This is a genomic window from Pseudomonas sp. Irchel s3b2 (assembly GCF_900187445.1).
Taxonomy (GTDB): Bacteria; Pseudomonadota; Gammaproteobacteria; order Pseudomonadales; family Pseudomonadaceae; genus Aquipseudomonas.
The window spans coordinates 1-112,481 of the sequence record NZ_FYEB01000008.1 but is presented as its reverse complement, the minus strand read 5'-3'; the positions used below and the strand labels follow the sequence as shown (position 1 = coordinate 112,481).

107 protein-coding genes, 2 tRNA genes and 2 pseudogenes (1 of these 111 running past the window's edge) are annotated in these 112,481 nt (G+C 58.9%); 54 read left to right on the top strand and 57 right to left on the bottom strand.

The annotated features are described in order from the left end of the window. From lpxA to ispD, 11 genes are all read left to right on the top strand, one after another. A protein-coding gene (lpxA, locus tag CKW20_RS18085) for an acyl-ACP--UDP-N-acetylglucosamine O-acyltransferase (protein WP_095054155.1) crosses the window boundary here: on the top strand, positions 1-467 show its 3' portion. The gene continues 310 nt to the left of window position 1, outside the view; 467 of the gene's 777 nt are visible here — the last part of the coding sequence; its start codon lies beyond the left edge, outside the window; it ends in the stop codon at positions 465-467. 2 nt (positions 468-469) lie between these two features. Next, a complete protein-coding gene (lpxB, locus tag CKW20_RS18080; RefSeq protein ID WP_095054154.1) occupies positions 470-1,597 on the top strand; it encodes a lipid-A-disaccharide synthase in 1,128 nt (375 codons plus the stop codon). Continuing rightward, positions 1,597-2,238, top strand: coding sequence for a ribonuclease HII (gene rnhB, locus CKW20_RS18075; protein ID WP_095054153.1), 642 nt, complete (start codon positions 1,597-1,599; stop codon positions 2,236-2,238). The genes lpxB and rnhB overlap by 1 nt, the downstream gene beginning before the upstream one ends. An 82-nt stretch (positions 2,239-2,320) precedes the next feature. Further along, entirely contained in the window at positions 2,321-5,842 is a 3,522-nt protein-coding gene (gene dnaE / locus CKW20_RS18070; protein ID WP_095054152.1) for a DNA polymerase III subunit alpha, read from the top strand. Between the two features lie 153 nt (positions 5,843-5,995). Further along, a complete protein-coding gene (locus CKW20_RS18065; RefSeq protein WP_095054151.1) occupies positions 5,996-6,943 on the top strand; it encodes an acetyl-CoA carboxylase carboxyltransferase subunit alpha in 948 nt (315 codons plus the stop codon). A 132-nt stretch (positions 6,944-7,075) separates the two neighbouring features. Further along, positions 7,076-8,404 (top strand): tRNA lysidine(34) synthetase TilS, encoded by a 1,329-nt coding sequence (tilS, locus tag CKW20_RS18060; RefSeq protein WP_095054150.1) that lies wholly within the window; start codon positions 7,076-7,078, stop codon positions 8,402-8,404. A gap of 274 nt (positions 8,405-8,678) precedes the next feature. Beyond that, positions 8,679-10,310 (top strand): CTP synthase, encoded by a 1,632-nt coding sequence (locus tag CKW20_RS18055; protein WP_030127979.1) that lies wholly within the window; start codon positions 8,679-8,681, stop codon positions 10,308-10,310. A gap of 5 nt (positions 10,311-10,315) precedes the next feature. Continuing rightward, on the top strand, positions 10,316-11,161 hold the full coding sequence (gene kdsA, locus CKW20_RS18050) for a 3-deoxy-8-phosphooctulonate synthase (protein ID WP_095054149.1): 846 nt from the start codon (positions 10,316-10,318) through the stop codon (positions 11,159-11,161). Positions 11,162-11,324: 163 nt separating this feature from the next. After that, positions 11,325-12,614 (top strand): phosphopyruvate hydratase, encoded by a 1,290-nt coding sequence (gene eno / locus CKW20_RS18045; protein ID WP_095054148.1) that lies wholly within the window; start codon positions 11,325-11,327, stop codon positions 12,612-12,614. A 171-nt stretch (positions 12,615-12,785) separates the two neighbouring features. Further along, positions 12,786-13,064 carry a cell division protein FtsB gene (gene ftsB, locus CKW20_RS18040; protein WP_007907178.1) on the top strand — a complete coding sequence of 93 codons (279 nt, stop codon included), beginning with the start codon at positions 12,786-12,788 and terminating at the stop codon, positions 13,062-13,064. After that, entirely contained in the window at positions 13,061-13,768 is a 708-nt protein-coding gene (ispD, locus tag CKW20_RS18035) for a 2-C-methyl-D-erythritol 4-phosphate cytidylyltransferase (protein ID WP_095054147.1), read from the top strand. Before ftsB ends, ispD begins: the two co-directional genes overlap by 4 nt. Before the next feature lie 75 nt (positions 13,769-13,843). On the opposite strand, the gene CKW20_RS18030 is transcribed toward ispD, so the two are convergent. After that, complete coding sequence (locus CKW20_RS18030; RefSeq protein WP_095054146.1) at positions 13,844-14,740, bottom strand: LysR substrate-binding domain-containing protein; 897 nt, start codon at positions 14,738-14,740, stop codon at positions 13,844-13,846. Between the two features lie 106 nt (positions 14,741-14,846). Here CKW20_RS18030 and CKW20_RS18025 point away from each other — a divergent pair, with 106 nt between their 5' ends. The 8 genes from CKW20_RS18025 (at position 14,847) to rpoS (ending at position 21,982) form a co-directional block, all read left to right on the top strand. Beyond that, on the top strand, positions 14,847-15,959 hold the full coding sequence (locus tag CKW20_RS18025) for an S-(hydroxymethyl)glutathione dehydrogenase/class III alcohol dehydrogenase (RefSeq protein ID WP_095054145.1): 1,113 nt from the start codon (positions 14,847-14,849) through the stop codon (positions 15,957-15,959). 8 nt (positions 15,960-15,967) lie between these two features. After that, positions 15,968-16,813, top strand: a complete 846-nt coding sequence (fghA, locus tag CKW20_RS18020; RefSeq protein ID WP_095054144.1) for an S-formylglutathione hydrolase — start codon at positions 15,968-15,970, stop codon at positions 16,811-16,813. A 43-nt stretch (positions 16,814-16,856) separates the two neighbouring features. Next, positions 16,857-17,330 carry a 2-C-methyl-D-erythritol 2,4-cyclodiphosphate synthase gene (gene ispF / locus CKW20_RS18015; protein WP_095054143.1) on the top strand — a complete coding sequence of 158 codons (474 nt, stop codon included), beginning with the start codon at positions 16,857-16,859 and terminating at the stop codon, positions 17,328-17,330. Next, positions 17,327-18,385 carry a tRNA pseudouridine(13) synthase TruD gene (gene truD, locus CKW20_RS18010; RefSeq protein WP_095054142.1) on the top strand — a complete coding sequence of 353 codons (1,059 nt, stop codon included), beginning with the start codon at positions 17,327-17,329 and terminating at the stop codon, positions 18,383-18,385. Before ispF ends, truD begins: the two co-directional genes overlap by 4 nt. Further along, positions 18,373-19,122: a 5'/3'-nucleotidase SurE gene (gene surE / locus CKW20_RS18005; RefSeq protein WP_095054141.1), complete on the top strand. Its 750-nt coding sequence runs from the start codon at positions 18,373-18,375 to the stop codon at positions 19,120-19,122. Before truD ends, surE begins: the two co-directional genes overlap by 13 nt. A gap of 41 nt (positions 19,123-19,163) precedes the next feature. Continuing rightward, positions 19,164-19,799 carry a protein-L-isoaspartate(D-aspartate) O-methyltransferase gene (locus CKW20_RS18000; RefSeq protein ID WP_173861137.1) on the top strand — a complete coding sequence of 212 codons (636 nt, stop codon included), beginning with the start codon at positions 19,164-19,166 and terminating at the stop codon, positions 19,797-19,799. Positions 19,800-20,010: 211 nt separating this feature from the next. Next, positions 20,011-20,868, top strand: a complete 858-nt coding sequence (locus CKW20_RS17995; RefSeq protein ID WP_095054140.1) for a peptidoglycan DD-metalloendopeptidase family protein — start codon at positions 20,011-20,013, stop codon at positions 20,866-20,868. Positions 20,869-20,974: 106 nt separating this feature from the next. Further along, positions 20,975-21,982 carry an RNA polymerase sigma factor RpoS gene (rpoS, locus tag CKW20_RS17990; RefSeq protein WP_007907200.1) on the top strand — a complete coding sequence of 336 codons (1,008 nt, stop codon included), beginning with the start codon at positions 20,975-20,977 and terminating at the stop codon, positions 21,980-21,982. Positions 21,983-22,466: 484 nt separating this feature from the next. Here the strand turns inward: rpoS and fdxA are convergent, their stop codons facing one another. Both fdxA and mutS read right to left on the bottom strand, forming a co-directional pair. Then, positions 22,467-22,790: a ferredoxin FdxA gene (gene fdxA / locus CKW20_RS17985; protein ID WP_003222178.1), complete on the bottom strand. Its 324-nt coding sequence runs from the start codon at positions 22,788-22,790 to the stop codon at positions 22,467-22,469. A gap of 142 nt (positions 22,791-22,932) precedes the next feature. Beyond that, positions 22,933-25,512, bottom strand: coding sequence for a DNA mismatch repair protein MutS (mutS, locus tag CKW20_RS17980; protein WP_095054139.1), 2,580 nt, complete (start codon positions 25,510-25,512; stop codon positions 22,933-22,935). Between the two features lie 209 nt (positions 25,513-25,721). On the opposite strand from mutS, the gene CKW20_RS17975 reads away from it, so the two are divergent. The 6 genes and pseudogenes from CKW20_RS17975 (at position 25,722) to recX (ending at position 29,440) form a co-directional block, all read left to right on the top strand. Further along, the gene (locus tag CKW20_RS17975) at positions 25,722-26,453 is read left to right on the top strand and encodes an XRE family transcriptional regulator (protein WP_095054236.1); all 732 of its coding nucleotides are present in this window, start codon (positions 25,722-25,724) and stop codon (positions 26,451-26,453) included. Positions 26,454-26,727: 274 nt separating this feature from the next. Beyond that, entirely contained in the window at positions 26,728-27,093 is a 366-nt protein-coding gene (locus tag CKW20_RS17970; RefSeq protein ID WP_095054138.1) for a phage holin family protein, read from the top strand. Positions 27,094-27,151: 58 nt separating this feature from the next. Continuing rightward, a pseudogene (locus CKW20_RS29920) lies at positions 27,152-27,244 on the top strand (lysis protein); the annotation flags it as partial. A gap of 80 nt (positions 27,245-27,324) precedes the next feature. Further along, positions 27,325-27,825: a CinA family protein gene (locus CKW20_RS17965; protein WP_095054137.1), complete on the top strand. Its 501-nt coding sequence runs from the start codon at positions 27,325-27,327 to the stop codon at positions 27,823-27,825. 83 nt (positions 27,826-27,908) lie between these two features. Continuing rightward, entirely contained in the window at positions 27,909-28,961 is a 1,053-nt protein-coding gene (recA, locus tag CKW20_RS17960; RefSeq protein WP_095054136.1) for a recombinase RecA, read from the top strand. A gap of 8 nt (positions 28,962-28,969) precedes the next feature. Continuing rightward, positions 28,970-29,440 carry a recombination regulator RecX gene (recX, locus tag CKW20_RS17955; RefSeq protein WP_095054135.1) on the top strand — a complete coding sequence of 157 codons (471 nt, stop codon included), beginning with the start codon at positions 28,970-28,972 and terminating at the stop codon, positions 29,438-29,440. Positions 29,441-29,483: 43 nt separating this feature from the next. Here recX and CKW20_RS17950 read toward each other — a convergent pair whose 3' ends face one another. Then, entirely contained in the window at positions 29,484-30,602 is a 1,119-nt protein-coding gene (locus CKW20_RS17950) for a TIGR00730 family Rossman fold protein (protein ID WP_095054134.1), read from the bottom strand. Positions 30,603-31,089: 487 nt separating this feature from the next. Between CKW20_RS17950 and CKW20_RS17945 the strand changes: the two genes are divergently transcribed. Then, a complete protein-coding gene (locus tag CKW20_RS17945; RefSeq protein ID WP_095054133.1) occupies positions 31,090-31,284 on the top strand; it encodes a hypothetical protein in 195 nt (64 codons plus the stop codon). Here CKW20_RS17945 and CKW20_RS17940 read toward each other — a convergent pair whose 3' ends face one another. After that, entirely contained in the window at positions 31,285-31,710 is a 426-nt protein-coding gene (locus tag CKW20_RS17940) for a PA3611 family quorum-sensing-regulated virulence factor (RefSeq protein ID WP_095054132.1), read from the bottom strand. 189 nt (positions 31,711-31,899) lie between these two features. Between CKW20_RS17940 and CKW20_RS17935 the strand changes: the two genes are divergently transcribed. The 3 genes from CKW20_RS17935 (at position 31,900) to CKW20_RS17925 (ending at position 33,876) form a co-directional block, all read left to right on the top strand. Continuing rightward, a complete protein-coding gene (locus tag CKW20_RS17935) occupies positions 31,900-32,643 on the top strand; it encodes a tRNA-uridine aminocarboxypropyltransferase (RefSeq protein ID WP_095054131.1) in 744 nt (247 codons plus the stop codon). 144 nt (positions 32,644-32,787) lie between these two features. Then, the gene (gene erdR / locus CKW20_RS17930; RefSeq protein WP_095054130.1) at positions 32,788-33,438 is read left to right on the top strand and encodes a response regulator transcription factor ErdR; all 651 of its coding nucleotides are present in this window, start codon (positions 32,788-32,790) and stop codon (positions 33,436-33,438) included. 75 nt (positions 33,439-33,513) lie between these two features. Beyond that, positions 33,514-33,876: a diacylglycerol kinase gene (locus tag CKW20_RS17925; protein ID WP_095054129.1), complete on the top strand. Its 363-nt coding sequence runs from the start codon at positions 33,514-33,516 to the stop codon at positions 33,874-33,876. Here the strand turns inward: CKW20_RS17925 and CKW20_RS17920 are convergent. Further along, entirely contained in the window at positions 33,873-34,799 is a 927-nt protein-coding gene (locus CKW20_RS17920; protein WP_095054128.1) for a LysR family transcriptional regulator, read from the bottom strand. The genes CKW20_RS17925 and CKW20_RS17920 overlap by 4 nt on opposite strands. A gap of 121 nt (positions 34,800-34,920) precedes the next feature. On the opposite strand from CKW20_RS17920, the gene fpr reads away from it, so the two are divergent. Next, positions 34,921-35,700, top strand: coding sequence for a ferredoxin-NADP reductase (gene fpr, locus CKW20_RS17915; protein WP_003443014.1), 780 nt, complete (start codon positions 34,921-34,923; stop codon positions 35,698-35,700). 174 nt (positions 35,701-35,874) lie between these two features. Here fpr and tsaA read toward each other — a convergent pair whose 3' ends face one another. The 5 genes from tsaA to rimO all read right to left on the bottom strand — a co-directional run bounded on the left by tsaA (position 35,875) and on the right by rimO (position 40,227). Beyond that, positions 35,875-36,573 (bottom strand): tRNA (N6-threonylcarbamoyladenosine(37)-N6)-methyltransferase TrmO, encoded by a 699-nt coding sequence (gene tsaA / locus CKW20_RS17910; protein WP_095054127.1) that lies wholly within the window; start codon positions 36,571-36,573, stop codon positions 35,875-35,877. Between the two features lie 288 nt (positions 36,574-36,861). Beyond that, a complete protein-coding gene (locus tag CKW20_RS17905) occupies positions 36,862-37,332 on the bottom strand; it encodes a DUF1456 family protein (protein WP_030131326.1) in 471 nt (156 codons plus the stop codon). Between the two features lie 75 nt (positions 37,333-37,407). Then, on the bottom strand, positions 37,408-38,118 hold the full coding sequence (locus CKW20_RS17900) for an rRNA pseudouridine synthase (protein ID WP_095054126.1): 711 nt from the start codon (positions 38,116-38,118) through the stop codon (positions 37,408-37,410). 186 nt (positions 38,119-38,304) lie between these two features. After that, positions 38,305-38,778 carry a GNAT family N-acetyltransferase gene (locus tag CKW20_RS17895; protein WP_095054125.1) on the bottom strand — a complete coding sequence of 158 codons (474 nt, stop codon included), beginning with the start codon at positions 38,776-38,778 and terminating at the stop codon, positions 38,305-38,307. 111 nt (positions 38,779-38,889) lie between these two features. Then, complete coding sequence (gene rimO / locus CKW20_RS17890) at positions 38,890-40,227, bottom strand: 30S ribosomal protein S12 methylthiotransferase RimO (protein ID WP_048393845.1); 1,338 nt, start codon at positions 40,225-40,227, stop codon at positions 38,890-38,892. A 293-nt stretch (positions 40,228-40,520) separates the two neighbouring features. Here rimO and CKW20_RS17880 point away from each other — a divergent pair, with 293 nt between their 5' ends. Next, positions 40,521-42,422: a potassium transporter Kup gene (locus CKW20_RS17880; RefSeq protein ID WP_095054123.1), complete on the top strand. Its 1,902-nt coding sequence runs from the start codon at positions 40,521-40,523 to the stop codon at positions 42,420-42,422. Between the two features lie 132 nt (positions 42,423-42,554). On the opposite strand, the gene CKW20_RS17875 is transcribed toward CKW20_RS17880, so the two are convergent. Next, positions 42,555-42,866 (bottom strand): DUF3077 domain-containing protein, encoded by a 312-nt coding sequence (locus CKW20_RS17875; RefSeq protein ID WP_095054122.1) that lies wholly within the window; start codon positions 42,864-42,866, stop codon positions 42,555-42,557. Between the two features lie 508 nt (positions 42,867-43,374). Here CKW20_RS17875 and CKW20_RS17870 point away from each other — a divergent pair. Beyond that, the gene (locus CKW20_RS17870) at positions 43,375-43,665 is read left to right on the top strand and encodes a Phd-YefM (RefSeq protein WP_095054121.1); all 291 of its coding nucleotides are present in this window, start codon (positions 43,375-43,377) and stop codon (positions 43,663-43,665) included. Positions 43,666-43,894: 229 nt separating this feature from the next. Here CKW20_RS17870 and CKW20_RS17865 read toward each other — a convergent pair whose 3' ends face one another. The 4 genes from CKW20_RS17865 to CKW20_RS17850 form a co-directional block, all read right to left on the bottom strand. Then, positions 43,895-45,193 carry a virulence factor family protein gene (locus CKW20_RS17865; RefSeq protein ID WP_095054120.1) on the bottom strand — a complete coding sequence of 433 codons (1,299 nt, stop codon included), beginning with the start codon at positions 45,191-45,193 and terminating at the stop codon, positions 43,895-43,897. Then, positions 45,193-47,835, bottom strand: a complete 2,643-nt coding sequence (gene mprF, locus CKW20_RS17860) for a bifunctional lysylphosphatidylglycerol flippase/synthetase MprF (RefSeq protein WP_095054119.1) — start codon at positions 47,833-47,835, stop codon at positions 45,193-45,195. Before mprF ends, CKW20_RS17865 begins: the two co-directional genes overlap by 1 nt. A 270-nt stretch (positions 47,836-48,105) precedes the next feature. Further along, positions 48,106-48,182: transfer RNA gene (locus CKW20_RS17855), tRNA-Met, on the bottom strand. A gap of 221 nt (positions 48,183-48,403) precedes the next feature. Further along, positions 48,404-48,480, bottom strand: a tRNA-Met gene (locus CKW20_RS17850). Positions 48,481-48,781: 301 nt separating this feature from the next. Here CKW20_RS17850 and dinB point away from each other — a divergent pair. Then, positions 48,782-49,843, top strand: a complete 1,062-nt coding sequence (gene dinB / locus CKW20_RS17845; RefSeq protein ID WP_095054118.1) for a DNA polymerase IV — start codon at positions 48,782-48,784, stop codon at positions 49,841-49,843. A gap of 100 nt (positions 49,844-49,943) precedes the next feature. Here the strand turns inward: dinB and CKW20_RS17840 are convergent, their stop codons facing one another. The 4 genes from CKW20_RS17840 to CKW20_RS17825 form a co-directional block, all read right to left on the bottom strand. Beyond that, complete coding sequence (locus tag CKW20_RS17840) at positions 49,944-50,897, bottom strand: hypothetical protein (protein WP_095054117.1); 954 nt, start codon at positions 50,895-50,897, stop codon at positions 49,944-49,946. A 17-nt stretch (positions 50,898-50,914) separates the two neighbouring features. Further along, the gene (locus CKW20_RS17835; RefSeq protein ID WP_095054116.1) at positions 50,915-52,630 is read right to left on the bottom strand and encodes a proline--tRNA ligase; all 1,716 of its coding nucleotides are present in this window, start codon (positions 52,628-52,630) and stop codon (positions 50,915-50,917) included. A 140-nt stretch (positions 52,631-52,770) separates the two neighbouring features. Further along, positions 52,771-54,330, bottom strand: coding sequence for an AmpG family muropeptide MFS transporter (locus tag CKW20_RS17830; RefSeq protein WP_095054115.1), 1,560 nt, complete (start codon positions 54,328-54,330; stop codon positions 52,771-52,773). 44 nt (positions 54,331-54,374) lie between these two features. After that, positions 54,375-54,728 (bottom strand): MGMT family protein, encoded by a 354-nt coding sequence (locus CKW20_RS17825; RefSeq protein ID WP_095054114.1) that lies wholly within the window; start codon positions 54,726-54,728, stop codon positions 54,375-54,377. 166 nt (positions 54,729-54,894) lie between these two features. On the opposite strand from CKW20_RS17825, the gene CKW20_RS17820 reads away from it, so the two are divergent. After that, entirely contained in the window at positions 54,895-55,902 is a 1,008-nt protein-coding gene (locus CKW20_RS17820; protein WP_095054113.1) for a DUF481 domain-containing protein, read from the top strand. A gap of 268 nt (positions 55,903-56,170) precedes the next feature. Here the strand turns inward: CKW20_RS17820 and CKW20_RS17815 are convergent, their stop codons facing one another. Continuing rightward, a complete protein-coding gene (locus tag CKW20_RS17815) occupies positions 56,171-56,380 on the bottom strand; it encodes a cold-shock protein (RefSeq protein ID WP_002554837.1) in 210 nt (69 codons plus the stop codon). Positions 56,381-56,734: 354 nt separating this feature from the next. On the opposite strand from CKW20_RS17815, the gene dcd reads away from it, so the two are divergent. Next, positions 56,735-57,301 (top strand): dCTP deaminase, encoded by a 567-nt coding sequence (dcd, locus tag CKW20_RS17810; protein ID WP_007904652.1) that lies wholly within the window; start codon positions 56,735-56,737, stop codon positions 57,299-57,301. A gap of 107 nt (positions 57,302-57,408) precedes the next feature. Continuing rightward, positions 57,409-57,618 (top strand): hypothetical protein, encoded by a 210-nt coding sequence (locus CKW20_RS17805; protein WP_095054112.1) that lies wholly within the window; start codon positions 57,409-57,411, stop codon positions 57,616-57,618. A 150-nt stretch (positions 57,619-57,768) separates the two neighbouring features. Here CKW20_RS17805 and CKW20_RS17800 read toward each other — a convergent pair whose 3' ends face one another. From CKW20_RS17800 to CKW20_RS17765, 8 genes are all read right to left on the bottom strand, one after another. Then, on the bottom strand, positions 57,769-58,533 hold the full coding sequence (locus tag CKW20_RS17800) for an ABC transporter ATP-binding protein (RefSeq protein WP_095054111.1): 765 nt from the start codon (positions 58,531-58,533) through the stop codon (positions 57,769-57,771). Positions 58,534-58,546: 13 nt separating this feature from the next. Next, positions 58,547-59,665 carry a succinylglutamate desuccinylase/aspartoacylase family protein gene (locus CKW20_RS17795; protein WP_095054110.1) on the bottom strand — a complete coding sequence of 373 codons (1,119 nt, stop codon included), beginning with the start codon at positions 59,663-59,665 and terminating at the stop codon, positions 58,547-58,549. A 12-nt stretch (positions 59,666-59,677) separates the two neighbouring features. Continuing rightward, positions 59,678-60,388 carry an ABC transporter permease gene (locus CKW20_RS17790; protein ID WP_095054109.1) on the bottom strand — a complete coding sequence of 237 codons (711 nt, stop codon included), beginning with the start codon at positions 60,386-60,388 and terminating at the stop codon, positions 59,678-59,680. Then, positions 60,385-61,113, bottom strand: a complete 729-nt coding sequence (locus CKW20_RS17785; RefSeq protein ID WP_095054108.1) for an ABC transporter permease — start codon at positions 61,111-61,113, stop codon at positions 60,385-60,387. Before CKW20_RS17785 ends, CKW20_RS17790 begins: the two co-directional genes overlap by 4 nt. Before the next feature lie 56 nt (positions 61,114-61,169). Further along, the gene (locus CKW20_RS17780; protein ID WP_095054107.1) at positions 61,170-61,952 is read right to left on the bottom strand and encodes a transporter substrate-binding domain-containing protein; all 783 of its coding nucleotides are present in this window, start codon (positions 61,950-61,952) and stop codon (positions 61,170-61,172) included. Positions 61,953-62,297: 345 nt separating this feature from the next. Continuing rightward, positions 62,298-63,986: an ATP-dependent DNA ligase gene (locus CKW20_RS17775; protein ID WP_095054106.1), complete on the bottom strand. Its 1,689-nt coding sequence runs from the start codon at positions 63,984-63,986 to the stop codon at positions 62,298-62,300. After that, positions 63,983-65,014, bottom strand: a complete 1,032-nt coding sequence (locus tag CKW20_RS17770; RefSeq protein WP_095054105.1) for a ligase-associated DNA damage response exonuclease — start codon at positions 65,012-65,014, stop codon at positions 63,983-63,985. Before CKW20_RS17770 ends, CKW20_RS17775 begins: the two co-directional genes overlap by 4 nt. 331 nt (positions 65,015-65,345) lie before the next feature. Then, the gene (locus CKW20_RS17765; RefSeq protein ID WP_095054104.1) at positions 65,346-67,796 is read right to left on the bottom strand and encodes a penicillin acylase family protein; all 2,451 of its coding nucleotides are present in this window, start codon (positions 67,794-67,796) and stop codon (positions 65,346-65,348) included. A gap of 380 nt (positions 67,797-68,176) precedes the next feature. Here CKW20_RS17765 and CKW20_RS17760 point away from each other — a divergent pair, with 380 nt between their 5' ends. Further along, positions 68,177-68,725 (top strand): cysteine hydrolase family protein, encoded by a 549-nt coding sequence (locus CKW20_RS17760; protein WP_095054103.1) that lies wholly within the window; start codon positions 68,177-68,179, stop codon positions 68,723-68,725. Between the two features lie 134 nt (positions 68,726-68,859). Here CKW20_RS17760 and CKW20_RS17755 read toward each other — a convergent pair whose 3' ends face one another. The 4 genes from CKW20_RS17755 to CKW20_RS17740 are packed head-to-tail and all read right to left on the bottom strand — an operon-like array spanning position 68,860 to position 70,587. Further along, positions 68,860-69,078, bottom strand: coding sequence for an SEC-C metal-binding domain-containing protein (locus CKW20_RS17755; protein WP_046046248.1), 219 nt, complete (start codon positions 69,076-69,078; stop codon positions 68,860-68,862). A gap of 5 nt (positions 69,079-69,083) precedes the next feature. Further along, positions 69,084-69,575, bottom strand: coding sequence for an LEA type 2 family protein (locus tag CKW20_RS17750; RefSeq protein ID WP_095054102.1), 492 nt, complete (start codon positions 69,573-69,575; stop codon positions 69,084-69,086). 33 nt (positions 69,576-69,608) lie between these two features. Further along, positions 69,609-70,085, bottom strand: a complete 477-nt coding sequence (locus CKW20_RS17745) for a YchJ family protein (protein WP_030131297.1) — start codon at positions 70,083-70,085, stop codon at positions 69,609-69,611. Positions 70,086-70,089: 4 nt separating this feature from the next. Beyond that, positions 70,090-70,587, bottom strand: a complete 498-nt coding sequence (locus CKW20_RS17740) for a DUF6231 family protein (protein WP_095054101.1) — start codon at positions 70,585-70,587, stop codon at positions 70,090-70,092. A 201-nt stretch (positions 70,588-70,788) separates the two neighbouring features. On the opposite strand from CKW20_RS17740, the gene CKW20_RS17735 reads away from it, so the two are divergent. From CKW20_RS17735 to CKW20_RS17720, 4 genes are all read left to right on the top strand, one after another. Beyond that, complete coding sequence (locus tag CKW20_RS17735; RefSeq protein ID WP_095054100.1) at positions 70,789-71,484, top strand: OmpA family protein; 696 nt, start codon at positions 70,789-70,791, stop codon at positions 71,482-71,484. A 90-nt stretch (positions 71,485-71,574) separates the two neighbouring features. Then, positions 71,575-72,288, top strand: a complete 714-nt coding sequence (locus CKW20_RS17730) for an OmpA family protein (protein ID WP_095054099.1) — start codon at positions 71,575-71,577, stop codon at positions 72,286-72,288. 148 nt (positions 72,289-72,436) lie between these two features. Then, positions 72,437-72,715, top strand: coding sequence for a DUF1145 domain-containing protein (locus tag CKW20_RS17725; protein WP_095054098.1), 279 nt, complete (start codon positions 72,437-72,439; stop codon positions 72,713-72,715). After that, positions 72,708-73,466: a hypothetical protein gene (locus tag CKW20_RS17720; protein ID WP_095054097.1), complete on the top strand. Its 759-nt coding sequence runs from the start codon at positions 72,708-72,710 to the stop codon at positions 73,464-73,466. The genes CKW20_RS17725 and CKW20_RS17720 overlap by 8 nt, the downstream gene beginning before the upstream one ends. A 39-nt stretch (positions 73,467-73,505) precedes the next feature. Here CKW20_RS17720 and CKW20_RS17715 read toward each other — a convergent pair whose 3' ends face one another. After that, a complete protein-coding gene (locus CKW20_RS17715) occupies positions 73,506-73,964 on the bottom strand; it encodes a CopD family protein (protein ID WP_095054096.1) in 459 nt (152 codons plus the stop codon). Positions 73,965-74,063: 99 nt separating this feature from the next. Between CKW20_RS17715 and dinG the strand changes: the two genes are divergently transcribed. The 5 genes from dinG (at position 74,064) to pdxH (ending at position 82,086) form a co-directional block, all read left to right on the top strand. Continuing rightward, positions 74,064-76,208 carry an ATP-dependent DNA helicase DinG gene (gene dinG / locus CKW20_RS17710; protein WP_095054095.1) on the top strand — a complete coding sequence of 715 codons (2,145 nt, stop codon included), beginning with the start codon at positions 74,064-74,066 and terminating at the stop codon, positions 76,206-76,208. A 96-nt stretch (positions 76,209-76,304) separates the two neighbouring features. Next, entirely contained in the window at positions 76,305-78,806 is a 2,502-nt protein-coding gene (locus CKW20_RS17705; RefSeq protein ID WP_095054094.1) for a beta-galactosidase, read from the top strand. A gap of 251 nt (positions 78,807-79,057) precedes the next feature. Continuing rightward, entirely contained in the window at positions 79,058-80,203 is a 1,146-nt protein-coding gene (locus CKW20_RS17700; protein ID WP_095054093.1) for a serine hydrolase domain-containing protein, read from the top strand. A 113-nt stretch (positions 80,204-80,316) separates the two neighbouring features. Continuing rightward, complete coding sequence (locus tag CKW20_RS17695; RefSeq protein ID WP_095054092.1) at positions 80,317-81,414, top strand: OmpA family protein; 1,098 nt, start codon at positions 80,317-80,319, stop codon at positions 81,412-81,414. Positions 81,415-81,438: 24 nt separating this feature from the next. Beyond that, complete coding sequence (pdxH, locus tag CKW20_RS17690) at positions 81,439-82,086, top strand: pyridoxamine 5'-phosphate oxidase (RefSeq protein WP_095054091.1); 648 nt, start codon at positions 81,439-81,441, stop codon at positions 82,084-82,086. A 105-nt stretch (positions 82,087-82,191) separates the two neighbouring features. Here pdxH and CKW20_RS17685 read toward each other — a convergent pair whose 3' ends face one another. Further along, the gene (locus CKW20_RS17685) at positions 82,192-82,422 is read right to left on the bottom strand and encodes a hypothetical protein (RefSeq protein WP_095054090.1); all 231 of its coding nucleotides are present in this window, start codon (positions 82,420-82,422) and stop codon (positions 82,192-82,194) included. Between the two features lie 169 nt (positions 82,423-82,591). On the opposite strand from CKW20_RS17685, the gene CKW20_RS17680 reads away from it, so the two are divergent. Further along, positions 82,592-83,056: a glycine zipper 2TM domain-containing protein gene (locus tag CKW20_RS17680; RefSeq protein WP_095054089.1), complete on the top strand. Its 465-nt coding sequence runs from the start codon at positions 82,592-82,594 to the stop codon at positions 83,054-83,056. 58 nt (positions 83,057-83,114) lie between these two features. Here CKW20_RS17680 and CKW20_RS17675 read toward each other — a convergent pair whose 3' ends face one another. The 4 genes and pseudogenes from CKW20_RS17675 to nhaA form a co-directional block, all read right to left on the bottom strand. Next, a complete protein-coding gene (locus CKW20_RS17675) occupies positions 83,115-83,369 on the bottom strand; it encodes a colicin E3-like toxin immunity protein (RefSeq protein WP_095054088.1) in 255 nt (84 codons plus the stop codon). Positions 83,370-83,399: 30 nt separating this feature from the next. Then, on the bottom strand, positions 83,400-83,651 hold the full coding sequence (locus tag CKW20_RS17670; protein WP_095054087.1) for a pyocin S6 family toxin immunity protein: 252 nt from the start codon (positions 83,649-83,651) through the stop codon (positions 83,400-83,402). Positions 83,652-83,661: 10 nt separating this feature from the next. Further along, positions 83,662-84,851, bottom strand: a pseudogene (locus tag CKW20_RS17665) (S-type pyocin domain-containing protein). Between the two features lie 121 nt (positions 84,852-84,972). Further along, positions 84,973-86,160, bottom strand: coding sequence for a Na+/H+ antiporter NhaA (gene nhaA / locus CKW20_RS17660; RefSeq protein WP_095054086.1), 1,188 nt, complete (start codon positions 86,158-86,160; stop codon positions 84,973-84,975). 246 nt (positions 86,161-86,406) lie between these two features. Between nhaA and CKW20_RS17655 the strand changes: the two genes are divergently transcribed. Continuing rightward, entirely contained in the window at positions 86,407-87,504 is a 1,098-nt protein-coding gene (locus tag CKW20_RS17655; protein WP_176466922.1) for a PLP-dependent cysteine synthase family protein, read from the top strand. Between the two features lie 120 nt (positions 87,505-87,624). Here the strand turns inward: CKW20_RS17655 and CKW20_RS17645 are convergent, their stop codons facing one another. The 3 genes from CKW20_RS17645 to CKW20_RS17635 form a co-directional block, all read right to left on the bottom strand. Beyond that, a complete protein-coding gene (locus tag CKW20_RS17645) occupies positions 87,625-89,238 on the bottom strand; it encodes an NAD(P)/FAD-dependent oxidoreductase (protein WP_095054084.1) in 1,614 nt (537 codons plus the stop codon). A gap of 95 nt (positions 89,239-89,333) precedes the next feature. Next, positions 89,334-89,999 carry a COG3650 family protein gene (locus tag CKW20_RS17640; protein WP_095054083.1) on the bottom strand — a complete coding sequence of 222 codons (666 nt, stop codon included), beginning with the start codon at positions 89,997-89,999 and terminating at the stop codon, positions 89,334-89,336. 167 nt (positions 90,000-90,166) lie between these two features. Further along, positions 90,167-90,766, bottom strand: a complete 600-nt coding sequence (locus tag CKW20_RS17635) for a short chain dehydrogenase (RefSeq protein ID WP_095054082.1) — start codon at positions 90,764-90,766, stop codon at positions 90,167-90,169. A 106-nt stretch (positions 90,767-90,872) separates the two neighbouring features. Here CKW20_RS17635 and CKW20_RS17630 point away from each other — a divergent pair, with 106 nt between their 5' ends. Continuing rightward, entirely contained in the window at positions 90,873-91,787 is a 915-nt protein-coding gene (locus CKW20_RS17630) for a LysR family transcriptional regulator (protein ID WP_095054081.1), read from the top strand. Positions 91,788-91,930: 143 nt separating this feature from the next. Here CKW20_RS17630 and CKW20_RS17625 read toward each other — a convergent pair whose 3' ends face one another. The 11 genes from CKW20_RS17625 to CKW20_RS17575 form a co-directional block, all read right to left on the bottom strand. Next, positions 91,931-92,416 carry a DoxX family protein gene (locus CKW20_RS17625; protein WP_095054080.1) on the bottom strand — a complete coding sequence of 162 codons (486 nt, stop codon included), beginning with the start codon at positions 92,414-92,416 and terminating at the stop codon, positions 91,931-91,933. Next, a complete protein-coding gene (locus CKW20_RS17620; RefSeq protein WP_095054079.1) occupies positions 92,413-93,171 on the bottom strand; it encodes a DUF2063 domain-containing protein in 759 nt (252 codons plus the stop codon). Before CKW20_RS17620 ends, CKW20_RS17625 begins: the two co-directional genes overlap by 4 nt. Further along, positions 93,168-94,022 carry a DUF692 domain-containing protein gene (locus CKW20_RS17615; protein WP_095054078.1) on the bottom strand — a complete coding sequence of 285 codons (855 nt, stop codon included), beginning with the start codon at positions 94,020-94,022 and terminating at the stop codon, positions 93,168-93,170. Before CKW20_RS17615 ends, CKW20_RS17620 begins: the two co-directional genes overlap by 4 nt. Before the next feature lie 25 nt (positions 94,023-94,047). Continuing rightward, complete coding sequence (locus CKW20_RS17610) at positions 94,048-94,353, bottom strand: DUF2282 domain-containing protein (protein ID WP_095054077.1); 306 nt, start codon at positions 94,351-94,353, stop codon at positions 94,048-94,050. A gap of 216 nt (positions 94,354-94,569) precedes the next feature. Continuing rightward, positions 94,570-95,262 (bottom strand): RES family NAD+ phosphorylase, encoded by a 693-nt coding sequence (locus tag CKW20_RS17605; RefSeq protein ID WP_095054076.1) that lies wholly within the window; start codon positions 95,260-95,262, stop codon positions 94,570-94,572. Continuing rightward, on the bottom strand, positions 95,256-95,660 hold the full coding sequence (locus CKW20_RS17600; protein WP_095054075.1) for an antitoxin Xre-like helix-turn-helix domain-containing protein: 405 nt from the start codon (positions 95,658-95,660) through the stop codon (positions 95,256-95,258). The genes CKW20_RS17605 and CKW20_RS17600 overlap by 7 nt, the downstream gene beginning before the upstream one ends. Before the next feature lie 264 nt (positions 95,661-95,924). Beyond that, a complete protein-coding gene (locus CKW20_RS17595) occupies positions 95,925-96,626 on the bottom strand; it encodes an ABC transporter ATP-binding protein (protein ID WP_095054074.1) in 702 nt (233 codons plus the stop codon). Beyond that, on the bottom strand, positions 96,627-97,394 hold the full coding sequence (livG, locus tag CKW20_RS17590; protein WP_095054073.1) for a high-affinity branched-chain amino acid ABC transporter ATP-binding protein LivG: 768 nt from the start codon (positions 97,392-97,394) through the stop codon (positions 96,627-96,629). Next, on the bottom strand, positions 97,391-98,647 hold the full coding sequence (locus CKW20_RS17585; protein ID WP_095054072.1) for a high-affinity branched-chain amino acid ABC transporter permease LivM: 1,257 nt from the start codon (positions 98,645-98,647) through the stop codon (positions 97,391-97,393). The genes livG and CKW20_RS17585 overlap by 4 nt, the downstream gene beginning before the upstream one ends. Next, the gene (gene livH, locus CKW20_RS17580) at positions 98,644-99,567 is read right to left on the bottom strand and encodes a high-affinity branched-chain amino acid ABC transporter permease LivH (RefSeq protein ID WP_095054071.1); all 924 of its coding nucleotides are present in this window, start codon (positions 99,565-99,567) and stop codon (positions 98,644-98,646) included. Before livH ends, CKW20_RS17585 begins: the two co-directional genes overlap by 4 nt. Positions 99,568-99,800: 233 nt before the next feature. Beyond that, positions 99,801-100,928: a branched-chain amino acid ABC transporter substrate-binding protein gene (locus tag CKW20_RS17575; RefSeq protein ID WP_095054070.1), complete on the bottom strand. Its 1,128-nt coding sequence runs from the start codon at positions 100,926-100,928 to the stop codon at positions 99,801-99,803. Between the two features lie 352 nt (positions 100,929-101,280). Between CKW20_RS17575 and CKW20_RS17570 the strand changes: the two genes are divergently transcribed. Next, positions 101,281-101,586 (top strand): DUF2288 domain-containing protein, encoded by a 306-nt coding sequence (locus tag CKW20_RS17570; protein WP_095054069.1) that lies wholly within the window; start codon positions 101,281-101,283, stop codon positions 101,584-101,586. A gap of 206 nt (positions 101,587-101,792) precedes the next feature. Here the strand turns inward: CKW20_RS17570 and CKW20_RS17565 are convergent, their stop codons facing one another. Together CKW20_RS17565 and CKW20_RS17560 are read right to left on the bottom strand one after the other, a co-directional pair. After that, the gene (locus CKW20_RS17565; protein WP_095054068.1) at positions 101,793-103,988 is read right to left on the bottom strand and encodes a hypothetical protein; all 2,196 of its coding nucleotides are present in this window, start codon (positions 103,986-103,988) and stop codon (positions 101,793-101,795) included. A 248-nt stretch (positions 103,989-104,236) separates the two neighbouring features. Further along, the gene (locus CKW20_RS17560) at positions 104,237-106,519 is read right to left on the bottom strand and encodes a bifunctional diguanylate cyclase/phosphodiesterase (RefSeq protein ID WP_095054067.1); all 2,283 of its coding nucleotides are present in this window, start codon (positions 106,517-106,519) and stop codon (positions 104,237-104,239) included. A gap of 292 nt (positions 106,520-106,811) precedes the next feature. Here CKW20_RS17560 and CKW20_RS17555 point away from each other — a divergent pair, with 292 nt between their 5' ends. Beyond that, a complete protein-coding gene (locus CKW20_RS17555) occupies positions 106,812-108,161 on the top strand; it encodes an MFS transporter (RefSeq protein ID WP_095054066.1) in 1,350 nt (449 codons plus the stop codon). A 187-nt stretch (positions 108,162-108,348) separates the two neighbouring features. On the opposite strand, the gene rapA is transcribed toward CKW20_RS17555, so the two are convergent. After that, on the bottom strand, positions 108,349-111,195 hold the full coding sequence (gene rapA / locus CKW20_RS17550) for an RNA polymerase-associated protein RapA (protein ID WP_095054065.1): 2,847 nt from the start codon (positions 111,193-111,195) through the stop codon (positions 108,349-108,351). A 229-nt stretch (positions 111,196-111,424) separates the two neighbouring features. Between rapA and CKW20_RS17545 the strand changes: the two genes are divergently transcribed. The 3 genes from CKW20_RS17545 (at position 111,425) to ccoM (ending at position 112,287) form a co-directional block, all read left to right on the top strand. Then, a complete protein-coding gene (locus tag CKW20_RS17545) occupies positions 111,425-111,766 on the top strand; it encodes an aspartate-semialdehyde dehydrogenase (protein ID WP_095054064.1) in 342 nt (113 codons plus the stop codon). Between the two features lie 104 nt (positions 111,767-111,870). Next, the gene (locus CKW20_RS29620; RefSeq protein WP_008074569.1) at positions 111,871-112,032 is read left to right on the top strand and encodes a hypothetical protein; all 162 of its coding nucleotides are present in this window, start codon (positions 111,871-111,873) and stop codon (positions 112,030-112,032) included. A 144-nt stretch (positions 112,033-112,176) separates the two neighbouring features. Continuing rightward, positions 112,177-112,287, top strand: a complete 111-nt coding sequence (gene ccoM, locus CKW20_RS30055) for a cytochrome c oxidase subunit CcoM (RefSeq protein WP_305883076.1) — start codon at positions 112,177-112,179, stop codon at positions 112,285-112,287. Between the two features lie 73 nt (positions 112,288-112,360). On the opposite strand, the gene CKW20_RS17535 is transcribed toward ccoM, so the two are convergent. After that, the coding region (locus tag CKW20_RS17535) for a transposase (protein WP_141228961.1) at positions 112,361-112,481 on the bottom strand (121 nt) is incomplete at its 5' end.

The following is a 112,481-nucleotide window of genomic DNA, read 5'->3' as shown; positions in this document are numbered from 1 at the left end:
AAACGACCCTGGGCGATCACAACCTGATCATGGCCTATGCTCACATCGGTCACGACAGCGTCATCGGCAATCACTGCATTCTGGTCAACAACACAGCGTTGGCGGGCCATGTGCACGTCGAAGACTGGGCGATACTGTCCGGTTTTACCCTGGTTCACCAGTATTGTCACATTGGCGCCCACAGCTTTTCCGGCATGGGCACGGCCATTGGCAAGGACGTTCCAGCCTATGTCACGGTATTCGGCAATCCGGCCGAAGCCCGCAGCATGAATTTCGAAGGCATGCGCCGTCGCGGTTTCAGCGAAGATGCGATCCACGCGCTGCGTCGTGCCTACAAGGTGGTTTACCGCCAGGGTCTGACAGTCGAACAAGCGCTCGCCGAGCTGGCCGAACCCTCGCTTCAGTTCCCGGAAGTCGCGGTGTTCCGTGACTCCATCCAGTCTTCGACCCGCGGCATCACCCGTTAACCATGGCCAATTTGCGTATTGCGCTGGTGGCGGGAGAGGCTTCCGGTGACATTCTGGGTGCGGGCCTCATGCGTGCGCTCAAGGCTCGGCATCCGGCGGTCGAGTTCATCGGTGTCGGCGGTCCGCTGATGCAAGCCGAAGGCCTGACCTCGTATTTCCCGATGGAACGTCTTTCTGTGATGGGCCTGGTGGAAGTGCTGGGCCGGTTGCGCGAGTTGCTCAAGCGTCGCAAGAAACTGGTCGCGGACCTGGTCGCCGAGAAGCCGGACGTGTTCATCGGTATCGACGCTCCGGATTTCAACCTCAATATCGAACTCAAGCTGCGTCAGGCCGGAATCAAGACCGTGCATTACGTCAGCCCGTCGGTCTGGGCCTGGCGGCAGAAGCGGGTGCTGAAGATTCGCGAAGGTTGCGACCTGATGCTGACGCTGTTCCCGTTCGAAGCTAAATTTTATGAAGAGAAGGGCGTGCCAGTGCGGTTTGTCGGGCATTCCCTGGCCGATGCGATTCCGCTTGAGGCTGATCGCGCTGCAGCGCGGACCGAACTTGGCTTGCCGGACGGGCCGCTGGTCGCCCTGATGCCGGGCAGCCGTGGCGGTGAGGTCGGGCGCCTTGGTGCGCTGTTCCTCGACACCGCCCAGCGCTTGCGCGCCATGCGTCCGGGCGTACAGTTCGTCATGCCATGCGCGAGCCCGCAGCGCCGGGCCCAGCTTGAAGAGCTGCTGGCCGGTCGCGATCTGCCGCTGACCTTGCTCGACGGCAAATCCCATCTGGCCCTGGCGGCTTGTGACGCCGTATTGATCGCTTCGGGCACGGCTACGCTGGAAGCATTGTTGTACAAGCGGCCGATGGTGGTCGCTTATCGCTTGGCACCGCTGACGTTCTGGATTCTCAAACGGATGGTGAAGAGTCCCTACGTCTCGTTGCCGAATCTGCTGGCCCAGCGCCTGCTGGTGCCGGAGTTGTTGCAGGACGATGCGACAGTCGAGGCCTTGGCCCAGACCCTGTCGCCACTGATCGAAGGTGGTCAGGAGCAGACCCGAGGCTTTGACGAAATCCACCGAACCCTGCGCTTGGACGCCTCCAATCAGGCAGCGGATGCGGTACTGAACCTGATTGGCAGAGCATAATGAGCAAAGCAAGTAAGCAGCTGGGCCTGGATTTTATGCTAGTCGATGAAGTTGTAGATCTGGTGGCAGGTGTCGATGAAGTCGGTCGCGGCCCACTGTGTGGTGCGGTGGTGACGGCGGCGGTGATCCTCGATCCGAGCCGCCCCATCCTGGGCCTCAACGATTCGAAGAAGCTCACCGAAGCTCGCCGTGAAGCGCTTTACGACGAAATCTGCGAAAAAGCCCTGAGCTGGTATGTCGCCCGGGCTGAAGTAGAAGAAATCGACGAGCTGAACATACTTCACGCCACCATGTTGGCCATGCAACGTGCCGTCGAGGGGCTGCACATTCAGCCGAAACTGGCGATGATCGACGGTAACCGTTGCCCGAAACTCTCGATGCGTGCGGAAGCGGTGATCCAGGGTGACGGCAAGGTGCCTGCCATTGCTGCGGCATCGATTCTGGCCAAGGTCAGCCGTGATCGAGAAATGGCCGCGTTCGAATTGATTTATCCGGGTTACGGGATCGGTAGCCACAAAGGCTACGCGACGCCCGTTCATCTGGAAGCGCTGATACGCCTTGGTCCTACGCCGATCCACCGCCGTTCGTTTGCTCCAGTACGGGAGGCTTACGAAGCGCTGGAAAACCTGATCGGTAGTTAGTCGCAGGCTGATGTTTTACTCAAGGCCCGGTACAATCCGGGCCTTGTTGTCTTTACGTTTCTAGTTTCTAGACAGGATCACTATGCCGGCTTCATTCGTTCACCTACGCCTGCACACTGAATATTCCCTGGTCGACGGTCTGGTGCGGATCAAGCCGCTGGTCAAGACCCTGGTCGGCATGAACATGCCTGCCGTGGCGGTCACTGACCAGAACAACATGTGTTCCCTGGTCAAATTCTATAAAGCTGCCATGGGTGCGGGGATCAAGCCGATCTGCGGCGCCGACCTGTGGCTGTCGAACAAGGATCCGGACAACGCCTTGAGCCGGATCAGCCTGCTGGCGATGAACGCCGTGGGTTATCGCAACCTCACCGAACTGATCTCTCGTGGCTTCATCGATGGCCAGCGCAATGGCTCGATCATCATCGAGCGTGAGTGGGTGGCCGAAGCCAGCGAAGGCTTGATCATGCTGTCGGCGGCGAAAGAGGGCGAGATCGGCCTGGCCATGCTCAGCGGCAACCCGGACGAAGCCGAAACCCTGGCGCGCGAGTGGATGGCGGTGTTCCCGGATCGCTTCTATCTGGAAGTCCAGCGCACCAGCCGCCCCAATGACGAAGAGCAACTGCACGGCGCCGTGGCCCTGGCGGCGAAGATCGGCGCGCCGCTGGTGGCGACCAATGACGTGCGCTTCATCAAGCAGGAAGACTTCGAAGCCCACGAAACCCGCGTGTGCATCGGTGAAGGTCGCGCCCTCGACGATCCGCGGCGTTCGAAGAATTACAGTGATCAGCAATACCTCAAAAGCGCCGAGGAAATGGCCGAGCTGTTCAGTGACCTGCCCGAGGCGCTGGAAAACACCGTCGAGATTGCCAAGCGCTGCAACATCGACGTGAAATTGGGCAAGCACTTCCTGCCCAACTTCCCGATTCCCGATGGCATGACCATCGATGAGTACTTCCGCAAGGTGTCCTTCGACGGTCTGGAAGAGCGCCTCACCGTTCTGCTGCCCAAGGACACCACCGAAGACTACGAAGCCAAGCGCCAGGTCTACGTCGACCGGTTGAATTTCGAGCTGGATATCATCATCCAGATGGGCTTCCCCGGTTACTTCCTGATCGTGATGGACTTCATCCAGTGGGCCAAGAGCAACGGCGTGCCGGTCGGTCCGGGTCGTGGATCGGGTGCCGGGTCGCTGGTGGCCTACGTGCAAAAGATCACCGACCTCGACCCGCTGGAATATGACCTGCTGTTCGAACGATTCCTCAACCCGGAACGGGTTTCCATGCCCGACTTCGACGTCGACTTCTGCATGGACGGCCGTGATCGGGTGATCGAATACGTGGCCGAGAAATACGGTCGCAACGCGGTCAGCCAGATCATCACCTTCGGTTCCATGGCGGCGAAAGCGGTGGTCCGAGACGTGGCGCGAGTGCAGGGCAAGTCCTACGGCTTGGCGGATCGTCTGTCGAAGATGATTCCATTCGAAGTCGGCATGACCCTGGAAAAAGCCTACGAGCAGGAAGAAATCCTGCGCGACTTCATCAAGGTCGATGAAGAGGCTGCGGAAATCTGGGAGATGGCGCGCAAGCTTGAAGGCGTTGTGCGTAACGTCGGCAAGCACGCCGGTGGTGTGGTGATCGCGCCGACCAAGCTGACCGACTTCTCGCCGATCTATTGCGACGAAGCGGGCGATGGCCTGGTAACCCAGTTCGACAAGGACGACGTCGAGGCTGCCGGTCTGGTGAAGTTCGACTTCCTCGGTCTGCGGACCCTGACGATCATCGACTGGGCACTGAAAACCATCAACCGCGACCGCGCCAAGGTCAATGAGCCGCCGCTGGATATCGCCTTTATCCCGCTGGACGACAAACCGACTTACACGTTGCTGCAAAAAGCCGAAACCACCGCGGTGTTCCAGCTCGAGTCGCGCGGCATGAAAGAGCTGATCAAAAAGCTCAAGCCCGACTGCCTGGAAGACTTGATCGCACTGGTGGCCCTGTTCCGTCCGGGCCCGCTGCAATCGGGCATGGTGGACGACTTCATCAACCGTAAGCACGGTCGCGCCGAACTCGCCTACCCGCACTCGGATTACCAGTACGAAGGCCTCAAGCCCGTCCTGGCGCCGACTTACGGCATCATCCTGTATCAGGAACAGGTGATGCAGATTGCCCAGGTCATGGCCGGTTACACCCTTGGTGGTGCGGACATGCTGCGTCGCGCCATGGGTAAGAAAAAACCCGAAGAAATGGCCAAGCAGCGTGGCGGTTTCATTGAAGGTTGCGCCACCAACAATATCGACGCCGACCTGGCCGGTAACATCTTCGACCTGGTAGAGAAGTTCGCCGGTTACGGCTTCAACAAATCCCACTCCGCCGCCTACGGCCTGGTGTCGTACCAGACCGCGTGGCTGAAAGCCCACTACCCGGCGCCGTTCATGGCCGCGGTACTGTCAGCGGATATGCACAACACCGACAAGGTCGTGACCTTGATCGAAGAAGTGCGGACCATGAAGCTGCGCCTCGACGCACCGGATGTGAACACCTCTGAGTTCAAGTTCACGGTGAATGACGAAGGCCGGATCATTTACGGACTGGGCGCGATCAAGGGTGTTGGCGAGGGGCCGGTCGAAGCGATCACCGAGGCGCGCCAGGAAGGCCCGTTCAAGGATCTCTTTGATTTCTGCGCCCGGGTCGATCTCAAGCGCATCAACAAGCGCACCCTCGACGGTTTGATTCGCAGCGGCGCGCTGGATCGTCTGGGTCCGTACTTCCACGATGAGCCGAAAGCCTATCAAGCCAATATCGACCGTAACCGAGCGGTCTTGCTGACGGCGATGGAAGAAGCGATCAAGGCTGCCGAACAGACCGCTCGCACCCACGACAGTGGGCATGCCGATCTGTTTGGCGGTCTGTTCGTTGAAGAAGACGCCGATGTCTACGTCAATCATCGCAAGGCCAAGGAACTGACCCTCAAGGAACGCCTGAAAGGGGAGAAAGATACCCTGGGCCTGTATCTGACCGGTCACCCGATCGACGAGTACGAAGGCGAGATCCGTCGCTTCGCCCGTCAGCGCATCATCGACCTGAAGCCGGCTCGCGATACCCAGACAGTCGCGGGCATGATCATCGCCCTGCGAGTGATGAAGAACAAAAAAGGCGACAAGATGGGTTTCATCACCCTCGACGACCGCTCCGGGCGGATCGAAGCCTCGCTGTTTGCCGACGCCTTCCATTCCGCACAGTCGCTGTTGCAGACCGACGCGATGGTGGTGGTCGAAGGCGAAGTCAGCAATGACGACTTCTCTGGCGGCCTGCGGCTGCGGGTCAAGCGTGTCATGAGCATGGAAGATGCGCGCACCAACCTGGCCGAAAGCCTGCGCCTGAAGTTGCACACCAAGGATTTGAAAGGTGATCAGCTACGCTGGCTGGGTGAGCTGTTCAAGCGCCACCGCGGCGCGTGCCCGATCACCATGGAGTACACCAGTCCCGATGCGAAGGCCTTGTTGCAGTTCGGCGAGACCTGGCGGATCGACCCGGCGGATGCCTTGATTCAAGCCCTGCGTGACCAGTTCGGGCGAGACAACGTCTTCCTCCAATACCGTTAATGGTCAGGGTGCATTCTTTGCCATTAAGAGCGGTGCCCTGAGCTAGACCAGAATTTTTAATCTCGACCTGAACGCGCCTGTCCCTTAAGGTAGGGCGCGAATAGACAACCGGCCGGCCCAAGCTTTCTTGGACGTCGACCCAAGCGGACGCCTATGAACCCGAACTTTCTTGATTTCGAACAGCCGATCGCCGACCTGCAAGCCAAGATCGAAGAACTGCGCTTGGTCGGTAATGACAATTCGCTGAATATCGGCGATGAGATCTCCCGCCTGCAGGACAAGAGCAGTACGCTGACCGAAGACATCTTCGGCAAGCTGACCAGCTGGCAGATCGCTCGCCTGGCGCGTCACCCGAAACGTCCGTATACCCTGGACTATATCGAACACATCTTCACCGAGTTCGACGAACTGCACGGCGACCGTCACTTCTCCGACGATGCTGCTATCGTGGGTGGTGTTGCCCGTCTGGACGACAAGCCGGTGATGATCATCGGTCACCAGAAAGGCCGCGAAGTGCGCGAGAAGGTTCGCCGCAACTTCGGCATGCCGCGTCCGGAAGGCTACCGCAAGGCGTGCCGCCTGATGGAAATGGCCGAGCGTTTCAAAATGCCGATCCTGACCTTCATCGACACTCCGGGTGCTTACCCGGGCATCGACGCCGAAGAGCGCAACCAGAGCGAAGCGATTGCCTGGAACCTGCGCGTTATGGCGCGCCTGAAAACCCCAATCATCGCCACCGTGATCGGTGAGGGTGGTTCCGGTGGTGCACTGGCGATCGGTGTCTGCGATCAGTTGAACATGCTGCAGTACTCGACCTACGCGGTGATTTCGCCGGAAGGTTGCGCCTCGATTCTGTGGAAAACCGCCGAGAAAGCCCCGGATGCCGCTGAAGCCATGGGCATCACTGCCGAGCGTCTGAAGGGCCTGGGCATTGTCGATAAAGTGATCGGCGAGCCGTTGGGCGGCGCTCATCGTGATCCGGCCGCTGCCGCTGCCTCGATCCGCGCGGAGCTGAGCTCGCAACTGGCGATGCTGAAGAAGTTCGACAACGACGCGCTGCTGGCCCGCCGTTACGAGCGTCTGATGAGCTACGGTCTCTGATCGACCGCGCTTTATCCATGTAGGAGCGAGCTTGCTCGCGAAAGCGGAATAGCAGTCAACTGATGTGTTGAATGTTGAACTGCCTTCGCGAGCAAGCTCGCTCCTACAGTTGATTTGCGTACAGTGATCGATATGAGTAAGTCCACGATTGATTTGCCTACCATTCTCCTGCGCAACCTTACGCCGTGGCGCACCGCCACAACCTGGCGCATCGCGTTCTCCGGTGGTCTCGACTCCACCGTCCTGCTGCACCTTCTCGCGCACCTTGCGAAAACCCAATCCCTGCCGGCGCTGACCGCCATCCATGTCCACCACGGCCTTCAGGCTGCGGCTGATGCGTGGCCGGAACATTGTCAGTCGGTCTGTGATGCGTTGGGCGTGCCGCTAGAGGTTGTGCGCGTTCAGGTTGAGCCTGGCGCCAGCCTTGAGCGCGCGGCGCGGGATGCGCGTTATGGCGCCTTCATCGTGGCGATTCACGCCGGTGAAGTGCTGCTCACTGGCCAACACCGTGACGATCAGGCAGAAACCCTGTTGTTTCGGCTGATGCGTGGGGCAGGAGTGAGAGGGTTGTCGGGGATGCCAAGCGAGCGTCCTTTGGGCCGGGGGCATCTGTTGCGGCCATTGCTAGATGTCACTCGCGCCGAGCTTGAGGCCTACGCGACTGAATATCAGTTGAGCTGGATCGAGGATCCGTCGAACCAGGATCGCCAGTTCTCGCGCAATTATCTGCGTCATCAGGTGTTCCCGGTGTTGACCCAGCGCTGGCCGCAAGCAATGGCGACCATGGCACGCAGCGCTGCGCATCTGAGCGAAGCACAAGGACTGCTCGACGAATTGGCGCAAATCGATCTGGCCCACGCGACCACGGTCAGCGATTTCGATTGGCTGGGTTTGCCGTCGCTGGAGCTAGCACCACTGGAAATATTGTCTGATGCACGCCAGCGCAACGCGCTAAGTCATTGGCTTAAACCGCTGACGTCTTTACCGGACAGTGACCATTGGTCGGGTTGGGAAAATTTGCGCGATGCGACCGGCGATGCGTGTCCGGTCTGGCGGCTGGCGGCGGGTGAATTGCATCGCGCGGGTGGGCGTCTCTGGTGGTTGTCGGGTGGCTGGCTGCGCACTCCGCCGTCGCCGGTATCTTGGGCTGAACCCTCGGTATCGCTGGCGTTGCCGGATAATGGCGTACTCACGCTCACCGGTCAGATCCCCGTTGGCCCGCTGCAGATCCGCTATCGTGAGGGAGGCGAGGTCATGAACCTGCCCGATCGCGGCCACCGTGACTTGAAGCGTTTGCTCAACGAAAGCGGCGTACCGCGCTTCGCCCGTGGCAGATTGCCGCTGGTCTATAGAGGCCAGCAATTGCTGGCAGTGGCGAACCTGCGGGGGCTAAATGGCGGTGAGCAAGGTGGCTGGTATTTGCATTGGCAGCCGCAGGTCGAAGATCAAGGTTTGAGCTGAAAGGGGCTTTCCGGTAGACTACGCTCCCTTCTTGATACAACTTCTGTGGATTCGCCTGAATCGCAGGAGTTGCCGATTACCAAGCAGTCTTTGCTGGGCGATTCCAAAAAATGTGTAGCGAGCAACCTATCGGTGTTTCATCTACCGGTCTGTCCCAACGCGGCGGTTTTTTTGAAAGGTGCACTGTGATTAATGCAGGTGATCGGGGGCTTCGGCCTTCCTTCGCTTTCCCCGGCGGCTCGGACCGCTTTAACGCAGACTTCTAGGGTTTTTCATGACGCGCTACATATTCGTCACGGGCGGTGTTGTTTCTTCATTGGGGAAAGGCATTGCATCGGCTTCATTGGCGGCCATCCTGGAGGCGCGGGGACTTAAGGTCACCATGCTGAAGCTGGACCCGTACATCAACGTTGACCCGGGCACCATGAGCCCGTTCCAGCACGGTGAAGTGTTCGTCACCCACGACGGCGCCGAGACCGACCTGGACCTGGGCCACTACGAGCGGTTCATCCGCACGACCATGACCCAGAACAACAACTTCACCACCGGCCGTGTCTACGAACACGTCCTGCGCAAAGAGCGCCGTGGTGATTACCTGGGCGCAACCATTCAGGTGATCCCGCACATCACCGACGAAATCAAGCGCCGGATCATCAAGGGCGCCGGCGATGCCGACGTGGCCATGGTCGAGATCGGTGGCACCGTGGGTGACATCGAATCGCAACCGTTCCTCGAAGCGATCCGTCAATTGCGTTTCGAAGTCGGTGCCAAGCGCGCGATGCTTATGCACTTGACGCTGGTGCCGTACATCGCCACTGCCGGCGAAACCAAAACCAAACCGACTCAGCACTCGGTCAAGGAACTGCGTTCCATTGGCCTGCAACCAGACGTGCTGGTGTGCCGTTCCGATCACCCGATCGACATCTCTTCGCGTCGCAAGATCGCGCAGTTCACCAACGTTGAAGAACGTGCAGTGATCGCGCTGGAAGACGCCGACACCATCTACAAGATCCCGGGCATTCTGCACTCCCAGGGCCTGGATGATTTCGTCGTCGAGCGTTTCGGCCTGCAATGCGACAGCGCCGATCTGTCCGAGTGGGAAGCGGTGGTTGATGCCAAGCTCAACCCGGAGCACGAAGTCACCATCGCGATGGTCGGCAAATACATGGAGCTGCTGGACGCCTACAAGTCGCTGATCGAAGCGATGAGTCACGCCGGCATCAGCAACCGCACCAAGGTCAACCTGCGCTACATCGATTCCGAAGACATCGAGAACCAGGGCACTGCGCTGCTGGAAGGCGTCGACGCGATTCTGGTACCGGGCGGCTTTGGTCTGCGTGGCGTTGAAGGCAAGATCACTGCCGTTCAATACGCTCGCGAAAACAAGGTTCCATACCTGGGTATCTGCCTGGGCATGCAAGTGGCGGTGATCGAGTTCGCTCGTAACGTCATGGGCTGGAAAGACGCCAACTCCACCGAGTTCGATCGCACCAGCGGTCACCCGGTCGTGGGTCTGATCACCGAGTGGGAAGATGCCACCGGTGCAGTCGAAACCCGTACCGAAACTTCCGATCTGGGCGGCACCATGCGCCTTGGTGCTCAGGATTGCCTGCTTGAGCCAGGTTCCCTGGTGCACGATTGCTACGCCAAGGACGTGATCGTCGAGCGTCACCGTCATCGCTACGAAGTGAACAACAATCTGCTGCCGCAAATTATCGAGGCCGGTCTGAAAATCTCCGGTCGTTCCGGTGATGGCGCGCTGGTTGAAGTGGTCGAAGCGCCGGATCATCCATGGTTCGTCGCTTGCCAGTTCCACCCTGAGTTCACCTCGACGCCACGCGACGGTCACCCGTTGTTCAGCGGTTTCGTCAAAGCCGCTTTGGCCCAACACCAGAAGAAGGCGTAAACCTGATGGCACAGAAAATCATCCGCGTAGGCAACATCGAGATCGCTAACGACAAGCCGATGGTGCTGTTCGGTGGCATGAACGTGCTGGAAAGCCGCGACATGGCGATGCAGGTCTGCGAAGAGTACGTAAAGGTCACCGAAAAACTCGGTATCCCTTACGTGTTCAAGGCCAGTTTCGACAAAGCCAACAGGTCTTCTGTGACCTCTTACCGTGGCCCCGGCCTGGAAGAGGGCATGCGGATTTTCCAGGACATCAAGCAAGCCTTCGGCGTGCCGATCATCACCGACGTCCACGAGCCTGATCAGGCCGCGGTCGTCGCTGAAGTCTGCGACATCATCCAGTTGCCGGCCTTCCTGTCGCGCCAGACCGACCTCGTGGTTGCGATGGCCAAGACCGGCGCGGTGATCAACATCAAGAAAGCCCAGTTCCTCGCACCTCAGGAAATGAAACACATCCTGAACAAATGCGTAGAAGCCGGTAACGATCAATTGATCCTCTGCGAGCGTGGTTCGAGCTTCGGCTACAACAACCTGGTGGTCGACATGCTCGGCTTCGGCGTCATGAAGCAGTTCGAATACCCGGTATTCTTCGACGTGACCCACGCGCTGCAAATGCCCGGCGGTCGTTCCGATTCCGCCGGTGGTCGTCGTGCCCAAGTAACTGATCTGGCCAAGGCCGGCATGAGTCAGTCGCTGGCCGGTCTGTTCCTCGAAGCGCATCCGGATCCGGACAATGCCAAATGCGATGGCCCTTGCGCCTTGCGTCTGGACAAACTGGAGCCTTTCCTGGCCCAGCTCAAAGCACTGGACGAACTGGTGAAGAGTTTTCCGACGGTAGAAACTGCGTAAACCTCATTTCTCCTGTGTAGGAGCTGGCTTGCCAGCGAAGGGACCCTCAAGTCTTGCGAAGACTTCTTCGCTGGCAAGCCAGCTCCTACCAAAGCAATATGACCCACAAGTTATAAATCGAGCGGTAAAAAGCGTTTTCGTCAACTTTGGAGTGTTTACAACAATGGCAAAGATCGTCGACATCAAAGGTCGTGAAGTTCTCGACTCCCGTGGCAATCCCACTGTGGAAGCAGACGTGCTTCTCGATAACGGCATCATCGGCAGCGCTTGCGCGCCATCCGGTGCTTCCACTGGCTCGCGTGAAGCACTCGAGCTGCGTGATGGCGACAAGAGCCGTTACCTGGGCAAAGGCGTTCTGAAAGCCGTCGGCAACATCAACGGTCCGATCCGCGATCTGTTGCTGGGTGCAGACCCAAGCGACCAGAAAGCGCTGGATCAAGCGATGATAAAGCTCGACGGTACTGAAAACAAAGGCTCCCTGGGCGCCAACGCGATCCTCGCCGTTTCCCTGGCTGCGGCCAAGGCAGCAGCACAGGACCAGGACCTGCCGTTGTACGCACACATCGCCAACCTGAACGGCACCCCGGGTGTTTACTCGATGCCGGTTCCGATGATGAACATCATCAACGGTGGCGAGCACGCCGATAACAACGTCGACATCCAGGAATTCATGGTTCAGCCAGTCGGCGCCAAGTCTTTCTCGGAAGGTCTGCGCATGGGCACCGAGATTTTCCATCACCTCAAAGCCGTTCTGAAGGCTCGTGGCCTGAGCACTGCCGTCGGTGACGAAGGTGGTTTCGCGCCGAACCTGGCCTCCAACGAAGACGCTTTGAAAGTGATCTCCGAAGCTGTGGCCAACGCCGGTTACAAGCTGGGCACCGACGTGACCCTGGCCCTGGACTGCGCGGCCAGCGAATTCTACGAAGACGGCAAGTACAACCTGTCCGGCGAAGGCCAGGTGTTCACCGCTGAAGGTTTCGCCGATTACCTGAAAGGTCTGACCGAGCGTTACCCGATCATCTCCATCGAAGACGGTCTGGACGAGTCCGACTGGGCTGGCTGGAAAATCCTCACCGACAAAATCGGCGAGAAGACTCAGCTGGTGGGCGACGACCTGTTCGTGACCAACACCAAGATCCTGAAAGAAGGCATCGATAAAAAGATCGCCAACTCTATCCTGATCAAGTTCAACCAGATCGGCACCCTGACCGAAACCCTGGAAGCCATCCAGATGGCCAAGGCCGCGGGTTACACCGCCGTGATCTCGCACCGCTCCGGCGAAACCGAAGATTCGACCATTGCCGACCTGGCCGTGGGCACCTCGGCTGGCCAGATCAAGACCGGCTCCCTGTGCCGTTCCGACCGTGTTTCCAAGTACAACCAACTGCTGCGTATCGAAGAGCAGTTGAATGGCAAAGCCAAGTACAACGGTCGTAGCGAATTCCGCGGTTAAGCGGAAATTGGTAAAAAGACACCGGATTGTGTCGGAAAAATCGCAGCAGCGATGGATTTGCCACTAATCTGATGCCTTAAGAGCACAAGCCTGGTTCTTCCAGGCTTCGTGCTATCAGAAGCTTCAAAGTTTTGGCATGGCTGTCTTTTTTCACTGGATACCTGATATTCGATGCGCAGTCCCAATTGGTTGTTCCTCGTCTTACTCTTGCTGCTGGCCGGTCTGCAGTACCGCCTGTGGGTGGGTAATGGCAGTCTGGCGCAAGTGGCCGAGCTGAAGCAGCAGATTGCGGATCAACACGCCGAGAACGAGGCGTTGCTGGAGCGCAATCGAGTGATGGACGCCGAAGTCAGCGAATTGAAAAAGGGCATGGAGACCGTTGAAGAACGGGCTCGTCATGAGTTGGGCATGGTCAAGGACGGTGAAACCCTTTACCAGTTGGCCCAATGATTAATTCGTTACCGGCCTTCTGGGCCGTGATTCCTGCCGCGGGCGTCGGTGCCCGTATGGCCGCGGACCGTCCCAAGCAATATTTGCAGCTGGGCGGGCGCACTATTCTCGAACACAGCCTTGGCTGTTTCCTCGATCATCCTGCCCTGAAAGGGTTGGTGGTCAGTCTTGCAATAGACGATCCTTACTGGCCTAACCTGGCGTGTGCGACTGATCCGCGTATTCAGCGGGTTGAAGGTGGCGCCGAGCGCTCCGGCTCGGTACTCAATGCCTTGCTGCATCTGCATGCCCAAGGCGCTGACGATGAGGATTGGGTGTTGGTTCACGATGCCGCACGACCGAATCTGGCGCGTGATGATCTCGATAAATTGCTCAGTGAGTTGGCCGACGATCCGGTAGGCGGTCTGTTGGCGGTACCTGCGCGCGATACCCTCAAGCGGGTCGACCAGCATGGGCGCGTGCTGGAAACGGTGGATCGCAGCGTGATCTGGCAGGCCTATACGCCGCAAATGTTTCGCCTTGGCGCGTTGCATCGAGCGTTGGCGGACAGTCTGGTGGCGGACGTCGTCGTTACCGACGAAGCCTCGGCCATGGAATGGTCAGGCCAGGCGCCGCGTCTGATTGAAGGGCGATCCGATAACATCAAAGTCACTCGCCCCGAAGACCTTGAGTGGTTGCGCCAGCGTTGGGTTAACCGCCGCTGATTGACTTTGTTTCTGTGTTGCTCGCGATAGCGGCAGTTCAGACAACCGACGTCTCGCTGACACGCCGGCGACCTCCTAGCTTCGATACTCCGGCCGTTCGGCCAACCCTTCCTTCAAGTAATCCACCAACTTGCGCACCTTCGGCGACAGATGCCGTTGCTGTGGGTAAAGCGCCCAAACGGCTGTGTTTGGCGGTTGATGGGCTTCCAGCAGCGAGATCAATTCGCCGTTTTTCAGGTATTCCAGCACGTAGTAATCCGGCAGCTGACACAACCCAACTCCTTGCAGCGCGGCATCGAGCACTGCCTGCCCACTGTTGCAGCGCCAGTTTCCCTGTACGCGCTGGGAAAATTCCCGCCCGTTCTGTTCCAGTTGCCAGATGTCCGAACTGCCGATAAGGCAGTTATGGCGACTCAGTTCCGACAAGCTGTGTGGGCGACCATACCGTTCCAGGTAGGACGGTGAAGCGCACAGGTACATGCGCCGTGGTGCCAGACGTGTCGCCACCAATCTTGAATCTTGTAGGCGGCCGAGGCGGATGGCCAGGTCCAGCCCTTCATGCACGAGATCGAGCGGACGGTTGCTCAGCTCGATGTCGATGCGAAGTTGCGGATATAGCCCCATGAAGCGAGTCACCAATGGCACGATGAATCGTTCGCCGTAGGCAACGGCACAGGTCATGCGCAGCATGCCTTTGGGTTCGCTGGTCAGGTCGCCGACAGCGCGCAACGCTTCCTCGCGACCGTCCTGCAAACGCTGGCAATGTTGCAAAAAGGTTTGCCCGGCCTCGGTCAGTGTGACCCGGCGGGTGCTGCGATAGAGCAAACGGGTTTGCAGGCGCTCTTCCAGCCGTACGATTTGGCGACTGATGTGAGAGGAAGACACCCCAAGACGCTCGGCCGCAGCGGTGAATTGGCTGCATTCGGCCACGGCGACGAACTCATCGATGCCTTCCCAGCGGTTTTCGGACATCAGGATTATCCCTGTATGGCAATAATGTTTTGCTTTTGTCCCGATTATTCATCGTAAGACGCTGTATTACACTCCTTGTCTCGTTTTTATTCACTGGAGAGTCAGCATGATCAAGTCGCGCGCCGCCGTTGCCTTCGAGGCCAAGAAACCCCTCGAGATCGTTGAAGTCGATGTCGCCATGCCCAAGGCTGGGGAAGTTCTGCTGCGCGTCGTCGCCTCCGGTGTTTGCCATACCGATGCCTACACCCTCTCGGGCGCTGACCCGGAAGGTATCTTCCCGTCGATCCTGGGTCACGAAGGTGGTGCGGTGGTCGAAGCGATCGGCGAGGGCGTGACCTCGGTCGCGGTCGGCGACCATGTGATCCCGCTGTACACCCCGGAATGCGGCAAGTGCAAATTCTGTCTGTCGGGCAAAACCAACCTCTGTCAGGCGATTCGTGCGACGCAGGGTAAAGGCCTGATGCCGGATGGCACTTCGCGTTTTTCCTACAAGGGCGAAACGATTTTCCACTATATGGGCACTTCGACGTTTTCCGAGTACACCGTGCTGCCGGAAATCTCCGTTGCCAAAATTCCTAAAGAAGCGCCATTGGAAAAAGTCTGCCTGCTGGGTTGTGGCGTCACCACGGGCATCGGCGCGGTAATCAACACTGCCAAGGTCAAACCGGGTGACACTGTCGCGATCTTCGGCTTGGGCGGCATCGGTCTGTCAGCTGTGATTGGCGCGGTCAAAGCCAAGGCAGGGCGGATCATCGCCATCGACATCAATCCGGCCAAGTTCGAGATCGCCAGGCAATTGGGCGCGACCGATTGTGTAAACCCGAAAGACTTTGATCGTCCGATTCAGGAAGTGATCGTCGACATGACCGATGGCGGCGTCGACTTTTCCTTCGAATGCATCGGCAACGTCCAGTTGATGCGTGCTGCACTTGAGTGCTGCCATAAAGGTTGGGGTGAGTCGGTGATCATCGGCGTGGCCGGCGCCGGTCAGGAAATCTCCACCCGTCCATTCCAGTTGGTGACCGGTCGCGTCTGGCGCGGTTCGGCGTTCGGTGGTGTGCGTGGGCGTACCGAGTTGCCAAGCTATGTCGAAATGGCCCAGACCGGCGAGATTCCACTGGATACCTTCATCACCCACACGATGGGCCTGGAAGATATCAACAAGGCGTTTGACCTGATGCATGAAGGCAAAAGCATCCGTACCGTCATCCATTTCTGAGGTCGGTCATGAGCCTGGAAAATATCTCCTGCCAGAAAAGCTTCGGCGGCTGGCACAAGCGCTATCGGCACCGCTCGGAAGTGCTCGGTTGCGACATGGTGTTTGCGGTGTACCTGCCGCCGCAAGCAGAGCAGGGCGGCAAATTGCCGGTGCTGTACTGGTTGTCCGGCCTGACCTGCACCGACGAGAACTTCATGCAAAAGGCCGGCGCCATGCGCATGGCCGCCGAGCTTGGGCTGATCATCGTCGCGCCGGACACCAGCCCGCGCGGTCCTGATGTGCCGGGCGATCCGGATGGCGCCTGGGACTTCGGTCTCGGTGCCGGGTTTTATCTGAATGCCACGCAGGAACCATGGTCCCGACACTATCGGATGCATGACTATGTCGTGCAGGAATTGCCGGCATTGGTCGAAGCGCATTTCCCTACATCGGAAAAGCGCGGCATCAGCGGTCACTCCATGGGGGGGCACGGCGCGCTGGTCTGCGCGTTGCGCAATCCGGGGCGTTATCTGTCAGTGTCGGCGTTCTCGCCGATCAACAACCCGATGGATTGCCCTTGGGGCCAGAAAGCCTTTTCCCGTTACTTGGGAGAAGACCGTTCGAAGTGGCGCGAGTGGGATGCCTGTGCATTGATTGCCGAGGCTGACGAGAAGCTGCCGCTGCTGGTCGATCAGGGGGATCGCGATGATTTCCTGGCCACCCAGCTCAAGCCTGAAACCTTGCAACAGGCCGCCAAACTGACGGGCCATCCGCTGACGTTGCGTCTGCAACCGGGCTACGACCACAGTTATTTCTTCATCGCCAGCTTCATTGACGACCACCTGCAACATCATGCGCGCGCTCTAGGCGCCTAATGCAGGTAGAATCACGCCCTGACAATAATCGGGGCGTTTTTTTATGCGTATTGGCCACGGCTATGATGTGCACCGTTTCGCTGAAGGCGATTTCATCACACTGGGCGGCGTGCGGATTGCACACAGCTTCGGGCTGCTCGCCCATTCCGACGGTGATGTCCTGCTGCACGCCTTGAGCGATGCCTTGCTCGGTGCTGCCGCGTTGGGTGATATCGGCAAGCACTTCCCGGACACCGACCCGCAATTCAAGGGCGCCGACAGCCGTGTGCTGTTGCGTCATGTCGTCGCACTGATCCACGCCAAAGGCTGGAAAGTCGGCAACGTCGATAACACCATCGTCGCCCAGGCCCCGAAAATGGCCCCGCATATCGAATCGATGCGCGCGCTGATTGCCGCGGATCTTCAAGTTGAGTTGGATCAAGTGAACGTGAAAGCTACCACCACCGAAAAGCTCGGCTTTGTCGGTCGCGAAGAAGGCATTGCCGTGCATGCCGTTGCCTTGTTGCTGCGCGCATGAACGAGGCGCAATTGCTTGGCCCGCGGGCCTATGGTGAGGCGCTCGGCAGCGCAGTACTGAAAGCCACAGCGGAAGACTTTCAGGTCGATGAGGTGCTTGATATCCCCCTCAGTGGTGATGGCGAACACCTGTGGATCTGGGTGGAAAAGCGCGGTCTGAATACCGAAGAAGCGGCACGGCGCATTGCCAAGGCGGCGGGTGTACCGTTGCGTACTGTCAGCTACGCGGGCCTCAAGGACCGTCAGGCGCTGACTCGCCAGTGGTTCAGCGTGCAACTGCCGGGCAAGGCCGATCCTGATCTGTCGGCGGCGGAAAACGACACGCTGAAAATCCTCAAGACCGGTCGGCATAAACGCAAACTGCAACGCGGTGCCCACTCGGCCAACGGCTTCACCTTGCGCTTGACCCAGTTCGCCGGTGACAAGGCGGCGATCGAAGAGCGTCTGCAACTGATCGCCAAGCAAGGTATTCCCAATTATTTCGGCGCCCAGCGTTTCGGCTTTGATGGCGGCAACGTCGTCGACGCTCGTGCCTGGGCAGCGCGCAAGGCCTTGCCGGAGCAGCGCAATGTGCGTTCGCGGCTGCTCTCCACTGCGCGCAGTTTTCTGTTCAATCAAGTGTTGGCGGCGCGCGTCGCCGATGGCACCTGGCAGCGCGCTCAAGTGGGCGATCTGCTGGCGTTCACCGACAGCCGCAGTTTTTTCCCGGCAGGTGTTGCCGAATGCAGCGACCCGCGCTTGGCGATTCTCGACCTGCACCCGACCGGCCCGCAGTGGGGCGAAGGTGACTCGCCGACGTCAGGCGCTGTCCATGAATTAGAGCAGGCAATCGCCGCGCGCGAAGCGGATCTGCGCGATTGGTTGATTAACGCCGGAATGAGCCACGAACGTCGCATCCTGCGGCTGCCCATTGGCGGGTTGACGTGGCATTATCCCGAGCCTGACATTCTGCAACTGGAATTCGTCCTGCCGGCCGGATGCTTCGCCACCGTATTGGTGCGTGAACTCGTCGATCTGGTGCCGGTGGGGCAGACGGACAGCCCATGCGTATTCTGATTTCTAACGACGATGGGGTAACCGCACCCGGTCTCGCCGCGCTTTATGCTGCGCTGGCGGATTACACCGAATGCGTGGTTATCGCCCCGGACCAAGACAAAAGCGGCGCCAGCAGCTCGCTGACGCTCGACCGTCCGTTGCACCCGCAAACCCTGGCCAACGGCTTTATCAGCCTCAACGGCACACCCACCGACTGCGTGCACCTGGGTCTTAACGGCTTGTTGGAATTCGAGCCGGACATGGTGGTTTCCGGCATCAACCTGGGTGCCAACCTGGGGGACGACGTGCTGTATTCCGGCACTGTGGCTGCGGCCCTTGAGGGCCGTTTCCTTGGGCGTCCTTCGTTTGCCTTTTCGTTCGTCTCACGGCAAGTAGAGAACCTTCCCACGGCCGCCTATTTTGCGCGCAAACTGGTAGAGGCTCACGCGGACCTTGATCTGCCACCGCGCACGGTACTGAACGTGAACATTCCCAACTTGCCGCTGGAGCACATCCGCGGTATCCAGCTGACCCGCCTCGGCCATCGCGCACGCGCTGCGGCACCGATGAAAGTGGTCGACCCGCGCGGTAAATCCGGTTACTGGATCGCGGCGGCGGGGGACGCTGAAGATGGCGGCCCGGGCACCGATTTCCATGCGGTGATGCAAGGCTATGTTTCAATCACGCCACTGCAACTGGATCGCACCTTTAATGATGCCTTCAGAAGTCTCGATGGCTGGCTGGAGGGGCTGCGTTAATGGCTCGTGAACAAGACGATATTCTGCATCGCGGCATCGGGATGACCTCTCAGCGGACCCGTGAGCGTCTGATTCAGCGCCTCTATGAAGAAGGGGTATCCAACGCCAAGGTGCTGGAAGTCATCCGCCGTACACCGCGTCATCTGTTCGTCGATGAGGCGCTGGCCCACCGTGCTTATGAAGATACGGCGCTGCCGATCGGGCATAACCAGACCATCTCCCAGCCTTATATGGTGGCTCGCATGAGCGAGCTGCTGCTGGAAGCCGGTCCGTTGGACAAGGTGCTGGAAATCGGTACCGGTTCGGGTTACCAGACGGCCGTGCTGTCGCAATTGGTCGAGCGGGTTTTTTCCGTGGAGCGCATTAAGGTTCTGCAAGACCGGGCCAAAGAGCGCCTGGTGGAGTTGAACCTGCGCAACGTGGTATTTCGCTGGGGCGACGGTTGGGAAGGCTGGCCGGCATTGGCGCCATACAACGGCATCATCGTCACCGCCGTGGCTACCGACGTGCCTCAGGCATTGCTCGATCAATTGGCGCCAGGTGGGCGACTGGTGATTCCGGTCGGGTCCGGTGAAGTTCAACAATTGATGTTGATCATTCGGGAAGAACAGGGTTTTTCCAGACGTGTTCTGGGGGCGGTGCGCTTTGTGCCATTGCTCAACGGGCCGTTGGCCTGAGCATTTGTTTTAGCGCGCTGAATTCTCTTCGATTGCCCGGGTCTTACAGCGGCATCGATTGGTTAAACGGAATTCATCGTCAGGCAGCAAACGTGTGCGTGAAGCGAATCCGCTTCATTAAAGGTAAAGCCTGTTCGGCCCGTTATACTTGCGACATTTCGTGCCGGAGCACGGCAATTCATATTTTCAGCCACCACAAAGGGAGCGGCGGGTGAGTCTCACAGTCGTTGCGCAGCGAATGGGTATAACGAGCTTTCAGCGTCTGGTGACTGGCCTTGTCTTGAGTACCTTGCTGGTCGGATGTTCCAGCACCAAATCAGGGAGTGCGAGCGTCGTCGATCGCAATAACGCGGTCGCTCAGCGTCCGGCCGTGACTACCGGTCAGTACGTTGTCCGCCCCAAGGACACCTTGTTCTCCATCGCCTTTCGCTATGGTTGGGACTACAAAGCCCTCGCGGCACGGAACAACATTCCTACGCCTTATACGATCCATCCGGGTCAGACAATTCGCTTCGACGGTCGCAGCGGTTCAACACCGACGACGGTAGTGAGTTCATCCAGTTCCTCGCCTTCATCGTCGAGTAAAACTACGGTAATTCGGCGCCAGGCAAATGGCGCGACGACCACTACAACAGTGCTTGCACCGTCCGTCGCCAACAAACCGGCACCCGCTCCAGTGCCTCCTGCCGGTCCGGCCCCGACAGGCTGGGGGTGGCCTTCTGGTGGCATTCTGATTGGTAAATTCTCTTCAAACGGTAGTTTGAATAAAGGAATTGATATCGCCGGAGATTTGGGACAGCCTGTTTTAGCTGCGTCTGATGGGACGGTGGTATACGCCGGGAGTGGCTTAAGGGGCTACGGCGAATTAGTCATCATCAAACACAGCGATACCTACGTCAGTGCCTACGGACATAACCGCAGGCTGTTGGTTCGGGAGGGGCAGCAGGTCAAAGTCGGACAGACAATTGCCGAAATGGGGTCAACGGGTACAGACCGGGTGAAACTGCATTTTGAGATTCGCCGACAAGGTAAGCCAGTAGATCCGCTGCAATTTCTGCCACGTCGTTGATTTGTTAGCCAGCCTGTTCCGTCACGTAGAGGGAACAGGCTCCAGCGTTGCCAAGGATAGAGGCGTCGCTTGAGCTTGAGGTCGAACTCACCAAAGGACTATAACAATGGCTCTCAGTAAAGAAGTGCCGGAGTTTGACATCGACGATGAGGTTCTCCTGATGGAGACCGGCATCGCCACGGATTCGATGTCGAATGATGAAGGGGATGCACCGCCCTCCGTTCGTGCCAAATCCAAACACTCCGCTTCGCTTAAGCAACACAAGTACATCGACTACACGCGGGCACTCGATGCCACGCAGCTGTACCTCAACGAAATCGGCTTTTCCCCATTGCTCTCCCCGGAAGAAGAAGTTCATTTTGCACGCCTTTCGCAAAGTGGCGATCCGGCCGGGCGCAAGCGCATGATTGAAAGCAACCTGCGGCTGGTGGTGAAAATCGCCCGGCGTTACGTCAATCGTGGGCTGTCGCTGCTGGACCTGATCGAAGAGGGCAACCTCGGCCTGATCCGGGCAGTAGAAAAGTTCGATCCCGAACGCGGTTTCCGCTTTTCGACCTACGCCACCTGGTGGATTCGTCAGACCATCGAGCGCGCGATCATGAATCAGACCCGGACCATCCGGCTGCCGATCCATGTGGTCAAAGAGCTCAACGTGTACTTGCGGGCTGCACGGGAGCTGACTCAAAAGCTCGATCACGAACCCTCACCCGAAGAAATCGCCAACCTGCTGGAGAAGCCGGTAGGCGAGGTCAAGCGCATGCTCGGCCTGAACGAGCGGGTTTCTTCGGTCGACGTCTCGCTGGGTCCGGATTCGGATAAAACCCTGCTGGACACCCTGACCGACGACCGTCCGACCGATCCATGCGAACTGTTGCAGGACGACGACCTGTCACAGAGCATCGATCAGTGGCTCTCGGAGCTGACCGACAAGCAACGCGAGGTGGTCGTACGCCGCTTCGGCTTGCGAGGTCACGAGAGCAGCACGCTTGAAGACGTAGGCCTGGAAATCGGCCTGACCCGGGAGCGTGTCAGGCAAATTCAGGTTGAAGGCCTCAAGCGTCTTCGGGAGATTCTCGAGAAAAACGGCCTGTCGAGTGAGTCGCTGTTCCAATAAGCACCTCGTTCACCGGTTACAAAAAGCCCCGACTGACTCGGGGCTTTTTGTTGCCGGGAGTATGAGATGTGCGTTGTTTTCAGCACCACCTCAAGTTTGTAGTCTCGCGTTGTAAGTCTTTGCTTACTCTTTCGTAAGTGTTCGTTATTTTTACACCCTGGCAGTTGTCTATTTGGTTTGTGACGTTTATCTACCTTGTTGATTTATATGATTATTTTTTTAGATTAACGGCATGTGACAAGCGATTTTAGCGACAAAGGCCGATTGCTCTTAGTGGGGAATTCTCTAGTATCTGAACTGTGTCGACGGATAGACACGCCCTTCAAGGATGAGGGGAATGGATATCGCAGGGAGCGATTCATCAGGACGATGAAAAGGAACACAAGGAATAGGGAAAAAATGTGGGCGGGTCATACCGCCCCTTTTTTTGCCTGCAGAAAAGCAAAAAGGCCCACAAGGGGCCTTTTCTAGAGCGCGGGGGTAATCAGCGTTCGAGGTCTTTAATCTTGCCTTTGACGCCGTCCCACTCTTCGGCATCGGGCAACGATTCTTTCTTCTCGGTGATGTTGGGCCAGATTTCCGCCAGCTCAACGTTCAGCTGAATGAATTCCTGCATATCTTCCGGAACTTCATCTTCAGAGAAGATGGCCACGGCAGGGCATTCTGGTTCGCACAGTGCGCAGTCGATGCACTCATCCGGGTGAATCACCAGGAAGTTCGGGCCTTCGTAAAAGCAGTCCACCGGACAGACTTCTACGCAGTCGGTGTACTTGCACTTGATGCAGTTGTCGGTGACGACGAAGGTCATTTCTAATTCTCTCCTCAGGCGGCGGCAGCGGAGCCCCTTCAGGACGGGGTCGCCAGGTTCGGGAGCGATAGTCTGCAGACCAGGCTATTAGCCTGCAGCATCCCAAACCGCGCGAGATTCTAACAGCTTGCAGGCAAGTGCGTTAGATCCGTGTCTTTAATGTATAGAGCATTTCGAGTGCACGACGCGGTGTCAGGTCATCCAGGTCAAGCTTGGCTAGCTCATCCAGCACTGGATGCGGCAGGCTGGCGAACAGGTCGCTCTGCTGCGGCGTGACCGGTTTGCCTTTGATCGGCTTCGGAACTTCATGAGGCAGCGCTGTGGATTCCAGTCGGCTCAAGTGTTCACGAGCACGCACGATCACTTCGCTCGGCACACCGGCCAGCTGCGCAACCGCTAGGCCATAGCTCTGGCTGGCAGGCCCAGGCAACACGTGGTGCAGGAACACGATGCGTTCATTGTGTTCGGTGGCATTGAGGTGCACGTTGGCCACTAATGGCTGGGCTTCCGGCAGCACTGTCAGCTCGAAATAGTGGGTAGCGAACAGAGTGTAGGCCCGCAGGTGCGCCAGACGCTCAGCTGCGGCCCAGGCCAGGGACAGACCGTCGAAGGTGCTGGTGCCGCGGCCGACTTCATCCATCAGCACCAGGCTGCGTTCGGTGGCGTTGTGCAGGATGTTCGCGGTTTCGCTCATTTCGACCATGAAGGTCGAACGCCCGCCGGCCAAGTCATCGCTGGAACCGATCCGGGTGAAGATCCGGTCCACCAAAGACAATTCGCAACTGGCCGCCGGCACGAAACTGCCGATATGCGCCAGCAGCACAATCAATGCGGTCTGACGCATGTAGGTGGATTTACCGCCCATGTTCGGACCGGTGATCACCAGCATGCGGGTGTTGTCGTCAAGGCTCAGGTCGTTGGCCACGAACGGCGTGGTGAGCACTTGCTCGACCACCGGGTGACGACCCTGGCTGATGCGCATGCACGGCTCGCTGACGAAACGCGGGCAGTTCAGGTCCAGATTCAACGCACGTTCGGCGAGGTTGCTCAGCACGTCCAGCTCGGCCAGTGCGGCGGCGGTGTCCTGCAAGGGCGGCAGTTGGCTGATCAGGTCTTCGAGCAGCGCTTCGTAGAGCATCTTCTCGCGAGCCAGGGCGCGGCTCTTGGCTGACAGCGCCTTGTCTTCGAACGCCTTCAGTTCCGGCGTGATGAAGCGCTCGGCGCCTTTGAGGGTCTGCCGGCGAATATAGTCCGCAGGCGCCGATTCGGCCTGCTTGCTCGGCAACTCGATGAAGTAACCGTGAATCCGGTTGTAGCCGACCTTCAGGTGCGACAGGCCGGTGCGGGCCTTCTCACGCGCTTCGAGATCAATCAGGAATTGCCCGGCGTTTTCGCTCAGCGATTGCAGCTCATCGAGCTCGCTGTCGTAACCGGTTTTCAACACGCCGCCGTCACGGATGACTGCGGGCGGGTTGTCGATAATGGCTTTTTCCAGCAATGCCGCCAGTTCCGGATAGGTGCTGGTGGTCGTCGCCAGTTGAATGATGTGTGGAGCGTCAAGTTCGGCCATCGCTACCTGCAACTCTGGCAGTGCACCGAGGGCATCGCGCAGGCGCGCCAAGTCACGAGGACGGGCATTGCGCAAGCCGATCCGCGCGAGAATCCGCTCGATGTCACCGATTTCCTTGAGCTGCGGTTGCAGTTTTTCGAAGCGGTAACCGTCGAGCAGGCAAGTGATCGAGCTCTGACGCGCCAGCAATACGGTCAAATCCCGCAGCGGACGGTTTAGCCAGCGAGTCAGCAGACGACTGCCCATCGCGGTTTGGCAGCGATCGACCACCGATTGCAAGGTGTTGTCGCGACCACCGGCCAGGTTGGTATCCAGTTCCAGGTTGCGACGGCTCGCGCCGTCCAGCACCACGGTGTCGTCCAGGCGTTCATGACGCAGGCTGCGCAAATGCGGCAGGGCGGTGCGCTGGGTTTCCTTGGCATAGCTGAGCAGGCAACCGGCGGCGCCGATGGCCAAGGTCAGGTTCTCGCAGCCGAAACCTTTCAGGTCCTGGGTGGAAAACTGCTGGCAAAGACTTTTCAACGCCGAGTCGCGCTCGAAATCCCACGGCGCACGGCGACGAACCCCACGACGTTTTTCCGCCGGCAGATCTTTCGGCCAGTCGTCCGGGATCATCAGCTCTACCGGATTGACCCGCTCCAGTTCCGCCAGCAGGTTTTCCCAGCCTTTGATCTCCAGCACCGTGAAGTTGCCGCTGGTGATGTCCAGCACCGCCAGGCCGAACAGACGCTCATCACCCAGCACCGCCGCAATCAGGTTGTCCCGGCGCTCATCCAGCAGCGCTTCATCGCTGACCGTGCCGGGGGTGATGATCCGCACCACCTGACGATCTACCGGGCCTTTGCTGGTAGCCGGGTCGCCGACCTGCTCACAGATCACCACCGACTCGCCGAGCTTCACCAGTTTCGCCAGGTAACCTTCCGCGGCGTGGTAAGGAATCCCACACATTGGAATCGCCTGGCCTGCCGATTGCCCACGGGCGGTGAGGGTGATGTCCAGCAACTTGGCAGCCTTCTTCGCGTCTTCATAGAAGATCTCGTAGAAGTCGCCCATGCGGTAGAACATCAGCTGGTCAGGGTGCTGGTTTTTCAGGCGCCAATACTGCTGCATCATCGGCGTGTGGGAGGACAGATCGGAGAGCGCTTTATTCATTGGATATAGGCAAATTCGTTGAAAGGTGTAGGGCAAAGGAGGGGCATCGGCCCGGCTTTTCCGCGATGGGCGCAAGGTTACCATGGGCGGTCCGGCCTACGCAGGCATGAAAGCCTTGCAGAAGGTTTTCGTGATATATGCACGATTTATGCGTTATATATGCAATTTAGCATTTGTTTTACGAAAAAAGATCAAGCACTATGCGCGTTATGCAAAAACGCAATGTTTCTACCGTATTAAGAGCGCTGCTCGACCAGCACGGGATCTCCCCCACGGAGCTTCACCGTCGCACTGGCGTGCCTCAATCCACTCTCTCGCGCATCCTCAGCGGGAAAATCGTCGATCCTTCGGATAAGCACATCTCGAAGATTGCCGAGTACTTCGGCGTGAGTACCGATCAATTGCGGGGGCGCGCAGTCGCGCCGGCCGCCGGCGTCGGGCGCGATGAACTGCATTCGGAACTCAAGGACATAAGCCTGTGGGACGACGATACGCCAGTCGATGACGACGAGGTGTCGGTCCCGTTTCTTCGCGAGGTTGAATTGGCTGCTGGATCAGGAAGATTCGTCATCGAAGAGAGCGAGCGCTCTAGCCTGCGCTTTGGCAAGCGTAGTTTGCGCCACAACGGTGTGCAGTTCGACCAGGCAAAATGCGTAACCGTGCGCGGCAACAGCATGTTGCCGGTGCTGCGCGATGGCGCCACCGTTGGGGTGAATGCCGGCAAATGCGGGATTGGCGACATCATCGACGGCGACCTGTACGCCATCAACCATAACGGTCAATTGCGGGTAAAACAGCTTTATCGCTTGCCATCCGGTATCCGCCTGCGCAGCTTCAATCGCGACGAGCATCCGGACGAGGACTACACCTTTCAGGAAATCCAGGAAGAACAGATTGTCATCCTCGGTCATGTCTTCTGGTGGGGAATGTACGCCCGTTAACCGCACCGCGGTCAGATAAACCCGCTGCCCGGCGGGTTTTTTTCGCCTTGGCGAAACCCCTTGTCTACCGGGTATCCAATGCGTTTGTGCATTTAATTGTTTAAAAATAAATGCATTAATGCATTGACTGTATATGCATCCATGCATACTCTTTATCCCAAGGCGTTCAACAAAGGGCTGCCGGTCAGGAAAGGCGTAGGACCACTTTACTGAAAGGCCTGACCGTTTGAACCCAACACTCTTTTTCACTCACCTCCGGGGGGGGGGGCGCGACATGGCAAACGAGCAGCAAGCGTTGCTGGACATGCCAATCTGGCTGGGCATCGGTCTCGCCCTGGTGGGCGGGGTATCCGGCGAAATGTGGCGCGCCGACAAGGAGGGCGCTCGGGGCTGGTCGCTGTTGCGGCGCCTGGCGCTGCGTTCAGGAGCCTGCATGATCTGCGGGATCTCGGCAATCATGCTGCTATACGCCGCCGGCGTGTCGATCTGGGCCGCAGGTGCCTTCGGCTGCCTGACGGCGATGGCCGGGGCGGACGTGGCCATCGGGCTGTATGAGCGCTGGGCCGCCAAGCGAATTGGCGTTTGCGAAGTGCCACCGCGCGACTCCTCGTCCCGATCAACGGTGAAGCGGCGTCGCTGATCTTCGCGTTGCTATTAGGGTGGCCATTAATGCCTGCCATCATCGAAAAAAAACCGATGCTCAGCGAATTATCCTCATCACCGCCGCAGGCGATAGCGGACTGATTGCTCTGCAGGCCCATCAGGCCTATGTCAGAGCCCTCACTCGCTAACATTTTGATCGATCCTGAACCTTGCAAGCGCGATCCGCTCGTGTACGGTAGGCCTCATTCCGCTCGATCAGGAGAGAGCCGTGAAAGATATCACTCAGCTGGCCGCTGAACTTGGCAGACGCTTGCAGGTTCTCAATGCTCACGTCACCACCGCCGAATCCTGCACTGGTGGTGGGATAGCCGAGGCGATCACCCGCATTCCGGGGAGTTCGGCGTGGTTTGAGGCCGGTTATGTCACTTACTCCAACCGCCAGAAAACCCGGCAACTGGATGTCCCGGCCGAGTTGTTTCCAACCGTCGGGGCGGTCAGTCGCGAGGTAGTCGAGGCCATGGTCCGCGGCGCGCAGGAAAAAAGCCGGGCGCGTTTTGCCGTGGCGGTGAGCGGTGTAGCCGGGCCGGACGGCGGTTCGCCGGCCAAGCCGGTGGGCACTGTGTGGCTGGCCTGGGGTGTCGGCGAGCAGGTGTTCAGCGAGGTGCAATACTTTGCCGGTAACCGTGACGAGGTCCGCCGACAAACGGTGAAGGCCGCGCTAGAGGGGTTGCTGCGGCATGCCGCTGGAGAAATCTCAAATCAGGGGTAGGCGATCCTGAAACGCTGTGGAATAATACTGGCTACTTATACAGGTGTTGGCCGTCAGGCCTTATTGATTACGTGAGGACTTTAATGGACGACAACAAGAAGAAAGCCTTGGCTGCGGCCCTGGGTCAGATCGAACGTCAATTCGGCAAGGGTGCCGTAATGCGTATGGGCGATCAGGACCGTCAGGCGATCCCGGCCATTTCCACTGGCTCTCTGGGTCTGGACATCGCGCTCGGCATTGGCGGTCTGCCAAAAGGCCGTATCGTTGAGATCTACGGTCCTGAATCCTCCGGTAAAACCACCCTGACACTGTCGGTGATCGCCCAAGCTCAAAAAGCCGGCGCGACCTGCGCATTCGTCGACGCCGAACATGCCCTCGACCCTGAGTACGCCGGCAAACTGGGCGTCAACGTCGATGACCTGCTGGTTTCCCAGCCGGACACCGGCGAGCAGGCCCTGGAAATCACCGACATGCTGGTGCGTTCCAACGCGGTAGACGTGATCATCGTCGACTCCGTGGCCGCTCTGGTGCCAAAGGCTGAAATCGAAGGCGAAATGGGTGACATGCACGTGGGCCTACAAGCCCGACTGATGTCCCAGGCGCTGCGTAAAATCACCGGTAACATCAAGAACGCCAACTGCCTGGTGATCTTCATCAACCAGATCCGTATGAAAATCGGCGTGATGTTCGGCAGCCCGGAAACCACTACTGGTGGTAACGCGCTGAAGTTCTACGCATCGGTTCGTCTGGACATCCGCCGTACTGGTGCGGTGAAAGAAGGTGATGAAGTCGTCGGTAGCGAAACCCGCGTCAAAGTCGTGAAGAACAAGGTCGCTTCGCCGTTCCGTCAGGCCGAGTTCCAGATTCTTTACGGTAAGGGCATCTACCTCAACGGTGAGATGATCGACCTGGGTGTTCTGCACGGTTTCGTCGAGAAGTCCGGCGCCTGGTACGCCTACAACGGCACCAAGATCGGTCAGGGCAAAGCCAACTCGGCCAAGTTCCTGGCAGACAACCCGGAAATCGCCGCGACCCTGGAAAAGCAGTTGCGCGACAAGTTGCTGTCTCCAGCGCCGGATGTCAAAGCATCGCCAGTCAAAGAGACGGCTGATGACCTGGCTGACGCTGATATCTGATTGCTCCGATGACGACCGCCGTACTCGATACACTCGTCGCGGTGCGGCGAACCGCAATGGACCTGCTCGCGCGACGCGAGCACGGTCGAGTCGAGCTGACGCGTAAACTGCGTCAGCGCGGCGCCCTCCCTGAAATGATCGACACAGCACTCGACCGCTTGACGGAAGAGGGGCTGTTGTCCGAATCCCGTTACCTCGAAAGCTTCGTTTCCTACCGTGCCCGTTCCGGTTATGGCCCTTTGCGAATTCGCGAAGAGTTGAGCCAGCGCGGCCTGCAACGTGCCGACATCGAACTCGCCTTGCGCGAGAGCGGTATCAACTGGCAGGGGCAGCTGGAAGATACCTGGCGGCGCAAATTTGCTGGGCACTTACCGATAGACGCCCGGGAACGTGCAAAACAGGGCAGATTCCTGAGTTATCGGGGATATTCCATGGAAATGATCAGCCGCTTGTTCAGCGGCCGAGGGATGGACGATTGACTGAAACGGCTCGCTATTTCGATAGCGGGCCGTTTTTTTTGCCTCACGTTACCTTGGACGGTTCCCGTGTGCGTTGTTGCGCCTGGGGTTTGGACTGGGCCCAGTTTTCCGGCAGGTTGATGTAATCCACCAACTCCCGCAGGCGACCATGATCACGGGCGTTGAAGGTGAAGGAAAGTCGCGCCAGATGGCTGAACTGTGGTTCGTCGTGTTCCTCACCGCTGTAGGCGTGCTGATGGAAATGATCGCTCAGGCACAGGTCGGCGAATGCCTCCTGCATGTGTTCAAGCGCCCGGTCGCTGAGTTTGTGGTTCATGCGAATCACGAACTGATGCTTGAGCCAGCGGCTGGAGTGGAAGTTGCTGTAGAACTGATTGATCTGTTCCACTGCCTCTTCGGCGCTGTAGACCAGGCTCAACAGCTTCATGTCGGTTGGCAGGATGTAGCGATTTTCCTCCAGTTGATGATGAATGAAGTCCAGCGCGCCTTGCCAGAACTTGCCGCCTGGCGCATCCAGTAGCACCACGGGCACCAATGGGCTTTTGCCAGTCTGAATCAGGGTCAGCACTTCCAGCGCTTCATCCAGCGTGCCGAAACCTCCCGGGCACAGGACCAGCGCATCGGCTTCCTTGACGAAGAACAGCTTGCGGGTAAAGAAAAAGTGGAAGGGCAGTAGATTCCCGGTGCCATTGACCGTGGGATTGGCATGCTGCTCGAAGGGCAGGGTGATATTGAATCCCAGGCTGTGTTCCAGGCCGGCACCTTCGTGGGCCGCCGCCATGATGCCGCCGCCGGCACCGGTGATGACCATCATGTCCGAGCGCGCCAGAGCGGCGCCAAGTTCTCGGGCCAAACCATACAGTGGGTGTTCTATCGGCGTGCGGGCCGAGCCGAAAACGGTGACTTTGCGTCGCCCCTTGAACTGCTCGAGCACACGGAAGGCATGCTCGAGTTCGCGCAGGGCTTGCAGGGTAATCTTGGCATTCCAGCGGTTGTGATCTTCCTGGGCCATGCGCAGCACAGTCAGGATCATGTCGCGGTAAATCGGGATGTTGGGACTGTTGGGTGAAACCAGGTTGAGTTGTTCTTCGACCTTGCTGGTGAGGTCGTGGCCGCTTTCTTGAAAATGACGGCTCAGGAGGTCATTCGGTTGGTAAGGCATTCAACTTCTCCTTCTGCACAGAACCCTCGGCCCGACAAAATAATCGTCGATGCCGCGACACCCCTTGTGTCGCTGTCTGCCCAAGCCCATGCCTGGGCGCTCCACCTGACTCGTTTGCAATCGAGCCATCCATACGGGCTCTGCTTATCCCTTGAATGAAAGAAACGTTCGCACAATAAGGCACGCAATGGGCAGCCCCTTTTCTGCCCTGAAAAAGACAACGTGAACACTATGAATTTAGACCCTCGCAACGATTTGCGCTGCCTGATCATTGCGCCGCAAAGTCTTTCCTGGCAACCGCTTATTGACCATTTGCAAGGTGCTTTCACCGCTCGTCTGAAGGCAAGCCATCTGCCCTGCGCTCTGATTTACTAAGTTACAGGCGTGACACGACAACTTTGCGTCAATGGCAGACGCAACGTTCAAGAAATTCAGGGATTTATCGCGTGATCAACGGTGGTCGATGCGTGCAGGGAGGCGGTAAACCATGCCCAGAGTCATTCTGGAGATCGATGCACAACTGTATCGATTGCTGAAGTTATCAGCCGAGGCCAATCATTTGAGTCTCGAAGAGGAGTGCTGCCGACGTCTGGAGGGTGGGGAGCGACGTTCGCGTTACTTGCAGGCGCTGTTGGCAGAACTGCGCGCCGAGGATGAACAACGACGCGCCAATTCCCGCTGATTACTTTTTCTTTGCAGGCGCGGCTTTCGGGCAATCCGATTCCTGGAAGCTTGCGGAGCCGACCGGGCGGTTGGTTTTCACTTCAGTGAAGTCATAACGCATGATCGCTCCCTTGGCCATCAGCTTGCGGAACCCCTCGTTTCTGCAGACGGAGGCGCCAAGCTGGAAGTACACGGCTTTCGGATCGGCGCGCATCTTGTCGGCGTGGCTGCTTTGAACACTCAGATGATTGATCAGCTGGTTGCCTTCGACGGTATAACCTTGATCCAGAAGGTCTTCGTTGATCGCCCGAGGAGTGCCGACACTGCTTTGTACGGCGACGTTTCGCAACTCTCTGTTCAGATTCTGCTCACTCAAGGACGCAGCCTGAGCGTTGAAGGACGACGCCAGCAGAATGGCAGCGGTGGGAACGATAAGGCGCAGCATGAAACTCTCCTGGTTCAGTGACTGGTGGTTCGACCCGTCACGTGACTGTGCGTTCAGTGGCGGCGAATTATAGGGGAGGTGGCCAGGACGGTACAGGCTTGCGCCGGCCGCTCTGGTAAACTGCTGGCCTTTATTGCCTTGCCGAGTGCCGTTTGTGTCGAGTTTTCCTGTCTGCGGGTGCTGCCCACGATGAACCACGCCCCCAACGCCGTAGCCCGCTTGCGTGATCAGCGTGAGGAAGAGGGCATCAAGCCGATTCAGGCCCGTGGCTGGCGAGCAACCCGTTGCCGTGCCTGCCGTGTGATCGAGAGCCACTGCCTATGCGCCTGGCGCCCGCAGGTCGACACCCGTAGCGGCGTGTGCCTGATCATGACCAATAAAGAAGTGTTCAAACCAAGCAACACCGGTTGGCTGATTGCCGATGTGGTGCGCGACAACCATGCGTTCATCTGGTCGCGCACGGAAGTCGATGAACAACTGCTGGCGCTGCTGGCCGACCCGCAATGGCAACCGTACCTGGTGTTTCCAGGCGAATATGTCGAGCCCGGGCGAGTCACCCACAGCGTTGAGGTCGATAGCACCAAGCGGCCGCTGTTCATTCTGCTGGACGCCACCTGGACCGAAGCCCGGAAGATTTTCCGGAAAAGCCCCTATTTTGATGCATTGCCGATTCTGAGTCTGCTTCCCGAGAAGCTTTCACGGTACCGGCTACGCAGATCCACTCGCAGCGAGCACCTGTGCACGGCCGAAGTGGCGGCGCTGTGCCTCGATCTTGCCGGCGATACAGACACTGCCTTGGCGCTGGACGCTTATTTCGATGTGTTCAGCCAGCACTATATGGACGCTAAGCATCAGCTGGATATGAATGTTGCAACACCGGCTCACGCCGAGCTGATGCCCTTTGTGCAGAGCGTGGCGTCCATCGTTTGTTGAGCGTCGTCCATACTGCAAAGAACAGGGCTGGCTGGCAGGGCCATGCAACTTGACCACCCTGGCTTCGCTGGGCATGCTTGGCGCCGATTTGGCGAGGCCTGAATGCATCGGGCATCCCATGAAAAAAACAGGATCATTTGAAGAATGGCCACATACGAAATCCTGATTGCCGATGACCACCCTCTTTTTCGTAGCGCCCTGCATCAAGCATTGACCCTGGGCCTGGGCCCGGATGTCCGTCTGGTGGAAGTGGCGAGCATTGCCGAGCTGGAAACCCGTTTGGACGAAAAAGCCGACTGGGATCTGGTATTGCTGGACCTGAACATGCCGGGGGCTTACGGTTTTTCCGGGTTGGTGCTGTTGCGTGGGCAGTACCCGCAAATTCCAGTGGTGATGGTGTCGGCTCAGGAAGAAGCGTCGATCATGGTGAAGTCCCGTGAATTCGGCGCCAGCGGTTTCATCCCCAAGTCCAGTGATTTGAGCGTTATTCAGAAAGCCGTACGCGCGGTACTCGATGGCGACGTTTTCTGGCCGCCCCAGGCCTTCGAAGCGGTCAGCGTTTCCGCCGAAGCCAAGGCTGCCAGCGAAGGCCTTGCCAGCCTGACACCCCAGCAGTTCCGGGTGTTGACCATGGTTTGTGAAGGTTTGCTGAACAAGCAGATTGCTTACGAGTTGGGTGTTTCCGAAGCGACGATCAAGGCCCACGTCACGGCCATTTTCCGTAAGCTGAATGTGCGGACCCGGACTCAGGCAGCGCTGCTCTTGCAACAACTTGAGTCAATTTCGAGCAACTAAGGAGCTACGTGTTCACGCTTTTTTGACTTTGCTTAATCTAGCTTTCCCACTCCTTTTTGGTCAGTTGCCTACTTTATGTCACCTTTCAAAGGCCAGACCGGCCTCAAACGTATCCTCAACGCCTCCGGCTACTCCCTGGATGGCTTGCGCGCGGCTTTCACTGGTGAAGCGGCCTTCCGGCAACTGGTGTTGCTCAACGTTGTCCTGATTCCGCTGTCGTTCTTCCTGAACGTCAGCCGCGTCGAGCAGGCGCTGCTGATTGCGGTCTGCCTGTTGGCCTTGATCGTCGAGTTGCTCAATTCGGCGGTGGAAGCGGCCATCGACCGCATTTCCCTCGAGTTGCATCCACTGTCCAAGAACGCCAAGGACATGGGCAGCGCCGCTCAATTGGTGGCGCTGAGCATGATCGCACTGGTGTGGGCGGTGATCCTGCTTTAAGCGATGGTGGGCAGCACGATCTCGTCGCTGCGCTGAACCCCGGCGGTGAACGCGCGGCACAGTTCGAGGAATTCGCGCATCGCCGACGTCTGATATTTCTGTTTATGCCAGATGAAATAGAACTGCCGCGCCAGGTCCAGTTCCGGCGTTTCCACCGGCACCAGGCTGCCGCGGCGAAACGCATCGCGCAGCGCCAGGCGCGAAATGCAACCAATCCCCAAACCTGATTCCACCGCGCGTTTGATCGCTTCGGTGTGTTCCAGCTCCAGGCGAATGTTCAGCGCGCTGCGATGGTGTCGCATGGCCTGGTCGAACGTCAGCCGTGTGCCCGAGCCCTGCTCACGCAAGATCCACGCCTCATGACTCAGCTCCTCCATGGTCGCGATGCCGCGTTTAGCCAGCGGATGCTGGGGCGCACAGAACACCACCAACTCATCTTCGACCCAACTCTGCACTTCGATATCCGGGTGGCTGCAATCGCCTTCGATCAGACCCAGATCAATTTCATAGTGCGCGACCTGTTGCACGATGTTGGCGGTGTTCTGCACATGCAGCTTCACCTGGCTTTCAGGATGGCGCTGCATGAAGCTGCCGATCAGCAGAGTGGCGAGATAATTGCCGATGGTCAGGGTCGCGCCGACCGCCAGGGAGCCGAAACCAGACTTGCCGTTGAGCAAGTCTTCAATCTCCTTGGCCTGGTCGAGCAGGGCCACCGCCTGGGGCAACAGCTGTTTGCCGAGGGCGTTGAGGCTCAGCCGTTTGCCGGCGCGATCGAACAGTTGGCAGCTGCACTGACGCTCTAGCTCGGTGATTGAGGTGCTCGCCGCCGATTGTGAGAGGTTGAGCGTCAATGCAGCACGGGATACGCTTTCCTGCTGGGCGACGGCGACGAATACTTGAAGTTGACGGAGAGTAAATCGCATATCGATATAACCGATAACCCTTATCTTAATAATCCAGTTAACAGATATTGTCGCTGCCATTAGAATGCGCTGCAATTGCGCACATCATCGGCGCAGGCAAATCTCCAGGAGTCCCACGTACATGAGCAACATGAACCACGAGCGTGTCCTCAGTGTTCACCACTGGAACGACACTCTGTTCAGCTTCAAGTGCACCCGCGATCCGGGCCTGCGCTTCGAGAACGGTCAGTTCGTGATGATCGGCCTGCAACAGCCCAACGGCCGCCCGCTTATGCGCGCTTACTCGATTGCCAGCCCGAACTGGGAAGAGCATCTCGAGTTCTTCAGCATCAAGGTGCCTGATGGCCCGCTGACTTCCCAGTTGCAGCATCTGAAGGAAGGCGACGAGATCATCATCAGCAAAAAGCCTACCGGCACGCTGGTGCTGGATGACTTGAAGCCTGGCAAACATTTGTACCTGCTCAGCACCGGTACCGGTCTGGCGCCATTCATGAGCGTCATCCAGGACCCGGAAACCTACGAGCGTTTTGAAAAAGTGATCCTGTGCCACGGCGTGCGTTACGTCAATGAAGTCGCTTACCGCGAGTTCATCACCGAGCACTTGCCGCAGAACGAGTTCTTCGGCGAGGCGCTGCGTGACAAGTTGATCTACTACCCGACCGTGACCCGCGAGCCATTCGAGAACGAAGGCCGCCTGACCGACCTGATGCGCAGCGGCAAGCTGTTCAGCGACATCGGTCTGCCACCGATCAACCCGCAGGACGACCGCGCCATGCTGTGCGGCAGCCCGAGCATGCTCGACGAGACCAGCGAAGTGTTGAACAGCTTCGGCCTGAAAGTTTCGCCGCGGATGCGCGAGCCGGGTGATTACCTGATCGAGCGTGCTTTCGTCGAAAAGTGACCGAAGGTCACTTGTAGGAGCTGGCTTGCCAGCGAAAGCGTACATTCAGTCAACATCATCGTTGAGTGTTAAACCGCCATCGCGAGCAGGCTCGCTCCCACATTGGTTTTGCGTTCACCATGAAAAAGCCCGCGTTGCCTGAGAAGGCAGCGCGGGCTTTTTCGTTTCTACGGATTACGCGTTTGCGGGAATGACTTCGACAACGCGGATCAAGTCAGGCGTGGGGTAATGCCAGCGCACATCCACATCCCAGAACTGCGCGCCATATTCCCTTTCTGGTGCAGGAATCTGGTACGCCGGGCGTGGGTCTTGTGCCAGGCATTGCTCGATCAGCTCGACCAAGGGCTCATCAAGCCGCTGAGCATGGTCGTGAGCCTGCTGCAGTGCCGAATCCGTCCACTGCACGGGAATCAGCGTTGGTGGGGCGCTGGCGATGCTGTTGGACGCCGTGTCGATGATGTCGGCGTAAGGCACGTAGGGTTTGATGTCGAGCACCGGCGTGCCGTCCAGCAAGTCGATGCCGGAGAGCCACAACCGATTGGCTTCGACCTTGTCCAGTTTGACCACCGATTGACCGATGCCATTGGGTCGATGCGTCGCCCGAGTGGCAAACACGCCCATGGATTTGTTGCCCCCCAGGCGCGGAGGGCGGACTTTCAGGCGTGGCTTTTCTTCCAGGGCCTGATGGAACAGGAACAACAGCCAGACATGGCTGACCTGCTCGAGTCCCTGCACCGCATCACCCTGATCGAACGGCGCCACCAACTCCAGCACGCCCCGAGCGGCCGGGGCCAGCTGGGGCTGGCGCGGAATGGCGAACTTCTCCTTGAAACAGGAGCGCACGAAGCCGATGGGGGAAACGTTGTAGGTCATGGTTTGGGGTCGAGGCGGGGTGTGGGTGGGCATGATAACCCGAGCAGTCGCGAGATCGCTGGCGTCTGTTAGTCCGTCATCGCGGGCAAGCCACGCTCCCACAGGGTTCTCGAGCGAACACAGATTTTGTGTACGGCATAGAACCTGTGGGAGCGTGGCTTGCCCGCGATAGCCGCACCGCCAATCTCAGAGACTGAACCAAGCCTTGTAGGAGCACAGCTTGCTGGCGAAGGCGTTTTCAAGATCGCCTTCGCCAGCAAGCTGTGCTCCTACAGGTTCGTGGGCAATTTACTGTGGGCGAACGCGCAGGGTCAGGCCCTTGAGGAAGTTGCGCAGCAACTGGTCGCCGCAGGTGCGGTAGTTGGTGTGGCCGAACTTGCGGAACAGTGCGCTCAGCTCAGGCTTGGACACCGGGAACTCGGCCGCCTTGAGGATCGCGTGCATGTCGTCTTCCTTCAGTTCGAAGGCCACACGCAGTTTCTTCAGGATGATGTTGTTGGTCACCGGCACTTCGATCGGCTGCGGCGGACGGCTTTCGTCCTTGCCACGCTTGAAGATCACCAGGCCATCGAGGAAATGCGCCATGACCTCGTCCGGGCAGCGTACGAAGCCTTCCTCGTCTTCCTCTTTCTTGTCGAGGTAGGTCAGCAGGTCTTCCATGGACACGTCCATGCCGCCGATCTTGATGATTTCGATGACTTTCTTGTCACTGATGTCGAGCATGTAGCGCACGCTGCGCAGTACGTCGTTATGAATCATGGTGTGCAATCCTGATATTCAGCAGTGGGCGCCGCATAAGCAGCGGCGCCGAAATGTATGGCGGCGTGAAAAGTCTTAGAACTTCTCTTTGCCGGACAGGTAGCGCCATTGCCCCACGGGCACTTTGCCGATGGACACGCCGCCTATGCGGATGCGGCGGATGGCGACGACCTTCAGGCCCACGGCCTGGCAGAACAGGGCAATCACGCCCGGTTGTGGGTTCTTCATCGCAAAGCGCAGGCGGTTTTCGTTCTGCCAGCTGGCTTTGACCGGCGGCAGTTCCTTGCCCTTGTATGTCAGGCCGTGGTTCAGGCGGTTGAGGCCGTGAGCGACCATGTCGCCTTCAACCTCGACTACATATTCCTGCTCGATTTTGCTGGCGTCGGCGGTGAGCTTGCGCAGGATCTTCCAGTCCTGGGTGAACACCAGCAGACCGCTGGCGTTGGCCTGCAGGTCGGCGCTGGCGATCAGGCGCAGGAAGTGACCCTTGAGCGGGCGTTTGCCGTAGCGGTGTTCTTCGCTCAGGGTCTCGGCGCTGATGGTCGCCATGGCCGTTTCCGCGTCCATGCCCGCAGGCACGTTGAGCAGGATGGTCACCGGCTCCGGCGCAGTGGCCTTGGCCTCTGGGTCGAGCTCGACTTTTTGGGTGTCGACCTTGAACTGCGGCTCGTCGATGACTTCGCCGTCCACGGTGACCCAGCCGCCCTCGATGAACAGCTCAGCCTCCCGACGGGAACAGCCGACGAGTTCGATGAGGCGTTTGGAGAGACGAATCGGGTCAGTCATGACAGGGCCGTAACAAAAAAGGGGTGGGCATTGTACCTGCCTGGCGCCGGTTAATCGCGAATCCATTTGCGCCGTGTGGCATTAAATGTAGGAGCTGGCTTGCCAGCGAAGGCGGCCGATTGATTGCTGCAAGGCTCTCGGGCCCCTTCGCTGGCAAGCCAGCTCCTACATTTGTTCCGCGTGGTGTCAGCCATGCCGCGAATGTTGCTGGTTTTGACGCAAACGCATGTGCAGCAGCGGATAAGGCTGGCCCATACCGTCATGCTCGGAGCGACCGATCACCTCAAAGCCCTGCTTGAAATAAAACCCCAAGGCCTGCGGGTTTTGCTCGTTGACGTCCAGCTCATCGGCGTTCAGGTGTTCCAGGGCATAACGCAACAATTTTTTGCCCAGGCCCTGGCCACGGTGCGCAGGATCGATGAAGAGCATTTCGATTTTGCCCGCCGCCACGCCGGCGAACCCGGTGATGCGCTGGTGCGAGTCTTTGGTGCAGATCAGCATCACCGCGTCGAGGTAGCGGGTCAGCACCAGGTTCTTCAGCAGTTCGATGTAGCTGTCGGGCAGAAAGTCATGGGTGGCGCGCACCGAGGCCTCCCACACTTGGGTGAGTTCTTCGTAGTCGCTCTGTTTCGGTGTGTGAATGACCGAGTATTGGCGCATGCCTGCTGGCCTCTCTGCATGGATGACGCGAGTGTTTTCTCTCACAAAACGATAGACGTAAAAAAGCCCCGCATCTCGTCAAGAGAGCGGGGCTTTTTGTATTTTTTTCGCTTAGATCTGTTCAGCCCACAGATCGTATTCGTCGGCGTCGGTCACTTTGCACCAGACTTTGTCGCCCGGCTTCAAGTTGCTGCCGTTGTCGATGAACACGTTACCGTCGATTTCCGGGGCATCGAAGAAGCAACGGCCGACCGCGCCTTGCTCGTCGACTTCATCGACCAGCACTTCGATTTCACGGCCGACGCGCATTTGCAGGCGTGCCGAGCTGATGGCTTGCTGGTGCGCCATGAAGCGGTCCCAACGGTCTTGCTTGACGTCGTCCGGCACGATGGCCGCGTCCAGCAGGTTGGCCGGTGCGCCTTCGACCGGCGAGTACTGGAAGCAGCCAACGCGGTCGAGTTGCGCTTCGGTCAGCCAGTTCAGCAGGTACTGGAAGTCTTCTTCGGTTTCGCCGGGGAAGCCGACGATGAAGGTCGAACGGATGATCAGATCCGGGCAGATTTCGCGCCAGTTCTTGATCCGCGCCAAGGTCTTGTCTTCGAAGGCCGGGCGTTTCATGGCTTTCAGGACTTTCGGGCTAGCGTGCTGGAACGGGATGTCCAGGTACGGCAGGATTTTCCCGGCGGCCATCAGCGGGATGAGCTCGTCGACGTGCGGGTACGGGTAAACGTAGTGCAGACGCACCCAGACACCGAGGGTGCTGAGGGCTTCGCAGAGTTCGGTCATGCGGGTTTTCACCGGCGCGCCGTTCCAGAAGCCGGTGCGGTATTTCACGTCGACGCCGTAGGCGCTGGTGTCCTGGGAAATCACCAATAGCTCTTTGACGCCGGCCTTGACCAGGCGCTGGGCCTCGTCGAGCACGTCACCGACCGGGCGGCTGACCAGTTTGCCGCGCATCGACGGGATGATGCAGAAGCTGCAGCTGTGGTTGCAGCCTTCGGAAATCTTCAGGTAGGCGTAGTGGCGCGGGGTCAGTTTGATCCCTTGCGGCGGCACCAGGTCGATCAGCGGGTTGTGATCCTGACGCGGCGGCACGGCGTCGTGCACGGCGTTGACCACTTGCTCGTACTGCTGCGGACCGGTCACGGCCAATACGCTTGGGTGCACGTTGCGGATGTTGCCTTCTTCGACGCCCATGCAGCCAGTCACGATGACCTTGCCGTTTTCCTTGATGGCTTCGCCGATCACTTCCAGGGACTCAGCCTTGGCCGAGTCGATAAAGCCGCAGGTGTTGACCACCACGACGTCGGCGTCCTGATAAGTGGACACAACGTCATAGCCTTCCATGCGCAGCTGGGTAAGGATGCGCTCGGAGTCGACCAGTGCTTTGGGGCAGCCCAGGGATACGAAGCCAACTTTTGGATTGGCCGGCGCAGGAGTGGTGGACATGTCTAACCTCGGTGTTTTGGGACGCCTCCAGCCGAGAACGGCAAGGCGACAGACGGGCGCTTATGTTTTGGGCGCCTCTGATCAAAAAGTGCGCAATTCTAGCGATGGCAGAGGCACTTGACCAGCTTTATGCGGGGAAATACGACGAGTGCTGCGCTATGCTTCGCGCCGTTACGCTTTATCGATTCTTTCAGTCAATAAAACGTCTGTAACAATAAGTAAAACAGCGCATGCTGCACGGCAAAACATAGTGCTTCTTTCAAGAAGCCCGGGTCCGGTAACAGGAGTGGTGAATGGGTCAGGCAAGTAGTCAGGTGGCGGATGCCGAGCATTCGGCGGCGAAGCCGATTGGCATGCTGGTGGCGGCAGTCGGGGTGGTTTATGGCGATATCGGCACGAGCCCGCTGTACACCCTCAAAGAAGTGTTTTCCGGTGGCTATGGCGTACCCGTCAACCATGATGGCGTGCTGGGCATTCTGGCATTGATCTTCTGGTCGCTGATCTGGGTCGTCTCGGTCAAATACATGATGTTCGTGCTGCGTGCCGACAACCAGGGCGAGGGCGGCATCATGGCCTTGACCGCGCTGGCTCGGCGGGCAGCGGCGGGGCATGCGAAGTTGCGTACCTTGCTGGTGGTCTGCGGGCTGATCGGCGCGGCGCTGTTCTATGGCGACAGCATGATCACCCCGGCGATTTCCGTTCTCTCGGCGATTGAAGGCCTGGGGCTGGCATTCGAGGGCATCGACCATTGGGTGGTGCCGCTGTCGCTGGTCGTGCTGGTGGTGCTGTTTCTGATTCAACGTCACGGTACGGCGCGGATCGGCATTCTGTTCGGGCCGATCATGGTCACCTGGTTTCTGGTGCTCGGCGCATTAGGCGTCTATGGCATCAGTCAGCACCCGGAAGTGTTGCAGGCGATGAATCCGGTGTGGGGCGTACGTTTCTTCATGGTTCACCCAGGCATGGGGGTCACGATTCTTGGCGCCGTGGTGCTGGCATTGACCGGCGCCGAGGCGTTGTACGCCGACATGGGCCACTTCGGTCGCAAGCCGATCGCTCGGGCCTGGTTCATCCTTGTGCTGCCTGCGCTTGTACTGAACTACTTCGGGCAGGGTGCGTTACTGCTCGGTGATCCGGAAGCCGCCCGTAACCCGTTCTATCTGCTGGCGCCAAGCTGGGCGTTGATCCCGTTGGTGGGATTGTCGACGATGGCCACGGTGATTGCCTCGCAAGCGGTCATCTCCGGTGCATTCTCCCTGACCCGTCAGGCAATTCAGCTTGGCTACATTCCGCGTATGCACATCCAGCACACGTCCAGTGCCGAGCAAGGCCAGATCTACATCGGCGCGGTGAACTGGTCGTTGATGGTGGGTGTGATTCTGTTGGTGCTGGGCTTCGAGTCCTCCGGCGCGTTGGCTTCAGCCTACGGCGTGGCGGTGACTGGCACGATGCTGATGACCACTATCCTGGTGTCGGCGGTGATGTTGCTGTTGTGGAAGTGGTCACCGATCCTCGCGGTTCCGGTGTTGCTGGGTTTCCTGTTGGTGGACGGTCTGTACTTCGCCGCCAACGTGCCAAAAATCATTCAGGGCGGTGCGTTCCCGGTGATCGCCGGTATCGCGTTGTTCGTGTTGATGACCACCTGGAAGCGCGGCAAGCAACTGCTGGTGGAGCGAATGGACGAAGGCGGGTTGCCGCTGCCGATCTTCATCAGCAGCATCCGTGTGCAACCGCCGCATCGGGTCCAGGGCACGGCGGTGTTCCTTACCGCTCGCCCGGATGCCGTGCCGCACGCGCTGCTGCACAACCTGCTGCATAACCAGGTGCTGCACGAGCAAGTGGTGCTGCTGACGGTGGTGTACGAAGACATCCCGCGCGTCCCGCCACAACGACGTTTCGATGTCGATTCCTACGGCGAAGGCTTCTTCCGGGTGATCCTGCACTTCGGCTTCACCGATGAGCCGGACGTGCCTGAGGCCTTGAAACTGTGCCATCTGGATGACCTGGATTTCAGTCCGATGCGCACCACCTACTTCCTCAGTCGCGAGACGGTCATCGCCTCCAAGCTCGAAGGCATGGCCCGCTGGCGCGAGGCGTTGTTCGCCTTCATGTTGAAGAATGCCAATGGTAATTTGCGGTTCTTCAATTTGCCGCTGAACCGGGTGATTGAGTTGGGTACTCAGGTAGAGATGTAAGCCATATGAAAAAGCCCACGTTGCCATGAAGGTAGCGGGGGCTTTTTTGTGTCCGGTGACTTGAGTCCACTGACAATCCCTTGTGGGAGCGAGCAGGCTCGCTCCCACAAGGGATCTGCGGTGTTGGCGCCTTTACTTGTTTTCAGGCAGCTCTTCTTCAGATTCAGTCTTTGTCCGGACAGGTCGTGGTGTCAGCACCTTCACCACATCATCAATCACAGCCTTGGACATAGCCGTCAGATAATGCGCGGCCCAGGCGTGGCGGTCGGTGTTTTTTGCGTAGGCTGCATCCTCGGTAAATGATTTGGCGAGGAACAGCAGATCGGACGCTTGTGACAATGCATCAACGATGGGGACACCGGCGCGGACGTTGAACAACGCCTGATCCGAGCAGTAGATGAGCGGGGTGAGGCCGATGGTTTTTAGTTCTGATTGATTGTTCATGGTCAACTTCCTTGATTTAAGAAGCTGCCGCATCCGATACCAAGCGAATGGGTGGCAGCTGAGCGCAGGTTGGTAAACCGGGGAATCAAGGAAACCGGCACGCTCGAAAGCGTCCCACGCACAGCTGCCATAACACAGGATCGCAGGCCAAAAAACGCCTGCAATCGTGTCGGGTGCGCCGTTGCGCCTTATTCCACCGGGTTACCAAGCCCGATCGCTGAATGGTCAGCGACGTCCGGAGAGTATCCCGTCGAAGAAAAACGCAACAAGGCGGCAAAGTGCCCAAACGCACCCAATTGGCAAGATTAGGAGTTTGCCTACAAGGTCTGCGGGCGTCATCCGATATTGCGAGATCTTTTAGTAAACGAAACTAAACATGCCCAGTGAGCTTGAAAAACGCAGCTTGGTAAATTCGCGTTTTTTGCAGCTTGCTGTATGTCGAGTTCGACGCAATGCTCTGCGTGGAGCTGTGTGTTCAAATTTGCATGATTGTTAGAGAGAGATAGGTATGACGGCATCATTAGAGCGTGCTGACCAAGCGATATCGATGCCTGCAATGGTCAGGGGCTTCAGTGCGAGACTCGAGGAGATCTCCAGCCGTGCCACCGAGCGCCTGGTCATTTTCAAAGATAATCGGCCAGCAGCGGTCATTATCAATGTCGATGTGTATCAGGAAATGCTCGACGAGCTTAAGGATCTTCGCGTTGAAGCAGCAGCTGGGGAGCGATTGATCTGTTTTGATCAGGCCAGGGCAGTTAGTCACGACGATATGCGGGCGCGGTACGCCAGGAAAGCCTAAGAGCTCGCGGGCGGTAGACGCATCCGCACAGGCGATACGCAGATCCTGTGGGAGCGGGCTTGCTCGCGAAGACGGACTCACATTCAACATGGATATCGACTGACAGTCCGCTTTCGCGAGCAAGCCCGCTCCCACAGGGGATCTGCGGTGTTTGGTTAAATTGCACTCATATGAAAAAAGCCCCCGCGACCATAAGGCTGCGGGGGCTTTTTTGTGAGCGCGGCTCAGCTCACTCTTGAGCCGCCGTCTCCTTCGCTTGACGCTTCTCGATGGCATCGACCAACCGTTGGGCCAGGGCCGGGTAGTTCTCGTCGAAGTGATGGCCGCCAGGCAGTTTCATCGCTTCGCCCACGGCGGTCTTGTCAGTGCAGCCGCTCTCGTCGACTTCTTCCTCACCGTAGATGCACACCACTTTTGCCGGCGGCAGCTTGGCCATTTCCGGGCCGGTGGCGGCTTCTTTGCCGGCGTTGCCGAGCCAGCCTTCGACTTCGATTTCGAAGCTGCCGGTGCGGGCGAAGGCCAGCAGGATGATTGCATCGACGCGCTGCTGTTCGGCTTCTGGCAGACGGTTATAAATGGCGGGCAGTACGTCGGCACCGAACGAGTAACCAGTCAGGATGAAGCGCTTGGTGCCCCATTTCTGCCGGTAGTGCTGCATCAGTTCGGTCAGGTCCAGAGCGCTTTGTTCCGGGCTCTTGTGCTGCCAGTAGTAGCGTAGGGTGTCGATGCCGACCACCGGGTAGCCGATCTTCGCCATCTCGCCCGCTACGTCGCGGTCCAAGTCGCGCCAGCCGCCGTCGCCGGAAAGGAACAGGGTGACGGTGTCCTTGGCTTGGCCGGCCGGCACTTCGACCACCGGAATCTGCAGGCCACCGGCGGCTTTATCGCCGCCGACGAGGATTTTGCGCAGTTCGTTGTTCAGCACTTGCGGCAAGTTTATGTCGTAGTCGCTGATGCTGGTTTCGGCGTTGGGCTGGTCACGCACGAAGCCTGCGCTGGTGTCGTCCGGGTTGTCGTTCCAGGCCACCAGCCAGTGGCCGTGAGCGGCGGTTTTCGGCAGCAGGTGAGTGCAGCCACCGGGCTTTTCCAGGGCCAGGTCAACCGAAATGGCCTGGGCCTTGTCGTTCTTCTGCTCCGACAACCAGCGCCAGGCCAGTACGGCGCCAGGGCCGATGCCGCTGACCAGAGTGGCCGGGCCTTTCAGTTCGCGCAGACCCGCTTGCAGGGCGCGGCTTTGCAGCAGGCAGTCCTTGGGCAGGATCACCTGGACGATTTGCGCCGAGGCGCTGCGGCTCAGGGTGGTCAATTGCTTGTCATTGAGTTTCTGGTCTTCATTGACCGCCACCAGCACCTGAGCCTTTGGCGTGGTGCCAGGGATGACGCGGGTCATCGCGGCGCCATCGGCCGGCGTCAGCCGTTCGAGGGTCGGTTCTGGTGCCGGGCGTTTCAGGTACCAGTAACCGCCACCGACCATCAGGGCCAGCACTACCAGTGTGGCCAGTACGTACCGCAGGGAGCGTTGAATCATCAGCGTTTCACCAATCCAGTCAAGCCGCCCGCAATCAGGGCGGCAGTGTCGGCCAGGGCAACCAGCGGATCGAGTCCGGCGGGCACGGCCATATAACGGGGTTCCCAGTCGGGCTGGAACTTGTCTTTGAAGCGGCGCAAACCTTGGAAGTTGTACAGCTGCTCACCACGGCGGAATACCATCGAGCCCAGGCGCTGGGTCAGTGGTGCGCCGCGCCGGGGTTGCAACCCCGACAACGGCACCATGCCCAGGCTGAAGCGCGCGTATCCATGATTTTTATAATGTTGAATCAGGCCGACCATCATGAACTCCATGGTCAGCTTGGGGGCGTCGGGGTGCGCGCGCATCAGGTCGAGGCTGGCCAGTTCATGGCCGTAGGTCTCGAGCAGGTTGGCGAACGCCACCGGGCGCCCTTCGAATCGAATCACTGCAATACGGAAGTGCTTGAGGTAGTCATCACTGAAACGCCCGAGCGAGAAACCTTTCTCGCGCACGTTCTTGCCAGTCAGCCAAGCGTCGGAAATCACCTTGAGCTCATCCATCGGCGCTTGCCCTGGCTCATGGATTTCCAGCGACAGGCCATCACGGGTGCCGCGGTTCCAGGTGTAGCGCAGGTCCTTCATCTCTTTGCCCTTGGCTTCGAGATCAAAGCGGTGCAGGTCGACCCGGGCTTCTTCGCCGAGCTTGATCGCGGTCAGGCCGATGTCCATGTAGTACGGCAGGTTCTCGGCGCGCACTTGATAGAACACGGGGCGGGCGTGGTGAATATCGCAGAGGTCGCGGAATTGCCAGATCATTTCCGCCCGTTGCTGGCTCGGGCCGATCGGGTCATACAAGGCCACCAGGCTGCGCCCACGGCGGGCGTACATCAGGAACGCCTCGTCGTTGGGGTGAAACAGCAGCGCCTTGTCACCGGTCAGGGCCAGGCCGCCATCCGGTTGGGACGAGGCCATGAGAATCTTTACCGCGCGCTCCAGTTCGTCGGAGGTTGGCAGGTGGATCACCGGGCGCGCGGTGCGCAGCAGCCAGGTCAGGGACACCACCACCAGCAGGATCGCGGCGCCGAGCAGCGAGCGCAGGCCACGCGGGGCATCGGCATCGAGGGTGAACTGCCACCAGAGTTGATGGCTGTAGGGTACGTCCTGATAGGCGAACAGCAGTAGCCAGATCGATGCGCCGAGTACGCAGAGGCTGGCCACCAGGTACAGCGGCGAAAACGGCACTTCGGTCAGGCGACTGGGGCGATAGAACGAACGCCGGAAAACCCCCAGCAAACTCGCCGTCAGCGTCATCAGGCAAGCCTCTTCCCAGTCGAAGCCTTTAAGCAGAGAGAGCAGGGCGCCGACCAACAACAAAATGGTGGTCAGCATCCACGCGGCCGACAGGCGGCGACGCAGCCCCTGCGCGAGCAGCAAGCAGAGCACGCCCACCAGGCTGGCGCCGAAGTGTGAGGCGTCGACCAAACGATGCGGAATCAGAAAACCGATGTGTTCAAGGCGGGTATCGATCTCTGGCGTCACGCCGGAAAACAGCAGCACCACGCCCGACAGGAACACTAGCACCGCCAGAACCGGCGCGGCCATGCCAGAGGCGGCACGTAGCGACTGGCTTGTCTGAAACAGGCGCTGGCCTTCGTTGATCAGCAGGAGTACGCAAGCCACCAACAGCGGCAACACCACGTAGATCAGGCGGTAGAGCAAAAGGGCAGCAGCCAGTGGCGCGGCACCGAGCTTGTCGGCGAAGGCAGCGAGCAAAATCGCTTCGAATACACCGACACCGCCCGGCACATGGCTGAGCACGCCAGCGGCCAAGGCCAATAGATAGACCAGCAGGAACGCGCCAAAGGGCGGCGCTTCCGGCAGCAACAGATAGAGCACTGTCGCGGCGGCGGCCACGTCCAGGGCGGTGATGACCAGTTGCAGGAACGTCAGGCGGCGACCCGGCAGACGCAAGGTGCGGCGACCGGCCTTGACCAGCAGGTTGTCGGGGTAAGGCTGTTCCGGCAAGCGACGGCGATAGATACCGATGGCCAGTACCGTAGAGAGCAGCAGCATGGCCACTGCAATCGCACCCAGCAATGTTTCGGAGAAACCCAGGGCAGCGGAGGCTGCGGGCAGATTGCTGAGGGTGGCGAGGGCGGCCAGGGGCGGGAGGGCGCAGCCGAGCGAGAGGCTGGCAAACAAGGTCATGTGCGCGACTTCTGAAGCCCCCACACCATGACGTGCATATAAACGGTAGCGAACTGAGCCTCCCGATAACAGCGAAAGGCCGATGGCATTGCCAATGGCAAATGCGGTGAAGCCGCCCAATGCCAATATTCGCGGCGCCAGCATCACGCCGGCATAACGGCTGGCCGACCATTCGTAACCCAGCAGAATGATGAAGCCGATGACGGTCGCGCCGAGCGCACCCAACATGGCCGGTTTCGGCACCTCCAGAATCGAGTCGTGCAGCGCGTACAGATCGAGTTCGCTCAGCAGGTGACGACAGGCAATCAGCGCAATGGCGAACAACAGCAAAGTGACCGCCAGACCGATGGGTTGACGATATTTGCTGATTCGATCCAGCAAGCGCAGACGCTCGGCTTTGATCGGTTGTGTCGCTGTGACGGTGTCTTGTGAATCAGACGAGTTGGCGCGCATCAATCACCTCTTGGATTGTGCGCGACAGGATGGAGGTATCCAGCCAAGTTACCAATCCCTGCTGAAAAAAATAATTACAAATATTAACGCGTCTCACCGGATGTGGGCGATGGTGCGTCATCAGTCGTAGAAGGTTTCATTTGCGGTTCAGTCTGCTCTGAACTCACAGTCTGGCGATCCCGAGCGGCACAGTGACAGGTCATTGTTGCGAAAGGACTTTTTCAACAGATACAAAAAAGGCCACTCTTTCGAGTAGCCTTTTTTGATGTTTGGTTGCGGGAGCCGGATTTGAACCGACGACCTTCGGGTTATGAGCCCGACGAGCTACCAGACTGCTCCATCCCGCGTCTGTGTGGCGGCATTCTACAGGCGAACGCCGGAGTGTCAACCGTTAATCCAAGTATGGCTCAAATAAGTTTAAAACGACGGCGAATGGTCGCAGGGGAGACCTAAGTTTCGGAATCGGAACGATTTCTTGTTTCTGTGCCATAAGGCATGGATCGCTGATTTTTTATAAAACAGGCGCGCACAAAAAAGGCCACTCTTTCGAGTAGCCTTTTTTGATGTTTGGTTGCGGGAGCCGGATTTGAACCGACGACCTTCGGGTTATGAGCCCGACGAGCTACCAGACTGCTCCATCCCGCGTCTGTGTGTCGGCATTCTACAGAGGATCGCAGGGCTGTCAACCTTCAATCTCGGTAAAACCTGTTCTTGTTCAAGTGCTTAGGTGAAAAAAGCAATGGCTGATCGCTCTGAAACGCAGGCAGGGCAAGGCTTGTGGCTCTATCGAGAGGGTTCTTTCGATTGAGAAAATAAATTCATCCGGAGCTTTTCCTACAAAGGAAAAAGAACATTCAGACTACTGGTGCTATATACAGGTGTCAGTGAGATACTGCCGGTACGACTCACCAATCCTTCATTTCTTTGCCATGAACACCGCTTTTATATGACGCAGCGAAAAATCATCCACGTCGATTGTGACTGCTTTTACGCCGCCATCGAGATGCGTGACGATCCGCGCCTGGCCGGTAAGCCATTGGCGGTGGGTGGCTCGGCGGATCGGCGTGGGGTGATTGCCACCTGTAACTATGAAGCGCGGGCTTATGGCGTACGCTCGGCCATGTCTTCCGGGCATGCCTTGAAACTCTGTCCGGACCTGACCATCGTCAAGCCGCGCATGGAGGCCTATCGAGAAGCGTCGAAGGAAATTCATACGATCTTTCGCGATTACACCGACCTGATCGAGCCGCTTTCCCTGGATGAAGCCTACCTTGACGTATCGGACAGCGCGCATTTTGGTGGCAGCGCCACGCGAATCGCCCAGGACATTCGCCGTCGTGTCTCCAATCAGTTGCACATCACCGTGTCGGCGGGCGTGGCGCCGAACAAGTTTCTCGCCAAGATCGCCAGCGACTGGAAGAAGCCTAACGGCCTGTTCGTGATCACGCCGGATCAGGTGGAAGACTTCGTCAGTGGTTTGCCGGTAAGCAAGCTGCACGGGGTTGGCAAAGTGACCGCCGATAAGCTGGGCAAACTCGGCATTGTCGATTGCTCGCATTTGCGCGAATGGGACAAGTTGGCGCTAGTGCGTGAATTCGGCAGCTTCGGCGAGCGACTCTGGAGCCTGGCCCGTGGGATCGATGAGCGATTGGTGCATAACGACAGTCGCCGGCAGTCGATCAGCGTCGAAAACACTTACGATGTGGATCTGCCGGATCTGGTGAGTTGTCTGGATAAATTGCCCGAGTTGCTGGAGTCCCTGAATGGCCGCATGGCACGCATCGACAGCAGCTATCGCCCGGGTAAGCCGTTCGTCAAAGTGAAATTTCATGATTTTACCCAGACGACTTTAGAGCAGGCAGGGGCAGGGCGGGATCTGGGGAGTTATCAGTTGCTGCTGACCCAGGCCTTTAACCGTGGCGGGAAACCGGTGCGGTTGTTGGGGATTGGGGTGAGGCTGGAGGATTTGCGAGGCGGGTTTGAGCAGATGGAGTTGTTTGAGCGGTAGTTCAGCGTTGAATGTTCGGGCCTCTTCGCGGGCAAGCCTCGCTCCTACAGGGAACATGCCATACCTGTAGGAGCGAGGCTTGCCCGCGAAGCTTTTGACTTTAATTCGGTCCCGGATCCGCCACCAATCGCCCGGCATCCTTGGTCAGTGACTTGAGGAATTCGGTCTGCAACTCGGGATCATTGCGGGTCAGTTCGATCAGGCTCTGTTCCAGCTCGCTGGCTTCTTCTTCCAGACCGAGTTCCGACAGACGTTTGACCCGGTGTACCCACTGGCTCACTTCATCGTCTTCGAGGTCGTCGTAAATCAGCCCATGCGCTTCGAGCAGCTTGCCGCGCAAGTTGTTGCTGATCGCCAGGGACGAGTCAGTGTGCACATCGTCCTTGTTGTCCTCGACACTGATCTGCAGCTTGCCCAGATGATTGAGGTCATGTTCGGCGAACGGGCTGTCCAGCAGATTCAGGCGCAACACGCCGTTACGGTCGGTGCTCAGCTCGAACGTGTTCTTGCCGGCCTTGACCTGCACTGGACGCTCGCTCCACGGCAGGCTCGAGTATTCCGTGCGCTTGTCGCGCTGAACTTCGTCGATGCCCGCCAGGTTCTGTTGCGCCCGGCCATGGGACGGCACGTTCATCAACGGGTTGAGCCCGGAGAAACCATAGCTGAGCCAGTCCTTCGTCACGCTGTCCGGCAGATTGCCGAGGGCGAACACGTTGACCACGTTCGCAGCGACACCGGCCACCACCGCCACCGCGCCCAGCGGGATTTCGTAGACCTCCCTCCAGGGTTGGTAAGGCGTGTAGCGATCGTAGCGACGCGTGACTTCGAACTCGGTGACTTCGAAGGTCTTCTGCTCGTGGATTTTCACCCGACGTTGCGGCAGCTCAAGCACCTTGGGCTCGCCGACATCGATCTGCAGGCTGTGATCGAGCAATTTGCGCTCGACCCGCTCCTCGTGCTCACTGCGTTGTGACATCTGATTGGCACAGCCGCTGACCAGCAGGGTGCCGCACAGGGCGGCACCACCGAGGCCTAAGGTGTTTCGCTTGAACATGATGTCTCTATCTGGTGTCAGCGGCGGATACGGGCCTGGAGGAAAGACAGCACGTCAGCGACCGGCAGCGCTTGCGCCTCGGCCTCGGTGCGGCTCTTGTATTCCAGATTGCCGTCGGCGAGGCCGCGGTCACTGACCACGATCCGGTGTGGAATGCCGATCAGCTCCATGTCCGCGAACTTGATGCCCGGGCTGGTTTTCTTGTCGCGGTCGTCCAGCAGCACTTCGAAGCCGGCGGCAGTCAGTTCTGCGTAGAGCTTATCGGTGGCTTCGCGAACCTGTTCGGTTTCGTAGCGCAGCGGTACCAGAGCAATCTGGAACGGGGCCAGAGCGTCGCTCCAGATAATTCCGTTTTCATCGTTGCCCTGCTCGATGGCGGCAGCCACTACGCGGGACACGCCAATGCCATAGCAGCCCATTTCCAGGGTGACTGGCTTGCCGTTCTCGCCCAACACTTCGCACTTCATCGCTTTGCTGTACTTGTTGCCCAGCTGGAAGATGTGCCCGACTTCGATGCCGCGCTTGATTTCCAGGGTACCTTTGCCGTCAGGGCTCGGATCACCGGCCACGACATTGCGCAGGTCGGCAACGGTCGGAACCGGCAGATCACGCTCCCAGTTCACGCCGAAGTAGTGCTTGTCGTCGATGTTGGCACCGATACCGAAGTCGCTCATCAGCTCGACGGAACGGTCGATGATGATCGGCAGTGGCAGGTTCAACGGGCCAAGAGAACCGGCGCCGGCGCCAATGGCGTCGCGCAGTTCAGCTTCGGAAGCCATGACCAGCGGGCTGGCAACGCCAGGCTGGTTGGCGGCCTTGATTTCGTTCAGCTCGTGGTCGCCACGGATGATCAGGGCAATCAGTTTGCCTTGCTCTTCAGCGTGCACCACCAGGGTCTTGATGGTCTTTTCGATCGGCAGATTGAAGCCTTCGACCAGTTGCGCAATGGTCTTGGCGTTCGGCGTGTCGACCAGACGCAACTCTTCGGCAGGCGCGGCACGAGAGGTTTCGCGCGGTACGGCTTCGGCCTTCTCGATGTTCGCCGCATAGTCGGAACCGTTGCTGAAGACGATGTCGTCTTCGCCGGATTCGGCCAGCACGTGGAATTCGTGGGAGCCGGCACCACCGATCGAGCCGTTGTCGGCTTCAACCGGACGGAATTTCAGGCCCAGGCGAGTGAACACGTTGCAGTACGCCTGGTGCATGCGGTCGTAGGTGATCTGCAGCGAAGGCTGATCAGCGTGGAACGAATAGGCGTCCTTCATGATGAATTCGCGGCCGCGCATCAAACCGAAGCGTGGGCGGATTTCGTCACGGAATTTGGTCTGGATCTGATACAGGTTGATCGGCAGCTGTTTGTAGCTGCTCAACTCGTTACGCATCAGGTCGGTGATGACTTCTTCGTGAGTCGGGCCGGCACAGAAATCGCGACCATGGCGATCCTTGAAGCGCAGCAATTCAGGGCCGTATTCTTCCCAGCGACCGGATTCCTGCCACAGCTCAGCCGGTTGCGTGCTCGGCATCAACACTTCGAGAGAGCCGGCGGCGTTCATTTCTTCACGCACGATGGCTTCAACCTTGCGCATCACTCGCAAGCCCATGGGCAGCCAGGTGTACAGGCCCGAGGCGAGTTTGCGGATCATGCCGGCGCGCAGCATCAGCTGATGGCTGATGACGACCGCGTCGGAAGGCGTTTCTTTCTGTGTGGCGAGCAAAAATTGACTGGTGCGCATGGTTGGCCGTTGTCGGTTGCTGATGACGAGAAATGACGGAACATTGTACGGGCGAGATCTGCTGGCGTACAGGAGTGCGGCCGGCTGTGTCGCAGAGGGCGAGAATCTGCTCGCCCTCTGCGATGTTTCCTGAAAAGAGTCTACGACTCTTCCGCGACCGGGGTCTGAGTCGATTCCGGCGTTGGTGTCGGACCTGCGCGGCGGTTTTCCTGGAACCAGTGCAGGGCGATCAATAGCAACGTCGGAACGCCCAGCAGGGCGGTGATCAAGAAGAAATGGTGATATCCGAATTTTTCCACCATGACCCCTGAGTAGCCGCCGATCAGGCGGGGCAGCAGGAGCATGATCGAGCTTAGCAGGGCGTATTGGGTGGCGGAGAACTTGAGGTTGGTCAGGCTTGACAGGTAAGCGACGAACGCCGAAGTCGCCAGGCCGGAGCTGAAGTTATCCAGCGAGATGGTGACGACCAGCATCTGCAGATTGGCGCCCATGTCTGTCAGCATCAGGAATAGCAGATTGGTCGCGGCCGATGAAACACCGCCGATAAACAGAATGGGCAGGATGCCGAAACGCACGATCAGCAAGCCACCCATGCCGGCGCCGACCAGCGTCATGATCAGGCCGAAAATCTTGCTGACGCTGGCAATCTGATCCTTGGTGAATCCCTGATCGATGTAGAACACGTTGGCCATCACGCCCATGACCGTATCGGACATTCGATAGGTGGCGATCAGTCCGAGCAGCAGCAGGGCTTGCCAGCGGTAACGCAGGATGAAGTCGTTAACCGGTGTCAGCACCGGAGCCAAGCCACGGCGACCCATGGCCGACAAGCACAGGCCAGTTAGCGTGATATAGAGGATCGCCCGCAGGAACGCACGGTCTTCGAGCAACAGGTCGAGCACGCTGACGCCTTCGAACAGTACGCTGGCGAAGTCCGTGTTATAGAGCTGGGTGAACAAGGCCGGTACGGATACTAGTAGCACGATCAACACGAACACCGACGCCAATTGGTGCGCAAAGCTGTAGCGTCCGGCCTGCAATTGAGTGCGTAGCGGTACTGGCGGTTCGCGCATGAACAGGCTGGTCAGCAGCGCCGGGATCATCAATACGCCGAATAGCACGTAGGTGCCGGCCCACGCCGCATGCTTGTAGTTGAAGCCGGTGGAGCCGAAGCCTTCGGCGAAGAACAATGCGCCGGCCGTCGCCAACAGGGCGGCGACCCGATAACCGGCCATATAGCTGGCCGCCAGCGCGGCCTGTCGGGTGTCGTCGGCAATTTCCAGGCGATAGGCGTCGACAGCGATGTCTTGCGTCGCTGAGGCGAAGGCTACGACCACGGCAATGGCGATCAGCCAGGACAGGTGCTTCTGTGGGTCGCAGAAGCCCATGCCGATCAGGCCGAGAATCACCAGCGCCTGGGACAGCACCAGCCACGAGCGTCGTCGACCAAGCTTGCCGAGCAGTGGCAGGCGCCATTGGTCGAGCAGCGGCGACCAGACCCATTTAAAGGCATAGGCCAGGCCGATCAGGCTTGCATAGCCGATGGTTTCGCGGGCCACACCCGCTTCACGCAGCCAGACTGAAAGCGTCGAAAACACCAGCATGTAGGGCAGGCCGGCGGCGAAACCAAGCAGCAACAACACGAGAGTCGAGGGGCTGGCATAGGCGGCGAGCGCGGCGCGCCAGGTTTTACGGGGCATGGGCTGGAGTCTGCCTCAAGAATTACGGAAACAAAGCGCGCACTCTAACCGCTGTGCTCTACCGGGCGCCAGCCATGGCGCTGAATATCAACACGATTATTCAGGATACTGACGCCTTCCATGCGCAATCGGGCCCGTTGTTCATCCCCCGAAGGGCTGCCCACAGGCAGGCTGATCCGACCGCCGGCACCCAGCACCCGGTGCCAGGGTAATTTGGTGTCCCCGGGCAGTTGGCTGAGCGTTCGCCCGACCCAGCGAGCGGCACGCCCCAGTCCCGCCAGCTCGGCAAGCTGGCCGTAACTCACGACTTTACCCTCGGGCACTTGTGCCAGAGTCAGGTAGAGCGCCGTGCGTCGGATTTGCGCCGCGCTTTCGGTTTCAGCGGTTGAGTCGGTCACGTCCCGGGCTTCCTGAAAAAATGCGCATTGACCGTTCGTAGAGTAAATCCTGGATTGCCCGTTGAGAAATGAACTCAATAGTAATAGTCGGGTCAGTCCTTGTCCGGGCCTTATTCCTATGGATAATGCCGACTTTTTTTCGCAATGTTGAGCCTTCGATTCGCTTATGTTGTCCAGAACCTTGCTGTGCCTCGCTGTCGTCAGTGCTTCCACTCCCTTGCTCGCCGATACCGTCTGGTTGAAAAACGGTGACAAATTGAGCGGCAAGATCATTCTGTTCGATGGTGGCAAGCTGCTGGTAGAAACCGAGTACGCCGGTGCAGTGCCGATCGATTGGAACAAGGTAAAAACCCTGGAGAGTGATCAGCATATGCTGGTCAAGCAGGATGCCTACAGCGGCGAGGTGGCCAAGTCACTGCACGCGGCGGAAGACGGCAAGGTCACTCTGGCCAATGGTGACGCACCCAAGACGGTGGAGCTGGCGAGCATCCAGCAGATGCTCAAGCCCAAACCGGTGGTCGAGGATTTGGTGTTGAAGGGGCATGTCGATCTGGCGCTGGATTACCAGCGTGCAGAAAAAGACACTGATGACTATGACGTCGACTTCAAGACCAGTGCGCGCCATGGTAGATGGCGCCACACGGCAGAAGGCGAGTACAACCGCGAATTCCAGGATGACGTGGTTACCACGGATAATTGGCGGGCTGAGTACGCTCTCGACCGTTTTCTGACCGAGAAATGGTTCTGGCAAGGTCGTTTGAACTATAAGCGCGACAAGGTCGAAGAGCTCTCTCGTCAGCGCACCGTGGGGACCGGTCCCGGTTATCAATTCTGGGATAACGAGCTGGGCGCCTTTTCCCTGGGCTCGCTGCTTAACCGCACGGACTATGAATTCTCCGATGGCGGAAAGAAAAACTTCTATTCGCTGGCGATGAAGTGGGACTACAACCGCTACCTGGTCGGCAAGAAGGTCGAGTTCTTCACCAATGGTGAGGTCGGCAAGCCGCTGTCGGGCGTGGCGGATTACGCACTCGATGCCGAGGTTGGGCTGCGCTACAAAGTCACCGATTGGGCGTCGCTGAACCTTAAGGCCGAGAAAGATATCATCAGCGGTAGCGATGAGGCTGACCTGCGCAAGACCCGATACACCGCAGGGTTTGGCGTGACCTGGTAAGTCGCCAAAAAATCGTCCGAACGCGGCCCGAGCCTGCGGCAGCTACAGAAACCGTGAACGCCGCGAACCCCCGTAGGAGCCGGCTTGCCGGCGAAGGCGTTTTCATCGGCGCTGCATGACGTGAGGCCGTCTTCGCTGGCAAGCCAGCTCCTACAGATGCCGTGAACGACGCGCCGAGCGCTGCGATCTTTTGTTGTCCATGTAAAACACACAGACACAAAAAAGCCCCGCTTTTAAGGGCGGGGCTTTTTACTAAAGCAGTTACAAGTTAGATAACTTGAACTTCTTCAGCTTGCATGCCTTTCTGACCGCGGGTAGCGATGAAAGAAACCTGTTGGCCTTCTTTCAGGCTTTTGAAGCCGTCGGATTGGATAGCTTTGAAGTGAACGAACAGGTCGTCACCGGATTGTGGAGTGATGAAGCCGAAGCCTTTTTCATCGTTGAACCACTTAACGGTACCGGTTTGGCGATTAGACATGGTGTAACTCCTTGAACAAAGATAACTGCGACGCAGGAAGAACCCTGGCCGAGACTGAGTGCAAAGAGCAGGAAAAATTCTTGTAGATGGTTGGATCGAAATTCAACATATCGTGTAGAGATTCTCAGTGACACAAGCAGCACAGTGGCGCCACCTTAACCCTTTTTCCGGAACGTGCCAATGGTTCTTGCGAAGGTTTCTCTGTTTTCATGACTGACGGTGCATCGAATAGCGGTGAAGGCCCGGAATTCATGGGGGATCGTCGAGAATTGTTTCCCGGACTTTGAACCCGGAGCGCCTGCCCGGTAAGATGCCGGACAGAATTTTTCCACCTCGCTATTCAGGACACCCGCCATGAGCATCAAATCGGACAAGTGGATTCGCCGCATGGCGCAGGAACACGGCATGATCGAGCCTTTCGTCGAGCGTCAGGTGCGCGGTAGCGACGATAGCCGTGTGATCTCCTACGGCGTGTCCAGCTACGGCTACGATGTGCGTTGCACCAATCACTTCAAGGTGTTTACCAACATCAATTCGGCGATCGTCGACCCGAAAAACTTCGATGCTGGCAGCTTCGTCGACATCCACAGCGACGTGTGCATCATTCCGCCGAACTCCTTCGCTCTGGCCAGCACCGTCGAATACTTCCGCATCCCGCGTAACGTATTGACCATTTGCCTGGGTAAAAGCACCTACGCGCGTTGCGGCATCATCGTCAACGTCACGCCGCTCGAGCCTGAGTGGGAAGGTCACGTGACCCTGGAGTTCTCCAACACCACCAATCTGCCGGCGAAAATCTACGCGAACGAAGGCGTGGCGCAGATGTTGTTCCTTGAGTCGGACGAAGAGTGCGAAGTCTCCTACAAGGACCGTGGCGGCAAGTACCAGGGCCAGCGTGGCGTGACCTTGCCGCGTACCTGAGTCAGCCGTCTGACAAATCGTTGGAATTCCTGAGCGGGCGTACACTCTATGGGGTGTACTGCTCCGATTCGCGCAAGGCGGATCGGGCCATCGCTCAGGAGTGCTTCATGAAGATCGATCCACGAATAACTGCCGAACTGGCAAGGCTTGAGCCCAATCAGGTTGGCATGCTGGCCTGGTCCTTGTTGGCACATCCGCCAGTCAGCATGGCAGGGGGCATCCCCGGTCAGCCTGATCCTGATACCCCCAATGAACAGCCGACAGAACCCGGAGAGCCCACTCTTCCGGATGAGCCGCCACCCGCGCCAGTCGCCTGACCTGCTGCCGAAAATGAATGGCCCAATGCCAGTCAGTTAAGCGAAATTCCTGTAGGAGCGAGCTTGCTCGCGAAAGCGGTGTATCAGGCGACATCAATGTTGACTGTACCGCCGTCTTCGCGAGCAAGCTCGCTCCTACAGGGGAGTGGGTTACTTGAGGTTACCGCTGAGGAACTGCTTCAGCCGTTCACTCTTCGGATTGCCCAGCACATCTTCCGGCGCACCTTCTTCTTCCACCAGACCCTGGTGCAGGAACAGCACCTGGCTCGATACCTTGCGGGCAAAGCTCATTTCGTGGGTGACCATGATCATGGTCCGGCCTTCTTCGGCCAGGCCCTGGATGACCTTGAGCACCTCGCCCACCAGTTCCGGGTCGAGCGCCGAGGTCGGTTCGTCGAACAGCATGACTTCCGGTTCCATGGCCAGTGCGCGGGCAATGGCTACCCGTTGTTGCTGGCCGCCCGAAAGGAACGCAGGGTACTGATCCGCCACGCGTGCCGAGAGGCCCACCTTGTCGAGGTAGCGTCGGGCACGGTCTTCGGCCTCTTTCTTGCTGCAACCGAGCACCCGGCGAGGGGCCATGGTGATGTTCTCCAGCACCGTCATGTGGCTCCACAGGTTGAAATGCTGGAACACCATGGCCAGGCGGGTGCGGATTCGTTGCAGTTCATTGTCATCGGCGACGCGCATTCCATGACGGTCGTGGATCATGCGGATCGGCTGGCCGTCCATGGTCATGGCGCCGTCGTTGGGTTGCTCGAGAAAATTGATGCAGCGTAAAAAGGTGCTTTTGCCTGAGCCGCTGGCGCCGATCAGGCTGATGACGTCGCCGGTTTTGGCCTTGAGCGAAACGCCTTTGAGCACCTGATGATCGCCATAGCTTTTATGCAGGCCTTCAATGGTCAGTTTGTACATGGGGCATGCATCCTCAAGGCGAAAGTAGGTAGCCGCTGCGATAGGCTTCGGTGCCCGCGACGTGGGCGATCACCATGCCGGCAGTGGCCATACGCCGCAGTGAACGGGCGTACATCAGCCCGGCGGCGGTGCAATGAACTGGGGTGACGCGATCATTGATCGGGTCGATGACTTCGGCGATCAGTTGCCCTGCCTCCAGGTATTCCCCGGGTAAGGCAGTGAACACCAGCAATCCGCCCACGGGTGTCGCCACCGGTTCAACGCCGGCCAGCGGCGTGGCCGGGTAGGGCAGTGCCGGTAATGGCGCCGGCTCACCGGCAATCGCGCCGAAGTGAATCAGATAATCGATCAGCGCCTGACAATCGAGGCTGGCCAGCGGGTGGTTGACGTCACCCTGGCCGCGCAATTCGACGGTGACTGAAAAACTGCCCAGCGGAATTTCGAACTGCTCGCCGAAGCGCTCTTTCAATTGCCACCAGAGCAGGGTGAAGCATTCATCGAACGATTGGCCACCCGAATCGGTAGCCAGCAGGCTGGCTTCGGAACCAATGTAGCGCGCCAGCGGCTCGACCTGCGGCCAGGCCTCGGGCGTGGTGTAAAGGTGCGCCACGGCTTCGAAATCGCAATGCAGGTCCAGCACCATGTCTGCATCGCAGGCCAGTCGTTGCAGGGTCAGGCGTTGGGATTGCAGTTGGGTGCTGGCAGTTTGCTTTGCCAACGCCTTGCGCAGGCTGTCGCGGATCAGTTCGAGGTTACGTTGCGGATCGTCGCCGAGCAGGCCTTCGATCTCGTTGCCGACTTCTTCACTCAAGTCGACGAACCAGCGATTGAAATTCTGCCCGCTTTCCAGCTCGTAACGGCCCAGTGGCACGTCCATCAACACCTGTTCCAGGCCGGCCGGGTTGGCCACGGGCACCAGCACGATTTCGCTGCGCAGCCGGCCAGCGGCTTCCAGCTCCGCCAGACGTTGCTTGAGGTGCCAGGCCACCAGCATGCCGGGCAGTTCATCGGCATGCAGGGAGGACTGTATGTAGATCTTGCCTTTGGCCGACGGCGGGCCGAAATGGAAGCTGTGAATCTGTCGCACGGTCCCCGGCAGCGGGGCCAGCAGGTCATGAATCTGGTGGCGCATGAACGAATTGTCCTAGTGAGTCGGCCCGAGGAAGGCCAGCCATCGGCGTTCGGCGAGGCGGAACAGGCCGACCAGTGCAAAAGTAACGGTCAGGTAGATCAGTGCGGCGATGCCGAATGACTGGAATGTCAGGAAAGTCGCAGAGTTCGCATCGCGAGCGACTTTCAAGACATCCGGGATAGTTGCGGTGAACGCCACGGTGGTCGAGTGCAGCATCAGAATCACTTCGTTGCTGTAATAAGGCAACGAGCGTCGCAGGGCCGACGGCATGATGATGTAGGCATAGAGCTTCCAGCCTGACAGACCGTAGGCCTTGGCCGCTTCGACTTCACCATGCGCCATGCTGCGAATCGCCCCGGCGAAGATCTCCGTGGTGTAGGCGCATGTGTTCAGGGCGAACGCCAGGATCGTGCAGTTCATCGCATCGCGAAAGAACGCATCGAGGACTGGCTGGGCGCGCACGGCCGCCAGGCTGTAGATGCCGGTGTAGAAAATCAGCAGCTGGATATACAGCGGCGTCCCCCGGAACAGGTAGACGTAAAATTGCACCGGCCAGCGGATGTAGACCTTGGGCGAAACCCTGGCGATGGACAGCGGGATCGACACTACAAAACCGATGCAGATCGAAGCGCTGAGCAGCCACATGGTCATGGCCAGGCCAGTGATGTTATAGCCGTCGGTATAAAGGAAGGGTCTCCAGTATTCCTGCAAGAGTTCGATCATCGTACGGCCTCCCGGGAGCCAGCGGCGTAGCGGCGTTCGAGCCAGCGCAGGACGACGTTGGAGGCGCTGGTGATCACCAGGTAAATCAGGGCTGCCAGCACCAGGAAGTAGAACAGTTGATAGGTGCTTTTACCGGCGTCCTGCGCGGCCTTGACCAGGTCGGCGAGACCGATGATCGAAACCAGCGCGGTGGCCTTGAGCATCACCATCCAGTTGTTGCCGATGCCCGGCAGTGCGAAGCGCATCATTTGCGGAAACACCACGATACGAAAACGCTGACCGCGTTTGAGGCCATAGGCAGTGGCGGCTTCGACCTGGCCCCGCGGTACGGCGAGGATCGCGCCACGGAAGGTTTCGGTGAAGTACGCGCCATAAATGAAGCCCAGGGTGATGACCCCGGCGCTGAACGGGTTGATCTCGATGTATTCCCATTCCATGAAGTCGGTAAACGAGGTCAGCCAGGTTTGCAGGCTGTAGAAAATCAGCAGCATCAGCACCAGGTCGGGCACCCCGCGAATCAGCGTGGTGTAGAGCTGGGCCAGTATCCGCAGCAGTTTGACTTTTGACAGCTTGGCGCTGGCGCCCAGCAGGCCGAGCAACACGGCCAGCAAAAGTGACAACACCGATAATTTGATGGTCATCCAGGTGCCTTCCATCAGCAACGGACCGAAGCCCTGGAGGCTGAAGGCAGAAAGCCCCAGGCTTTGTAATAGGTTTTCGAACATAAATCAGCAACCTGATCGGGTGAAAAAAGCGCCCATCGCGAGATGGGCGCCGGGCATTATTTGCCGCTGTACAGATTCAGGTCACCAAAGTGTTTCTTCTGAATGGTGGCGTAGGTGCCATCGTCGTGTAACGCTTTGATACCTTTATTCAAAAGTTCTTTGAGGTCTTTGTTACCTTTAGAGATACCGATAGCTGTTTTAGCGGGCAGCAATTCGCTGTCGACTGGCTTGCTGACTTCGTAATCGGCGCCTTTTGGCGACTTCAAGAAGCCCAGTTCGGCTTGCAACATGTCCTGGATCGCTGCGTCGAGACGGCCGGAAGTCAGATCGGAATACACCTGATCCTGGTTCTGATAGGCCTGGGTTTTCACGCCAGCCTTGTCCAGCACGGCCTTGGCGTAGGCTTCCTGGATGGTGCCTTGCTCGTAGCCTACGGTCTTGCCCTTCAGCGACGCGACATCTTCGCTCAGGCCGGAACCTTTCTTGAATACATAAGCGGTTGGGCCGGAGAACAGCTCGTCGGAGAAGTCGATGACTTTTTCGCGGGCCGGGGTGACGGTCATCGAAGAGATCACACCGTCGAATTTATTGGCCTTGAGGCCCGGAATCATACCGTCGAAATCGCTTTCGACCCATTTGCACTTGACCTTCAGCTCGGCGCAGATTGCATTGCCCAGATCGATGTCGAAGCCTACCAGGCTGCCATCGGCTGCTTTGGACTCGAACGGCGCGTAAGAAGGGTCAACGCCAAAACGCAATTCTTTGTATTCCTTGGCCAGCGCGGAGCCGGCAGCCATGCACAACGCCAGTGCAGAAAGGGTCAGCAATGCTTTTTTCATTATTCAATCCCTAAGAACCAATATGAGCGCTTGTGGCGCAGAAGTACTGTTACTGGAAAGCGTAAGACCTATTAAAAGTAGCAATTTCCGAACCAGAGTGCCGAACAAGCGTTTAAAAGGTAATACAAGAAGTGGCAAAGCGCGATCTGTGCACGAAAATGGGCATCGACAGATCCTTGCGCCAGGGCAGTGCGCAATGTGGTGAGGGGCTCACCTCTAATGCCCAATCTGCTCTGTAGGAGCGAGGCTTGCCCGCGAAGCTTTTCGCGTACTTGAGGACGCCTTCGCGGGCAAGCCTCGCTCCTACAGAGCAGGCTTCGCCAACTGCGATCTACAGAAATCAGTTCAGGTAAGCAAATCCTGCAACGTCGCCAAGCTGTCAGCTTCCTCCACCGACTTGTCCTGCCGCCAACGCAGCATCCTCGGAAACCGCACCGCAATGCCGCTCTTGTGCCGTTTCGACAGGGCAATGCCCTCGAACCCCAGCTCAAACACCAGGGTCGGCTTCACACTACTCACCGGTCCGAATTTTTCCACCGTGGTCTTGCGTACGATGCTATCGACCTGCCGCATTTCTTCGTCAGTCAACCCGGAATAAGCCTTGGCGAAAGGCACCAGCGTTCGCTCGCGGGCAGAGGGTGGGCCGTCCCACACGGCGAAGGTGTAATCAGTGTAGAGACTGGCCCGGCGGCCATGACCCTGCTGGGCATAGATCAGCACCGCATCGACACTGAACGGGTCGACTTTCCATTTCCACCACACGCCCATGTCCTTGGTCCGCCCGACGCCATACAGCGCATCGCGGGCCTTGAGCATCATGCCTTCGACGCCCAGCCTGCGGGAGGCTTCCCGTTGGCGGGCGAGGTCGAACCAGTCTTCGCCGGTCAGCACCGGCGAGCTCAGTAACACCGGGTTTGCGCAGGTGAGGATGAGTTGCTCCAACTGACTGCGGCGCGTGGCCTGAGTCTGGTTACGCCAATCTTCACCCTGCCATTCCAGCAGGTCATAGGCCAGGATGACCACGGGCACTTCATCGAGGATTTTCTTGCTCAGCGTTCTACGGCCGATCCGCTGTTGCAACAGGGCGAAGGGTTGCACGGCGGGTGACGACGGCGATTGCGGCTCGAAGGCGTCTTTGGTACCCGGTTGTGCAGCTTTCCAGGCGACGATTTCACCATCGATCACCGTGCCGTCGGGTAAGTCGTGAACCAGGCTGTCCAGTTCGGGAAAGCGTTCGCTCACCAGTTCTTCACCACGCGACCAGATCCACAAGCGCCCGTCGCGCTTGACCACTTGAGCGCGGATGCCGTCCCACTTCCATTCCACTTGCCATTGGCTGGCCGGACCGAGCAGGGCTTCGAACTGTTCGACTGGGTGCGACAACGCATGGGCGAGGAAAAACGGGTACGGCTGGCCACCCCGTTGGGCATGCTCATTGGGTGATTCGGCGGCGATCAGCTTCAGGTAACTGGCGGCGCTCGGGCGATTAGACAGATCGGTGTAACCCACCAGCCGCTGGGCCACGCGTTTGCTGTCGAGCCCGGCCATCGCCGCCAGGGCGCGGGTGACCAGCAATTTGGAAACCCCGACGCGGAAACTGCCGGTGATCAATTTGATGCACAGCATCAGACTCTGACGATCCAGTTGCGCCCACAGGGCCGGCAAGCATTCGGCGAGGGTCTGCGGGGGCGCGTTACGCAGCGGCAGCAGTTTGTCTTCAATCCACACCGCCAGCCCGTCGGTAGAGGTGTGGTGCGTTTCAGGCAGCACCAGCGAGATGGTTTCCGCCAGATCACCAACGGCCTGATAACTTTCTTCGAACAACCAGGGCGAGAGCCCGGAAAACGCTGTGGCCATTTCCCGCAGCATTCGTACCGGCACCAATTGCCGAGGTCGCCCACCGGACAGAAAGTACACCGCCCAGGCGGCATCTTCGGGCGAGGCTTGGGCGAAATAGCTCTGCATCGCCGCCAGTTTGGCGTTGCTTGAGGTGGTGGCATCGAGTTCGGCATACAAGTCGGCGAAGGCTTTCATGCCAGCACCTCGGCGCGCTCGGGTTCGAGGACGGTGGTGTCTTCATCATCGCCGTATTCGGTGCTGAAACTCATGGCATCGAGGCCTAGTTCGCGTAGATGGCGAACCAGTACTCCAATCGAACCATGGGTGACGATCACGCGTTCGGCTCCGGTTTGTTCGATGGCCCAGAGCAGGCCGGGCCAGTCGGCGTGATCGGACAGCACGAAACCGCGGTCCACGCCGCGCCGCCGCCGTGTCCCGCGCAAGCGCATCCAACCGCTGGCGAAGCCATCGCTGTAGTCACCGAAACGCCGTACCCAAGGGCTGGCACCAGCCGAAGGTGGTGCGAGGACCAAGGCCTTGCGCATCATCGGGTCATGTTTTTTTACTGCACCGGAATAGATCGTTGGCGGTATATAAATGCCGCTCTCGCGATAAATCCGATTGATGGGTTCAACCGCGCCATGTACCAGAATGGGGCCGAGGCTGGCATCGATGCCGTGGAGAATCCGCTGCGCCTTGCCGAAGGCGTAGCAGAGCAGCACGCTGGTTTTGTCGACTGCGGCGTTGGTCTGCCACCACTGATTGATCTCGGCAAAGATTTGCGTCTGGGATTGCCAGCGGTAAATCGGCAGGCCGAACGTCGATTCCGTGATGAACGTGTGACAGCGCACCGGCTCGAATGGCGCACAGGTGCCGTCGGGCTCGGTCTTGTAATCCCCCGAGGCGACCCAGACCTCACCGCCGTATTCCAGCCGTATCTGGGCCGAGCCGAGTACATGGCCCGCAGGGTGGAAACTCAGTTTTACGCCGCGGTGCAGCAACGGCTCGCCATAGGGCAAGGGTTGCAGATTGATGTCCTGGCCCAGGCGCGCACGCAGAATGCCTGCACCCGGTGCCGCCGCCAGATAATGTTGATTGCCACGGCGAGCATGGTCGCTGTGGGCATGAGTGATTACCGAGCGTTCGACCGGCTGCCATGGGTCGATATAGAAATCCCCGGGCGGGCAGTACAAACCTTCAGGACGAGCGATAACAAGGTCCATATTGTTACCAGAATGGATTGGCCTGTTAGCTAGGAGGTTTACGCGAAGCGAGAAGTTCTATTTATTTTCAAGGAAAAATGGAGGCGTTAATCAGGCCGCATTCGCAAGCAAGCCAGTTAAGGTTTTTAGAGAGGAACATCGCACTTGTGGCGAGGGAGCTTGCTCCCGCTGGGGCGCGCAGCGGCCCCGAATCTGCCACCGCGGGAATCCAGATAGAGCACCGGCGACTGCTTCGCAGCCGAGCGGGAGCAAGCTCCCTCGCCACAATGGATTTCCAGCATCAAGGGGACCGGCAGCATGCTTTCGCGAGCAAGCCCGATCCCTCTCGAGGTCACTTGCCAGGCGTCAGCGTCAACCGCGTCTTGCCATACACCTTGTCAAAGTTCTGCGGCTGCATCGGCAGGCTCATGTATTGCCCCTTGAGCCATGGATCGACGCTATCGAGATAGTGCGGGCTGGCCGGGTTGCCGGACTGGCCGGTACCGTTCTGGCCCATCAGCGGTTCGGCCTGGCCGAAATCGACGATAAAGCGCATGGCCGGTGCGAGCGTGGTGTTGAAGTCCTGACCCCAGGTGAACGCGGCAGTGTTGAGTGTGGTGTGGTCGCCGCCGGCCGCCAGAGGACCGCGCACGGTCTGGCCACTGGCGTTTTTCCACTCATAACGGTGCAGTTTGCCCCACTGCCAGGCTTTGTGATCGCCACCCAACTGGCTGTCACCCGCGCTGATCGCCGCTGCCAGGCTGCGAGCGAGGATCACCGGCTTATCTTCTTTCTGCGGTGTGCGCAGGTCGTCCCAGAACGGACTGTCCTCACGGCCCAGCAGATGATCGGCCTGAGCCGCGTAAGACAACTTGCCATTGGCGATAAAGGCTTTCCACGCCGGGGTGCTTTGCGGGCCGAGTTCGTCGAGGAAAATCTGCTTAGTGCTTTCCTGCAGGAACAGCTCGTAAATCGCCGCGTCGGCGGAGGTCGGGCTGAGTTTGCCGTCGAAAGCCATCAAGCGCGTGTAAGCCTCGCGAGCCTTGCCGCGATCAGCCTCCGGCAGCGCTTCGATGGCCTGTTTGAGTGGCTGAGCCATGCCCGGCGCTCCAAACATTTTCTTCAGCTTGGCGGCAAAGGTGGTGGACTGATCGTATTGCATGGCGATCAGGCTACGTGTGTCGTGTTTGCCCACAGCCGCCAGTTCGGCCATGCGTTCGCCGCGCTCCGGTGCCGACCAGGAATTGGACAGCTGCATGCCGTAGCCATGGGGAATGACCCGTTGGTTGGCGGTGCCGAGCCAGCCTTGAGCCGGGTCCTGGTCATACGGATGGAGCATCGGGTCGGCGTAACCGTCCCAGTCGTAACGACCTTCCCAGCCCGGCGACGGCAGCAAGCCTTCGCCTTCGCGACGGTTCGGGTAGCGACCGGTGACTTGCCAGCCGATGTTGCTGGCATCGGCAAACACCAGATTCAGGGCGATGGCGCGTATTTCACGGCTGGCGTCCGAGGCTTTCTCGACGCTCTGCGCTCGGGACAGATCGAAAAAAGCGTCCAGGGTTTTATCGTCGGTGAAGTTCGGTGTTTGCAAGGCCAGGCCGAAACCATTCGCCAGTGCGGTACTTTGGGCGCTGTTGAGCAGTGGCCCGTGGCGGGTTTCGTACACCGCTTCGCGAATCGGCCGCTGGCCTTTGACGAAGTAGGTTTCGTTGCGCACGATCGCCGGTTGCCATTTGCCGCCCACTTCGTAGGAAAGGCCATTGCCCTGGCGTTTGATTTTTTCCAGGAACAGGTCCTGGTTGTCGCCCATGACCGTGGTCATGCTCCACGCCACTTTGCCGTTAAAACCACCAAGCACCATGGGTAACCCGGCAATGGTCACGCCGGAGGCCTGGTATTTCGGCGCGCGAATCTGCACGTAACTGAACAGCGACGGCACGCCCAGCGGTCCATGGCTATCGCTGGCCAATAGGCTTTTGCCGCTGCGACTGCGTTGCGGGGCGATCGCCCAGTTGTTCGAGGACGTGGCGCCCAGCAGGTTCAGATCCGACAGTTGACCGGTGGCCTTGGTGATCTCGCTCAGCCCCGGGATTTGCCCGTTGAGTTTGATGCCCTGAAGTTTTTCGGCTTCAGCGACCGGAAGTTTTTCATCAGGGGCGGACGGCGCAAGCCACGCCAACTTGTCGGTACTGACGGTCTGGGCCAGCATCAGCGAGGAAATCTCTTCCGGCAGGTTCGCCGATTGACTGAAATTCAACAGGCAGAAAATCAGCGCCGAATCTTCCGGTTGCCAATATTCCGGCTTGTAGCCAGTGGCCGCGAGGTCCGCAGGCAGTTTGTCGCGGTAGCGGAACAGATAGGCGTTGACCCCACGGGCATAGACTTCGAAGAAACGCTTGAGGCGCGGCGAAGAGGCCTTGTACAGCTCAGCGGCGCTTTTCTTCAGATTGACCGCACGCATGTAGCGGTCCGCGTCGAGCAAGTCCGAACCGGACATCTCCGCCAGACGACCCTGGGCGAGCAAACGCAGAGTGACCATCTGGCTGATGCGGTCGCTGGCATGCACGTAGCCGAGGGTGAACAGCGCATCGTGGAAACTGTTGCTCTCGATCAGCGGCATGCCCATGGCATTGCGCCGAATCGAAACATTCTGCGCCAAGCCCTTGAGCGGCTGCACGCCAGAGGTCGGCGGGAGGGTGTCCTGAGTGTTCCAGGTCTGACAACCGGTCAGGCTCAAAACACCGGCCACTGCTGCGGCAACGCCGAACCGGGGAAGAAAATGTGAAAGGGCTGGCGAGGCCATGGCAAAGCTCCTGCGGGGGGTGGTGGCGCAATAAAGGCGCTACGTTAGTGAGCAGGAGGTGGCCGCGCAAGCGGCGGCGGGGTTATTTCTTTATTGATCGTTCCCACGCTCTGTGTGGGAGTGCAGCCCGTGACGCTCTGCGTCACATCCAGAGCCGAACGCGGAGCGTCCGTTGAAGCATTCCCACGCGGAGCATGGGAACGATCAGAGTGCAGGGCCTCAGGGTTTAGGCGGATTAATGAAGTGCTCAAGAGATATCGTCAGGTACGGACAGCGACCGCGAGCATCAGGTCGTCCTGTTTGCGTTTGATGGCTTGCCATTAGGAAGAGGTGATGCTGAAGTGCGGGGAATTCAATGCCCCGGCAGGAGAAAAGTCGGCATGGAGCTCAAGACAAACGCGGCGCTGATCATCATCGATCAACAAAAAGGCATCCTGCATCCCAAGTTGGGCCGCCGAAACAATCCTCAGGCCGAAGAGCGCATCCTGGAATTACTGGGGCATTGGCGCCGAACCGGGCGGCTGGTGGTTCATGTGCAGCATCTGTCCCGTTCAGCGGATTCAGTGTTTTGGCCACAGCAATCGGGGGTGGAGTTTCAGGAGCGTTTTCAACCATCGATGGGTGAGTGGCTGATTCAGAAACAGGTGCCGGATGCCTTTTGCTCGACGGGGCTGGAGGCGCGTTTGCGCGAGGCGGGGATCGATCAGTTGATCATCGTTGGCGTGGCGACCCACAACTCAGTGGAGTCCACGGCGCGAACGGCCGGGAATCTGGGTTTTGAAGCGTGGGTTGCGCAGGATGCGTGTTTCACCTTTGACAAGGCGGATTTCTTCGGTAACGCCCATCCAGCCGAGGAAGTACATGCGATGTCGCTGGGTAATTTGCATGGCGAATATGCGACGGTTGTGAACACTGCGCAGATTTTGTAGGAGCGAGCGATGCGGCGATCCGACTTGCCCGCGAAAAGGGGCACCGCGGTCATTCAGACAAACCGCGTCATCGTTCTTCGCGGGCAAGTCGGATCGCCGCACCGCTCGCTCCTACAGAGCGGTGCGTCAGCGTGTTATGCGCCGTGGCACTTCTTGAATTTCTTGCCGTTGCCGCATGGGCAAGGGTCGTTGCGGCCGACATCTTTCAGGGCGTTGCGCACCGGTTCCTGGTGGGCGTGGCCGCAGTTCGGGCCGTGGACATGGCCATGGTCGTGATCATGATGGTCGTGATGGTCGTGATGGTCATGATCGTGGTTGCAGTCAGGGCCATGGACATGAGGTTGCTGGGTCATCGGGGTCACTCCGGAATTAAATCGGCGGCGATTATCACGCCATTGCGCGCCAGGTGCACGTAGTGCGCGATGAATATACCGGTTTCCAGTTCACCTTCCAGACGATAGGGAATGGGTTGGTCGGGTTTTTTCAGCAGTTTCACCAAGTCTCGAACCCTGGGCCACAGGTTGGTGCGGACCGGTACCTTGAAATAGGCACTGCGTTTGGGGCCGATCGTGAACCAGTGTTCGTGCTCGCCTTCAGTCAGCAACATGTCCCCCAAGTGAATGCGATATTCCAGGGCACGCACCGTCAGGTCTTGGTCGTTGGGATTGTCGACGCGAAAATGCAGCAGGAATTTCTGCTCCAGCAGCTTGGCCCGGACCACCTCGACCTTGACCAGATGCACCTGCGGATCCGGCAGATTGTCGTCAAAGTCGAACCACGACGTACAACCGCCGAGTCCTGAAAACAGGAGCAAGGTGAACATATAGAGCGCAAGTCGCCGGGTGGTCATGGTCGTGTTTCTCCCTAGGCCCCCAGTCTAGCCTCAAGCGCCGAAATAACTCGCGCAACACTTCTTGAACTTCTGCCCGCTGGCGCACGGGCACGCATCGTTGCGCCCGGCCTTGAGCGGCACGGTGGGATCGATGAAATACCAGTGGCCGGCGTTCTGCACGAATGACGAACGTTCGCGGTGGCTGTGTTCGCCGCTGCTATCGTGCCAGCGAGCGGTGAAGGTGACGAAAGCGTGCTCCGGCTGACCGCCGAAAACCTCGGCGCTTTCCACTTCCAGGCCGAGCCAGGTGCTTTGGGCGCTCCAGTCGCTGATCGACTGGCGATCCAGGCCGGGCTGTTGCGCAGGCAGAGTGGTCGCCACCAGATAGTCGATCAGCCCCAGTACATAGGCACTGTAGCGCGAACGCATCAAGACTTCGGCGCTAGGGGCCGGATGGCCGGCATGGTAATGGCCGCAGCAGGCATCGAGCAGCGTGCCGCTGCCGCAAGGGCAAATGGATGTACTCATTGCGTTACCACCAATATTTCCCGAAGTTTTCCGGATTGGCCCAGAAGCGTGAGTTGAGCCAGTCGGGCACCTGCTTGTAGTCAAGCAGATCGTAGGTAAACAGGGTCAGTACTTGATCGTCGCGCTGGAAGCGTTCGCTGGCTTGCAGGGCCAGGGAGAAAAAGTCTGTCTCTTGCCAACCGCACGCCGGCAAGTCGGCCAGCACCGCAATGCGACTGGCATTGAGGTTGCGGATTCCGCCAAGCAGATTCAGGCCGTTGCGCTTGGGCAAGTGTTCGAGGCAATCGACCACCAACGCCAGATCAAACCGTTGCGCCGCCAGTTCGGCGGGCAGTGGCCCTGGCGCAGCAAAGGCGACGATGCTGTCCGGGTGCGCGGTTTTGAACGCTTCGAGCGCGGGGAATTCGCTGGCGCCAATCAGCAGCAGACGTGCCGGGGCATAACGATCAAGCAAAGCGGCCAACGCCTGTTGGGGCGTGCGCGAAGAGATACCTGCAATCATCAAAGATCCTCAATCAGAACGCCAAGACTAGCCTGCCCCAACGTCTGGGCCTAGTGTCCTGTTTCGCGGGTTCAGCCCAAAAGGACCGATCTTCCGTGAACATGGGGCAAAACAGCAATGGCCTATTGCTGGCGGAGATTAAAAGTCGGGTCTTTACTCCCTAGAATCGGTTTTAAGCCGATCCCTCAGGAGAAGAACTAGATGAGCATAATTCGGACAGCATTACCCTTGGTTCTGCTAACCAGTGTGTTGACTGGTTGCGCAGGTTTGCAGAAAACCGACTGGCCGACCTGTGCGGCGGTCGGTGGTGTCGTCGGTGCAGGGCTCGGCGCGACCGAGAGTTCGGCATGGGCAGGGTATGGCGCGCTGCTGATCGGCGGCACGGCAGCGGCCTATTGCTGGGTGCACGGCGATGGCGACGAAGACGGCGATGGCGTGCTGGACAGCCGCGACAAGTGCCCGGGTACGCCTAAAGGCGTGCGGGTCGATGCCGACGGCTGCCCTCCACCAGCGCCAGCGCCGGTGGTCGAGGAAACGGCGGTGGTCAAGGAAGAAGTCATTGTTATCCGCGATGTGCACTTCCAGTTCGACTCGGCCAAGCTCACCCCTGCCGATAAAGACGTACTCGACACCATAGCCACGCGCCTGAAACAGGAATCCTCCAGCGCCCAACTGACCGTCACCGGTCATACCGACAGCGTCGGCAGCGATGCCTACAACCAGAAACTGTCGGATAGACGTGCCCATTCGGTGGTGGAATACCTGATTTCCCAAGGCATACCACGCAGCAGTTTCGTGTCCGTGACCGGTGCCGGTGAAAGCCAGCCGGTGGCCGATAACAAAACCGCTGACGGCCGCGCGATGAACCGCCGCACGGAAATCAAAATCAACCGCTAAGCCCCTTGTATTCCGCGGCTTGTACAGTCGCGGATGCGGGTCTTTACTCCTGTGTGACCGGTATGGGCCGGTGACACAGGAGAATTCACAATGAGCGTTCTCACAAGGACCGTCTTACCGGTTCTGCTGCTTGGCAGTCTTCTGACCGGTTGCGCGACTCACAGCGATGGCACTGCCCCCCTCAATCAACGTACCTGGCCGATCTGCAGCGTCATTGGCGGACTGGTCGGCGGTGGCTTGGGCGCGCTCGAAAGCAGTGGCTGGGCGGCGGGTGGAGCCGCGCTCGGGATCTTGACCGGTGGCTTGATCTGTTACGCCCAGGATGGCGATGAAGACGACGATGGTGTTTTCGATCGACGTGATCGCTGCCCTGATACGCCTGCCGATACACCTGTCGAACATCACGGTTGCCCGTTGCCGCAATATCCGGCCAGCGTGAAGTCTGTTGAAGCACCGGTTTCTGAAGTCATCACCCTGAACGGTAACGTCTTGTTCGCTTACAACCAATCCGACCTGATGCCCGAAGCGCGCACTCAGCTGGATTCGCTGATGGCCAAATTGCAGAACGCCGATGTGGTGAGCGTTAAAGTTGTCGGTCATACCGACAGCCAGGGTTCGGACGCCTATAACCAGAAACTGTCGGAACGTCGTGCCAGCAGCGTGGCGGCCTACCTGTTGAGTCAGGGGCTGGCGCCGAACAAACTCACCAGCGAAGGCCGGGGCGAAAGCCAGCCGGTGGCCGATAACGACACAGAAGAAGGGCGGGTGCAAAACCGTCGCGTGGAGTTGCATATCAATCGCTGAGCCCTGTGATAGAGCCGTCGGACGACCAGTCAGGTTGTTCCGGCGGCCAAGTGGCGACCTTCCGGAAGAATTTTTTGTTGGCCTCTGGCTTATCCCGCGCGTAAGCCGTTACTGTGCGCGCAAAGAATAATTCTCAACGGGGCAGCGTATGAAGGTGTTTTGGGGGCTGGGGAAGTTGTTGACCCTGCTGTTTTGGCTGGTGGTGCTGGTCAATCTGCTCATACCGTTTATTCATCCTCTACACCTGTTGGTCAATCTGGCGGGCAGCGTGTTGGCAGGGCTCCATCTTCTGGAGCTGGTGTTCTGCAACCGCAGCCTCAAAGGTCGAGCCCATCCTTGGCGTGATCGCCTGAAAATTGTCTTTTTCGGCGTTTTCCACCTGCAAACCATTCCGGCCCCAGCGGCTTCGAAGGCCTCCCATGCATAAACTCTGTCTGCTCGCTGCACTTATCAGCCCATTGGCCTGCGCACAGGTGGTGAGCGTCGAAACCAACTCGCTGATGCGCTTGCCCAACACGGCCAGCACCTTGCAACTGGAGCGGCTGGAAGTCGCCGATTACGGCACCTTGCTGATTCCCTCGAACGTGACCGAAGTGACGGTTGGTGAACTGCACTTGGGGCGTGATGCGCGGATTGCCATTGTGCCAAGCGAACAAGCGCTGGCGTTGAAGGTCAGTCGTGCCGAGTTGGCCGAAGGCAGCCAGATCACTGCGCGGGGCGCGCCGGGGACTTACCTCAAGGCCGCTCGCTCCGGGCGCAATCTGGATGTGCAGATCAAAGCGTTGAACGCGCCGCAATTGTCGGTAGATGCTCGCGGTGGCGCAGGTGCCCCCGGGTTTGTCGGCCTCGACGGGGCCAATGGTCAAGCACCGGGTTGTACCTGGGGCCAGGCCGGTCGCGGTGCCGATGGCAGTAATGGCAGCGACGGCCTGCCGGGCGCGCCAGGGGCGCTGGTTCGGCTGGAAGTGCCGCGTGATTATCCTGCGCAGCAGATCAAGGTCGAGGTTGCAGGCGGGGTGGGTGGCGTGGCAGGACCGGGGGGGAAACCGGGAGCGGGTGGCAAGGCCAAGGGCTGTTTCGTCTATAAAACCGATGGCGGCAAGAGCGGTCGCCCCGGCGCCGATGGCCAGCCAGGGCCTGCGGGAGTGGCGGGTTCGGTGAGCATTCAGCGGTTGTAAGCCCTCAAGCGATCGTTCCCACGCTCTGCGTGGGAACGATCACGGCCGAGCCGCCGCAATCGCCACCAACGCCAACCCGACCACCAGGTTAATCCCCACCAACCGACGAATCCTGCCCAGCACCGACGCACCCGTCGGCCAATCCTGAGCCGTCACCGCTGTGCGCAGTTCCGGCAGCAGCAACGCCTGAATCCGGATAAACAGCGCCGTCATCACCACATACAATCCCATCATCACCTGCACATACCGCGGCGCCGCTTCAAATCCGGCAAACTGCAGATGAATCATGCCCACGCCGCTGATCGGCAAAAGCACAACAGCGACCCAGACCCAGCGGAAAAAACCTTGAAACACTTCTACCCACAGCTTCAACCGGGAAGGGCCTTCCAGCGCCTTCATCGCCGCGGGGCGCAGGACCATCCAGGCGAAAAACATGCCGCCGACCCAGATCAGGGCCGCCAGTAAATGCAGGGTGTAGACGAGGGCAAAGGGTGTCATTGAGTTACTCCGTTCTGCGCAGGATTCATTAGCGGGGTATGATAGCGGCCGATCCGAACCACTGAAAATTTATCCAGCATTTTTTGCGCCCGACAATCCATGATCAGCACCGAACTCAAAACCACGATCCAGGGCGCCTACTCGCGTTTTCTCGAAGCCAAGAGCCTCAAGCCGCGCTACGGTCAACGCCTGATGATCGCCGAAATTGCCAAGGTCCTCGGTGCCATCGACACCGACGACGAAGGCCGGCGCAGTGGCGACCCCGCGATTGTCGCGGTGGAAGCCGGCACCGGTACCGGTAAAACCGTGGCCTACAGCCTGGCGGCGATCCCAACCGCGAAGGCCGCCGGTAAACGCCTGGTGATCGCCACGGCCACCGTGGCCCTGCAAGAGCAGATCGTCTACAAGGATTTGCCCGACTTGATGCGCAACAGCGGGCTGAATTTCAGCTTCGCCCTGGCCAAGGGCCGCGGGCGCTACATGTGCCTGTCCAAGCTCGACATGTTGCTTCAGGAAGGTCACGCGCAGACGGCCACCGCGCAGCTGTTCGAAGAAGAAGGCTTCAAGATCGAGGTCGATGAGGCCAGTCAGAAGCTGTTCACCAGCATGATCGAGAAGCTCGCCGGCAATAAGTGGGACGGCGACCGCGACAGTTGGTCGACGGCGCTGGAAGACGCCGACTGGGCGCGCCTGACCACCGATCATAGCCAGTGCACTAACCGTCATTGCCCGAACTTCGGCCAGTGCGCCTTCTACAAGGCCCGCGAAGGCATGGGCAAAGTCGACGTGATTGTCACCAACCACGACATGGTCCTGGCCGACCTGGCTTTGGGCGGCGGCGCGGTATTGCCGGACCCGCGGGACACCATCTATGTGTTCGACGAAGGTCACCACCTGCCGGACAAGGCCATCGGCCACTTCGCCCATTACACACGCCTGCGTTCCACCGCCGACTGGCTGGAAACCACCGCCAAGAACCTCACCAAATTGCTCGCCCAGCACCCCTTGCCGGGGGATCTGGGCAAGTTGATCGAGCAAGTGCCGGAGCTGGCGCGGGAGATCAAGACCCAGCAGCAGTTCATGTTCAGCGCCTGTGAGCAAGCCGCCGACTTCAAGCCCGGCGAAGACGTCGAAGGTCGTGAGCGGCCACGTCATCGCTTTGTTGGCGGGGTGATCCCCGAGCACATGCGCGAAATGGGCATCGAGTTGAAGAAAGGCTTCGCGCGCCTGACCGACCTGTTTACCCGTCTCACCGATTTGCTCAAGGAAGGCATGGACGGCGAGGTCAATATCGGCATCGCCAGCAACCAGGCCGAAGAGTGGTACCCACTGTTCGGCAGCCTGTTGTCGCGTTCTTCGGGCAATTGGGAGTTGTGGACCGCCTTCACCGTCGAAGACCCGGAAGACAACCCGCCCATGGCCCGCTGGCTGACCCTGGCCGAAAGCGGTTCGCTGTTCGACATCGAGGTCAATGCCAGCCCGATCCTCGCGGCGGACATGCTCCGGCGCAACCTGTGGAACGTGGCTTACGGGGCGCTGGTGACATCGGCGACCCTGACCGCTCTCGGTACCTTCGACCGCTTCCGCATGCGCGCCGGCCTGCCTAAAACAGCCGTCACCGCGGTGGTTCCGAGCCCGTTCCATCACGCCGACGCCGGCGTGCTGCGGGTGCCGGACCTGAAAGCCGACCCGCGTGACGCGCCGGCTCACACCGCGGCGATCATCCGCGACTTGCCGCAACTGGTCGAAGGCTCGCGGGGCACCTTGGTGCTGTTCTCCTCACGCAAACAGATGCAGGACGTGTTCGACGGTCTGGACCGCGACTGGCGCAAGCAAGTGTTCATTCAAGGCAACCTGTCGAAACAGGAAACCCTGAACAAGCACAAGGCGCGGGTCGATGGCGGGGATTCCAGCGTGCTGTTCGGCCTGGCGAGTTTCGCCGAAGGCGTGGATTTGCCCGGTGCCTACTGCGAGCACGTGGTGATCGCCAAGATTCCGTTCTCGGTGCCCGACGATCCGGTCGAAGCGGCGCTGGCGGAATGGATCGAGGCCCGCGGTGGTAATCCGTTCATGGAAATCTCCGTGCCGGACGCCTCGCTGAAACTGGTCCAGGCCTGCGGTCGCTTGCTGCGAACCGAAGAAGACCGCGGCACCATCACCTTGCTTGACCGCCGTCTGGTCACGCAGCGCTATGGCAAAGCTATTCTCAATGCGTTGCCGCCATTCCGTCGTGAAATTTCCTGATGCACCGGTGGGCAAATAGGCCCACCGCGTTGTCTACCTCACTGCCACCGCTTTTCCACTGGCCCATTGATGGTCGCTTGGGAGATCCACGTTCCTATGATTCGCCGTTCGTTGCCCGCTGTTTTTGCCTTGATGTTCGCAGCCCCTTTGCTGGCGGCCCCTGCCGGCCAGCAGACGCTGTTCAACTTTGTGCGTCCCGCCGACGTGGTTCAGGTGGCGACCCAGGACGCCAGCCTTCCGCAATCCAACGCGGAGCAAACGGCCGAAGGCGAAGTGCTACGCCGCGTGACCTTCAACCCGGTTGCCCAACCGACCTTGCGCCTGACGCCGCAGACCGGTGCCTGGGACTGGTCGCAGTCGGGCGTCATGAGCCTGCGAATCCAGAGCGCGATGAACTGGGCCGTGACGCTGTATGTGAAAATCCAGAGCAACGACGGCAAGACCCTGGTTAGCCGTGTCGATCTGCCAGCCGGCCCTGCGCAAACCCTGCTGGTGCCACTGCAGCCGAGTTCACCGTTGAGCCAGGGCATGAAGGCGGGCCCGCCGATGCCAATCAATTTCGAAGGTCAGCGTGTATTGCTGGCCAGCAGTACCGGTGAGCTGGACCGTAGCCAAGTGGTGTCGGTGACCTTGTCGATGGATCAGCCGAAAGTCGCCCAAAGCATCTTGCTCGAACGCTTCGGCGTGCAGGACGGCGAGGCTGTCACCAAGGCCGCTTATGGCGGTCTGGTAGACGCTTATGGTCAATCGACCCGGGCCAAATGGCCGGAGAAGGTCAGCAGCGACGATCAATTGAAATCCGCCGCGGCCAAAGAACAGCAACAACTGAAAATCTGGCTGGCCGAGCGCGAGAAGACCTCGCTGGACAAGTTCGGCGGCTGGACCAAAGGCCCGGTCTTCAAGGCCAGCGGCTTTTTCCGTACTGAAAAGCGTGATGGCCGCTGGTACCTGGTGACCCCGGAAGGCCATCCGTTCTATTCCCTTGGCGTCAACAGCGTGACTCCGAGCGTCAATCAGACCTACGTCGCGGGCCGCGAGTGGATGTTCGAGTCCCTGCCCAAACCCGACGAGCCCCTGGCCGCTTTTTATGGTGAGGGCGACAACCGTGGCGGCAACGGCGCCGATCAGGGTCGAGCCTACAATAATGGTCGCTGGTACGATTTCTATGGTGCCAACCTGCAGCGTCTGTATGGCAAACCTTGCGTACCGGACAGCGACACCAAGGCCGGTATCGCCGAAGCCGCCAAGGCCGATGCAATCGAGGCGACGGCCGATAAGGCCACCGAACAATCAGCCGCTCCTGCGGCGACCGAATCCACGGCCGGGGTTGCCGATGCGGCCAAGATCGGCGCCGTTGAAGCGTCGGGCGAAAAAGCGCCTGAGCAAGTGGTCGTCGAACCTTGCAAAGTGGTTTTTGACGAACAACGCTGGGCCAGTCACACCCTCGATCGCCTGCAAGCCTGGGGCTTCAACACCATTGGCAATTGGAGCGCACCGGTGTTGGGCAATGCTGACCGTGTGCCATACACCTTGCCGCTGTCGATCGTCGGCGATTACGCCAGCATCAGCACCGGCACCGATTGGTGGGGCGGCATGCCCGACCCGTTCGATCCGCGTTTCGCCATGGCCACCGAACGCGCCGTGGCCATCGCCGCCCGCGACCATCGCGACGATCCGTGGCTGATCGGTTACTTCGCCGACAATGAGCTGGCCTGGGCCGGCCCTGGCGATGACCCGAAGGCTCGCTATGCGCTGGCCTACGGCACCTTGAAAATGACCACTGACGTGCCGGCCAAACGCGCATTCCTCAAACAACTGCGAGACAAATACCGCAACCAGGCGGGCCTTTCCAAAGCCTGGGGCATTGATCTGCCGGCCTGGGAATTGATGGAAGACCCGGGCTTCGTGCCGCCGCAGCCGAGTGCCGAATACCCGGAAATCGAAGCCGACTTCAAGTACTTCCAAAAAGTGTTCGCCGACACGTACTTCAAAACCGTCTCCGATTCGCTCAAATGGCATGCGCCGAACCAGTTGTTACTGGGCGGTCGTTTTGCCGTCAGCACCCCGGAAGCCGTCGAGTCCTGCGCGCAATACTGCGACGTGTTGAGCTTCAATATGTACACCTTGCAACCCCAGGACGGTTACGACTTCGCCAGACTGCGCAGCCTGGACAAGCCGGTGCTGATTACCGAGTTCAACTTCGGTTCGGCGGATCGCGGCCCGTTCTGGGGCGGCGTGACACAACTGGCGAAAGAAGAAGACCGCGGCCCGGCCTACGCCAACTTCCTCAAACAGGCAATGAGCGAACCGTCGATTGTCGGGGTGCATTGGTTCCAGTACCTCGATCAACCGGTGACGGGTCGCCTGCTGGATGGCGAGAACGGGCACTTCGGTCTGGTGGGCATTACTGACCTGCCGTTCCAGGGTTTCGTGGACAGCGTGCGCAAAAACAATGTGCAGACTGTCGATCAACTCGGTAAAGAGGCCGAGAAGGCTGCGGCCGAGGCGGATAAAGCCGACAGCCACGAAGGTGGCAAGCAAGGCGATGTCGGCAAAAGTGCGGGGCAAGGCGCTGGTCATGCGGGCAATGGTCATTAACAGTTGAGACCGCGTGATCGTTCTTCGCGGGCAAGCCTCGCTCCTACAGATTTTGCGTTGGTCGCGATGTCCGCGAACGCATGAACCTTGTAGGAGCGAGGCTTGCCCGCGAAGGCGTCGGTACAGACACTATAAATTTCCGATTCATTTCCATGACCGGGCGACCGCCCGGCCTGGCCCTGTTCCCAAAACCCTCAAGGGCTGGAACAATGCGAGCCACTTTGTAGAGCGTTTATCCGGGAGAGTTGTGGGTGCAGATTCAGGGTCATTACGAGCTTAAGTTCGAAGCGGTGCGCGAAGCGTTTGCGGCGCTGTTCGACGATCCTCAGGAGCGTGGCGCGGCGTTGTGCATCCGGATCGGTGGGGAAACCGTTCTCGACCTCTGGGGCGGTACCGCTGACAAGGACGGCACTGAAGCCTGGCACAGCGACACCATTGCCAACCTGTTTTCCTGCACCAAGACCTTCACTGCCGTAGCCGCGCTGCAACTGGTGGCCGAAGGCAAGCTGCAACTGGATGCCCCGGTTGCTCGTTACTGGCCCGAGTTCGCTGCCGCCGGCAAAGAATCCGTGACCCTGCGCCACTTGCTCTGCCATCAGGCCGGCCTGCCGGCGCTGCGCGAGTTGCTGGCCCCTGAAGCACTTTATGACTGGCAGACCATGGTCGATGCCCTGGCCGCTGAAGCGCCATGGTGGACGCCGGGTCAAGGTCACGGTTATGCGGCGATCACCTATGGCTGGCTGGTCGGTGAGTTGCTGCGTCGCGCCGACGGTCGTGGGCCGGGCGAATCCATCGTGGCACGGGTCGCGAAGCCTTTGGGGCTGGACTTCCACATCGGCCTTGCCGACAAAGAGTTCCATCGGGTGGCGCACATCGCCCGTGGCAAGGGCAACCTCGGCGATGCCGCGGCCCAGCGCTTGCTGCAAGTGACCATGCGCGAACCGACGGCCATGACCACCCGGGCCTTCACCAACCCGCCGTCTATAATGACTAGCACCAACAAACCGGAATGGCGGCGCATGCAGCAGCCGGCCGCCAACGGCCACGGCAATGCCCGCAGCCTGGCCGGGTTCTACGCCGGTCTGCTCGACGGCAGCCTGCTGGAAAGCGAAATGCTCGACGAGCTGACCCGCGAACACAGCGTCGGCGAAGACAAGACTTTATTGACCCGGACCCGCTTCGGCCTGGGTTGCATGCTCGATCAACCGGACGTACCCAACGCCACCTACGGCCTCGGCCCACGGGCGTTCGGTCATCCGGGCGCTGGCGGCTCCACGGGTTTTGCTGACCCGGAACACGATGTGGCCTTCGGCTTTGTGACAAATACCCTGGGGCCGTACGTCTTGATGGATCCACGAGCGCAAAAGCTTGTGCGAGTACTGGCCACTTGTCTGTAAATCACGCTCAAGGGGGCCAGGGCCGGAACCCGAAAGCCTTTGTGGTTTCAAAGCGCTGTTTATCCGGGGCCAACCCGGTCTGATTTTTCATTACTTCATTTTGTGGATATCCAATGTCATCCAATAAAACTCTCGCCCTGGCCCTGTGCTTCGCTATCACCGGTTGCGCACAGACTCCACAAAATGACGCAGACGGCGGCAGCTGGTGGCCGTTCGGTTCTTCCGACAAGGTTGCGACCAAAGAGCCGGCGCCGGCCCCGCTGAAACCTGCTGCAACAGCACCCGTCGCCAAGGCTGACAGTGCATCCCCTTGGTACTGGCCGTTCGGTTCCGATGATGCTGCCGACAAAGTGGCCAAGCTGGACGTGAAGCCGGAAGTTAAACCTGAAGCCAAACCGGCCGTTGCAGCCAAGGCTGAAGCCGATGCCGGTGGCAATTGGTGGTGGCCGTTCGGCGGCAAGGAGCAGAGCACCGCCAAAGTCGTGCCGATGCCCGACCCGAAAGTCACCCAGGCCTGGCTCGACGACTACGAACCGCGTCTGCGCGAGGCGATCAAGGACAGCAATCTGAAACTCGAACGCCGTGAAAACGTGCTGGTTGTCACGGCCCCGGTAGAAGGCTCGTTCAACCCTGACCGTCCGGCCATGCTGCTGCCGGTGACCCTCGGCCCGTTCACCCGTGTCGCGAAAATCCTCGAAGTCGATCCAAAGACCGCCGTACTGGTACTCGGTCACAGTGATACGTCGGGCGCCGCACCGGCCAACGTGAAGCTGAGCCAGGAGCGTGCCCAGGCAGTGGCGGCGATCTTCCGTCTCAGCGGTCTGCAGCGTGATCGCCTGATGCTGCGCGGCATGGGTGGCGAGGCTCCGCGCGCCGCCAACGACAGTTCAGAAGGTCGTGCCTTGAACCGTCGCGTCGAGCTGTTGGTGACGCCGGCAAACACCATGGTCGCGTTGCTGAGCAAGTACAACATGCCGGCTCCTGCACCAGTGAAAACTATGGTCGCTGCGCAAGACATCAAGCCAGTGGCCAAGCCTGTGACCCCAGCGCCTGCCGCGAAGAAAGCGGCTGTGCCGGCGACGAAAAAGGCACCGGTCAAGAAAGCGGCTGCCAAGGCTCCAGCCAAAAAAGCAGTGGTGAAAAAGACTGCGCCCGCCAAAGCCGCTGTCGACACCAAGAAAGTCGCTGTCGCCGATGACACAAAGAAGTGATTCGTTAACCAAAAGGAATGCGCCATGACCCGGCCCTTGGCAGATATGCGTCGCGATTACACCCGAGATGGCCTGACCGAGGCGCAAGCCCCGGCCGAGCCGTTCGCGCTGTTCCATCAGTGGTTTGCCGATGCGGTGAAAACCGAACAGGTGCCGGTGGAGGCGAATGCCATGACGCTGGCCACCGTCGATCAGGACGGTCGACCGCATTGCCGCATCCTGCTGCTCAAGGGTTTGGATGAGCAGGGTTTCACCTTCTTCACCAACTACGAAAGCGACAAGGGTCAGCAACTGGCAGCCAATCCATTTGCGGCCATGACGTTCTTCTGGCCAGCCCTGGAGCGCCAGGTGCGTATCGAAGGGAGGGTGGTGAAGGTCACGCCTGAAGAGTCCGACGCCTACTATCAGGTTCGCCCTCTGGGCAGCCGTCTCGGTGCCTGGGCCTCGCCCCAGAGCCAGGTGATTGCTGATCGCGCCGAGCTGGAAGCGCTGCTCAAGAACACCGAGCAACGTTTCAGCGATACCCAGCCTCACTGCCCCGAGCACTGGGGCGGTTATCGTTTGCTACCCGAGCGCATCGAATTCTGGCAGGGCCGACCGAGCCGTCTGCACGATCGCCTCAACTACCGCTTGCAGGGCGCCGACTGGGTTCGTGAACGCCTGGCACCGTAAACAGCCTAGTGAGTGAACCGCTTTTGGTAGGAGCCAGGCTTGCCGGCGAAGGCGCACTTAAGGACGCCTTCGCCGGCAAGCCTGGCTCCTACGTGGTGGTTGGTATCAGGGATAGTTTGCCGCAGCAGCCTCCAGCCACTGAGGCAGGTCCCGCCGCTTGATCTTCTGCGTTTGAGCGTTCGCCAGTTGCTGGAGCATAAAGGCTCTTTTCTGTTCGTCTTTACCCGCCAGTGACAACGCCAGATCGCGGTCCATCCAGCGTTTGATCCGCACGTACAGCCACCAATGGAAGTACAAGCCGGCGACGGTCGTGACAACAATGATGAAGTAATCCATGAAAATCCTTGGGTCAGCGGCGCAGATTTTGTAATTTGACGCTACTGTGTGCTGAGTTCGAAAAAGCGCCTGTATCGGGCCTGAATGAAACCAATTTTATCCGGGTGATGTCGTGACAGGCGTCAAGCTGCGGAGTTTAATGGATACCTGTCCTATGGAGTTTGATGCTATGCGTAAGTCTGTTCTGCTGGTTGCTTCCTTTTCCACGATGGCGATGTTGCTCACTGGCTGCCAATCGAGCCTGACCGGTGACTCCTACTCCCGTGACGAAGCGCGTCGTGTGCAGACGATTCGCATGGGTACCATTGAAGCCCTGCGTCCGGTGAAAATCGAAGGCACCAAAACCCCGATCGGCAGTGCCGCCGGCGCAGTCGTGGGTGGTGTCGGCGGTAGCGCCATCGGTGGCGGTCGCGGCAGTATCGTCGCAGCGGTCATCGGCGCCGTCGCCGGCGGCCTGATGGGCTCGGCTGCCGAAGAAGGCCTGACCCGCACTCAAGGTGTTGAAATCACCGTGCGCGAAGACGATGGCAGCATGCGCGCCTACGTGCAGGAAGTTCAGCCAAACGAAGTGTTCCGTGTGGGTGAGCGGGTGCGGATCGCCACTGTTGATGGTACGAGCCGCGTTGCGCACTAAGCGGAGCGAAGGGTAAAACAAAACCCCGATCAGGTGACTGGTCGGGGTTTTTTGTTTTTTACCAATGATCACGATAGACGAACGAAATCTGATAATCGTAGACGGGGAACTCAATGGCATGTTGAAAATGGGGCTGAAGTATTTTGATCCAGTGTGGAGAGACGTCAAAACCGCCATTATTTATGTTGTTTTTGATTGGTAGCCCTAGTGCTTCAATTACCGAGCCATCACCCCCGAAATCGTTAGATAACTCATTTCCAACGCCTATTTCAGTAGTCTTGTCATACCACTCAAGTCTGATTTTTAGTCCCATCTGAATTTCTTTCTCATATAACCATTGCTTTCATTGTTTTGCGCAAGTGCCCATAAAATATTCCAAACCCTCTGGGAATTGGACGCCCAGAAGCTCTGTTAGCGTCACTACCTGGTTTTCGTTTAAAAGTAACTCTCCAGGTTCCAATTCATTAAGCGATTTTGACTCAATGAGTTGGGCTACTTTTTCATTGAGTTCAGTGCCATCGATATCCAGTTCAAATTGTAAAGAATCGTCCTGTTTATCATCGGGGTAAAAGCCTGTTATTAAAAGGTAACGCATACTTTAGTCCTTAATGTCTTGAGGTTTTTCTGCCAGGTTTTGCAGGTTTTGTTTGCTCGCCTGTAATGTGATTGTACTCACCCAAATGAACTCCCAATTTGTCGTATTTTTCCACGGCGTTACTCTTGTAGTCCCATTCATAAATTCTCCCCTTCCGGTCGACCCAACGGGCTCGCTTCTTTCCACCTCCTTGAACAGATGACTTCGACTTTACTCGGGTTGCATCAGGGAATGCGGGCAGGGTTTTCGGGTGGTCGTAGTAGGTATGATCTCCGGTCTGACTGAGGACTATATAAACCGGCAACACCCCCGAATCCGCCGGAGTACAAGAATGAAATCCTTGTACTCCGGCGGATACACCGGGTTCACGATGATGCTGTCAGCCGCTTTCGTCGGCGGGTAAACCCAGATGTGCGGCGCTTGCGGTGCGGCTTCCAGGGCGGGGATGCCGAGGGTGTTCGAACCGTCCTCGGCCGGTGTCCAGATCAGCTCGATACCATCCCCAAGCTCAGCCACTTGCTGACTGCCACGCAAAGTGAATTGCACGACATCGACCATTTCCCAGTCACGATTTTTGCCGGTGTAGAAACCGTATCCCTTAAGACTGCCGTCAGCCTGCTGCTCGACCCGCAGGCGCACGCGAGTACGTGCCTGTTTGAGGGATCGCAGTTGATCTTCGGTGTAGAGCGAGCTGTCGCCAAGGCTCGACGGTATGACCAGGGCCACCAAGCCTGCCAAGGTGGCTGCAGCGGTGCTGGCGGCGACAGCGGGCAGTGCGGCGAACGCTGAGCCGGCCAAAGCAAAGCTGCCGAAACCCGCCGGAATCGCAGTGCCACTGATTTTCCTGAGCGGCACGACACCGCTTTCATCGGCCTCGCGGGCACCGAGCAGGATCAGTTCGCCGTAATCCTTCAGGCTGTCTGTGGGCACCATCCCTGAGGGATTCGAGTAATCGATGATTGCATCGGGCAGCTTGCAGGACTTGGCAAACACGCATCCCGCGCGGACAACGTCGTCCTTTTTTGCAACGACCTGAAGGCTGTCTTTGAAGGCCTGTTGTCTGGCGAGCATGGCATCGTAGGCGTTTTGCCTGGCATCCCGCTCGGCCAATTCAGTGGCCGTCATGTAGCGGTGAGTGATGTGATGCCCGTCACCTGACGGTGGGTTTTGCACCCGGGGAATGTCCTTGTTGCCAGCCACTGATTGTCCTTTCGCTCGTCCATCGGCAGCCCCCGAAAGAGGGGCTGCACGACGTTAACGAACGTGGCTGATCATGGCTGTAGGACGAATCCTGAATGTCGCTAAGAGGGTTCTCTATCGCTCAGGACGGCAGCGCCGTGCTCTTGCGACTCGCCGCCGCCGTCACCGCATAACCGATCAACGCCGCCAGAATCGAGCCGGTCAGAATCCCCATGCGATCCATCCCGGCGTATTCACTGGCGCCGGGCACGAAGGCCAGGGAGCCGACAAACAGGCTCATGGTGAAACCGATGCCGCAGAGAATGGCCACGCCCAGTATCTGGCCCCAGTTGGCGCCTTGGGGCAGGGCGGCGATGCCGATTTTCACTGCCAGCCAGGTCAGGCCGAACACGCCGACCATCTTGCCCAGCAGCAGGCCGATGGCGATGCCCATCGGCACGTCGTGGGTGAAGCTTTCGACGGTCACGCCGCTCAGGGACAGGCCGGCGTTGGCGAAGGCGAACAGCGGCAGGATGCCGTAGGCCACCCACGGATGCAGGGCATGCTCCAGGGTCAGCAGTGGCGAAGGCTCAGCGTTTTTTGTGCGCAGTGGAATGCAGAAGGCCAGGGTCACACCGGCCAGCGTGGCGTGCACGCCGCTCTTGAGCACGCAGACCCAGAGGATCAGCCCGATGATCATGTAAGGTCCGAGCTTCACCACGCCGAGTCGGTTCATCCCGATCAAGGCCGCGATGCAGGCCGCGGCCAATGCCAGGGACAAGGTCGACAGTGCGCCGGAATAGAAAATCGCGATGATGATGATCGCGCCCAGGTCGTCGATGATCGCCAGGGTCATCAGGAACAGTTTCAGCGACACCGGCACGCGTTTACCCAGCAGGGCCAGTACGCCGAGGGCGAAGGCGATGTCGGTGGCGGTCGGAATGGCCCAGCCACTCAGGGCTGGCGGGTTATCACGATTAAGGAACCAGTAGATCAGCGCCGGCACCACCATGCCGCCAATCGCCGCCGCGCCGGGCAGGACGATCTGCGACGGTTTCGACAGTTGGCCGTCGAGCACTTCGCGTTTCACTTCCAGGCCGATCAGCAGGAAGAACAGGGCCATCAGGCCGTCGTTGATCCACAGTAGCAGCGGTTTGGCGATTTTCAGCGCGCCGATCTGAGCCACCACGGGGGTGTCCAGCAGGCCGCTATAGAGCCACGACAGCGATGAGTTGTTGATGATCAGGGCGAGAGCGGCCGCGGCGATCAATAACAGACCGCTGGCAGCTTCCAACTGAAAGAAACGCGTGAACGTGCTACGCAGAGGCAAGGTCGCTCTCCATCGATGAATTCAAAAGGTGGCACACCCTAACCCGTACCGTTAGTTGTTAAAACAAAAGTTATATTCTTTTTTGTTATATACCGTTACAAGGTGGGCGGTCAGCAAAGGTCTGAGCCTAGCAGTTGCCGGACGTATTGGACCTCAGCTGTATCTGTGCATGAGGTAGGTTCTTTCCTAAGCTTGTGGGCTGAGCCTTGTGACAAGGCCGACTCTTGCCTGATTCAACGAGAAACCATCATGAGCGACAACCGACAGTGGGCTCGCGAAGCCATCCGGATCATCGAAGCCGACTTCCAGCGCAGCGCCGATACCCACCTGATCCCCTTGCCACTGCCGGGGTTGCCGGGCATCGAGTTGTATTTCAAGGATGAGTCGAGCCATCCCACCGGCAGCCTGAAACACCGGCTGGCGCGCTCGTTGTTCCTCTACGCCCTGTGTAACGGCTGGCTCAAACCCGGTGCGCCGGTGATCGAAGCCTCCAGCGGTTCGACGGCGATTTCCGAGGCGTACTTCGCCCGCCTGCTGGGGTTGCCGTTCATTGCGGTGATGCCTGCGACCACGTCCAGGGAAAAGATCGCGCAGATCGCTTTCTACGGTGGCCAGAGCCATCTGGTGGACGATCCGACGCAGATTTACGCCGAGTCCGAACGCCTGGCTCGCGAACACGATGGGCACTTCATCGACCAGTTCACCTACGCCGAGCGCGCCACCGACTGGCGGGCGAACAACAACATTGCCGAATCGATCTTTCAGCAGATGCGCTTCGAGCAGCACCCGGAACCGAGCTGGCTGATTTCTAGCCCCGGCACCGGCGGCACCACCGCGACGCTCGGCCGTTACGTGCGCTATCGCCAGCATTGCACCCGCGTGCTCTGCGCCGATGCCGAGCGTTCGGTGTTCTTCGATTATTACCAGACCGGCGATGCCAGCCTGCGTCTGGATTGCGGGTCACGGATTGAAGGCATTGGTCGGCCGCGAGTGGAAGCGTCGTTCCTGCCCAAGGTGATCGATGCGATGGTCAAAGTGCCGGACGCGTTGTCGCTGGCGGCCATGCATTATCTGGCGCAGCGTTTGGGGCGACGGGTTGGCGGATCGAGCGGGACCAACCTGGTCGGCGCTTTGATGGCGGCGCAACAGATGAAAGCGGCGGGGGAGTCGGGGTCGATCGTGGCGATTTTGTGCGATGGCGGCGAGCGCTATGCCACCACTTATTATGATCAGGCCTGGCTCAAGGCCCAAGGGTATGAGTTGAGTGGGTTGATGGATGCCGTGGCGGCGAGTGTCGAGCGCGGCGAGCCGTTGCCGGCCAGCGTGTTGCGCGCCAATATCTGACGCGATGATCGTTCCCACGCTCTGCGTGGGAATGCCTCACCGGACGCTCTGCGTCCGCTTTTGGGACGCGGAGCGTCCCTGGCTGCATTCCCACGCGGAACGTGGGAACGATCATCTGGGTCAGGCCTCGAGGCCAAGGATGTCTCGGGCCACTGCTTCGGCAATCCGAATCCCGTCGACACCCGCCGATAGAATCCCGCCTGCATAACCCGCGCCTTCGCCGGCCGGGAACAAACCCTTCACGTTCAGGCTCTGCATCGACTCGTTACGGGTAATCCGCAGCGGCGATGACGTGCGCGTCTCGATCCCGGTCAACACCGCATCGTGCAGCGAGTAGCCACGAATCTGCTTCTCGAACGCCGGCAAGGCTTCGCGAATGGCTTCGATGGCGAACGCCGGCAATGCCAAGGCCAAATCGCCCAAGGCAACACCCGGCTTGTAGGACGGCTCGACGCTGCCCAACTCAGTCGACGGCTTGCCTGCGATGAAGTCGCCGACCAATTGCGCCGGTGCTTCGTAATTGCTGCCGCCCAGCACAAAGGCGTGGGATTCCAGGCGTTCCTGCAACTCGATGCCGGCCAGCGGGCCACCTGGATAGTCGACTTCCGGGGTAATCCCGACGACGATCCCGGAGTTGGCGTTGCGCTCGTTACGCGAGTACTGGCTCATGCCGTTGGTGACCACGCGGTTCGGCTCGGAAGTCGCCGCCACCACGGTGCCGCCCGGGCACATGCAGAAGCTGTAGACCGAACGACCGTTCTTGGCGTGGTGCACCAGTTTGTAGTCGGCGGCACCGAGTTTCGGGTGCCCGGCGTATTTGCCCAGGCGCGCGCGGTCGATCAGCGATTGCGGGTGCTCGATGCGAAAACCCACCGAGAACGGCTTGGCTTCCATGTATACGCCACGGCCGTGAAGCATGCGGAAGGTGTCCCGGGCGCTGTGGCCGAGAGCCAGAATCACATGTTTCGAATGGATCTGCTCGCCGCCATTGAGCTCAACGCCGACCAGTTGGCCATCCTCGATCAAGACGTCAGTGACACGCTGCTGGAAGCGCACTTCGCCGCCGAGGGCACGAATCTGCTCACGCATGTTTTCCACTACGCCGGTCAGACGGAACGTACCGATGTGCGGTTTGCTGACATAGAGAATTTCTTCCGGCGCACCTGCTTTTACGAACTCGTGCAAGACTTTGCGCCCGATGAATTTCGGGTCCTTGATCTGGCTGTAGAGCTTGCCGTCGGAGAACGTACCCGCGCCGCCTTCACCGAATTGCACGTTGGATTCGGGGTTGAGCACGCTTTTACGCCATAGGCCCCAGGTGTCCTTGGTGCGTTGACGCACTTCGGTGCCGCGTTCGAGGATGATCGGCTTGAAGCCCATCTGCGCCAGCAGCAGCCCGGCGAAAATCCCGCACGGGCCGAAACCCACGACGACAGGACGTTGCTCAAGATCAGCCGGCGCCTGGCCGACCACTTTGTAGTTGACATCCGGCGCCACGTTGACGTTACGGTCATCGGCGAATGTGTGCAGCACCGACGCCTCATCGCGAACGTTGAGGTCAATGGTGTAGATGAAGCACAGTTCGGAGGACTTTTTGCGCGCATCGTAGCTGCGCTTGAACAAGGTGAAATCGAGCAGGTCATCACTGGCGATGCCCAGGCGCTGCACGATGGCAGGGCGCAGGTCTTCTTCGGGATGGTCGATCGGCAACTTGAGTTCGGTGATTCGTAACATGACGGGATCCGGTTCGCGGGGCGCACAACTGCGCCAAGGCGTTTGAAGCCCGCGATTATAAGCCTCAAAGGATGATTCCCGTGAGGCAAAAACGATCAGTCGTTACGCGATCCGCCGAAATACCCACAGCCGCGTTGCACCTGACCATCGATGCGCAGTTCGGCGCTCATGTGCTGCACGCTGCCGGTGCTGCTGTCGACGCAGCGTTGCGGCGCGACCCAGAGCTCGATGCGTTGATTATTGGCTTCGGTGCTCAGGTTGAAACGGCCATCGCCCAGTTGCTCTTCAACGTACGGCAGGGCCAAGGGCGGCTGGCCGGCGCGGTCGATGACCATGCCTTTGCCGCTGACTTTGACGTTCCATTCAGGGCCATGGCCGGCGGCACGCAGAGTCAGTTGTTTGAAATTGGGATCGTCGCACGCTGTGCCTGAGCGCTCGACGCGGTACAGCTGCGCCAGATCGAGCCGGCTATCGGCACCACTGGCAACGATCTGGCCGCGCACGTCGGCAAACAATTTGCCCTGATCATCGGCCAGGGTCGCGGCCTCTTGCAGGACGCTGGTGCCGCCGGTGTCGTTGACCACATAACTGCGCTGCTCATTGCACGGCTGGAACAGCAACTTGCCGTCGGCCGCCGTTAACTGGCCCTGCATGCGGGTCTGGCCCACATGGGAAGCACTTTCGCGCGAGCCATCAAACAACTGGCAGGCGGCGAACAGCGGAAGCAGGGCAACCAGCACTAAGGAACGGGCAACACGCATCTTTGAGTCTCCTGACAAGTGTCGCCACGTTACTCAGCCTGACCGTTCATCACAACCCTGTAATGTCCTCTGTAGGACCCGGCTTGCCGGCGAAGGCGTTTTCATCGGTGCTGCATGCCGTGAGGCCGCCTTCGCTGGCAAGCCAGCTCCTACGGGGCGTGTTCGATTTAGCCGACATGGTAGGTCTGGCCGGTCTGTAAGCCTTCCACGCTTTTGGCGTAGGCCAGCGCCACTTCGGCGGCGGGCACCGGTTTGAAACCACGGAAGTACGGGGCATAGCTGCCCATGGCTTCGACCAGCACGTTCGGGCTGACCGAGTTGATGCGCAGACCGCGTGGCAGTTCGATCGCCGCTGCACGGACGAAGCTGTCCAGAGCGCCGTTGACCAGGGAGGCCGAGCTGCCGGTACGAATCGGATCGTGGCTGAGGATGCCGGTGGTGAAGGTGAATGATGCACCGTCATTGGCGAATTCCCGGCCGATCAGCAGCAAGTTGACCTGGCCCATCAGCTTGTCCCGCAAGCCGAGCTCGAAGTCTTGTTCGGTCATGGTGGCCAGCGGCACGAAGTTGACGCTGCCGGCGGCGCATATCAGCGCATCGAAGTTGCCGGTCTGTTCGAACAGTTTTCGGATCGAGGCGCTGTCACTGATGTCGACCTGAAACTCACCGCTTTTACGGCCAATACGGATGATTTCGTGGCGCTGGGACAGTTCATGGTCAATCGCCGAACCGACGGTGCCAGAGGCGCCAATCAAAAGAATTTTCATCGTGCTGTACCTGAATGGGTTGGATTTAAATTTAAGTTTAGAGTGGTTTTTTCCATTGATAAGCGGGCTAATAGGCAACCTTTGGTTTTCAAATGGAAACAATCCGATGAGCGAAATGGACGACCTCGCGGCATTCGCGGTGTTGATCGAGGCAGGCAGTTTCACCCTGGCGGCGCAGCAACTGGGTTGCAGCAAAGGGCAACTCTCCAAGCGCATCAGCCTGCTGGAAACGCGGTTTTGCGTGGTGTTGCTACAACGCACCACGCGCCGGTTGAGCCTGACGGCGGCGGGTGCGGCGCTGCTGCCGCAAGCTCAGGCACTGGTGATTCAAGTCGAGCGCGCGCGTCAGGCTTTGGCGCGGTTGAAAGACGACATGGCCGGCCCGGTGCGGATGACGGTTCCGGTATCGTTGGGGGAAACGTTCTTTGACGGCGCGTTGCTGGAGTTTTCCCGGCAGTACCCCGAGGTGCAGATCGAACTGGAGCTCAACAATAACTACCGTGACCTGTCCCGGGACGGTTTCGATCTGGCGATCCGCTCGGAAGTGGCCAACGACGAACGCCTGGTCGCCCGACCGCTGCTGGCCTGGCATGAGATGACCTGCGCCAGCCCCGCGTATCTTGAGCGATTCGGTGAACCACTGACGCCTCAGGCACTGGCGGAACACCGCTGCCTGCTCAACAGCCATTACAGCGGTCGCGAAGAATGGCTCTATCACCAACAGCACGAGTTACTGCGGGTGCGAGTGTCAGGGCCGTTCGCCAGCAACCACTACAACCTCTTGAAGAAAGCTGCATTGGCCAGTGCGGGCGTTGCGCGTTTGCCGTCCTATTTGTTGCAAGAGGAATTGGCTGATGGGCGTTTGAGATGGCTCCTGCGCGATTATCAGACTCGCAGCATGCCGATGTACCTGGTGCACCCGTATCAGGGCGGTTTGCCGAAGCGTACCCAAGTGCTGGCGGATTATTTGATCGGTTGGTTCAAGCGCAGTGGTGAGGCATTGGATCGACTTCAACGATGACGTGTCACTACGCAACTCCTGTAGGAGCGAGCTTGCTCGCGAATGCAATCTGATATTCAACTTTGATGGTGACTGATCCACCGCTATCGCGAGCAAGCTCGCTCCTACATTGGATCTTCATCGTCTGGGGTTATGAGGTCGCGTCAGTGGGCGTAACGCTTGGCAATCAGATGATCGATCGACAACTTGCCCGGCCCGGTCGCCATCAAGTACAGCAACACCGCAGCCCAGGTGCCGTGGGTTGGATAGGCATCTGGGTACACGAACAGCTGAATAGTCAGCGTCATACTCAGCAGTGCCAACGCCGAAAAACGTGTGGCGAAGCCGATCAGAATCAGAGCCGGAAAGAAATGCTCAGCGAAGGCCGCCAGGTGCGCCGCCAGTTCCGGGGAGAGCAATGGCAGCTGATATTCACTCTGGAACAACGGGATGGTCGAGTCCGCCAGCCTTGGTACGCCGATTTGAAACGTGCCGTCGATCAAGTCGATGGCCAGGCCTTCCACCTTGGTTTGCCCGGACTTCCAGAACACCGCGGCAATGGAAAAACGCGCGATAAAAGCGATCAGGCTGTGGGGTATTTTTTCCAGCAGCGCGATGGCGCGGGTGATGGGGTTCTGATGGAGGTTCATGGCGATACCTCGTGGTGTAAATGGGTAATGACGTTGTGGCTGATCAGCAGCGCCAAGGTTTGACTGAGATCGAAGGCGGGCGCTGTCTCTAACGCTTGGGTCAGCGATTGGCCGTCTCGCAGGTTCTGTATGAAGGTGCTGGCGCCGTGGTCGATGGCAAAGACCTCAACCTCCAGATCGTTGCGCAAAACCAGCGCGTTTTGCCCGTGGTCGAGGTCGATCCCGGCCAGCGTCGCGTCCTGTTGATGCGCCGCCCAGATCGAGACCACGGAAAAAGCTGAAGTCAGCAGATTCAAGGAGGGATGGAGCCCGGCCGTCAGTTCGCTCAGCGCCTGCGGGTCTGACAGCGCGGCAGCGATCTGCGCATGGCTCAAGGGTTGCGCGTCGGCGGCGTGATAAGCCTGAATGCGCAACCGCTCCAGCCGCGCCACGTCGGCCAGATAAGGCACGCTGGCTGCTGGTTCAAAACGGTCGATGAACTCGGCGAAGTCCTTGCCGTAGTCGTTGATGAGTGGGCCTTGAGGCGGGTAACTCCGCACATACAGCCCCGCCATCGCCCGAAAGAACTCATCGCCCACCAACTGCGAAACCACGGGATAACTGTCGGCCAGGGCATTGATCAGCGAGCTCTGCACATTGTTGCGATACACCGCGAAACGACTGGCGGAATCGGCACCGTTGGCACTGAACAAGCCCTCGGGGCAGGGCCATTGTGGATCGAGCAGGGCGGCGGCAAAAGCGGCTTGAGTACTCATCGCCGACCCCCTGTGCGGTGCAGCAACTCATCGGCCTGACGGGCTTCGGCGTGCAGCACGCTGAAGGCCGGTATTCGGTTGTCGCGCTCGATCAATGTGGCGATCGGCCCGACTCGATCCAGCACTTGCCGGTACAGCGTCCAAACCGCGTTATCGATGGGCGCACCGTGATCGTCGATCAGCAGACGGTCGCCGAGGCTGTCGGTGTCTTCGGCAAACCCGGCCAGATGAATCTCTCCCACTGCGTGCAGCGGCAGTGCGTCGATGTAGGCCAGCGGATCTCTTTGATGATTGATGCAGGAGACGTAGATATTGTTGACGTCCAGCAGCAGGCCGCAGCCGGTGCGGCGAATGACTTCGCTGATGAAGTCGGCTTCATCGATTGTCGAGCGCTGGAACGCCAGATACGTCGCCGGGTTCTCCAGCAGCATCGAGCGATTGAGGGTGCTCTGCACCTGATCGATGTGCTCGCAGACGCGGTTCAGCGTCGGCGCATCGTAGGCCAGAGGCAGCAGGTCATTGAGAAACACCGTGCCATGGCTGGACCAGGCCAGGTGTTCGGAAAAGGACTGGGGTTGATAGCGTTCGATCAGCGCGGCAAGCCTTTTCAGGTGCTGACTATCCAGTGGGCCTTCGGCACCAATGGACAGGCCAACGCCGTGCAGCGACAGCGGATACTGCTCGCGAATCAACCCCAGAAAATGATGAAACGGGCCGCCGGCCACCATGTAATTTTCGGCGTGGACTTCGAAGAAACCGATGTCCGGTTGTGCACCGAGCACTTCACGAAAGTGCTCGGTCTTGAGCCCCAGCCCGGAGCGGGGCGGGAGCCCGGAAGATAAATAGCTCATGGTCGACACTCAGGCTGGGTTCTGATTACGACTTGGCCTTGTAGGCTTCCAACTGGCCGAAACCGGTTGGCGAGGTTTTGCTCATCGTGGTGGTGCAGGTGCCTTTAGGCACCAGTTTGAAAGCATTTGGCTGGTAGTCGGTTTTTGCCGTGCCAGCGCAAGTGGTGCCAGAGCCTGCGGCGCAATCGTTGTGGCCTTTCATGGCCACGCCGAAGCATTTTTCCATGTTGGCGTCAGCGGCATGGGCAGTGGAGACAGCGGCGATGCTCAGGGCAGAACCGAGGGCCAGAACCAGGGCGGTGGCGGACAGGGTTCGGGTGGTAGCAGTCATGATGTTTCTCCGAAATTGAGCTTGGATTGGCAAACGTTTGTGCTTGCTTACTGCTCTAGAGAAACGACAGGGCGATGCGTTACAGCTCACCACAAAACTTTTTGTTTCACTGATCATTCCCACGCAGAGCGTGGGAACGATCGGCAACCCCCTGTGGGAGCGAGCCTGCTCGCGATGGCGGTATGACAGTGGGCATCTACTACGCCGGTAACACGGTCAGGCAACGCTGATTTTATTGACGCCGGTGATCTGGCCATTCCAGATCATCTCGTAGTGGGCTGTTTGAATGACTGAAGAGACGGGGCTGGGGGTCATCAGCGCCCAGCAGTAGTTGCCAGGCATACGCACAGAGTTGTATCGCAGACCAAAGTACCCTGCCTCCTTGACTGCCTTTCCCAAACGATGGGAGTGCGTGTAATCGACGGGATCGTAGATCGGATCGTTCATCGGAATGGAGACGGCATCCCTCATGGCTTCGTCAACGAACGTGCAGGATAAACCCCGGAAAACGAACCTCTCGTAATTGAGGCCCTGAACTTTCGACCAATACTGATTCTGATGATATTGCACCTCAGCCAGCGCGGTTTCCATCGAGGCAGCCAAGTACAGCACACCGAAACTGCCATCGCTGAAACGCGAACCCGCTGGGTTGACGTGAGTGAAAGGCGCTGTCGCGTAAGAGCACCCAGGGATGCCAAAGGGAATCTGTGCACGCGGTATCAGCTCAAGCCGACCGACCTCATTTTGCAGCCGCGGATTGGTGAGGGCCTGTATCTGAAACAGAACATCAAATTCGTCCGCGTCCGCCACATCGTCAAACAACGCAATGGGCGGAAACTTTGAATTGACCAATCGGTAGGCCTGCAACTGTTCACCGGCCAATGCTGGCAGTTGGCTCACCATTACCATTGTGCGCCTCGCAGCATGTCGATCCGCCGAAACGTCTCGTACAGGGAAATCATGTCCCCCTGGGACATGATGTCGAGCGGGGTACGGCCATTGAAGAACTCGTTTTCGTTCGCCATCGCCGCAAAACCATAGACGTTCTCAGGGTTATCAAAAACAAGGCGCAGAGTGGCGTGGATGTTGAGAATAAAACTGATGCGCTGCATCTGGTCTGAATCCAGGCTTACGGACCAGTCGGGATCGCGCTGCTTGGCCCGTGAGTACGTACTGCGGGAAATGCGCAGGATACGACAAGCCTGATCGCTCGACGCCTGCCACTTTTCGAGTATGCCTACAGCGGCTCGCAAGCCAGTCACGCACTGGTCTTTGGTGAATCCTTGAGCTTGGGAGATTGCTGTCATGGTGGTCACTTCGAGTTGGTCTACGGATACAAATATATTGATAATGTATCTGTAGATCAAGCTAGCAATTGAGCATGGCGTTCACGGCATCTGTAGGAGCTGGCTTGCCAGCGAAGGCGGCTTCACGTCATGCAGCGCCGATGAAAACGCCTTCGCCGGCAAGCCGGCTCCTATGGGATCGGTGTCGTTTTAGTCGACCGATTGAGAATTCCAGAAATCATAAAAAAACGGCCCGAAGGCCGTTTTCTTGTTTACCACAATCGCTCAACCACCCAGGTACGCCTCGCGTACTTTCGGGTCGGTCAGCAGCGCTTCACCGGTACCTTGCATCACCACACGGCCGTTTTCCAGCACGTAGGCACGGTCAGCGATTTTCAGGGCCTGGTTGGCGTTCTGCTCCACCAGAAACACCGTCACACCGTCCTTGCGCAGCTGTTCGATGATGTCGAAGATCTGCTGGATGATGATCGGTGCCAGGCCCAGCGAAGGCTCGTCGAGCAGCAACAGCTTGGGCTTGCTCATCAGCGCACGGCCGATGGCGAGCATTTGCTGTTCGCCGCCAGACATGGTGCCGCCGCGTTGGGCGAAGCGTTCTTTCAAACGTGGGAAAAGTCCGAGGACCTTGTCCATCTGTTCCTGATAATCGCCCTTGTCGGTGAAGAATCCGCCCATGGCGAGGTTCTCTTCCACGGTCAGACGGGCAAACACCCGACGACCTTCCGGAACCACGGCGATGCTTTTACGCATGATGTGCGACGAGTCCTGGCCGACGAGCTCCTCGCCCATGTAGCGGATGCTGCCGCTGTGGGCTTGCGGCGAACCGCAGAGGGTCATCAGCAGGGTCGACTTGCCGGCACCGTTGGCGCCGATCAGGGTCACGATCTCACCCTGGCGGACTTCGACGTTGACGCTGTGCAGCGCCTGGATCTTGCCGTAGAAGGTGGAAACGTTTTCGAACTGCAGCATTTACGCTTCCCCCAGGTAGGCTTTGATCACTTCAGGATTGTCGCGGATCTGTTCCGGCGTGCCGTCGGCCAGAGGCGTGCCCTGGTTGATCACGACGATGTGGTCGGAAATGCTCATGACCAGTTTCATGTCGTGTTCGATCAGCAGCACGGTAACGTTGTGCTCTTCACGCAGCATGCCGATCAGCGCCTTGAGGTCTTCGGTTTCCTTCGGGTTCAGGCCGGCGGCCGGTTCGTCGAGCATGATGATCCGTGGGCGGGTCATCATGCAGCGGGCGATTTCCAGGCGACGTTGCTGACCGTAGGCCAGGGTGCCGGCCGGACGGTTGGCGAACGCCTTGAGGTTGACCTTTTCCAGCCAGTACTCGGCGTATTCCATGGCCTCGCGTTCGCTTCTGCGGAACGCCGGGGTCTTGAACAGGCCAGCCAGGAAGTTGGTGTTCAGGTGACGGTGCTGGGCGATCAAGAGGTTCTCGACCGCGGTCATGTCCTTGAACAACCGCACGTTCTGGAAGGTGCGCACCACGCCTTTGAGGGCGATCTTGTGGCCGGGCAGGCCTTCGATCGCTTCGCCATCCAGCAGGATGCTGCCGCCGCTCGGTTTGTAGAAACCGGTCAGGCAGTTGAACACAGTGGTTTTGCCGGCGCCGTTGGGGCCGATCAGTGCCACGACCTGTTTTTCCTTCACGCTCAGGGCTACGCCGTTGACCGCGAGCAAGCCGCCGAAGCGCATGCTCAGATTTTCTACTTTCAGGATCTCACGGCTCATTTGCGCAGCTCCATGTGAGGGCGTTGCATCGGCAGCAGACCTTGAGGACGCCAGATCATCATCAGCACCATCAAGGCGCCGAACATCAACATGCGGTATTCACTGAACTCACGCATCATTTCCGGCAACAGGATCATCACCGTGGCGGCGAGGACGACGCCCAGTTGCGAGCCCATGCCGCCCAGCACCACGATGGCGAGGATGGTCGCCGACTCGATGAAGGTGAAGGACTCCGGTGTCACCAGGCCTTGGCGCGCGGCGAAGAAGCTACCGGCGAAACCGGCGAACGCAGCACCGAGGGTGAAGGCCGACAGCTTGATGACCGTGGGATTGAGACCCAATGCACGGCAGGCGATTTCGTCTTCACGCAACGCTTCCCAGGCGCGGCCCAGGGGCATGCGCAGCAGACGGTTGATGACGAACAGGGCGAACAGCGACAACAACACCGCGATCAGGTAAAGGAAGATCACCTTGTTTACCGGGTTGTAGGTCAGGCCGAAGTACTCGTGGAAGGTCTGCAGTCCGTCTGCGGCAGTTCTATCGAAGGTCAGTCCGAAAAGCGTTGGCTTGGGAATGTTGCTGATGCCGTTCGGACCGCCGGTGAGGTCGGTCAGGTTGCGCAGGAACAGACGGATGATTTCACCGAAACCCAGGGTCACGATCGCCAGGTAATCACCGCGCAAACGCAACACCGGGAAACCGAGCAGGAAGCCGAAGGTGGCCGCCATCATCCCGGCGATCGGTAGGCAGATCCAGAAGCTCAGGCCGTAGTAGTGCGACAGCAACGCGTAGCTGTAGGCGCCCACGGCGTAGAAGCCGACGTAACCGAGGTCGAGCAGGCCGGCCAGGCCGACCACAATGTTCAGGCCGAGGCCGAGCATCACGTAGATCAGCACCAGCGTGGCGATATCCACCGCGCCGCGGGAGCCGAAGAACGGCCAGACCAGCGCACCGATGATCAACGCGATGATGATCCAGCGCTGGGTGGTCGGCAGGGTCAGGAAGGTACTGGCCTTGGCCGGCATCACCGGCAGGTTGGGCGAGGCTTTCCACGCCGAGCTGATCTGCTGGTCGAACAGCACCCGCAAGAACATCAGCACCGAACACACGGCGATGGTGATCAGCGTGGCGTTGCTGGTGCCATGGACTTCGAGGTTGATGCCGACAATGGTCAGTTTCAGACCCAGTACCGGGTAGGCAACAGCCCACACCAGCAAGGCGCTGAACAACGCCTGTTTAAGATTCCTAGTCATACTTTCTCAACCTCCGGACGGCCCAACAGGCCGGTTGGCCGGAACAACAACACCAGGACCAATAGGCCGAACGCCACGACGTCCTTGTACTGGTCGCCGAAGATATCGGCACCAAAGGCTTCCGCCACCCCAAGCACCAGCCCGCCGAGCATCGCGCCGGGGATGCTGCCGATACCGCCCAGTACTGCTGCGGTGAAGGCCTTGAGGCCGACCAGGAAACCGGCGTTCGGGTTGATCACGCCGTATTGCATGCTCAGCAGCACGGCCGCGATGGCCGCCAGTGCGGCACCAATGACGAAGGTCAGGGCGATGATGTTGTTGGTGTTGATACCCAAGAGGTTGGCCATCTTGATGTCTTCGGCACAGGCGCGGCAGGCGCGACCCAGGCGAGAGCGGGAGATGAACAGCGTCAGGCCGAGCATGGCGACCAGGGTCACCACGAACACCACGATTTGCATGTAGGAAATCAGCACTTCATGTGCGCCACCTGGCCCGATGGCAAAGTTGCCAGGGATCAGGTTGGAGATGGATTTGTCCTTGGAGTCTTGCGCCAGCAGAACCGTGTTCTGCAGGAAGATCGACATGCCGATGGCAGAGATCAGCGGGATCAGACGGTTGCTGCCGCGCAGGGGGCGGTAGGCGATCCGTTCGATGCTGTAACCGTAGGCACTGGTAACGACGATGGTCGCGATGAAAGCCGCGGTCATCAACAGCGGGACACTGTCGAGTCCCAGCATGGCCAGCCCGGCGATGGCGATGAACGCCACGTAAGAGCCGATCATGTACACCTCGCCGTGGGCGAAGTTGATCATTCCAATGATGCCGTAAACCATCGTATAGCCGATGGCGATCAGGGCATACGTGCTGCCAACGGTCAAACCGTTAACCAGCTGTTGGAAGAAGTGATAGATGTCAGGCATTACAGCGCTCCTAAAAACCTGATACGCATTTCACTGGTGGAGTCATTTTCCCGCTCGAGCCCCGTGGATCTGCATCCACTTCGAATTCGAGGTTTGCCAGCGAACCGCTGATGACGGTTTTGAGATTTTCAGGTGGGGAGGCTGGCGGATCACGCCAGCGCGGCCCAATACGTTCGTAAAATAAAGCCCACGGCACGCCGTGGGCTTTATTGGCAGTCAGTCAGGCCAAGGCCTTACTGAGGCGAAACTTCAGTTTTAGGTTTGCCGAAATGCCACTGGTAAACCACGAATTTGAAGTCTTTCAGGTCGCCCTTTTCGTCGAAAGACAGGTCGCCGGTCGGGGTTTTGAACGTACCTTTGTGGATAGCTTCAGCCACTTTGGCAGTGTCTTCGCTCTTGGCGGCCTTGATGCCATCTGCGATGACTTGCACAGCCGAGTAGGCCGGGAACACGAACGGACCGCTCGGGTCTTCTTTCTTGGCTTTGAACGCGTCAGCCAAGGCGATGTTGGCCGGATCCTGGTCGAAGGATTTCGGCAGGGTCACCAGCAGGCCTTCGGAAGATTCCTTGGCGATCTGCGAAATGGAGTCATTACCCACGCCTTCCGGACCCATGAACTTGGCTTTCAGGCCTTTTTCCTGGGATTGACGCAGGATCAGACCCAGTTCCGGGTGGTAGCCGCCGTAGTAGACGAAGTCGACGTTGGCTTGCTTGAGCTTGGCGATCATCGAGGAGAAATCTTTATCGCCGGCGTTGATGCCTTCGAACACGGCAACCTTGACGCCTTTGCCTTCCAGGGTTTTCTTCACGGCGCTGGCGATGCCTTCACCGTATTGCTGTTTGTCGTGCAGAACGGCAACGATTTTCGGTTTGACGTGATCGGCGATGTAGTTACCGGCGGCAGGGCCTTGGGCGCTGTCCAGACCGATGGTACGGAACACCATTTTATAACCACGAGAAGTGATGTCCGGGCTGGTAGCAGCCGGGGTGATCATGATCACGCCTTCGTCTTCGTAGATGTCGGACGCCGGTTGAGTGGAGCTGGAGCACAGGTGACCGACCACGAACTTGACGCCGTCGTTGACGACTTTGTTCGCGACAGCCACCGCTTGTTTTGGATCGCAAGCATCGTCGTATTCAACCGCGACGAGCTTCTTGCCGTCGACGCCGCCCTTGGCGTTGATTTGTTCGATGGCCATTTTGGAGCCACTGAACTGCATGTCGCCGTATTGGGCTACAGGGCCGGTTTTAGGGCCGGCGATACCGATCTTGATGGTGTCAGCGGCGAACGAATGGCTGGCAACCCCGGCCAGAACCATAGCGGCAAACAGTTTTGAAATCTGCTTAGTAGCCTTAGTCATAGTGCTCCACTCTTACTGTTGTAGTTTTTATAGTCCTGGCGCCGTAGCAGCAGAACCGGGTCAGATATCTTTCGATACCCTCCGGAAAATGCCCCCGGCAACTGTACCGGTACAGTGTAGAGCGCCGATTGTTAGCCTGGGAAGCTGGCGCCAGGGGGCAAAACCTGAGGGTGTCGCTTTATTGAAAGAAAAAGACAGAATCACGGCGGGATGTTAGCTGGCTAATACTTGATTCAGCAGCATTCCTTGGCTTTTCCTGCGTTTTTCAATCGGTAACGCAATTGCATCCGGGTTTTTCTGGCGCATTACCGACGTTATCATTCACGTCGGATTTCTTTTGCGGACAGGACCCATGACTCAAGACGCTAGCACCCTCTATGCCAAACTGCTTGGTGAAACCGCATCTATTACCTGGAAAGAGTTGGAGCCGTTCTTCGCCAAGGGTGCCCTATTGTGGGTCGACCCAAGCCTGGATTTGATCGCTGCGGCAGAAGCGGTGGCAACTGATGAAGGCGAGAAAGTCGCTGCCTGGCTGGCCGCCGACAAGGTCGCCAAGCTGTCTGAAACACGGGCGCTCGATCTTTTTGAACGCGATCCCGAACTTTGGGCGGTGGTTGTTTCACCGTGGATTCTGATCCAGGAAAGGGCGACGAACTGAGCGCTCGCACTAAATTGGTGCGTTGCTTTGTCGGTTAAAAGTGTGTAGCCGAGTAGCGTGATGGCATGTTGCCGTAGAGAAAGGCCACAGAAGGATCTTGGCGAGGGTGACGTAAACGTAACGGGAACAGTTTATTGAGCAGCCGATTGGCTGCTTAATTGTGATCGTTCCCACGCTCCGCGTGGGAACGATCGACAGTAGGTGGGTCAAGCAGTCTTGCCGGTGTGGTTATTCAAAGAAATAACCTTGGTTTTGCCAATCCGGTGACGGTAAATCTCGCGCAGATACTTGATCGCCTTCTTCACACAATCCCGAGAGAGGCGGATGTCGTTGATCGAGACAAACTTATCCTTGTCGTTGATCAGCTCACGGTACTTCTTCTCGTACATCGGTTTGATCGCGTACCAGTTGGTATCGAGAATTTTCGCCGGGTTTTCGAATTCATTGAGCAGCTCGTCGATGCGGTTTTCGTCGAAGTCTTCATTGATGATGAAGTCCAGGATCGAGTTGTCCAGGGTCTCGTCGAAGCGATACGGGTTTTTCGCAAAGCAGCGCTTGATGAAGGCCACGATCAGGGTCAGGAAGTCGTCCGACAGGCACGGGCTCTTGGCGATCAGGGTGGTCAGCGACAGGTTGGCCGAGGCGCCGATCACCAGCGCATAACGCTTGAGGGTGGTGTTGGGGAACAGGCTGTTGAGATGGGTCTTCAACCGGTTCAGGTCCATGTAGGACAGCTTGTAGTCCTTGGGCAGCGACACAATCGACACCACCGACGAGCAATTCTTGAAGAAGTGCAGGTCATGCAATGCGGCCGCGTCATAGCCCGAATTCTTGTACTGCTCAAGCGACGCCCGATAACGCTTGGACTCGATCGGCAGCAGGCTGATGCCTTCGATGGCCTGGGTGACCTTGTTGAAGTGCGGCAGGTCGATGGAGCGGAAGAACAGGTCGTCGATGTTCAGGCGCTGTGGCTCTTTCTCGAACACCTTGAACTTGTCGCTGTTCGGCGGCGGGGTTTCCGGTACCACGGATTCGGCGTAGGCAATCGCCACCGGGCCGGCCAGGCTCATGAACAGGTCGTTGGCGTCCAGGCGAATGGTTTCGCCGATGTCGATGCCGGCGCGACGGAAATAGTTCTGATCGTAGTCGGTGGTCACCGCCTGCGCCGTCAGAATGTTGAAGATCTGCTGTGAGATGTACTGGTTGGCGTGCTTTTCCATGGCATTGACATCAATGTTCTGGATATTGCCGTCATCGCTTTCTTCGGCATAACGCATGATGTCGTTGGAGATCAGCATCATCGCGTTCCATGGGCGAATACGGCCCATGACGCTGGCTTCGCTGCTGTCTTCATTGGCGAAGTTGTAGGAGAAGTCCCACTCTTCCGACAGGTATTTGCACAGCAGGCGGCCGGCGTTGATGTGCAGCGCCTCGGACATTTCGCTGCGGTGATCGGAAATGTTCGGCAGTACGCAAATGCCGCTGGTGAAGATCGGCTCGAAGACGAAGGAATGACCGCTCTTGCTGTCGTGCTCGTCCATCGGTTTGGTGTCGAACGTCTTGTTCATGTACGAGTGCTGCTGGGCCAGGCCGAATTCCGAGGCCATGCCCGAACCGGTACCGCCGCCGGCACTGAAGATCGAGAAATACAGGCGCGATTGGTTAGCCTTGATCCCGCAGCTGTCGATCAGGTACGAGTGAATCATCTTCCAGTCAGGGCTGGAGAATCGCTGGGTATCCTTGTTCAGGATGATCTTGGCCAGGTACTGGCCGAGGATCGGCGCGTTACCGGCGCCACCGGCGTGGACTTCCGACAAGTCCATGATTTTCATTTTGCTGTAGTCGCGTAAAAAGCCGCTTTTTTCGCCCTTGCGCGAGAAGCGGATGCGACCGGCGATGTCCTTGTCCAGATCGCCGAGCATCACCAACGGCTCAACCAGAAACACCGGTTTAGTGGCCTTGTTCGTCCCTAGGCGCAGGTTATTGCGAATCCACTGCGCCGGGCTGTAGCCCTTTTCGGCGTAGCGTTTGTCCGGCGACAGACGGTCTTCGTTGTTGAATTCGTTGAGATAGAACTTGCGGGCGTTGTACACCAATTCCGCCACGTCCAACGCGATGTTCGAACCACAACGGCCCAGGCCGATCAGGCATACCGATGGGAATTCCTGATCGCTGTGCTGTTCGTTGTCGCCTTCCAGATGCGGTGGGCGCGGGAATACCAGGTCGCGCAAGCCGTCGAGATTGTCGAGGATGCGGTCGGTATTGGTTTCGGTGAAGTACAGGTATTGCTGAGTCGCCAGCGGACGCGACGGGGTCAATGGCTTCGACGATGAGGGGCTGTTCGCCGCGGGGCTCAGGGTCAGGTCGGATACCGCGGTGGCCGGATTGTTTTTAGAAGTCATTGTGCGCCATATACCTGGAGTGGTCGGCTCGGCGACAAGGTGTCATCGAGTCATCACGGAATGGATCTCGCGTCTTTTTGCAGCGCGAAGGTGACCCAAGCGTCAGGGCCTGGGCCTGAGCGTCGCTCGGGGGAATCCTTTCCTTAATCATGATGAATCGGCCAATATTCGATGATCTTTAATCAAAAGGAGGCTAAATGATGGCAACGTTAGCTTCGCTGGATTTGCCGGAGTCGGCTGGATTCCGGTCAGCGGATTGGCCGCACAACTGATGCGCCTCCATGGGGGGCAGAGGTTTCTGGAAAAGGATCCGTCGACGCTAGTGCAGCTATACCGCGAGCCAGACTCAGAGGATTGATGGTGTGCATGTGCTTGCGCTGGTTGATTTCAGCCAGCACCGGACGCAGTTCGGCCAGCGGCACCGGACGGCTGAGCAGGTAGCCCTGAACGAAATCGCAGCCGTGGCGTTCGAGAAAGTCGTATTGCTCGAAGGTTTCGACGCCTTCGGTGACGACCTGCAAATGCAGGGTATGGGCCATGACGATAATGGCCTGGACGATTTCCATGTCCTGAGTCGCCTTGGGGATGTCCTGAATGAACGAGCGATCGATCTTCAGCGTGTTCAATGGCAGGCGCCTGAGGTAGGCCAGGGATGAATAGCCGGTGCCGAAGTCATCGATCGACAACGAAATGCCGAGGGCGCGAATCTGCCGCAGCAATACCAGAGTGTTGGTGATATTGCCCATTAGCGCATTCTCGGTCACTTCCAGTTCCAGCCGGTGTGGCGCCACCCCGAAGACGTGCAGGGCATGTTCGATTTCATTGGCCAGTTCTTCTCGCGCCAGGTTCAGGGGCGAGCAATTCACCGCGATTTTGAGGTCTTCGCAATCGTGGCGGGACAGCTCGCCCAAGTCCTCGCAGGCCTTGCGCAACACCCAGTTGTCCAGTTCGGCGATCAGACCGTTGGCTTCGGCAATGGCGATGAACCGATCCGGGGTGAGCAATCCGTGAACCGGATGTTGCCAGCGAATCAGCGCTTCAAGTTTGGTGACCTGGCCGATTCGCAGGTCATAGATCGGTTGGTAATACAGCATCAACCCGGTGTTTTCACGCAGGGCGTGGCGCAGTTCCTCTTCAAGTTGCAATTCCAGGGTGGCGCGGGTTTTCAGGTTTGAACTGAAAAAATGCAGGGCGTTACGACCGCAGTCTTTGGACTGGTACAGCGCCAGGTCGGCGTTTTTCAGCAGTTCTTCGCAGGTCTTGCCGTCTTCCGGAAACAGGCTGATGCCGATGCTGGTGGTCATGACCATGCGCCGTCCGGACAATTCGATGGGTTCCTTCATTTTCAACATGATGCGCTGGGCCATTTGCCGCGCTTCTTCACGGTCGTACAGGGTGATGAGGATGCAGAATTCATCGCCTCCGAAGCGCGCCACCACGTCTTCGTGACTGCGCACCGAGGCCTTGATGTGGCTGGCCAGCACTTTGAGCAATTCATCGCCGGCATCATGGCCGAGGCTGTCATTGATCCGCTTGAAGTGGTCAATGTCGAGGAACATCACCGCCAGCATGCCGCCTTCGTTGGTTTTCTCGATGAGTTTCTCGGCGAAGATCTGGCTGAAGCCTCGGCGGTTGATCAGGTTAGTCAAGGGGTCGTAATGCGCCACCTGTTGCAGCGACATGCGCGCTTGATCCAGCTGACTGAGCAGGGCGTTGACCCGCTGCAGGTCATGTTCTTTGTGTTGCAGCTTCTTGTCCGCCCATGCAGCGCTGATACTGCTGCCGATGATCAGCAGCGTCATGACTGCCACCGTCAACCCTAGTTGCAGATGATTGTTGTCGCCGGGCAGCGGTTGAAGACTGCCATCGGGCAGTACCAGGCTGAGCGCCGCCATGCCGGTGAAATGCATGCTGACGATGCCGGCCCCGAGCACCAGGCTGGCGGTGTATTTGAGCAGTTGATGAAACAGGCCGGTGCCATCGCGCAAATGACTGGAAATCAACAGGGCAGCCAGGCTGGCACTGATGGCGATCACGATGGAGAGGGCGAACAGCACGGGTTGGTAATAGATCAGTGCATTCGATCGCAGGGCGGCCATCCCCACGTAGTGCATGGTTGCGATGCCCAGGCCAATCCACACCGCGGCCCGCAGGTATTGCCAGAAATTCAGCTGAGGATGGCTGAGGGTACGCATGGCCAGCCATGAGGCGGTCAGGGCGAACAACAGCGAGAGCAGGGTGGTGGGCAGGTGGTAATGGATTTCGATCGGTGCCTGGAACGCCAGCATGCTGATGAAATGCATGGCCCAGATACCGCCTGCCAGACACCCGGCACCGACCCAGCGCCAGAGTCGTTGAGAGGCGGATTTTTCCACATGTCCGACCCGCTCGGTCATGTCCAGCGTGGCGAAGCCGGCCGTGCAGGCCACCAGATAGGCCAGCAACACCAGCAAAGGGTTATGGGTGCAATCGAGTATGACCTGCCCGCTCTCTGGCAGCCCGGTCATGAAATGCAAACCAAGCCACTCCATAGCATGTTCCATCTCTGAGTCATCCTGGCCTGCGCCATGCACGCAGGCGAATGCTTGCAGTATAGAGGCCTTGTATGAAGCGCAAGGGGTGGTGGCACATTAATGCCAATGTTTTTGGAATGGCCTCTAGAGCAATTGGAAATGAATTGTTGAATGGGCCGCGTTGGCTGCCATGGGTGGGTATCAGCTTTACGAATAATTACAGACAGCACTGGTGGGCCTGATTAGATTGACGGTTCCGGGCTCGAATGCGTTGGCAGTGAAGCCCCAATAACAATAAAGAGACGGACCCATGCAGAACTCGACCCAAGCGGCGAATGCCTGGCGCATTCTGTTCCTGCTGTTCCTGGCCAACCTGTTCAACTTCTTCGACCGCACCATTCCGGCGATCATCATCGAGCCGATCCGCATGGAGTGGCACCTCAGCGACTTTCAGTTGGGGATCATCGGGACTGCATTCACTATCGTTTACGCCATTGCCGGCCTGCCCCTGGGGCGCTTGGCCGACACCGGTTCGCGCAGCAAGTTGATGGGCTGGGGCCTGGCGGCATGGAGCGGGCTGACCGCGGTCAACGGTTTGGTGGGCAGCTTCTGGAGCTTTTTGATCGTTCGCATGGGCATCGGCATCGGTGAGGCCAGTTATGCACCGGCCGCCAACTCGCTGATCGGCGATTTGTTCCCGGCTCATCGTCGGGCTCGGGCCATGGGCATTTTCATGCTTGGCCTGCCGCTGGGGTTGCTGCTGGCGTTCTTCACCATCGGCTGGATGGTCAAGGCGTTCGACAGCTGGCGCGCGCCGTTTTTCATCGCGGCGGTGCCGGGGCTGATCCTGGCGGTCTTCATGTTCTTCATCAAAGAGCCAAAACGCGGCGCGGCGGAAAGCGTGCAAGTGTCTCAGGAACGCGTGGACCGGCCGATCCGACGAGTACTGGCAGTGCCGACTTTCCTGTGGCTGGTGATGGCGGGGCTGTGCTTCAACTTCGCCACCTATGCCTGCAATTCGTTTCTGGTGCCGATGCTGCAGCGTTATTTCCTGATGCCATTGCAGGACGCAGCGGTGGCGACCGGGGTGATTGTCGGGGTGACCGGGTTGTTCGGCCTGACGCTTGGCGGCTGGATTGCCGACAAGATTCACCAGCGGGTGGCCAATGGGCGGCTGCTGTTCGCGGCGTTCAGCCTGATCATTTCAACCGTGTGCACCGCCTGGGCGCTGCATGCCGGGCGGATCGAGATTGGGGTATTTGTTGCAGTGTTCAGTCTGGGTTGGTTGTTTGCCTACAACTTCTACACCTGCGTGTACACGGCGATTCAGGACGTGGTCGAACCGCGCCTGCGGGCGACGGCGATGGCGTTGTTCTTTGCCGGGTTATATCTGCTGGGTGGGGGATTGGGGCCGGTAGTGGTAGGCGGATTGTCGGATCACTTCGCGCACAGCGCGATGCTCTCGGCTGGCGCCGAGCAGATGACTGAAGCGTTCAAGGCTGTTGGTTTGCATGATGCGATGTATCTGATTCCGGTGGCGCTGTTCTTTACCATGGTGTTTCTGTTTTTGGCCTCGCGGTGTTTTGTACGCGATGCCATGCGGATGAAGGAAGGGTTGGTGGCGGTGGTTGAGCCTGTGGGTTCTGCGGCGACTGCTTAACCGCCATCGCGGGCAAGTCCGCTCCCACAGTGATCTCGGTTGTTCACAAAACTTGTATTCACCCGAAGCCCTATGGGAGCGGGCTTGCCCGCGATGAGGCCCTCAAGAACACCGCAACAATCAAGCAGACAAAAAAAGGCCCGCATCGCTGCGGGCCTTCTTTTTTATAGCGGTGGAGCAGAAAGACTTAACCCGCCACCAACACCCGAATCGCTTCCAGTCGCAGCGCTGCTTTGTCGAGCATGGCCAGGCCTTGCTCACGTTGCTTGCGCAGGGCAACCAGTTCGCTGTCGCGCACGGTCGGGTTGACCGCTTGCAAGGCGGTCAGGCGTGCCAGTTCTTCGTCGGTATCCGCCGCCAGGCGGCGTTGCGCCTCGGCCACGCGCTCGGCGTGACGCGGGGTGATTTTCTCTTCGCCGGCGTTGATCCGTGGTGTCAGCTGGTCGCGCTGGGCCTGGATGAACTTATTGGCGCTGGCGCGGGGCACGCTTTCCAGTTGATCGTTCAGGGTTTCGAACGACACGCGTGTCGACAGGTCGTTGCCGTTGGCGTCGAGCAGGCAGCGCAGGGCGGCCGGCGGCAGGTAACGGCCCAGTTGCAGCGAACGCGGGGCAACTACTTCGCTGACGTAGAGCAGTTCCAGCAACACGGTGCCCGGTTTCAGCGCCTTGTTCTTGATCAGCGCCACGGCGGTGTTGCCCATCGAACCGGACAGGACCAGGTCCATGCCGCCCTGAACCATCGGGTGTTCCCAGGTGATGAACTGCATGTCCTCGCGAGACAGCGCCTGGTTACGGTCGTAGGTGATGGTCACGCCTTCGTCGTCGCCCAGCGGGAAGCTGGCGTCGAGCATTTTTTCGCTTGGCTTGAGGATCAGCGCGTTTTCCGAATGGTCTTCGCTGTCGATGCCGAAGGCGTCGAACAGGGTTTCCATGTAGATCGGCAGGGCGAACTGATCGTCTTGCTCAAGAATGTCCTCGACCAGTGCATCACCTTCGCCAGCGCCGCCAGAGTTGAGCTCCAGCAAGCGGTCACGACCGGTGTGCAGTTCGGCTTCCAGACGCTCACGCTCGGCGCGGGCTTCGTCGATCAGCGCTTGCCACTCGCCGTCATCGGCGGCTTCCAGCAGCGGCAGCAGGCGCGGGCCGAACTGATGCTGCAAGGCGTTGCCGGTCGGGCAGGTGTTGAGGAACGCGTTCAGCGCTTCGTGGTACCACTGGAACAGCCGTTCTTGCGGGCTGGTTTCCAGATACGGCACGTGCAGTTCGATGATGTGCTTCTGACCGATCCGGTCGAGACGACCGATACGCTGCTCCAGCAGGTCCGGGTGCGACGGCAGATCGAACAGCACCAGGTGGTGCGAGAACTGGAAGTTGCGACCTTCACTGCCGATTTCCGAGCAGATCAGCACCTGAGCGCCGAATTCTTCGTCAGCGAAATAGGCAGCGGCGCGGTCACGCTCGAGGATGTTCATGCCTTCGTGGAAGACCGTGGCCGGAATGCCGGAGCGCACGCGCAGGGCGTCTTCCAGGTCCATGGCGGTTTCGGCGTGGGCGCAGATCACCAGCACTTTGGTGCGTTTGAGCATTTTCAGAGTGTCGATCAGCCACTCGACGCGTGGATCGAATTTCCACCAGCGCTCTTCTTCGTTGGCGTCCGGCTGGGCCTGGAAGCTGACTTCCGGGTACAGCTCGGCGTGATCGCCCAATGGCAGTTCGAGGTATTCGGCCGGGCACGGCAGCGGGTACGGGTGCAGTTTGCGTTCCGGGAAACCCTGCACGGCGGCGCGGGTATTACGGAACAGCACGCGGCCGGTGCCGTGACGGTCCAGCAGTTCGCGGACCAGACGGGCGCTGGCTTCGGTATCGCCATCGTTGACGGCGCTCAGCAGGGCTTCGCCTTCGTTGCCGAGGAAACCGTGGATGGTTTTGTGCGCTTCAGGCGACAGACGCCCCTGGTCCAGCAACTCCTGAACGGCTTCGGCCACCGGGCGATAGTTTTCGCTCTCGGCGCGGAAGGCGTGCAGGTCATGAAAACGGTTCGGATCGAGCAGGCGCAGACGGGCGAAGTGGCTGTCCTGACCCAGTTGTTCCGGGGTCGCGGTCAGCAGCAATACGCCAGGAATGACTTCAGCAAGCTGTTCCACCAGCGAATACTGAGGGCTGACCTGGTCTTCGTGCCACACCAGGTGGTGCGCTTCGTCGACCACCAGCAAATCCCAGCCGGCCGCGAACAGTGCGTCCTGGGCTTTTTCGTCGTCCACCAGCCATTCGAGCGCAACCAATGCAAGCTGGGTGTCTTCGAACGGGTTGGCGGCATCGCTTTCGATAAAGCGTTCTTCGTCGAACAGCGCGACTTGCAGGTTGAAGCGGCGGCGCATCTCCACCAGCCACTGGTGCTGGAGGTTTTCCGGCACCAGGATCAACACGCGGTTGGCGCGGCCCGAGAGCAGTTGGCGATGGATCACCAGACCGGCTTCGATGGTCTTGCCCAGGCCCACTTCGTCTGCCAGCAGAACGCGTGGTGCGATACGGTCGGCGACTTCACGGGCGATGTGCAATTGGTGCGCGATCGGTTGCGCCCGCACGCCGCCCAGGCCCCAAAGGGAGGACTGCAACTGGCGGCTGGTGTGTTCCAGGGTGTTGTATCGCAGGGAGAACCAGGCGAGCGGGTCGATCTGTCCGGCGAACAAACGGTCGCTGGCCAGACGGAACTGAATGAAGTTCGACAGTTGGGTTTCCGGCAGGGTGACCACTTCGTTCTGCGCGTTGAGGCCGTGGTAGACCAGCAGGCCATCGACGTCGTCGACTTCCTGGACGGTCAGTTTCCAGCCTTCGAAGTGAGTGATGCTGTCACCCGGCGAAAACCGCACGCGGGTGAGGGGCGCATTCCGTAGCGCGTACTGGCGGGTCTCGCCAGTGGCCGGGTAGAGCACGGTCAACAAGCGGCCGTCCTGTGCCAGAACGGTGCCTAAACCCAGCTCGGCTTCGCTGTCACTGATCCAGCGTTGCCCCGGTTGATACTGCTGCGCCATGCTGCCTGACTCCCACCTTGAAAAAGCGGGCTATCTTAACGGAATGAGCCTGCAGGACCAAAGGATTACATGCGTGCGCTGAGGGCGGATGCGAACTTTTCGGGAGATGAAGATCAAAAGATCGCAGGCTGCGCCAGCTCCTGTGGTGCCAAGTGGATTACAAGTTTGCGACCGATGGCTCAAGTCGCCATCCCCGCAGCCGACAGCCTGCTGACAGGAGACTAATAATATGTTGCCACCGATGCTCCCCTTGAGCGCCGTCCCGATCACTTCACAGCAGGATCCGATCCGCCAGCGCCCGGATATTCCGCCCGTGGTGCCGGTGCAGGAAAGCTCCAACGAAAGCACCATCGACCTGCAAAAGCGCGATCCGGAAGAGGCGGGCCTGCAACTGCGCGAGGAACAACGTCGCAAACAAGAGCAAGAGCGGCGGCGCCGTGAGGCCGATGAAGATCCTGAAGAACACCTGGCGATCCCCGGCAGTGAGCTTAATGCCGACAACACCGTGCCGGTGGTGCCGTTGATGGAGAATCAGCCGCGTCAGGGGTTGTGGGTCGATATCGAGATCTGAAGTGTCGGACCGCTGGTCAGCGCCCGCGCCAGACCGCATTATTGGCGTAATCCTGCCGAGCGATGCGGCAGCTGAATTCATTTCCAAGCGACGCACTGAACGCCATGAGCCAAGATGACAAACTGATCGACCTCAACGCTGAACGCGCCAAACGTGTTCATGACCTTAATGAAAAGCGCCTGAACGAAGTGCGTCAGGCGTTCGAGCAGGCGATGCCGTTGGGCAAAGCGAAAAAAAAGCCGAAGAACAAACCGAAAAAGCGTTGAAATACCCTGCATCGGTTGATGCAGGTCAGTTATTTCCCTTCCTTTACGCCCCGTCTCGGGCGGCATTGATCCCGGTCAATTTTCTCTTCTGCCCGATTGGTTAACTTAGCCCCATCGCAACAAGGCAAGTGCAGGAGGCCAATCATGTTTTTCGACAACGTGGTGATCGCCGGAGTGCTGACAGTCGGCCTCATGGTTCTGTTTTTTGCAGGGGTTGGATTTTTTATCTGGAAGGATTCGCACAAGCGGAAATAACCGTAGGGTCTTTCTGGAGCAATGAGCACGCAAGGCATTTTGGGCGACTTCGGTCGCCCTTTTTTTTGGTTCTTCACGGATTACCGGGAAAGACGCTCTTGATCTTCATGAAAAAGAATTCGCTGTCCCGGTAACCGTACGCCATCCGCTTAATGACCTTTATTCGATTGTTTATGCCTTCCAGCTGGCCCGTG

Bases quoted from the DNA above. Each gene is read 5' to 3' on its own strand.
- recX (WP_095054135.1), top strand. From the start codon at position 28,970: ATGACGACCGCCGTACTCGATACACTCGTCGCGGTGCGGCGAACCGCA.
- CKW20_RS17770 (WP_095054105.1), bottom strand. From the start codon at position 65,014: ATGGACCTTGTTATCGCTCGTCCTGAAGGTTTGTACTGCCCGCCCGGG.
- CKW20_RS17615 (WP_095054078.1), bottom strand. From the start codon at position 94,022: ATGAGCTATTTATCTTCCGGGCTCCCGCCCCGCTCCGGGCTGGGGCTC.
- rnhB (WP_095054153.1), top strand. From the start codon at position 1,597: ATGAGCAAAGCAAGTAAGCAGCTGGGCCTGGATTTTATGCTAGTCGAT.
- CKW20_RS17720 (WP_095054097.1), top strand. From the start codon at position 72,708: ATGCATAAACTCTGTCTGCTCGCTGCACTTATCAGCCCATTGGCCTGC.
- CKW20_RS17840 (WP_095054117.1), bottom strand. From the start codon at position 50,897: ATGTTCAAGCGAAACACCTTAGGCCTCGGTGGTGCCGCCCTGTGCGGC.
- ispF (WP_095054143.1), top strand. From the start codon at position 16,857: ATGCGTATTGGCCACGGCTATGATGTGCACCGTTTCGCTGAAGGCGAT.
- dinB (WP_095054118.1), top strand. From the start codon at position 48,782: ATGACGCAGCGAAAAATCATCCACGTCGATTGTGACTGCTTTTACGCC.
- CKW20_RS17740 (WP_095054101.1), bottom strand. From the start codon at position 70,587: ATGATTGCAGGTATCTCTTCGCGCACGCCCCAACAGGCGTTGGCCGCT.
- CKW20_RS17605 (WP_095054076.1), bottom strand. From the start codon at position 95,262: ATGGTAATGGTGAGCCAACTGCCAGCATTGGCCGGTGAACAGTTGCAG.
- CKW20_RS17575 (WP_095054070.1), bottom strand. From the start codon at position 100,928: ATGACTAAGGCTACTAAGCAGATTTCAAAACTGTTTGCCGCTATGGTT.
- CKW20_RS17750 (WP_095054102.1), bottom strand. From the start codon at position 69,575: ATGACCACCCGGCGACTTGCGCTCTATATGTTCACCTTGCTCCTGTTT.
- CKW20_RS17775 (WP_095054106.1), bottom strand. From the start codon at position 63,986: ATGAAAGCCTTCGCCGACTTGTATGCCGAACTCGATGCCACCACCTCA.
- CKW20_RS17630 (WP_095054081.1), top strand. From the start codon at position 90,873: ATGAGCGAAATGGACGACCTCGCGGCATTCGCGGTGTTGATCGAGGCA.
- tsaA (WP_095054127.1), bottom strand. From the start codon at position 36,573: ATGACCTACAACGTTTCCCCCATCGGCTTCGTGCGCTCCTGTTTCAAG.
- ccoM (WP_305883076.1), top strand. From the start codon at position 112,177: ATGTTTTTCGACAACGTGGTGATCGCCGGAGTGCTGACAGTCGGCCTC.
- CKW20_RS17715 (WP_095054096.1), bottom strand. From the start codon at position 73,964: ATGACACCCTTTGCCCTCGTCTACACCCTGCATTTACTGGCGGCCCTG.
- CKW20_RS17755 (WP_046046248.1), bottom strand. From the start codon at position 69,078: ATGACCCAGCAACCTCATGTCCATGGCCCTGACTGCAACCACGATCAT.
- CKW20_RS17820 (WP_095054113.1), top strand. From the start codon at position 54,895: ATGTTGTCCAGAACCTTGCTGTGCCTCGCTGTCGTCAGTGCTTCCACT.
- CKW20_RS17595 (WP_095054074.1), bottom strand. From the start codon at position 96,626: ATGCTGCAGTTCGAAAACGTTTCCACCTTCTACGGCAAGATCCAGGCG.
- CKW20_RS17695 (WP_095054092.1), top strand. From the start codon at position 80,317: ATGTCATCCAATAAAACTCTCGCCCTGGCCCTGTGCTTCGCTATCACC.
- CKW20_RS17780 (WP_095054107.1), bottom strand. From the start codon at position 61,952: ATGAAAAAAGCATTGCTGACCCTTTCTGCACTGGCGTTGTGCATGGCT.
- CKW20_RS17835 (WP_095054116.1), bottom strand. From the start codon at position 52,630: ATGCGCACCAGTCAATTTTTGCTCGCCACACAGAAAGAAACGCCTTCC.
- kdsA (WP_095054149.1), top strand. From the start codon at position 10,316: ATGGCACAGAAAATCATCCGCGTAGGCAACATCGAGATCGCTAACGAC.
- CKW20_RS17555 (WP_095054066.1), top strand. From the start codon at position 106,812: ATGCAGAACTCGACCCAAGCGGCGAATGCCTGGCGCATTCTGTTCCTG.
- CKW20_RS17875 (WP_095054122.1), bottom strand. From the start codon at position 42,866: ATGAACAATCAATCAGAACTAAAAACCATCGGCCTCACCCCGCTCATC.
- CKW20_RS17765 (WP_095054104.1), bottom strand. From the start codon at position 67,796: ATGGCCTCGCCAGCCCTTTCACATTTTCTTCCCCGGTTCGGCGTTGCC.
- dinG (WP_095054095.1), top strand. From the start codon at position 74,064: ATGATCAGCACCGAACTCAAAACCACGATCCAGGGCGCCTACTCGCGT.
- ispD (WP_095054147.1), top strand. From the start codon at position 13,061: ATGATTAATTCGTTACCGGCCTTCTGGGCCGTGATTCCTGCCGCGGGC.
- CKW20_RS18000 (WP_173861137.1), top strand. From the start codon at position 19,164: ATGACCTCTCAGCGGACCCGTGAGCGTCTGATTCAGCGCCTCTATGAA.
- CKW20_RS17925 (WP_095054129.1), top strand. From the start codon at position 33,514: ATGTCACCTTTCAAAGGCCAGACCGGCCTCAAACGTATCCTCAACGCC.
- CKW20_RS17950 (WP_095054134.1), bottom strand. From the start codon at position 30,602: ATGCCTTACCAACCGAATGACCTCCTGAGCCGTCATTTTCAAGAAAGC.
- rapA (WP_095054065.1), bottom strand. From the start codon at position 111,195: ATGGCGCAGCAGTATCAACCGGGGCAACGCTGGATCAGTGACAGCGAA.
- tilS (WP_095054150.1), top strand. From the start codon at position 7,076: ATGAGTAAGTCCACGATTGATTTGCCTACCATTCTCCTGCGCAACCTT.
- erdR (WP_095054130.1), top strand. From the start codon at position 32,788: ATGGCCACATACGAAATCCTGATTGCCGATGACCACCCTCTTTTTCGT.
- fpr (WP_003443014.1), top strand. From the start codon at position 34,921: ATGAGCAACATGAACCACGAGCGTGTCCTCAGTGTTCACCACTGGAAC.
- CKW20_RS17565 (WP_095054068.1), bottom strand. From the start codon at position 103,988: ATGACTTCTAAAAACAATCCGGCCACCGCGGTATCCGACCTGACCCTG.
- CKW20_RS17945 (WP_095054133.1), top strand. From the start codon at position 31,090: ATGCCCAGAGTCATTCTGGAGATCGATGCACAACTGTATCGATTGCTG.
- CKW20_RS17760 (WP_095054103.1), top strand. From the start codon at position 68,177: ATGGAGCTCAAGACAAACGCGGCGCTGATCATCATCGATCAACAAAAA.
- rpoS (WP_007907200.1), top strand. From the start codon at position 20,975: ATGGCTCTCAGTAAAGAAGTGCCGGAGTTTGACATCGACGATGAGGTT.
- CKW20_RS17940 (WP_095054132.1), bottom strand. From the start codon at position 31,710: ATGCTGCGCCTTATCGTTCCCACCGCTGCCATTCTGCTGGCGTCGTCC.
- CKW20_RS17730 (WP_095054099.1), top strand. From the start codon at position 71,575: ATGAGCGTTCTCACAAGGACCGTCTTACCGGTTCTGCTGCTTGGCAGT.
- CKW20_RS17975 (WP_095054236.1), top strand. From the start codon at position 25,722: ATGCAAAAACGCAATGTTTCTACCGTATTAAGAGCGCTGCTCGACCAG.
- CKW20_RS17735 (WP_095054100.1), top strand. From the start codon at position 70,789: ATGAGCATAATTCGGACAGCATTACCCTTGGTTCTGCTAACCAGTGTG.
- CKW20_RS17560 (WP_095054067.1), bottom strand. From the start codon at position 106,519: ATGGAGTGGCTTGGTTTGCATTTCATGACCGGGCTGCCAGAGAGCGGG.
- CKW20_RS17900 (WP_095054126.1), bottom strand. From the start codon at position 38,118: ATGACTGACCCGATTCGTCTCTCCAAACGCCTCATCGAACTCGTCGGC.
- CKW20_RS17725 (WP_095054098.1), top strand. From the start codon at position 72,437: ATGAAGGTGTTTTGGGGGCTGGGGAAGTTGTTGACCCTGCTGTTTTGG.
- lpxB (WP_095054154.1), top strand. From the start codon at position 470: ATGGCCAATTTGCGTATTGCGCTGGTGGCGGGAGAGGCTTCCGGTGAC.
- CKW20_RS17795 (WP_095054110.1), bottom strand. From the start codon at position 59,665: ATGCGCCACCAGATTCATGACCTGCTGGCCCCGCTGCCGGGGACCGTG.
- CKW20_RS17640 (WP_095054083.1), bottom strand. From the start codon at position 89,999: ATGCGTGTTGCCCGTTCCTTAGTGCTGGTTGCCCTGCTTCCGCTGTTC.
- CKW20_RS17620 (WP_095054079.1), bottom strand. From the start codon at position 93,171: ATGAGTACTCAAGCCGCTTTTGCCGCCGCCCTGCTCGATCCACAATGG.
- CKW20_RS17880 (WP_095054123.1), top strand. From the start codon at position 40,521: ATGGGTCAGGCAAGTAGTCAGGTGGCGGATGCCGAGCATTCGGCGGCG.
- CKW20_RS17870 (WP_095054121.1), top strand. From the start codon at position 43,375: ATGACGGCATCATTAGAGCGTGCTGACCAAGCGATATCGATGCCTGCA.
- CKW20_RS17545 (WP_095054064.1), top strand. From the start codon at position 111,425: ATGTTGCCACCGATGCTCCCCTTGAGCGCCGTCCCGATCACTTCACAG.
- CKW20_RS17600 (WP_095054075.1), bottom strand. From the start codon at position 95,660: ATGACAGCAATCTCCCAAGCTCAAGGATTCACCAAAGACCAGTGCGTG.
- CKW20_RS18055 (WP_030127979.1), top strand. From the start codon at position 8,679: ATGACGCGCTACATATTCGTCACGGGCGGTGTTGTTTCTTCATTGGGG.
- CKW20_RS17670 (WP_095054087.1), bottom strand. From the start codon at position 83,651: ATGCGTTACCTTTTAATAACAGGCTTTTACCCCGATGATAAACAGGAC.
- CKW20_RS18065 (WP_095054151.1), top strand. From the start codon at position 5,996: ATGAACCCGAACTTTCTTGATTTCGAACAGCCGATCGCCGACCTGCAA.
- CKW20_RS17815 (WP_002554837.1), bottom strand. From the start codon at position 56,380: ATGTCTAATCGCCAAACCGGTACCGTTAAGTGGTTCAACGATGAAAAA.
- recA (WP_095054136.1), top strand. From the start codon at position 27,909: ATGGACGACAACAAGAAGAAAGCCTTGGCTGCGGCCCTGGGTCAGATC.
- ftsB (WP_007907178.1), top strand. From the start codon at position 12,786: ATGCGCAGTCCCAATTGGTTGTTCCTCGTCTTACTCTTGCTGCTGGCC.
- CKW20_RS17805 (WP_095054112.1), top strand. From the start codon at position 57,409: ATGAAGATCGATCCACGAATAACTGCCGAACTGGCAAGGCTTGAGCCC.
- rimO (WP_048393845.1), bottom strand. From the start codon at position 40,227: ATGTCCACCACTCCTGCGCCGGCCAATCCAAAAGTTGGCTTCGTATCC.
- eno (WP_095054148.1), top strand. From the start codon at position 11,325: ATGGCAAAGATCGTCGACATCAAAGGTCGTGAAGTTCTCGACTCCCGT.
- CKW20_RS17790 (WP_095054109.1), bottom strand. From the start codon at position 60,388: ATGATCGAACTCTTGCAGGAATACTGGAGACCCTTCCTTTATACCGAC.
- CKW20_RS17905 (WP_030131326.1), bottom strand. From the start codon at position 37,332: ATGATTCATAACGACGTACTGCGCAGCGTGCGCTACATGCTCGACATC.
- truD (WP_095054142.1), top strand. From the start codon at position 17,327: ATGAACGAGGCGCAATTGCTTGGCCCGCGGGCCTATGGTGAGGCGCTC.
- CKW20_RS17785 (WP_095054108.1), bottom strand. From the start codon at position 61,113: ATGTTCGAAAACCTATTACAAAGCCTGGGGCTTTCTGCCTTCAGCCTC.
- surE (WP_095054141.1), top strand. From the start codon at position 18,373: ATGCGTATTCTGATTTCTAACGACGATGGGGTAACCGCACCCGGTCTC.
- CKW20_RS17920 (WP_095054128.1), bottom strand. From the start codon at position 34,799: ATGCGATTTACTCTCCGTCAACTTCAAGTATTCGTCGCCGTCGCCCAG.
- CKW20_RS17895 (WP_095054125.1), bottom strand. From the start codon at position 38,778: ATGCGCCAATACTCGGTCATTCACACACCGAAACAGAGCGACTACGAA.
- CKW20_RS17680 (WP_095054089.1), top strand. From the start codon at position 82,592: ATGCGTAAGTCTGTTCTGCTGGTTGCTTCCTTTTCCACGATGGCGATG.
- CKW20_RS17830 (WP_095054115.1), bottom strand. From the start codon at position 54,330: ATGCCCCGTAAAACCTGGCGCGCCGCGCTCGCCGCCTATGCCAGCCCC.
- dcd (WP_007904652.1), top strand. From the start codon at position 56,735: ATGAGCATCAAATCGGACAAGTGGATTCGCCGCATGGCGCAGGAACAC.
- CKW20_RS17585 (WP_095054072.1), bottom strand. From the start codon at position 98,647: ATGACTAGGAATCTTAAACAGGCGTTGTTCAGCGCCTTGCTGGTGTGG.
- pdxH (WP_095054091.1), top strand. From the start codon at position 81,439: ATGACCCGGCCCTTGGCAGATATGCGTCGCGATTACACCCGAGATGGC.
- CKW20_RS17570 (WP_095054069.1), top strand. From the start codon at position 101,281: ATGACTCAAGACGCTAGCACCCTCTATGCCAAACTGCTTGGTGAAACC.
- CKW20_RS17610 (WP_095054077.1), bottom strand. From the start codon at position 94,353: ATGACTGCTACCACCCGAACCCTGTCCGCCACCGCCCTGGTTCTGGCC.
- CKW20_RS17865 (WP_095054120.1), bottom strand. From the start codon at position 45,193: ATGATTCAACGCTCCCTGCGGTACGTACTGGCCACACTGGTAGTGCTG.
- CKW20_RS18030 (WP_095054146.1), bottom strand. From the start codon at position 14,740: ATGTCCGAAAACCGCTGGGAAGGCATCGATGAGTTCGTCGCCGTGGCC.
- livG (WP_095054073.1), bottom strand. From the start codon at position 97,394: ATGAGCCGTGAGATCCTGAAAGTAGAAAATCTGAGCATGCGCTTCGGC.
- CKW20_RS17705 (WP_095054094.1), top strand. From the start codon at position 76,305: ATGATTCGCCGTTCGTTGCCCGCTGTTTTTGCCTTGATGTTCGCAGCC.
- CKW20_RS17625 (WP_095054080.1), bottom strand. From the start codon at position 92,416: ATGAACCTCCATCAGAACCCCATCACCCGCGCCATCGCGCTGCTGGAA.
- CKW20_RS17635 (WP_095054082.1), bottom strand. From the start codon at position 90,766: ATGAAAATTCTTTTGATTGGCGCCTCTGGCACCGTCGGTTCGGCGATT.
- CKW20_RS17745 (WP_030131297.1), bottom strand. From the start codon at position 70,085: ATGAGTACATCCATTTGCCCTTGCGGCAGCGGCACGCTGCTCGATGCC.
- dnaE (WP_095054152.1), top strand. From the start codon at position 2,321: ATGCCGGCTTCATTCGTTCACCTACGCCTGCACACTGAATATTCCCTG.
- mutS (WP_095054139.1), bottom strand. From the start codon at position 25,512: ATGAATAAAGCGCTCTCCGATCTGTCCTCCCACACGCCGATGATGCAG.
- livH (WP_095054071.1), bottom strand. From the start codon at position 99,567: ATGCCTGACATCTATCACTTCTTCCAACAGCTGGTTAACGGTTTGACC.
- CKW20_RS17800 (WP_095054111.1), bottom strand. From the start codon at position 58,533: ATGTACAAACTGACCATTGAAGGCCTGCATAAAAGCTATGGCGATCAT.
- mprF (WP_095054119.1), bottom strand. From the start codon at position 47,835: ATGCGCGCCAACTCGTCTGATTCACAAGACACCGTCACAGCGACACAA.
- fdxA (WP_003222178.1), bottom strand. From the start codon at position 22,790: ATGACCTTCGTCGTCACCGACAACTGCATCAAGTGCAAGTACACCGAC.
- CKW20_RS17685 (WP_095054090.1), bottom strand. From the start codon at position 82,422: ATGGATTACTTCATCATTGTTGTCACGACCGTCGCCGGCTTGTACTTC.
- CKW20_RS17675 (WP_095054088.1), bottom strand. From the start codon at position 83,369: ATGGGACTAAAAATCAGACTTGAGTGGTATGACAAGACTACTGAAATA.
- CKW20_RS29620 (WP_008074569.1), top strand. From the start codon at position 111,871: ATGAGCCAAGATGACAAACTGATCGACCTCAACGCTGAACGCGCCAAA.
- fghA (WP_095054144.1), top strand. From the start codon at position 15,968: ATGAGCCTGGAAAATATCTCCTGCCAGAAAAGCTTCGGCGGCTGGCAC.
- CKW20_RS17970 (WP_095054138.1), top strand. From the start codon at position 26,728: ATGGCAAACGAGCAGCAAGCGTTGCTGGACATGCCAATCTGGCTGGGC.
- CKW20_RS17935 (WP_095054131.1), top strand. From the start codon at position 31,900: ATGAACCACGCCCCCAACGCCGTAGCCCGCTTGCGTGATCAGCGTGAG.
- CKW20_RS18025 (WP_095054145.1), top strand. From the start codon at position 14,847: ATGATCAAGTCGCGCGCCGCCGTTGCCTTCGAGGCCAAGAAACCCCTC.
- CKW20_RS17645 (WP_095054084.1), bottom strand. From the start codon at position 89,238: ATGTTACGAATCACCGAACTCAAGTTGCCGATCGACCATCCCGAAGAA.